The sequence below is a fragment of the Streptomyces sp. NPDC003035 genome (assembly GCF_042888285.1).
Lineage (GTDB): Bacteria > Actinomycetota > Actinomycetes > Streptomycetales > Streptomycetaceae > Streptomyces.
Genome location: NZ_JBIAPJ010000002.1, coordinates 458,691 through 572,081, shown reverse-complemented (window position 1 = coordinate 572,081; position 113,391 = coordinate 458,691). Strand labels below are relative to the sequence as shown.

The window sequence follows — 113,391 nt, the reverse complement described above, 5'->3', positions numbered from 1 at the left end:
GCCTGTGGGGCGAGCGCCTGCAGAAGGCGTATCTGGACATGGGCGTCTTCGACCTGGGCGACTCGAACCTCGACCTGCTGATGACCCAGGACGAGGAGATCGCGGAGGCGCTGGACCGGGAGCGCTTCGCGACGGAGGAGCGGGAGCGGGTGGCGGAGGTGGAGCAGGCGATCGCCCAGGGCGCGGCGCAGGGGTAGCCGCGTGCGGTCCGGGGTCGCGTGCGGTCCGAGGCCGGAGGCTGCCCGGGACCCGGGTCGGGGGCCTTCGCACGTGTGACGTAGCGTGCCCGGCATGACCATGCCGCCTCCTCCGCACCATCCTCCGCCGCACGCTTACGGGCCGCCGCCCGCGCAGGGCTTCCCCCAGCAGTACCCGGCGCCCGGGGCCTGGGGGCAGCCGCCCATGGGGCCGCCGCCGAAGAAGAAGCTGTCGGCCGGGGCGATCGTCGCCATCGTCCTCGGGTCCGTGGTCCTGGTCGGTGGTCTGGGGTACGCGGCCACGCTCGGGATCTCCGGTGCCGGCGGCTCCTTCCCGGAGGCGACGCACCGGCTCGAGGTGCCCAAGACGCTGCTCGCCGGCGAGTACACGCTGGTCGCCGACCTCTCCGAGACCCAGGGCAAGGAGATCGAGGACACTCCCGACCTCACCGTGAAGGACGCCGAGGCGGCGGTCGGGCAGTACAGCGGCAAGGACGACTCCGCCCTCGTCGTCTCCGGCATGCACGGACGCATCCAGAACCCGACCCAGACCCGCCGGTCCATCCTCAAGGGCGCCGCCACGGAGAAGGGCTCCACGCTCGTCGTGTCGCCCAAGAGCTTCACCCCCGCCGGGTACGGAGTGACCGTCAGCTGTCAGGTCACCACGTCGAAGGACGCCCTCGGGACGACGACCCTTCCGATGTGCGCCTGGGGCGACGACAACACCGCCGCCGCCGTGGCCCTCGTCACCCCCGAGTCGGCCACCGCCGACCCGAAGGACATCGACCTGGCCGAGCTCGCCGAGACCACGGCCAAGATCCGCGCGGAGATCCGCAAGCCGATCAACTGACCGGCCCCCGCCGCGCCGCCGACTCCGCCCGCAGCGCCTCCTCCATCACCGCCCGGGCGATCGGCGCCGCGCTGCCGCCTCCACTGATGTCCGTACGGCTGGCCTCCGCGTCCTCGATGACGACCGCCACCGCCACCGCCGGCTGGGCCGCGTCCGCCGCCTGGGCCCAGGCGATGAACCAGGCGTACGGGGTCCCGGTGTTGCCGAGGCCGTGCTGGGCCGTGCCCGTCTTGCCGCCGACGCGCGCCCCCGGGATGGCCGCGTTCGTACCCGTGCCCTCCTCGACCGCCTTGACCATCAGCCGCTGGAGCTGGGTCGCGGTCGAGGGGCGCATCGCCTGGCGGTAGCTGCGCCGGCCGGTGGTGTCCACCGTCGTGCCGCCCGAGGTCGTCGTCCGCTCGACCAGATACGGGTGGGCGATCTCCCCGTTGTTGGCGACGGCCGCCGCCACCATCGCCATCTGCAGCGGCGTCGCCGTCGTGTTGAACTGGCCGATCGACGACAGCGCCAGCTGGTCGGTGCTCATGTCCGTGTCGAAGTTCGACCGGGCGACCCACGAGGGCATCGCGAGGCGGGGGTCGTCGAAGCCGAACCTCTTCGCCGCGTCCACCATCCCCGCCAGGCCCACCTCCACCCCGAGCCCGGCCAACACGGTGTTGCACGACCACTGGATCGCGTACGCCAGCGAGGCGTTCCCGCACCCCTTCGCCGTGTTCGGGAGCACCTGCCGGGTCCCCGGCAGCACGAACGGGTCCGGGGTGTCCGTCGGGGCGTCGACGTCCGTGACCACGCCCGCGTCCAGCGCCGCCGCCGCTGTCACGATCTTGAAGGTGGAGCCAGGAGGATAGGTCTGCCGGATCGCCCGGTTCAGCATCGGCTGGTTCGGCGAGGAGTTCAGCCGCGCCCACGCCCGCTCCACCTCCGGACCGGTGCCGGACAGCGCCCCCGGGTCGTACGAGGGGGAGGAGACCAGGGCCAGGATCCGCCCGCTCGACGGCTCGATCGCCGCGACCGCCCCGCGCTTCCCGCCCAGACCCCGGTACGCCGCCTCCTGCATCGAGGCCCGGACCGTCGTCACCACGTCCCCGCCCGGTTGCCGCCCCCGGCCGATGTCGTTCCAGAACGGCAGCGGCGCCAGCATCGGCTCCGTGCCGGCGAGGACCTCGTCCTCCGCGCGCTCGACGAACGCGGTGCCGTACGTCTGGGAGGCGTAACCGGTCACCGGCGCGTACAACGGGCCCTGCCGGTACGTCCGTTCGTAGCGCAGCTGCTGGCCGCTGTCCCGCGAGCCGGTCACCGGCCGCCCGTCGACGACGATCTCGCCGCGCGGCTGCCCCCAACGGGCGATCGCCGGGCGGCGGTTGGCCGGGTTCTCGTCCAGCTCGTCCGCCTCCAGGACCATCACCCGCCCGGCGTTCACCAGGAGCGCCACCAGGAGGACGAGACAGAGCCCGGCCGCGCGCCGGATGTACGGGATCACCGGGCGCCCTCCGTGATCGGGGCGATGACCTCGGTGTCGACGAGGTCCGGGCGGGGGGCGCGGGCCGAGTCGCTCACCCGGATCAGCAGCGCCACCATGATCCAGTTGGTGACGACGGAGGAACCGCCCTGCGCCAGGAAGGGCATCGCCATGCCGGTCAGCGGGATCAGTCCCATCACGCCGCCGGCGATCACGAAGACCTGGAGCGCAAGGATGGAGGCGAGGCCGATCGCGAGGAGCCGCCCGAAGGGGTCGCGCAGGGCGAGACCGGCCTGGTAGCCGCGTGCGACGAGCAGCGCGTACAGCAGGAACAGCGCGGTCAGGCCGACGAGACCGAGCTCTTCGCCCGCCGTCGCGAGGATGAAGTCGGACTTGGCGGCGAAGCCGATCAGGATGGAGTGTCCGAGCCCGAGCCCGGTGCCGAGCACCCCGCCCGTGGCGAAGGAGAAGAGCGACTGGGCGAGCTGGCCCGGCCCGTCGCCCGCCTCGATGGAGCGATAGGGGTTCAGCCAGTCCTCGACCCGGCCGTGCACATGCGGTTCGAGGGAGCCGACCGCGAAGGCCCCGACGGCCGCGAGGAGCAGCCCGACCGCGATCCAGCCGGTCCGGCCCGTCGCCACGTACAGCATGATCACGAAGAGTCCGAAGAAGAGCAGCGAGGTGCCGAGATCCCGCTCCAGGATCAGGACGCCCACGCTCAGCACCCAGATCGCGACGATCGGCCCGAGCACCCGGCCGGTGGGGAGCTGCAGCTTCCCCATCCTGCGGCCGGCGTACGCGAGGGCGTTGCGGTTGGCCGCGAGGTACGCCGCGAAGAACACGGCCAGCAGGATCTTGGCGAACTCGCCCGGCTGGAACGACAGTCCGCCGATCCGGATCCAGATCTTGGCCCCGTTCACGGCCGGGAAGAAGATCGGCACGAGCATCAGGGCGAGCGCGGTGGCCACCGACAGGTACGCGTACCGCTGCAGCACCCGGTGGTCGCGCAGCAGCACGACGACGGCGATGAAGAGCGCCACCCCGAGCGTCGACCAGACCAGCTGAGGGAAGGCGGCCTGGTCATGGGGCGTCTCCAGGTCGAGCCGGTAGATCAGCACCAGGCCGAGGCCGTTGAGGAGCACGGCGATGGGCAGCAGCAGCGGGTCGGCGTAGGGCGCGCGGAAGCGGACGGCGAGATGGGCGAGCAGCGCGAGCGCGCCGAGCCCGGCGCCGTAGCGGGCGGCGTCCGGCGGCACGGCGCCGCTCCTGGCCAGGCCGACGTCGGCGTACCCGAGGACGGAGATGAGGACGGCGCAGACGAGGAGGGAGAGTTCCACGCCGCGGCGCTTCGGGGCGCCTGGCCCGGGCGGGGGAGCGTCCGCCGTCGTTGCGGTCATGGTGCGCAACGTAGCAAGCGATAAGCGTTATATCCCTTATGTGTGACGGTGTGCCGTCAGGGCCGCGGCTCTGTCTCCGCCTCGTCGAACGCCACGTACTCCGGCAGGGTCAGCCGCGCCAGCGCCCCGCCCCCGTCGTCCGGCGCGTGGGCGAAGACCAGTTCCGCGCCGATCACTTCGGCCTGGCCGGCCGCGATCGTGAGCCCGAGCCCGTGGCCCTTGCCCCCGTTCTCCGTACGGAACCGCTGCGGGCCGGACGCCAGGAGGTACTCCGGATATCCCGGGCCGTGGTCCCGCACGGTGACGACGGGGCCCTCGACGGTCAGGACGACAGGCGGGGCGCCGTGCCGGTGCGCGTTGGCGACGAGGTTGCCGAGCACCCGCTCCAGACGCCGCTTGTCCGTCTCCACCGTGGCGTCCCGGACGATCCGCACCTCCGTCCGCGTCCCCGACGCCCGCACCACCCGCTGTGCGAGCGGGCCGAGATCGTGCACGGCCAGGTCCACCGTCTCGTTGCGGGCGTCGAGCCGCGAGATCTCCAGCAGGTCCTCGGTCAGCGCCCGCATCGCCTTCACCCGGTCCCGTACGAGCTCCGAGGGGCGGCCCTCCGGCAGCAGTTCGGCGGCGGCCGACAGGCCGGTGAGCGGGGTGCGCAGCTCGTGCGCGACATCGGCGGTGAAGCGCTGCTCGACCTGCAGCTTGCGCTGAAGCGTGGAGGCCATGGTGTCGAGCGCCCCGGAGACCGTGGCCACCTCGTCCTGGGGGCGCGACGGGTCCTTCGTCCGGGGATCGTCCACGCGTGCGTCGAGGTCGCCCGCGCTGATCCGGCGGGCCACCTGGGCGGTCAGATGCAGCCGCCGGGTGACGCGGGTGACGGCGAACGAGCCCACGAGCAGGGTCGCCCCGATCGCCAGGACCGAGGAACCGAGGATCGAGCGGTCGAGCCCGTCGATGGTCTCCGCGCTCGTCGCGTAGTCCACCTGTACGGCGAGGGCGCGGCCGTCCGCCGGGCCGGCCGCCCACATCGTCGGGCGGCCCTCGTGGTTCTCGACCACCGTGCCGCGCTCGCCCCGTAGCGCGAGCGCGCGCAGCGACTCCGGCAGGCCCTCCGGGTCGATGCCGGAGAACCGGGGGAGCGGGTCGCCCGCCTCATAGGCGCGGGTGGCGTCGGTGAGCCGGGTCAGCGCCCTCTCGCGGGAGTCGGTCACGGTCTGCCCGGCCACGGAGACATGCACGAGCACGCCCAGCAGCGCCGCGAGCGCGCAGCACATGACCGTGATGAAGACCGCGGACTTCCAGGTGAGGGTCGCGGTCCAGGAGGGCGGTCGCAGCCTCGCGCGCCGCGTCACCGGGGTTCTCCGGTGGCGGTGGGGACGGGGGAGGCGGTACGGGAGGGGGCGGGGGAGGCGGTACGGGAGGGGGCAAGGGAGCCCGGTGGCTCGGGCTCCACGAACCGGGGCTCGGGAGCCCGGGAAGGGGGCGGGCCCGGCGGCGTGACGCGGACGATCTCGTCCCGGGTCGGCAGCATCGCGCCCTGCCGCTCGTCCCAGGACCAGGCGGTGCGGTACTCGTACCCCGGGATGCCCGCGGAGGCGGCCCGCACGATCACGTCCCGGCCGGCCAGTTCCACGCTGATCACCTGGTCGATCGTGGACATGACCCGGGTCAGAACACCCTTCTCGGCGAGATAGACCCGCACAGCGACCTGCTGGTCGGGCATCCGGATGCCCGCGATCAGCTCGTCGCGGCCGTCGCCGGTCAGGTCGCGGTGGTACGGCCGCAGCACCGGGCACGTCGTGGGCTCGGTGGAGCACCGGCCGATCAGCCGGGCCGTCTCCTCGTACATGCCGTCCGCGCCGGAGTACGTGTCCGGGTGCGCGTTCACCTCCGCCCGCACCACGGCCACGGCGTCGAGGCGCCGCACGTCGTCGTCCGGGACCGCGATGCCGGGAACCCGCTGGGTGTCCGTCTCCCCGTAGTCGAACGGCGGCTCGGTCGCGGGCGGCAGACCGGGCCAGAGGCGGACGGGGCCGACGGCGGTGGGCGTGGGGCCCGCGCTCTCCAGTCCGCCCTCGCCGCCGCAGCCGGAGAGCACGAGGGGCGCCGCCGCGGCCAGGGCCACGGCGGCGACGAGCGTCCGGCCGCGCGGTCTCACGCTGCTCCTCGGGGGCATACGGGTCGGTCTTCCCTCTCGACCTTATTCTTAGGGAAGTCCTTTTTGCCCACCTGCCGGATCGCGCGACGAAGCGTCAGAGCTCCATGCGGTCGAGCGCGGCGCGGCAGAAGGTGAGCAGCTTCTCGTCCTCATGGACGTCATGGCTGCTGTAGCCGCTCTCGCGCACGTTGTGACGGCGGCTCCGGGCCAGTTCCGCCCGAATCGGACCCTCCGCCGCCGCGGCCGCCGGGCCCATCTCCGCCAGGCACTCGGCGATGTCCACGCGCGTGTGCCGGTTCTCCTCCCAGACCGTCAGGAGCACGGGGAGCGCCGTCACCGCGTCCCCGGACACCCGCCACAGGGCCGTCGCGCTCCGCACCCGTACCCACAGGTCGCGCGCGGTGAGGCCCGGAAGCAGGGCCGGTGCGCAACCGGCCGCGGCTGGGCCGATCAGGCCCAGGGCGCGGGCGGCCGCGCACCGGTCGGCGTCCGGTGTACCGGTCCGCAGCCGGGCCTCCAGAGCCGGCAGCACGGCCCCGCGGTCACCCTCCACCGACCAGAGCGCGAGCGCCGCCTGCGCCGAGACCCCGGCCGCGTCGCTGTCGAGCAGGGCCCGTACGTCCGGCAGCGCCTCCCGGGCGGCGGGCCCGAAGGCCGCGAGGGCCCGCAGCGCCGCCTCCTGCACCCAGTCCCTGCGGTTCGACGGCGCCCCGCGCAGCACCCGCAGGACCTCCGGCAGGGCCTGGACGCCCCGGACCGAGGCCAGCGCGAAGAGCAGCGGCGCCGCGTGGTCGTACAGCCGGTCGTCCAGCTCCACCCGGGCCAGGCGGCGGCGCAGCGAGGGGGCGAGCGGCACGGCCGCGGGCCCCAGCGTGGGCACCGCGTACAACAGGTCGCGCCGTACCTCCGGCTCCCCCAGGGCCCGGGCGAGCAGCGGCACCGCACGAGGGTCACCGGACCGGGCGAGGGCAAGGAGCGCCCTGCCGCGCCCGTCGGGTGCGCCGTGATCGTGGACGGCGAGCCGCTCCGCGAGGGCGTCGGTCGCCGGACCGGTCAGTTCGAACAGCCCCTCCAGGAAGGAGGCGGCGGCCTCGCGCAGCCGCGGATCGGGGTCGGCGAGCTGCGCCCCGATCAGCCGCACCACCTCCTCGTACCGCCCGCGCCACACCCGTATCAGCCCACCGCACAGCCAGATCGCGTCCGCCCGCTGCGACCGGTCGGGGCTGCGCAGCTGGGCGAGGACCAGCGAGATCCGGTCCTCCACGCGGTCGTCGAGCGCGGTGTGCAGCGTGCGCATCAGCTCGTCGGTCCACGGGGTCGGGCGACCGGCGGAGTGTTCCTCGAACAGCTCGCGGACCTGCCCGATGAGGGTGGGCGTGGACGGCCGGGCGCTCTCCGGGGCGGCCGGCTCGACGGGCGCGGCACGCACCTCGTCGAGCAGCTCGGTCACGCGCTCCACGACGTCGTCCGGAACCTCGCCGGGCGCGCACCGGGCCAGCTGGGCGAGGGCCGCGAGCCGCAGCCCGGGTGCCTGGGCCGCGCGGGTGAGCCAGCCGAGCCACTCGACCGTCTCGGCCCGCAGCGACTCGTGCCGCCGCGCGATCCGTCCGACGGCCTCCACCAGGGCGAGCCGCACCTCCGTGTCGCACTCGACCGTCAGCCGCTCCCGCAGCAGGGTGAGGACCCGTGCCGGGTCGGGATGCAGCGAGGCGAGCGCGCACGGGGCGGCGAGCCGCACCTCGGGGTCCGGGTCGCCGACGAGGCCGAGGAAGACGTCGGCGCCTGCGGCGACGGCGGCCGCGGCCATCGCGTAGTTGGCGGCGGGGATGAACTCCTCGTCGTCCGGGTCCAGTTGGTCCAGCTCGTCGTCGCCGCTCAGATCGATCCCGCCGATGCTGGTCAGCAACTCGACGATGCCGCCGCGGTCCTGGACCCCGGGGTCGGCGACCAGTTCGAGCAGGAAGGGGATGCAGGCGAGCGTGGAGTCGTACACATCGCCCTGGTGGTGCACCGCGCCGTACATCCCGTCGAGGGCGATCTCGCGCTCCGCCGGATCGGACGACGCGAGCCCGCGCAGCAGCCCCGGCACATCGTCCGCGGGGCCGTAGGCATGGCCCAGCGAGGCCCAGTCGACCTCCTCGATCCCCGTCAGCATGCCGGCCGCCGCCTTCCCCGTGAGCGCTGTACCAGGCAGCAAGTGTGCACCACGGCCCCGGCCGGCAGGACCCGCTGACGGCAGGCGCCGCGCGAACGGTGTCGAGGGCGCACGCTTTGCGCCACACCCTTCCCGCGCACGGGAGTTGCCGCGCGAGGTGCTCCGGGCCGCCGTCGGCGCTCCTCGGCCGACCAGCGCCGCCGGGCGGCCCCGGCCGCGTCCGGACACATCCCGGGGTTCCGTACGCCGGTACGAGCCGCCGAACCGCCGGTTCCGTGTGTCTCATGGCTGAATCGGCTCGGATCGGGGCGTAGCGGTACGCGTCCCGGGCGACACCTGATCCGTGGACCTTCCTCGTATCGCGCCGATGCTCGCCACACCCGGCGTCCTGCCGCCGTCCGCACGGCACGCCGAGTGGGCCTTCGAGACGAAACAAGATGGCCAAAGAGCGATGCTCTATCTCGCGGGGGACGGCACGCTGGTGGTGCGCTCGCGGTCCGGCGAGGACGTCTCCGCCGCCTATCCGGAACTCCGGCCGCTCGCCCGGGCGCTGCCCGCGGGCCGCTCGGCGGTGCTGGACGCGGAGATCGTGATGCTCGACGAGCAGGGGCGCAGCGACTTCGCCCGGCTGCAGCCGCGCATGGGCCTGGCGGGTTCACCCGCACGGGCGAGGGCGCTGGCCGCGCGCGATCCGGTGCACGCCGTCCTGTTCGACGTGGTGTTCCTGGACGGGCGGCTGCTCACCGGCCGGCCGTGGACGGAGCGGCGCCAGGAGCTCGAACGGCTGTCGCTGGCCGGTCCGGCGTGGTCGACCCCCGCGGCGCTGGTGGGCCATGGCGAGACCGCGCTCCGAGTGACCCGCGAGCACGGCATGGAGGGTCTCGTCTGCAAGCGGATCAGCTCCCGTTACGAGCCCGGGGTGCGCTCACGCCACTGGATCAAGATCCGTCACATGCTGACCGCGGACGTCGTCATCGGCGGCTGGCTGCCCGGGGCCGGGCGGCTCACCGGACTGCCCGGCTCGGTCCTGGTGGGCCAGCGCCACGCCGGCGGGCTGCGCTACGTCGGCAGCGTGGGCACGGGCTGGAGCGAGTCCGAGCGGACCGCCCTGGCCCGGCTGCTGCACGCCGCCGAGATCCCGGAGTGCCCCTTTTCCGAGGTGCCGCCGGTGGCCGGGGCGCACTGGGTCGTGCCGCGCCTGGTGGGCGAGGTGCGTTACGCCGTCCGCACCACGGCCGGACTGCTGCGCCAGCCGTCGTGGCTGCGCCTTCGACCGGACCTCACGCCGGAGGAGTCGGCCGCCGATTTCGAATGACGCGGGGCGGGGGCGGGGCCTGACGGGCGGCCGGGGCGGGACGGGACAGGGCCGGCGGGCACGACGGGCGGGGTGCCGGTGTCAGGGAAGGTCGCCCGCCCGGGCGGGGTCGAAGAGCGGCGCGAGCAGGTCCCCGTACCGGTCCAGACGGGGCGCGATGTCGTCCATCCGCAGGACGAGCTGTTCGGGGTCCTCGCACGCCTCGACCTCCTCCCAGGTCACCGGCGCGGAGACGGTCGGCCGCGGCCGGGCCCGCAGTGTGTAGGGCGTGGCGGTGGTCTTGGCGGCGGCGTTCTGGCTGAAGTCGACGAAGACCTTCCCCGGCCGCAGAGCCCGCGTCATCCGGTGCACGACCAGGGCGGGGTGGTCCGCCTCGGCCTGGACGGCGAGCCTCTTCGCGTACGCCGACACCTCCTCGGACGGCGTCGGCCGTACGGGTACGAGCAGATGCAGGCCCTTGGCGCCGGAGGTCTTCGCGAACGCCTCCAGGCCGTCCTCCGCGAGCCGCTCGCGCAGCCACAGCGCCACCCGGCAGCACTCCACGACGGTCGCGGGAGGCCCGGGGTCGAGGTCGAGGACGATCCGGTCGGCGACGGCGGGGGAGTCGGCCCGCCACTGCGGGGTGTGGAACTCCACCACGAGGTTGGCCGCCCACATCAGCGAGGGCAGGTCCTGGACCATCACCTGACGGGCGCGCGGGTCGTCGGAGCGCGGCACCGGGGTGGTCTTCACCCAGCCGGGTGTGCCGGGCGGCGGATTCTTGGTGAAGAAGAGCTGTCCGTCAGGGCCGTCCGGATAGCGCAGGAAGGACACCGGCCGGTCGCGCAGATGGGGGAGGAACGCGGCTCCGACGGTGGCGTAGTAGTGCAGCAGCTCGCCCTTGGTGGTTCCGGTGGCCGGGTGGAGGACCTTGTCCAGGTTGCTGAGCGCCAGGCGCCGCCCCTCCACCTCTGTGATCGGCGTCATACGATGAGAATCGCATGATTCCGGAAATCTCGGGCGAAAGGGATGAAACGTGCGATCCATTTGGAACGGCGCCATTTCCTTCGGGCTGGTCAGCATCCCGATCAAGCTGGTGAACGCCACCGAGAGCCGGTCCGTGTCCTTCCGCCAGATCCACGCCGAGGACGGCGGCCGCATCCGCTACCGCAAGGTGTGCGAGCTGGACGGCGAGGAGGTCTCCCAGGCGGAGATCGGCAAGGCGTACGAGGACGCCGACGGGACCATGATCCCCATCACCGACGAGGACCTGGCGTCCCTGCCGCTGCCGACGGCGAAGACGATCGAGATCGTGGCCTTCGTGCCGGCCGCGGAGATCGACCCGCTCCAGATGGACGCCGCCTACTACCTCTCCGCGAGCGGCGTGCCGGCCGCGAAGCCGTACACCCTGCTGCGGGAGGCGCTCAAGCGCAGCGACAAGGTCGCTGTCGCGAAGTACGCGCTGCGCGGGCGGGAGCGGCTCGGGATGCTTCGGGTCGTGGACGATGTGATCGCCATGCACGGGCTCCTCTGGCCGGACGAGATCCGCGCCCCCGAGGGGGTGGCTCCGGAGACGCCCGTCGCGATCCGGGAGGCCGAACTGGACCTGGCGGACGCCCTGATGGCCACGCTCGGCGAGGTGGACATCAACACGCTGCACGACGACTACCGGGAGGCGGTCGAGGAGATGATCGCCGCGAAGGCGGAGGGCGGCGCGGGCGTGGCGCCCCCGGAGCCCAAGGGGGAGGGCGGCGGCAAGGTCATCGACCTGATGGCGGCGCTGGAGAGCAGTGTCCGCGCGGCGAAGGAGGCGCGCGGGGAGGGCGGGGAGAGCGGGGAGGGCGGGGTGGCCGGGGTGACCGAGCTCGCGCAGCGCACGCCGGCCGCGCGGGCGACGCCCAAGGAGACCGGCGCGCGGAAGTCGACGGCGAAGTCGGCGGCGAAGAAGACGGCCGCACCCGCACGGAAGTCGACGGCGAAGTCGGCGGCGAAGAAGACGGCGGCGAAGAAGTCCACGACCACCAAGAGCACGTCGACGGCGAAGTCCACCGCGAAGAAGACGGCCGGCGACAAGAAGCAGACGGCGAAGAAGGCGACGCCCCGCAAGCGCTCGGCATGAGCGGGGCGCCGGCCCTGCGGCCATCCGGCCGCTAGTTCAGCAGCTCCCGCAGCGACCCCTTCACGGCGCTGACGAACGCCTCCCGCTCCGCCTCTCCGACGAGGTCGAGCGAGAGATACGGATTGAGGTCCTCCAGCTCCACAAGGAGCAGCTCCCCGTCCGGGGCCCGGCACGCGTCGACGCGCTGGATGCCGTGGTCCAGGTCGTTCCAGTCGACGAAGCGCTGCGCGAACTCCAGGTCCGCGGGCGTGGGTGCGTACGGTTCCAGCACCCAGCGGGCCGCCGGGTCCGGCGCGTACAGCGCGTACTGGAAGTCCCGCCCGACGAAGTAGAACGACACCTCGTACGCGAACGGGATCCGCGGCTGGACGAGCATCCCGGCCGGGTCCACCTCCCCGAGCCGCGCCCGCTCCACGAACCTCAGGCCCACCGAGTCCGCGCCGAGCAGCGGCTTCACCACGTACTCGGCGGCCTCCGGCAGCAGCGCGAACTCCTCGCGTCGGCCGGCCGTGGGAATGACCGGAAATCCCTCCCTCGACAGCCGCAGGAGATAGTCCTTTCCGGCCATGTCCCCTTTTCCGGAAAGGGAGTTGAACATCCGCACCCCGGTCTCGCGCGCGGCGCGGGTGAAGGCGTCGTACGCCTCCTGGTAGTGGATGACGGGCCCGCTGTTGCGCACGACGACGGCGTCGAAGCGGTCCATCAGCGCGGCCGCGTCGAGCGGATGGCACAGCGCGATGCCGAACTCCTCGCGCAGCCGGCCGGAGAGCCAGATGTCCTCGTCGCAGTAGCGCCGCCCCCGCGCCTGGTAGCCGAGGTCGGTGACGTAAAGAAGCGTTCCCATGAGGGCATCTAAGCAGGCCGAATGGGTCGCATAACGGACACACTTGGTCGCCCTCCGGACAACGGATGGTCAAATCCTTGTTGCAGACCTGTCAAAAAGGCTCTTTCGCTGGCACGCTCGCTGCCGCGTCACCCCCCACAGCATCAGCGAAGGAGCCCGCGTGACCCGCCTGCAGTCCTCGCACCACCGCGCCGCCGCTCGTACGACCGGACGGACCACCGCCCGTACGACCGCACGTGCCGCCGCCCTGCTCGCCTCGGCCGCCATGGTCGTCGTCGGCCTCCAGGGCGGAACGGCCGGCGCCGCCGTCGACCGGGAGGCCGGCGCCACCGCGCTCGTGCTCTCCGCCGGCGAGCGCGCCGCCGCGATCAAGGGCGCCCAGGCCGAAGCCGCCACCACCGCCAAGGCGATCGGTCTGTCCGGCCAGGAGGGCCTCGTCGTCCGGGACGTCGTCAAGGACGCCGACGGCACCGTCCACACCCGCTACGAGCGCACCTACGAGGGTCTCCCCGTCCTCGGCGGCGACCTCGTCGTGCACCAGAAGAAGAACGGCGCCCGCTCCACCACCAAGGCGACCGGCGCCCGCATATCCGTGCCCGGCACGGCCGCCGCCGTCTCCGCCGACACCGCGAAGAAGTCCGCGGTCGCCTCCGCCGAGGCGAAGTCCCCGGCCGCGACCTCCGCCCGCAAGGTGATCTGGGCGGCCACCGGAAAGCCCACCCTCGCCTGGGAGACCGTCGTCACCGGCGTCCAGGCCGACGGCACCCCGAGCGAGCGGCACGTCGTCACCGACGCGGCCACCGGCAAGGAGCTGTACGCCTACGAGGCCATCGAGACCGGTACGGGCCACAGCCAGTACGCCGGCGACGTCACCCTCGGCACCGCTCCCTCGTTCACCCTCACCGACGCCGCCCGCGGCGGCCACAAGACGTACGACCTGAACGGCGGCACCAGCGGCACCGGCACCCTCTTCACCGACGCCGACGACGTCTGGGGCGACGGCACGCCGGCCAACCGGCAGACCGCCGCCGTGGACGCCCACTACGGCGCCGCGCTCACCTGGGACTTCTACAAGAACGAGCTCGGCCGCAACGGCATCCGCGGCGACGGCGTCGCCGCGCACTCCCGCGTCCACTACGGCAACGCGTACGTCAACGCCTTCTGGTCCGACCAGTGCTTCTGCATGACGTACGGCGACGGCGCGAACAACGCCAAGCCGCTCACCTCCATCGACGTGGCCGGCCACGAGATGACCCACGGCCTCACCTCCGCCACCGCCGGCCTGCGCTACAGCCGCGAGTCGGGCGGCCTCAACGAGGCGACCTCGGACATCCTCGGCACCTCGGTCGAGTTCTTCGCGAACAACGCCTCCGACGCCGGCGACTACCTCATCGGCGAGAAGATCGACATCCGCGGCAACGGCACCCCGCTGCGGTACATGGACAAGCCGAGCCGCGACGGCAACTCCCGCGACTACTGGGACCGCAACCTCGGCCGCCTGGACGTCCACTACTCCTCGGGCCCGGCGAACCACTTCTTCTACCTGCTCTCCGAGGGCAGCGGCGCCAAGACGATCAACGGCGTCGCCTACGACTCCCCGACCTACGACGGGTCCACCGTCACCGGCATCGGCCGCGTCGCGGCGTACAAGATCTGGTACAAGGCCCTGTCCACCTACATGACCTCGTCCACGGACTACGCCGGCGCCCGGACGGCCACCCTCCAGGCGGCCGCCGACCTCTACGGCGCGGGCAGCCGGGAGCACACGGCGGTCGCCACCGCCTGGGCCGCGGTCAACGTGAAGTAGCGAACCGGAGCGCTCAGGGGGCCGCGCGGCAGAGGGCATGCCGCGCGGCCCCTTTGCTGTTCGTACGGTTCGCACACTGTTCTCGCGTGAACAACGCCACCTTCGAGACTGATTACCCGCATGTGGACTCGACCTGGCCGTACACGAAGCAGGTGGCAGCGGAGCACGTTGTCGGCCGTCCCGACGACGTCACGTACAAGCTCCTGCGGCGCAAAGCGATCGGGATGCTCGATCTGCCCTCGATCAAGACCTTTCAGCGGTTTCTGGGGAGACGCCGGCGCACGTCGGAGACGGTTCGCGCTCATTCGAGGGTGGAAATTTCGCGATGTCCATCCGGCCTGCACATCACTCCATCCCCTCTCCATAACTTCGGCCAACTCCCTGTTGAAACGAGGGAGGTTGATGCTGTCGTGATACACTCGTTGCTATCGCGATTTCATTTCGTGATAAAGGCGCGTGCGCCACGGGGGCATTTTCTGACGTCGGCGATCTGCATCGACGCTCTTAACTGCTTCAGCCCCCGGCGAACCATTTCAAAGAATGGAATTTCATGCAGAGCTCGGTTCTGAAACGGGTAGTCACCACGACCACCGCTGCTGTCCTGTTCTTCGGCGGGGCCGTCGCCATGTCGCCCACCGCCTCGGCGGTCGGCCCCAACCCCAAGTGCACTGGCAACCCGGCGGACTTCACTGACACGGCTTTGGAGGCCGCGAACCTCAGGACGGGTCCGGGCACCAATTACGCCAAAAAGGGAGTCCTCTACAAGGGAAATAAATTCCGCGTCTACTGCATCAAGTCATTGGACAGCGGCTATAGCTGGTGGTGGGGCAAGGTTTTGACCGGGGAACACAAGGGCGACAAGCGTTGGGTGTACAGCGGGAGCCTCCAGACCTGAGCACCCGGCGCCCAACCTCGTTCATCGAGGAGAGGCGACCCCGGCGGGGATCGGAACAGGACCGCCAACGGCGCAGCCGCGCAGATCGAGTTCAGGGTCACCATGCGGAAGTAGCCGGCTAGCCGGCGAGGAGAGGTGGCTGGGCCAGACCCTCTGGCCGCCCAGCCAGTTGTCCTGGATGGGGCCCGGCAGCTGATATCCGTGCCGGTCCGGGCCGGCCCGCCCCGGATCTCAGGTACCCCGAAGTGCCCGAAGCCCGGGGCGAGTCCCCACCGGAAGGTTCGTTGCCACGTCGAAACGGGCGCCAGTTGAGGGCCTCTCCCGGAGCGAGCCCCCTTCCCACCACCCGGTCGGCTCAGCGGTCGTGGTGCAGGGTCCCGTCCGGGTCCATCGTGGGGTGCATCTTCATCGGCCCGTACTCGTCCACGTCCGAGGGGCGCGGCGACTCCGGCCCGTCCGGGCCGAACCTGACCAGCCGCTCGATCCGGCTGATCCGGAAGAGCCGGTCCTCCACTCGTGCCTCATCGGCTCGCCCGGCGGCCCGGAACTCCTCCCCGGCCCGTCGGTAGAGCTCCGCCTTCTCTTCCCCGTACTCGTAGATCCGGGCCCAGAGGTCGGTCATCCCCCGGTAGAGCGAGCGCCGCGCCGCATGCGGAGTCGGGTGCAGACCTCCCTTCGGCCGCCATCCCGCCCCCCGACGCTCGGCGACCCCGAACGTGACGGGCAGCAGGGCGATGTCGGGGTGCGTGTCGACCGCCCGCAGCGATTCCTCCCGTACGTCGGCGGGAAACCGCTCGCCGGTGTACGAAAACGTACGCAGCCCCATCTTCAGGGCCTCCTGGGTGAGCCCGTCCTCCCGATCGGGGGTGAGGACGAACGCGTCATCGGGCGAGGGCGTCCCGTCCGGCCCCTCCCAGGACGGTTCGGCCGCGTCCGGATCGGTCGCCCGCGGTGGCTCGAGTCCGTCCTCTCCGCTCCGCGCGAACTCGTCGGCTCGCACGATCCGGTACCGCTCCCCGAGGGCCTCGATCTCGTCGACGGGCTCCTTCTCGAGAATCGCCACGGCCGCCAGGAGATCCCGCCGCACCGTCGGATCGTCGGTGTCGTCCTTGGCCCGGAACCACAGCAGCGAATTCAGGCCGTCCCGCGCCTCCTGCGGCATCCCGGTCTGCACGTCCCTGACCACCTCCCAGCCCTGCTCCCGCTCGACGGCCACTCCGAACAGCGGTCCGCGCAGGGCGAGATGGGGATACCGCAGCGAAGCCTCGACGCCATCGGCCTCCTTGACCCACGCCACGGGGTCGTCCCGCCCGACCAGCTCCCGATGTGCCTGCTCAAGTCGTCGCTTCCAGTCACCACCCATGCGCGCATTGTGGTGCCCTGGGCGACGTTTCGGGGTCGGAACGGCTCAACTGGCCCCGTACGAAGGCGCTCTCGCTCCAGCCGGATTGGGGGTCAGCCGAGCTGGGAGAGGAAGGCCCGCCAGGCGCGGGGGGTGAAGGCGAGTGCGGGGCCGGCGGGGCGCTTGCTGTCGCGGACGGGGACGAGGTGGGGGAGGTTGGGGGCGACCTCGACGCACTCGTTGTTCCCGCCGCTGTACGTGCTGGTGCGCCACCTCGCGCCCGTCAGGTCCGGCGTTGCGTGGCGTCCGCTGATCATGGTCTGTGCTCCTTGGCCCTGCGCTGGATGACAGCACGGGATTCCACGGGCGAAAGAGCGGATGTGCGCGCGGCATCGAACAGGTCCTGGTAGCGGGAGACCTCGTCTTCCCTCTCCAGCCACATGGAGCCGGTCGGGTTGTCCGCCAGCACCACGTCGAGCGCCCCCTCCTCGCGGAATCCCAGTACTACGTACGGCCCGAACATACTCGCATGGGCGCCACGGGAGAACGGCAGCACCTGGACGGTCACGTTGGGCAGCTCGGAGGTGGTCAGGAGGTACTCCAGCTGTTCCCGCATGACCTGCCCTCCACCGACCTCCTGGAGGAGGACGCCCTCGGAGATGACGGCCCAGAGACGCAGCGGGGAGTCACCCGTGAGTCGTTCCTGCCTGGCGAGGCGCACCTGGACGAACTTCTCGATCTCGTCGCCTGTCTGCCACTGTCGGGAAGCGACGGTCACGGCCCGGATGTAATCCGGAGTCTGGAGCAGCCCGGGGATGAGCTGCGCCTGAAACGTGCGGATGGAACCAGCCATGGCTTCGAGGGCGATGTAGTCGCGATAGGTGTCCGCCAGTACAGAGCCGTACTGGTTCCATCAGCCCTCCCTGCGGCGGCGGTTGGCTTTCCGCGCCAGTGCGCTCAAGCGCCCCCGCACCTCATCGTCCGACACGTCGTAGGCGTGCAACATCGCGGTGAGGTCGGGCAGTCGCACAGCGACCCGGCCATTCTCGATGCGGCTGATCTTGCCCTTGGTGCAGTCGAGCGCCTCCGCCGCCTGCGTCGTGGTGAGTCCGGATGCCTCCCGCAAACGGCGTAGCTCATCGCCGAGTTGGCGGCCGAGGACCGTGGACGGGTTAGGAGTGACGCTCTTCGTAAGCATGGCAACACGTCTAGCAGAGAGAGGAGCGTCAGGGAGCTGGATTAACTCGAAAGGGCGAAAGTTGAGGCAAACTCAATCTGCAACGTTGCAGATTCGCGTGATGCCCGTCCATGCTCTTGGCCATGGCACCGGCTACTCGACGCCGGTGGACCGTCGACCCTCAGGGGGTTGCACCATGACCACACTCAACGAAGTCGCCTTTCGTCTGTCCCGCCGCCCGCGCAGCGCGCCCAGGGCGAGGGCGGTGCTGCACGCCGTGCTCGGAGACTGGGGCGCGGGCCTGGACGTCGTGGAAACCGCAGAGCTCGTTCTCTCGGAGCTGGTCACGAACGCGCTGCGCGTGCGCGTGCCCAGTGACCGGCAGGTGGGCATCCGGATCGCGCACTCCACGGCGGACGGACTCCTCAGCCTGGAGGTGAGCGACGCGGGGGAGGGGTGCCCCGAGATTCAGGAGCCCGGGGAGGACGACACCCAAGGGCGCGGGCTCGTCCTCGTGGACGCGCTTACGCACAGGTGGGGCGTCAGCCCGCGCGCCGCCGGAATCGGGAAGACCGTGTGGGCGGAGCTGAAGGCTCCGGAGCTGGCGCCCCCGCCGCGAACGACCGAGGTGGCTGCGGTTACTGTCCGGGCGGGCCAATCCGTACGCGTGTGGGGCGACTGGCGCACGGTCCGCAGCGTGGCGACGGAGCGTTACCCGACGGGTGGGCTGGCGGTCGTGCTGGGGCTGGACGAGGGGCCGCTGCTGAGGGTGGCGGCGGCGGAGCCGTTGGCCGTACGGGCCCTGCCGTAAAGTGAAACGCGGATCCGTCACGATCAGGTCCTGGCCCCACACTCGCTCCACGCAGGCAAGGAGGAGACACCTTGGCCGGCCCGGCCCCCCGCCCCATTCCCGTCCGCCGCGGACACCTGCGCGAAGCCGCCGAGAAGATCGAGCAGGCCACCGGGATGCGTGTAGAGATCATCGGAGGAAAGCTCGTGATGTCCCCGAGCCCAAGCGGCAAGCACGCCGGGATCGTCATCGACCTGCGCGACACCATCCGTCCCGGCCTTGCCGCCACCCACGAGGCGTACGAGAACGTGTCCGTCCCCATGCCGGGGGATCCGGACGACTACTCGATCCCGGACCTGACCATCGGGCCACGCGCGTTCAAGGGCGAGGACGGCTGGTTGCTGGACGCGGACGCGGTAGAGCTGGCGGTGGAAGTGATCTCACCGAATGAGCGGCTGAAAGGGATCAACGAGAAGACCACCTGGTACGCGGCCGCACGTGTCGCTCGACTCCTGCAGATCGATCCGCGCACGGGGACATGGTCTCTGTTCACTCGTCCCGGAGAGGGCGAGTACAAGGCAGTCGTCCACGGAAAGTACGGCGAGGACGTTCCGCTCCCCGAGGAGCTCGGGGGCGAGCTCACCACCACCGGCTTCCCTCTCTACGGCGCGCAGCCGGGCCGTTGAGGTCGCTGAAGTAACCCTCCCGGCGCCACCGCGAAGGGCCGTACGGCAGCAGCCGTGCGGCCCTTCGTCGTGTTCGCACTCCGATCAGAAGGGCTAATCAAGGAGCCCTGGGGCGGCGGCTGTTACCTCCGTATCGTTTTTGGAGGTAACAGCTACGGAGGAGGAACCTTCAGATGAGCCCCATCGCCTCGCGCCACTACTTCGAGACCCAGCTCCAGCTCACCGAGGACCCGCTGCTGGTCGCGGCCCGCCTCGCCGACTCGGGTCTCCACGAGTCCTATGTCGTCTACGAGAACGGCGGCAACTGGGCCTACGCGGGCGGCGTCCGCGCCGAGCTGACGCTCGACCGCACCGGCGCCCGGCTGACCCAGGAGGACGTCCCGGACGCCTTCCGCCCCTGGAGCGACAAGCCCCTGCGCCTGGTGTCCGAGCTGCTCGGCACCGTCACCGTGCCGTACTGGCGGGCCTACGGCTGGGCCACCTTCGAGCTGTCCTACGCCAAGGACGGCGCCCTGGACGACATCGGCGACGGCCGGCTGATGCACCTCGTCGTGCCGCGCGCCGAGGTCCGCTTCGAGGCCGGTCACGCCCTGCTGCGCGCCGCCGACCAGGCCACCCTCGACGCGCTCCTCACCACCGTCGCCAACCCCGGCCCGGCCCTCGACGGACAGCCCCGCCCGCTGGACGTGCACGCCACCGGCGGCGCCCAGTACCGCGAGGCCGTGCGACTCGCCGTCGACGAGATCAACTCCGGACAGCTGCACAAGGTGATCCTGTCGCGCGTCGTCGAGGTCGACGACGACGTCGACCTGACCGGTACCTACGTGGCCGGCCGCCGCGGCAACAACCCGGCCCGCTCCTTCATGCTCAACCTGGGCGGCACCGAGGCCATCGGCTTCAGCCCGGAGATCGTCGTCCAGGTCTCCGAGGACGGCCACGTCGTCAGCCAGCCGCTCGCCGGCACCCGCGCCCTCACCGGCGACCTGCTCACCGACGAGGGCCTGCGCGCCGACCTGTTCGGCTCCCCCAAGGAGGTCTACGAGCACGCCATCTCCGTCAAGGTCGGCACCGACGAACTGGTCGACGTCTGCGTCGAGGGCTCGGTCGAGGTCCCGGAGTTCATGGCCATCAAGGAGCGCGGCAGCGTCCAGCACCTCGCCTCCCGGGTCGCCGGCAGGCTCGCCCCCGGCCGGGAGGCCTGGGACGCCTTCGGCGCGGTCTTCCCCGCCGTCACCGCCTCCGGAGTGCCGAAGGCGGCCGCGTACGACTCCATACGCCGGCACGAGCCCGAGACCCGCGGCCTCTACAGCGGCGCGGTCCTCACCGTCGACCACACCGGCGCGATGGACGCGGCCCTGGTGCTGCGCAGCGCCTACCGCAAGGACGGCCGCACCTGGCTGCGGGCCGGCGCCGGCATCGTCGGCCACTCCACGCCGGAGCGGGAGTTCGAGGAGACCTGCGAGAAGCTCGACAGCGTCGCCCGGTTCCTCGTCCCGGCCGGTGCGGGTGCCGTGGCCGGTGCCGGCGCGGCCGCGGGAGCGGGCGGTACGCGATGAAGGTCGCCGCCGAGCTCTACCTCGCCGGAGTCGGCAGCTGGCTGCCCGACGAGGTGACGACCGCCGACGCGGTGGCCAACGGCTGGTACGACGAGGCCCACCGCACGGCGTCCGGGATGCTCGCCGTCCGGGTGGCCGGGGAGCTCCCGGCCCCCGAGATGGCCGTACGGGCCGCCCGGACCGCCCTGCGCCGGGCCGGCCGCACCGGGCTCACCCCCGAGGACTACGGCGCGCTGCTGCACTGCGCCACCTACCACCAGGGGCCCGACGGCTGGTCCGCCCCGCACTACGTCCTGCGCCGCACCCTGGACCGGCCGATCGGCGCGGCCCAGGTCGGCCCCGGCTGCCTCGGCATGCTGACGGCCCTGGAGATGGCCGCGCACCGGCTGACCGCCGACGACGGCAAGGACGCCGTCCTGCTCACCGCGGCCGACAACTTCTCCGCACCCCTGGTCGACCGCTGGAACTCCTCCCGGCTGTTCCTGCTCGCCGACGGCGGCGCGGCCGCCGTGCTCTCCCGGCGGGACGGCTTCGCCCGGCTGCTCTCGGTCGGCGCGGTCTCCGCCCCGTCGATGGAGGAACTGCACCGCGGCGGTGAGGAGCTCTTCCCGCCCGGCATCACCGTCGGCCGCTCGCTCAACTTCGAGGAGCGCAGCGACCACTGGCGCCGGCGCTGGGCCGAGGGCGCGGCGCCGCCGAAGGTCCACCTCGGCGACGTGGTCGCCGAAGCCGTCGACCGCGCCCTGGAGGAGGCGGACACCGACCTGGAGGAGGTCGCGCGGATCTGCCACACCGGGTACGCCGACGGCGCCCTGCACACCATCTACCTCGATCCGCTGGACGTCGAAGCCGTCCACGGCACCTGGGACTTCACCCGGCACATCGGGCACGTCGGCGCCGCCGACCCGTTCATCGGTCTCGAACGCCTGTGGACGCGGGGCGAGGTCGCCCCCGGGGACCGCGTGCTGCTGCTCGCGGCGGGCCCCGGCATGGAGGTCGCCTGCGCGGTCGTCGAGATCACCGCGCCCTATCTGCCCGGCACCGTACGACAGGAGGAAGACCAGTGATGCTCGAAGGATGCACCCCCTGGCCGGCCGCGACGGCCGAGCGCTACCGCCGGGAGGGGCTGTGGAACGGCACCGACCTCGGGTCGCTGCCACGCGCCTGGGCCGAGACGTACGGCAGCGCCACAGCGCTCGTCGCCGGCGAGATCCGGATCAGCTACACCGAACTCGCCGACCGGGTGGACCGCCGGGCCGCCGGATTCGTACGGCAGGGGGTGGCGCCGGGGGACCGGATCGTGCTCCAGCTGCCCAACGTGCCCGAGTTCGTCGAGGTGGCCTTCGCGCTCTTCCGGGCCGGTGCCAAGCCGGTGTTCTCGCTCACCTCGCACCGCTCGAACGAGATCCGGCACCTGTGCGAGCTGTCGGGAGCCACCGGTTACGTCGTCCCCGGCGTATTCCGCGGCTTCGACCACACCGCGCTGGCCCTGGAGATGGCGGCCGAACTGCCCGCCCTTCGCCGGATCTTCGCCCAGGGCGAGAGCGTGAGCGGCTCACCGGCGGTGGTCCCGCTGGACTCGGTGGACGCCGATCCGCTCGAGCTGCCCGCCAACGACCCCTCCGACGTGGCCTTCTTCCTGCTCTCCGGGGGGACGACCGCCCTGCCCAAGCTGATCCCGCGCACCCACGACGACTACGCCTACCAGACCCGTACGATCGCCGCCCTCGCCGGACTGACCCCCGACGACGTCTATCTGGCCGCGCTGCCGGTGGAGTTCAACTTCACCTGGGGCTGCCCCGGAGTGGTCGGCACGCTTGCCTCCGGCGGCACCGTCGTCCTCGCCCCGGACCCCACCGCCGACGACTGCTTCACGCTGATCGAGCGGGAACGCGTCACCCTCACCTCGGTCGTCCCCACCGTGGCCAGGCTCTGGCTGGACGAGTGCGAGTGGTCCGACGCGGACCTCTCCAGCCTCAAGGTCCTCCAGATCGGCGGAGCCCGGCTCGAACCGGAGCTCGCCGCGCGCGTGACCCCCGAACTCGGCTGCCGGCTCCAGCAGGTGTTCGGCATGGCGGAGGGGCTCCTGACGATGTCCCGCGCCGACGACGACCCGGACTCCGTCCTGCACACCCAGGGGCGGCCCGTGTCGCCGGCCGACGAGCTGAAGATCGTCGACGAGCGCGGGGAGGAGGTGCCGGCCGGGGTCACCGGAGAACTGCTCACCCGGGGCCCGTACACCCTGCGCGGCTACTACCGGGCCCCCGAGCACAACGCCAGGGCGTTCACGAGCGACGGCTTCTACCGCACCGGCGACCTCGCCAGCCTCACCGAGGAGGGTCGCCTGATCGTCCAGGGGCGGCTCAAGGACGTCGTCATCCGCGGCGGCGACAAGATCGCGGCGGGCGAGGTGGAGGCCCATCTCGTCAGCTGCCCGGGGATCGCCGCGGCGGCCGTCGTGCCGGTGCCGGACGAGTTCCTCGGCGAGCGGATCTACGCCTTCCTGGTCGGCCGCCCGGACGCCGAGGCGCCGACCCTCGCCGACCTCAAGGCGGCGCTGCACGCGCGCGGGCTCGCCGACTACAAGCTGCCGGACCGCGCCGAGTTCGTACCGGACCTGCCGCTGACGCCCCTCGGGAAGATCGACAAGAAGGTGCTCGCGGCGGCCGCCGCGGACCCCTCCCTGCCGCGCCACTGGACCCCGGCCCCTCAGCCCGAGGCCGCGGCCGAGGCTGTCGACGCGCCCGCGGTTCTGCCCGTCCCGTCCCTCTCGACCTCACAGAAAAGGTGAACCGCCATGGCCGGCATACGTGCCGCACGTACCGCACCGCGCACCTCACCGCTCTCCGCCGCCGAACTCCGCCAGGAGGTGGCCGCCGTCCTCGGTGCACAGCCCGACGACGTCCCCGGTGACGCCCACCTGGTCCACCTCGGGCTCGGCTCCCTGGAGATGATGCGCCTGGTCACCCGCTGGCGCAGGCAGGGCCTGCCCGCCGAGTTCGCCGAACTCGCCGCCGCCCCCACCCTCGACGACTGGTACCGCCACCTCACCGCCGCCTGGAACGCCCGGACCACGGAGGTGGCGTGATGAGCGCCCTGCTGGTCAAGGGCGGCTGCCTCTACCCGGCGGACGACGGCGACCGCGTCGTCCCCGACGGCGCCGTCCTCGCCGAGGACGGCGTGGTGATCGCGGTCGGCACGGTCGCCGAGGTCGAGGCCTTCGTCCGGCCCGAACAGCGCGCCGAACTACGGACCATCGACGCCCGCGGCCGGATGATCCTGCCCGGCTTCGTCAACCCGCACTGGCACGAGATGTTCGCGATGCGCTTCCCCTTCAAGGGCGCGCTGCGCGACGCCTCCGACCGGGACGACAAACCGGTGTTCATGGCGCTGGGCGGCGACGTCCCGCAGATCTCCGTCATCTTCGACTCCTTCCACGGCCAGGTCGACCGGCTGACGCCCGACGAGGCGCTCGCCATCGCCCGGTACTCGATGTGGACACAGCTGCGCTCCGGCGTGACGGCCCTGGGCGACGTCGGCTCCCTCAACAAGCCGGAGGCGCTCGCCCGCGCCGCCCGCGACCTCGGGATGCGCGTCACGGTGAGCACCTGGGCCTCGGACGCGGTCTGCGCCCCCGGGGACACCCGGTTCCGCCGCACCCGCGACGCCGACGGCGAGCTCCAGCGCATCGAGAAGCTCCTCATCGACTGCGAGGCCGACCCCGAGGGGCTCGTCCGGGCCTGGCCGACCGCCGTCTACGGCACCAACATGACCGACGAACTCGGTGCCGGCTTCGCCGAGCTGGTCGCCCGCTTCGACGTGCCGTTCGCCGCGCACGTCGGCGCGCTGCGCAACGAGGCCGAGGTGATGCTCGCCTACCACGGGTCCACCCCGGTGCGCCGGTTCGCCGACCTCGGTCTGCTCTCCGACCGGTTCATGGCGGTGCACTGCGCCTTCGCCGACGCGGGCGAGCGGGCGCTGCTGATCGGCGCGGGCGCGCACATCAGCCACTCGCCGGCCAAGTACGGGCCCGCGGGGGAGGCGTCCCTCACCGAGACCCGGCTCTTCCCGGAGTTCCGCCGGGCCGGACTCGACGTCTCGCTGTCCACCGACGGCGCCGCCATGCCCATCGGCGGCATGGCCGAGTCGATGCGGGTGGCCTGGCAGATCTACAACGAGATGTACGCCGACCCCACCGAGGTGCTGCCCACCGACGCGCTGGCGATGGCCACCCGGCTGCCCGCCCGCGGGCTCGACCAGGGTGACCGGATCGGCAGCCTCGAACCGGGCAAGCAGGCCGACCTGCTCCTGGTGAAGGCCGACGACTGGCGCTATCTGCTCAACCCCCGCCCGCTGGAGGGCTTCCTCGCCCTCGGCGGCTCGATGGACATCGACACCGTGGTCGTCGCCGGCCGGGTCCTGATCGAGGACGGCCGGTCCACCGGCCTGGACGAGGAGGTCCTGGAGGCCGACTACCTGGAGGCCCTGAGCTCCTTCACCGTCCGCTGCCTCGGGGTGGACGCCGACGCGGTCGCCGCCCGGCTGCGGCAGCGCACCGAGACGCTCGCGGTCCGCAGGCTGGCCAAGGCCGGCCTGGTCCTCCCCACCGACCGGAAGGAACGGCGATGAACACCAAGACGGCCCTGGTCACCGGGGCGGCGGGCGGAATCGGCGCGGCGGTCGCCCGGGCCCTGGCCGCGGAGGGCGTGCGCGTCGCGCTGCTCGACGCCGATCCGCTCGCCCTGGAGCCCCTGACGAAGGAGCTGCGGACGGCGGGCGCGTCGGTCCTGCCGCTGGGCGTGGACGTGCGCTCCAGCGTCGAGGTGGACGCCGCCGTCGACCGTACGGAGAGGGAACTGGGCCCCCTCGACCATCTGGTGAACGCCGCCGGCGTGCTCCGTACCGGCGAGGTGGCGGGCTACAGCGACGAGGACTGGGACACCACCTTCGCCGTCAACGCCACCGGCGTCTTCCACGTCAGCCGGGCGGTCGCCAACCGGATGGTGCCGCGCCGGTCCGGGGCGATCGTCACGGTCGCCTCGAACGCGGCGGCCATCCCGCGCTGGAACATGGGGGCCTACGCGGCCTCGAAGGCCGCCGCCACCAGCTTCACCAAGACGCTGGGGCTCGAACTGGCCCGGTACGGCATCCGCTGCAACGTGGTCGCGCCCGGCTCCACCGAGACGCCGATGCTCACCTCGATGTACGCCGACGGCGACGCGGCCCGACCCTCCGTCGAGGGTTCCCCCGCCACGTACCGCCTCGGCATCCCGCTCGGCAAGCTCGCCCAGCCCGAGGACATCGCGCACGCGGTGCTCTTCCTGCTCTCCGACCGGGCCGCGCACATCACGCTGCACGGCCTGACCGTGGACGGCGGCGCCGCCCTCGGCGTCTGATCCCGATTCCCCTTACGCGTACACATATCTGGAGCCACGATGGCCATTCCTCTGATCGACTCCTATCCCATGCCGGCCGAGGACGAGCTGCCGCGCAACACCGCGCCCTGGACGGTCGACCCCGACCGCGCGGTGCTGCTCGTCCACGATCTGCAGAACTACTTCCTGAGCCCCTTCGGGCACGGCGGCCCGGACGAGGGCCGCCAGCCGCTGACCGATCTGATGGACCACACCGAGGCGCTGCGCGGGGCCTTCGCGGAGGTGGGGGCGCCCGTCGTCTACACCGCCCAGCCCGGCGGCATGACGGACGAACAGCGCGGACTGCTGAAGGACTTCTGGGGCGCCGGGATGAGCGCCGACCCGGACCACCGCGCCATCCCGGAGCGGATCGCACCGGCCCCCGGCGACCGGGTGTTCACCAAGTGGCGCCCCAGCGCCTTCTGCCGTACCGACCTGCTCGCCCTGCTGCGCGAGACCGGCCGCGACCAGCTGGTGATCTGCGGGGTGTACGCGCACGTCGGCATCCTGATGACCGCCCACGAGGGCTTCTCCCACGACATCCAGACCTTCGTGGTGGGCGACGCCGTCGCGGACTTCTCCGCCGACCGGCACCGCGAGACGCTCGCGTACGTCTCCTCCCGCTGCTCGGTCACCGTCTCCACCCGTGCGGTCCTTGCGGCGATGGACGGAGGCCGGCGATGAGCCCCCGGCCGACGTCGAGCCCCCACCCGCTGCTCGACCGCGTCCTCGGCGCCGATCCGCCGCCGTTCGCCCTGCTGCACCGGCCCGGCGCCACCGGGCCCGACCGGATCGACCTGATCGTCGGCCGGACCGCCGAGCGGGAGCTGATCGCCGACATCCCGCTGCCGCCCGCCCCGGCGGGCGGCGGCGCCCGGCACGAGGTCCTCGCGCTGCTGCCGTACCGGCAGATCCGCGAACGCGGTTTCTCCTGCCCCGACGACGGGGCGCCGCTCCTGACGATGGACGTCGAGGACCAGGCGGTGCTGCCGCTCGACGAGGTGCTCGACGCGCTGCCCGACCTGCCGATCGCCATGGACGAGGGGTCCTTCGACGCCGACGACGAGGAGTACGCGGCCCGGGTGCGCCGGGTGCTCACCGAGGAGATCGGGAGGGGCGCGGGGGCCAACTTCGTCATCAAGCGCTCCTTCACCGCGCGGATCGACGACTGGTCGGCGCGGACCGCGCTCTCGTTCTTCCGCCGGCTCGCGGGCCGTGACCCGGGCGGCTACTGGACCTTCGTCGTCCACACCGGGGGCCGTACCTTCGTCGGCGCCTCCCCGGAGCGCCACATCAGCCTGGACGCCGGCCAGGTCGTGATGAACCCGATCAGCGGCACCTACCGCTACCCGGCGGACGGCCCCGAGCTGACAGGACTGCTCGACTTCCTTGCCGACCCCAAGGAGGCCAACGAGCTCTACATGGTGCTCGACGAGGAGCTCAAGATGATGGGCAGGGTCTGCGACCTGGGCGGCCGGGTCACCGGCCCCGCCCTCAAGCAGATGGCCCGGCTCGCCCACACCGAGTACCTCATCGAGGGCCGGAGCTCCCTGGACGTACGGGACATCCTGCGCGAGACCCTGTTCGCGCCGACCGTCACCGGCGGCCCGCTGGAGAGCGCCTGCGAGGTGATCGGCCGTCACGAGCCCGAGGGCCGCGGCTACTACGCGGGGGTGGCCGCGCTCATCGGCCGGGACGAGAACGGCGCCCGCAGCATGGACTCGGCCATCCTCATCCGTACGGCGGAGATCGACGCGGCCGGGCGGGTCCGTATCCCGGTCGGTGCCACCCTCGTTCGCGACTCCGACCCGGCGGGCGAGGCCGCGGAGACCCGGGCCAAGGCGGCCGGGCTCATCGAGGCGCTGCGCACACCGGTGGGCGCCCCGGCCGGACGGGCCGGGGCTGCGGCCGCACTCGCGTCCCACCCGGATGTGCTGCGGGCCCTGGCCGCCCGCAACGAGCCGCTGGCCGACTTCTGGTTCCGGCCGCCCGCCGAGCGCAGCCGCCCGGTGCCCGGCCTCGCCGGCCGGCGGGTCCTCGTGATCGACGCCGAGGACACCTTCACGGCGATGGCCCGCCATCTCCTTGAGGCCCAGGGGCTGCGGATCGTGGTGAAGCGTTTCGACGAGGAGTTCGCGCTCGACGCGCACGATCTCGTCATCGTCGGGCCGGGGCCCGGCGACCCTAGGGACACGGCCGACCCCAAGATCGCGCGGATGCGGCAGGTGACCGCCGAACTCCTCGACCGGGGTATCCCGTTCCTCTCCGTCTGCCTGGGCCACCAGGTGCTGAGCACCCTGCTCGGCCTCCCGCTCGTACGGCACCCGCTGCCCACCCAGGGGCTCCAGCGGGACATCGAGTGCTTCGGCCGCACCGAACCCGTCGGCTTCTACAACACCTTCGCCGCGCACGCCGATCGCGACCTGATCGACTGCCCGGCCGCCCGTCCCGGGCAGGTCCGGGTGTTCCGCGAGGAGACCGGCGAGGTGCACGCCCTGCGCGGTCCGGGGTTCGCCTCGGTGCAGTTCCACCCCGCCTCTGTGCTGACCCGGCGTGGCGGCGAGCTGCTCGCCGAGATCGTCTCCGGGCTGCTCGGAGAGGTAACGGAGCTTTATCGGGAGGCCGTTGTCCCCGCCGCGATACCTGCATAACGTCGTAACCGGTAACAGAAGCCCGGGCCCGAATCGCCTCGGTCCCCACCGCCCGCACCCAGGAAAGGACCTGTCCGATGCGCTTCGACAACATCTGGATCGCCGGCACCGGAGGCACCCTCGGTGCATCCGTGCCGGTGGACGAGGCGGTGGCCGACGGCTCCTACTCGGCCGACGCCGCCGCCAGCACCGGCATGATCAGCTACTCCCGCTCGGCCGAGGCGCCGCCGGAGATGGCGGTCACCGCGGGCCGGCAGGCGATCAAGGAGGCCGGCGAGAAGGGCGCGCGGGTCGACCCCGACTCCCTCGTCCTGCACAGCCACGGTCACTTCCAGGGCATCGACATGTGGCCGGCCGCCTGCTGGATCGCCCGCGAGCTGCTCGGCCCCACCCTCAACAGCATGCCGATGACCGTCGCGGCCTGGTCCAACGGCTCCCTCGCCTCGCTCGACGTCGCCGCCTCCACCCTGATCGCCCGCCCCGACGTGCCCTCCGCCCTGATCACCCTCGCGGACCGCTTCGCGCCGCCGAGCAACCGCTGGTACACCTCGCCCGGCATGGTCTTCGGCGACGGCGCGGCGGCCGCGGTGGTCACCCGCGACACCGGCCGGCTGCGCCTGCGGTCCCTGGTCAGCGAGACCGACACCGTCCTGGAGGGGCTGTCCCGCGGCGCCGAGCCGTTCCGCACCGCGCCCTCCGCGGAGCAGCCGGACATGCGCCGCAGGACCCGGGAGTTCCTCGCCACCGGCGAGGTGTCGCTGCGCGACGTGCAGACCAGGTCGGTCGAGCGCACCCGCAGCGTCGTCGGCCGCGCCCTCGAGGAGGCGGATGTGGCGCCGGACGGCATCGACTGGCTCGTGACCCCCTTCGTCGGCCGGACCCTGCACCGCGAGAGCTTCGTACGGCACCTGGACATCGCCCCGCGCAACTCGCTGCACGAGCTCGGCCTGACCATCGGTCACCTCGGGCCCTGCGACCAGCTGTACGGCCTCGACCACCTGCTGAGGAACGACCTGTTGAGCCCCGGGGACCGCGTCCTCGTCATCGGCACCGGCATGGGCTTCACCTTCTCGGCCGCGGTCCTCACCGCCGACGGGATCTGACCGTTCCCGCACCACCGACCCGCCCGCACCGCCGCCGTACGGTCGGCGCGACCTCCGCCCGTGACCTCGGGCCGCGTCCGCCGCCCACCACCTCCACCCCAGAAAGGGACATCCGCACATGAGCCTCGTCCGCACCTCCGCCACCGCCCCCGCCGGCACGTTCGCCGCGGCCCCGGTCGCCGCCCGGCTGCCCACGCCCGCCGAGCTCCGTGAGGAGATCCCGCTACCGCCGCTCGCCCGCAAGACCACGCAGAGAGCCCGCCGGGAGATCGCCCGGGTGCTCTCCGGCCAGGACGACCGCCTGCTCGTCATCGCGGGTCCGTGCTCCGTGCACGACCCGGACGCCGCCCTCACGTACGCCGAGCGGCTCTCCGCGCTCGGCGCCGAGTACCGGGACCGGCTCCTCGTCGTCATGCGTGTGTACGTCGAGAAGCCCCGCACCCGGATCGGCTGGAAGGGCCTGCTCAGCGACCCGCGCCTGGACGGCTCGCAGGACCTGCCCAGCGGACTGCGCCTGGCGCGCGGGCTGATGGCCCAGATCGCGGGCAGCGGACTGCCGGTCGCCTGCGAGTTCCTCGACCCGCTGGTGCCGCACTACCTCTCCGACGCGGTCTCCTGGGGCTGCATCGGGGCCCGCACCGTCCAGAGCCAGGTCCACCGCCAGGTCACCAGCGGCCTCGGCATGCCGATCGGCTTCAAGAACGCCACCGGCGGCAGCGTCGAGGACGCGGTGGACGCCATCGTCTCGGCCTCCCACCCGCACGTGTACCCGGGCATCGGCGACGACGGCAGGGCCGTCGTGGTCAGCACCGAGGGCAACCCCGACGGCCATGTGGTGCTGCGCGGCGGCAGCGCCGGCCCCAACTACGAGGCCGAGCCGGTGGCCGAGGTGCTGGCGCAGCTGGCCGCCGCCGGGCTCCCGCAGCGGCTCGTCGTCGACGCCAGCCACGGCAACAGCAACAAGGACCACGAGCGCCAGCCGCTGGTCACCGGCGACATCGCCCGGCGTATCGCGGCCGGTGAGGAGGGTGTCGCCGGCGTCATGATCGAGAGCTTCCTGGCGGCCGGCCGCCAGGACCTCACGATCGGCCGTACCGACCTGCTCACGTACGGGCAGAGCGTCACCGACGCCTGTGTGGACTGGGCGCAGACCGCCCACATGATCGAGGAGCTCGCCCTCGCGGTAGCCTCCCGCCGCGCCGCCCACCCCAAGGCGGCCTGACCCACCCCTGCCCCGGCCCCCTACGGCCGGACCCCGGCGCCCCGTACCGGGCACCCCCCCGGCCCCCTACGGCCGGACCCGGCGCCCTCACCGGCACCACCCGGCCACCCGGCCACCCGGCCGAGCTTCGGCCGGAGTCCCGGCCCACACCCCGGGAGCCTCACCTCGGGCCCCGGCCGGCCTTCGGCCGGAGCCCAGCCCCGCCCCCGGGAGCCTCACCCCGGGTTTCCATCCCCGGCCGGCCTTCGGCCGGCGACCAACCCCCGCCCCCGGGTCTCCCACCCCTGGCCCCCACGCCGGCACCCCTCCGCCGGGACCCGTCGGCCGGGACCCCCCACCACCGCGCGCACCCCCTCCGCGCGCGGTGTCCCGACCGGCACCCCCCGGCCCCCGCACCTCCGGCGGGCGCCGCCGCGCAGGCGACGCAACTCCGCCGTCATCCGACGTCGTGAACATCCCGAGAGGAACCAACACCGTGGCAGTCAACACGAGTTCGACCCTGCCCCTGGCCCGCGTGCTCGACGGTGCGCGGACCGCCGTGCCGCACCGGCACACCCTCACCGTCCCCGCGCCCGCCGCGGCCCGTCCCGAGGAGTACGCGACGGCCGCGCTGGCCGCGCTCGTGCACCGCTACACCGGGGAGACGGAACTCCTCGTCGGACGGCGACGCCACCCCGACTCCGTCGAGTCCGCCGCGATACGGGTGGCCGGCGACACCACCGCCGCGCGGCTCCTGGAGGCCGTGGCCCAGGCCGGTACCGCGGACGCGGCCGAGGTGCCCGCCGGCCGTCCGGCGCACGCCGCCGTCACCACCGTCGGTCGCCCCGCCGGCGAGGCGCTCGCCGCGCTGACCCTGGCCGTCTCCCCGGCCGACGGCACCTTCGAACTCAGCCTGGACAGCGCCGAGTTCGACGCGCAGGCCGCCGAGCAGTACGCCCGCCACCTGGAGCGGGTGCTCGCCGCCCTGGCCGCCGCGCCCGAGGGCACCGTCCACGACATCGCGCTGCTCACCGACGAGGAGACGCACCGCACCCTGGTCGAGTGGAACGACACCGCCGGTCCGGTCCCGCAGCCCTTCTTCCACGAGCGCGTCGCCGAGCACGCCCGGCGCACCCCCGACGCCCTGGCCGTGATCCTGCCCGGCGCCCGGCTGACGTACCGCGAGCTCGACGAGCAGGCCAACCAGCTCGCCCACCGGCTGACGGCCCGCGGGGTGAAGCCCGGCGACCGCGTCGGCGTCTGCTTCCCGCGCAGCGCGGAGAGCCTGATCGCCCAGCTGGCCTGCTTCAAGCTGGCCTGTGCGGCGATCCTGCTGGACAGCGACTTCCCGGCGGAGCGGATCCGCTACATGATCGAGGACGCCTCGGCCGCCGCCGTGCTGACCCTGGCCGCCCACGAGTCGAAGGTCGAGGGCCTCGCCCCGGTCCTCGCGCTGGACACCGACGACTGGCGGACCGAGCCGGTCACCGAGGTCAGCGAGCCCGTCGCCGCGGACGACCTCATCCACATCTGCTACACCTCCGGCTCCACCGGCGCCCCCAAGGCCGTCATGGTCCGCTTCGGCGCCGCCCGCAACCTGATCCACAGCATGAGCGAGCTGTGCGGCATGTCCAGCGCGTCCCAGGGCACCTGGCTGGCGGCCCCCGGCTACGGAATGATCGAGGTCGAGTGCTTCCCGGTGCTCGCCGTCGGCGGCACCGTGCACATCCCGGACGTCTCCGTGGTCGCCTCCGAGTACCGCCTCCAGGAGTGGTTCCTGCGCGAGGGCATCACCACCACTCTCCTGATGAAGCCGATGGCCGAGCGCCTGTGGCGTCTTGAGTGGCCCGAGGACACCCCGTTGGAGAACATCCGGGTCTGCGGCGAGCGCATCCAGTCCTGGCCGCCGGCCGGCCTGCCGTTCCGCCTCATCAACCTGTACGGCTCCGCCGAGGCGACCGTCGTCGCGAGCTGCGACATCACCGAGATGGGCGAGCGGCTCGGCGAGGAGGGACGCGCCCGCAGGCTCCCGCCCATCGGCCGGCCCACCACCAACGTCACCATCTACGTCCTCGACGAGGACCTCCGCCCGCTGCCGCCGGGCCTGGTCGGCGAACTCTGCATCGCCGGCGTCAGCCTCTCGGCCGGCTACCTGGGCCGCCCCGAGGCCACCGCCGAGAAGTGGATCACCAACCCGATCGACCCGGCACGCCACCCGATCATGTACCGCACGGGAGACCTCGCCCGGTACTGGCCGGACGGCAGCATCGAGATCGTCGGCCGCACCGACAACCAGGTCAAGGTGCGCGGCAACCGCGTCCACCTCGGCGAGATCGAGGTCGTCCTGACCACGCTGCCCGGCGTCCAGCAGGCCGCGGTCCTGGCCCGGCAGGACGGCCAGGGCGATGTGCAGCTGACCGCCTACATCGAGCCCGACGCCGGCGCGGCCCCCTCCGTACGGGACATCCGCCGCGGACTCTCCCAGCGGCTGCCGTCCTTCATGGTCCCCGCGGCCTTCGTCATCGGCGGGCTGCCCACCAGCGTCAACGGCAAGATCGACCGGGCCGCGCTGCCGGAGCCGCCGCGCTCCCGCCCGGACGTCGACACCGCCTACCAGGCGCCCTCCGGCGCCCTCGAGGAGTCGCTGCACGGGCTGTGGACGAAGGTCCTGGAGCTGGACGGGGTGGGCGTCCTGGACAACTTCTTCGACCTCGGCGGCGACTCGCTGCGGGCGGCCCGGCTGACCGAGCTGGTCCGCGAGGAGCACGGGGTGGAGCTGGAGCTGGTCGACCTCTTCGACGAGCCGACGGTGGAGAAGATGGCCGCGCTGGTGGCGCGTACCGCCGCCACGGCCGTCTGACCGAACGCTGTCGTACGAAACGGTGGCCCCCACGTACCCGCGTGGGGGCCACCGTCGTGACGTATCAGGGGGCGCCTCAGGCGCCCAGCATCTCCAGATAGTGCTCGTTGTACATGATGCCCAGGACGTTGCCGAAGGGGTCGGTCACGGAAGCGGTGACGAAGCCGGGACCGTACTCGGTCAGCGGCGTGTACAGCGTGGCGCCCATCGAGAGCAGCCGGTCGAGGGTGCCCTCCACGTCGTCGACGTGCCAGTGTCCGATCGCGCCGCCGGGGACGTCGGGCAGGCCCGGCGGGGCGTAGCGCCGGTCGATGAGGCCCAGTTCGGTCTGGTGGTCACCGATCCTGAACTCGTAGTAGGCGGCGGGCTTGCCGTCGCCCGGGCGCTCGAAGTACGGCTCGACGCCGAGCAGTTCCGCGTACCACGTCTTGGCTGCTTCCACGTCGTCGGCAAAGAAGTTGACGGTGGCAAGTCCTCGCAGCATGGGTGGTTCCTTCCTTCGTTCCGTAACCGAGACCATCCTCCGACCCAAAGTGCTCACCAAGTGAGCACTTTACGAGAGAAGGTGGAAACATGCGCGCTGACCGACTTGTCGCCGCCCTGCTGCTCATGCAGCGCCGGGGCCGGGTGACCGCTGCCGAGCTGGCCGAAGAACTCGACGTGTCCGTCGCCACGGCACGTCGCGATCTGGAGGCGATGTCCGCCGCCGGCATCCCGGTGTACCCGCAGCCCGGCCGCGGCGGGGGCTGGGCGCTCGTCGGCGGGGCCCGTACCGATCTCAGCGGTCTGTCGGCCAACGAGGCCCAGGCGCTCTTCCTGCTCGTCGGCCCCGCCGCGGCGGCCTCGGGGGACGCCAAGGCGGCACTGAACAAGCTGCTGCGGGCGCTGCCGCAGACCTTCCGGGCCGATGCCGAGGCCGCCGCCGACGCCACCATGGTCGACCCCACCCCCTGGGGCGACCGCGACCGCGACCGGCCCGAGCTGGTCGACCGGCTGCAGGCCGCCGTGGTCCGCCGGCGCAGGGTCCGCCTGACCTACACCAACGGTGCCCGGGAGCGGACCGAGCGGGTCGTCGACCCCTGGGGTCTGGTCGACAAGGACGACACCTGGTACCTGATCGCCGGGACCGAGCGGGGGCGGCGCACCTTCCGCGTCGACCGGATCGCCGCCGCGGAGCAGACCGGCGAAACCGCCGAGCGCCCCGACGACTTCGCGCTCGCCACGGCCTGGCAGGAGGTCGTCGGCGACGTGGAGCGCAAGCGCTCGCGCACCTGGGCGACCGTGCTCGTCGAGGCGCGGTACCTGGACGTCCTGCGCGACCGGTTCGGACGCCACTGCCACCCCGACGGGGAGAACGCCGACGGCCGTGCCCGGGTCCGGCTCGGCGCACCGACCCCGCTGGACCTCGCCCGCAACCTGGCCGGCTGGGGCGCCCTGGTCGAGGTCCTCGAACCCACCTTCGTACAGGCCGAGTTGGCCCGGATAGGAGCGGAGCTCAGCGACCGTTACGCCGGGGTGCGCGCACACGGCGACGACCGCCACCCCTCGCTCGACACGGGGTGGCGGTCGTCGTCGTCCGGTGCGGGGGAGGAGCCGCGCGTCATGCCGCCTCGGCAAGCACCAGAGCGGGCTCCCGGGACTCGGTGAACGACGTGGAGCCGTGCAGCCACGCCACGGCGTCGCGCAGCCCGGCGGGGGAGAGGCTTGCCAGCATCGCGTTACGGACCGGCACGTCCGCCCCGGCCGCGTGGTAGAGCCGCTCGCCCAGCTCGCGCGCCGTCAGCGTCGTACGCGCCGTACGGTCCCGCCGCAGCGCGTTGAACTCCACCAGCCACCGCGGCACGTCCACCGAGGCGCGGGCCCCGAGCAGCCCGCCCAGGACCACCGCGTCCTCCAGGGCCATGCAGGCCCCCTGGGCGGCGTACTGGAGCATCGGATGCGCGGCGTCCCCGAGGAGCGCCACCCGGCCGTCCACCCACCCGTCCACCGGATCGCGGTCGCAGAGCACCCAGACCTTCCAGTCCCGGCCGAGTTCCAGCAGCCGTCGTGCCCGCGCGCAGAGCCCGGGGAACTCGCCCAGGACGTGGGTCCGGCTCGTGGGCGCCCCGGTGATCTCCTCACGGGCGCCGTCGTCCCGGGTGGCCGCGAGGTTGAGGAACGCGCCGCCGCCGATCGGATAGTGCACGAAGTGCCAGCCCGGTCCCGCCCACAGGGTGACCGTCTTGGAGCGCAGCTCCTCGGGCACCTCCGCCATCGGGATCACCGACCGGTAGATCGTGTGCCCGGAGATCCGCGGACCGCCGTCGCCGACGAGCTGGGCCCGTACCGCCGAACGCAGCCCGTCGGCGCCGAGCAGCACGTCCGCGGAGAACCGCTCCCCGCCCGCGGTCAGCGCCGTCACCCGGTCGGCGGTCTGCCGGTAGCCGGTCACCCGGTGCCCGGCGAGCAGCTCCACCCCGGCCGCGCGGCAGCCGTCGAGCAGCGCCCGGTGCAGATCGCCGCGGTGGACCACGGCGTACGGGCCGCCGAACCGGGTCCGGTACGTGCCGGTCAGCTCCAGGGCGGCGACCCGCTGCCCGGACGTGCCGTCCAGGAAGCGCAGTTCGTCGATGAAGTCGGCCCGCTCGGCCACCCGGTCGCGCACCCCGAGGGCGGAGAGCGCGCGGAAGGCGTTGGGCGCCAGCTGGATCCCGGCGCCGATCTCCGAGAACTCGGGCCGGCCCTCCAGGACCGTCGCCCGGTGTCCGGCCCGGGCCTGGGCCAGAGCGGCGGCGAGGCCGCCGATGCCGCCGCCCGCGACGAGTATGTGAGTCATCCTCTGCTCCTCTCTTACGCTCTTACGCTGCGGCGGCCGGCCCCGAGGTGATGGGGCCGGCCGCCGGAATCAACAGCTGGGGACCTACTTCGCCGTGGCCGGTGCGCCGGTGGCGCCGACCGTGGCCTTGCTGCCGGAAGCCGCGGGCGCGGCCGAGGCCACGGCGGTGCGCCGCAGACCGAGGACCGAGACCACGACGATGGCCACGGACAGACCGGTCGTGAACCAGAACGCCCCCTGGAAGCCGCTGAGCGGAATGGTCGCGACCTTGGCGCCGTGCACCACGCCGGCGAGCGCGACACCCACCGCGAGGCCGATGCCCACACCCAGCTGACGGCTGGAGTTGAACAGGCCGGAGGCCAGACCCATCTGCGGGCCGGTGACACCGCTGGTGCCCGCGATGGCGGTGGAGATCATCATGACCGTCACGCCGAGACCGATCAGCACACCGCCGGGCAGCACACCGAGCCAGTAGGAGCTGTCCGCCGTGACCTGCGCGAGCATCCCCGCACCGGCCGCCAGCAGCACACCGCCGCCGATCAGGACGTTGCGGGCGCCGAGCTTGTGGGTGAGCTTGACGACCGGGAGGCTCGCCAGGAAGACCACGAAGGCCTGCGGGAAGAAGCCCATGCTCGCCTTCAGCGCGGAGTAACCGAGCACCTGCTGCATGTACATGGTGATGAAGAAGGTCGACACCGACATCACGCCACCGGACAGGAACGCGATCCCGTTGCCCGCCGAGAGCGCGCGGTTACGGAAGATCGACAGCGGCACGAGCGGCCCGGAGACCCGGGTCTGGACGACCAGGAAGGCGATCAGCAGGGCGGCGCCGCCGGCCAGCGAGACGAGGACGCTCGTGGCGCCCCAGCCCTTGCCGGAGGCCTCGGTCAGACCGTAGGTGAGGGCGCACATCGCCGAGGTGACCAGGATCGCGCCCGGCAGGTCGAGACGGGCGGAGCCGGCGGCCTTGTGGTCGGCGAGGAGCCGGCGGGCGGCCAGCGCCACGAGCAGGATGCCGACCGGGACGTTGACGAGCATGACGGCGCGCCAGGTGAGGAACTCGGTGAGCAGACCGCCGGCGACCACGCCACCGGTGAAGCCGGCCGAGGAGACCGCGCCGAAGATGCCCATCGCCTTCACGCGCTCGGGACCCTCGGGGAAGCCGCCGGCGATCATGGCGAGGACCGCCGGGGAGACGGCCGCGGCCGACAGACCCTGGACGGCGCGCGCCAGGACGAGGATCCACGGCTCGTTGGCGATGCCGCCGACGAGCGAGGCGATCGTGAAGACCGCGAGACCGGTCACGAACATGCGCTTGCGGCCGAAGACGTCACCGGCGCGGCCGCCGAGCAGCAGGAAGCCGCCGTAGAAGAGCGCGTAGGCGCCGACGACCCACTGCAGTCCACTGGCGGTGAACCCGAGGTCACGCTGCATGGCGCCCAGGGCGACGTTCACGATGGCGAAGTCGAGGACGAGCATGAACTGTGCGGCGCACAGCAGGCCGAGCGGCGGCCGGGTCGTGCCGGCCGTGCTGGTGGAGCTGGTCATGAGATTCCTTTCACGGGGACTTTCCGGGGGGTTTCACGGGGAGAGGGAGCGGGGGATACCGGCGAACCTGGTTGGCCGGTAGGGTCTGCGGGATGACGGAACCCAAGCGCGTGCGACAGCCCGGCGACCGTGAGGTGGCCCCCGGCCGGCTCGCTCTGGTGCAGTCCTTCGTCAACAGCGTCAATGTCGAGTTCGGGCCGGACGAGTTCGCGTCCGTCGCGGGGCTTGCGCGCTGGATGGAGCGGCAGGGCTTCCCCACGGGAGCCCTCGCCCCCTCCGAGCCCGACCGCCGGGAGGCCGTCGAGGTCCGGGAGGCGCTGCGCGCCCTCATGCGGGAGAACAACGGCGCCGGGCCCGACCCGGCGGCCCGCGCCGTCGTCGAGCGGGTCGCCGCCCACTGCCCGCTGGTCCTGGGCTTCGGCGAGGACGGCGTCCCGCGCCTGCGCCCCGGCGGCACCGGCACCCGCGGCATGATCGGCCAGGTCCTGGCGATCGTCGTCGAGGCGGCCGGTGACGGTTCCTGGCAGCGCCTGAAGGCCTGTCACGAGCACCGCTGCGAGTGGGCCTTCTACGATCGGGCCCGCAACCGCAGCGGCCGCTGGTGCTCCATGGCCGTCTGCGGCACGCGCTCCAAGATGCAGACCTACCGACAGGGGCTCCGCACCCCGGCCGGCGCCCGCTGACAGCAGCGCGGCCACGGACCGTACGGCGTCCGCCGGCCGTAACGCGCCGGCCGGACTCTCGGCCACCGGCGCGCTCACGGCGCGTGCCCCGTCACTCGGGCGCTCACAGGCGCGACCTCCGTCGCCCGGGCGCTCACGGCGCGTACTCCTTGCCGAGCAGCATCCGGGCGACGGTCAGCTTGGTGGCCGCCGCCGTGCCGTCCGCGAGCTGGAGACCGATGACGTCCCGCAGCCGCTGGGCGACCGGGCCGTCCTCGCTCCAGCCCAGGTGACCCATGGTCAGCAGCGCCTGGTGCACCGCCTCGACGGCGGCCTTCGGCGCCCACCACTTGGCCATGTTCGACGGGATACGGGGATCCTCGCCCCGGTCCGCCTTCCACAGCGCCTCGAAGCCGACCAGCCGGGCCGCGTGCAGCAGCGTCGTGTGCTCGACGAGCGGGAACACCACCGACTGGAAGCGGCTGATCGGCTGCCCGAAGGCGGTGCGCCCCGACGCGTGCGCGTACGCCTCCGCGAGGGCGGCGTCCCCGACGGCGATGGCCATCAGCGCGATGTACGCCCGGGAGACCCCGAAGCCACGCATCACCGCGCCGAAACCCCCGCCGGGCGCCCCGACCAGGTCCTCGGGTCCGACCCGCAGGCCGTCGAAGACCAGCCGGCCGCGTCCGCCGGAGCGGCAGCCGAGGTCGGTCAGCCGCTCCTTGCGGACCCGGTCGCCGTCGAGGCGGGTGTAGAACGCGCTGATGCCGTGGGCGCCCTCGCCGCCCGTCCGGGCGAAGACCAGGGCGTGGGTGGCGTAGGCGGTGACCATGATCGAGGTCTTCTCGCCGGAGAGCAGCCAGCCGTCGCCGTCGGGCTCGGCGCGCATCTCGATGCCCGCCGCGTCCGTCCCGTGCCCGGCCTCGGTGAGCGCGAGCGCCACCACCGCCTCGCCCCGCGCGATCGGCGGCAGCCAGCGCTCCAGCTGCTCGGGGCTGCCGTTGGCGGCCAGGACGCCGCCGATGAGCGCGGCGTTGAGCACGGGGAAGCACACGGACAGATCGGCCGCCGCCAGCTTCTCCAGCGCGATGCCGGCGCTGACGGCGTCGAGACCCTGCCCGCCGTACTGCTCGGGCACCCGCAGCGCGAACAGACCGGCCGCGGCCATGTCCTCGATCAGGCCCGGGCGGTACGCGCCGCGGCGGTCGTTCTCCTGGCGGTGCGGAGCGATCTTCTCGGCGGCGAACTCCTCTGTCTGCTTGGCCAGTTCGTCCTGCTGGGCGGTGAAGGCGTAGTTCATGAGGCCGTGCGTCCTTCCTGGGCCCGGAGTCGGTCCCGCAGAGCGAATTTCTGGATCTTTCCGGAGGGGGTCCTCGGCAGCGCCGGCACCAGTTCGAGCCGCTCGGGCCAGTACGTACGGGCCATGCCGAGCCCGGCGAGATGGCTGCGTACGCCCTCCAGATCGGGGGCCGCGCCGGTGGTGACGAGGAACGCGCAGGCGCGCTCGCCGAGCCGCTGGTCGGGGTAGCCGACGACGGCGACGTCCCTCACCACGGGGTGGCGCAGCAGGGCCGCCTCGACCTCCACCACCGGGATGTTCTCGGCCCCGCGCATGATCACGTCCTTGACCCGGCCCGTGATCCGTATCCCGCCGTGGCCGTCGTCCCGGGCGAGGTCGCCGGTGTCGAACCAGCCGTCGGCGGTCACGCACGCGTCGTACACCTCCTGGCGCCGGAAGTAGCCCAGGCACTGGGCGGACCCGCGCACCTGGAGCAGACCGGGGGCGCCCGGCGCCACCGGCTCGCCGTCCTTGCCGACGATCCGGACCTCCATGCCGGGCACGGTGGTGCCGTCGCTCTCGGCGGCGCGCAGCGGCGGCTGCTCGGGGCGGGTGACGGTGACGCAGCCGTTCTCCGTCATGCCCCACAGGGCGTACACCCGGCAGCCCAGCACCTCGCGCGCGTCCTCCACGAGCAGCGGCGCTATCGGCGCGCTGCCGGTGGCGAAGCTCCGCAGCGCCGACAGGTCGTGGGGCGTCTCGCGCTGGGCGTGGATCAGGTCGGAGAGGAAGGTGGGGGCGCCCATGAAGAAGGTCACCCGCTGCTCCTGGAGCGTCCGCAGCATCTGCCGCGGGTCCCAGCGGTCCACCTGCACGGCGGTGGCGCCGAGCAGCAGCGGCATCACGAAGTTCCAGGTGAAGCCGGCCTGGTGGGTGGTCGGCGAGCCCATCGCGGTGACCTCGGAGCCGGTCAGACCCAGCACGTCGGCCTGCGCCTTGTTCATCGAGTACAGAGTGTTGTGGCTGTGCAGCACACCCTTGGGCTCGCCGGTGGTCCCGGAGGTGAACATGATCTGGGCGGCGTCGTCGGGACCGGCCTCGATCGTGTCCAGGGAGGCGAGCAGCTCCGGGTCCGGCTCCGGCTCGTACAGATCGCGTACGAAGTCCAGCGCGCCCGCGTCGAGGTCGCCGGCCGTGGGGTCGAGCAGCACGCGGTGGCGCAGGGTCGGGACGGCCTCGGCGATCTCCGCGCTCATCTCCGCGTAGGAGAAGCCGCGCATCTCGGCGGCGCCGATGTAGACCGGGCTCGCGGTGAGCCGGGTCATGAACTCCACCTCGCGGCGGCGCATCACCGGAACGACCGGGCCCGCGATCGCGCCGACCCGGGCGGCGGCCAGGCAGAGCGCCACCAGCTCCCAGGAGTTGGGCAGTTGCAGGGTCACCACGTCGCCGCGGCGGACCCCGAGCCGAAGCAGCCCGACCGCGAGCCGGTCGACCCGGCGGGCCAGCTCGGCGTAGCTCAGGGACTGGAAGGCGTCCCCCCGGTAGCAGACCAGGGCGGTCCTGTCCGGCCGCTCACGGGCCCAGCGGCGCAGGTCGTGCAGGATCGTCTCGTCCCGCCACCAGCCGGCGGCGCGGTAGCTGTCCACGGCGGTCAACGGATGCCTCCACTGCGTGATGCGAGCGAGGTACGGGCGCGCTCGGCGATCGCCCGCGCGCTCACACCGCCCCGTTCGAGCAGGTAGCGCTGGCTTCCGGCGACGGGGACGAACTCGTCCGGCAGCGCCATCCGGTGCACCCGCACCGGGCGTACGGCGCTGAGCGCCTCGGCGACGGCGGAGCCGAAGCCCCCGGAGCTCCAGTGCTCCTCCACGGTGATGACCGTGTCGCGCACGCCGAGCGAGCTCAGCAGCGCCGGGGTGTCCAGCGGCTTGACGGTGTGCAGGTGCAGCACGTTGGCCGTGATGCCCTCCGACTCCAGCAGGTCGGCCGCCTCCAGGGCGGCGAGCGTCGGGTAGGGCCCGCAGGCGGCCAGGGTGATGTCCGTGCCGTGCCGCAGCTGCTGGGCCTTGCCGAGCCGCACCGGCGGGCCGGCGGGCAGGTCGGGCGTGGCGCCCCGGCCGAGCCGGAAGTAGACCGGTCCGCCGAGCGTGAGCGCCTGGCGCAGGAGCTCCTCGGTGCCGGCGGCGTCGCCCGGGACCACCACGGTCATGTGGGGCAGGGCCCGCATCACCGCGAGGTCCTCCAGGGCGTGGTGGGTCGGGCCGAGGTGCCCGGCCGACACCCCGGAGTGGGTGGCCGCGATCAGTACCGGCAGGTTGCCCATGGCGATGTCGATCTTCACCGCCTCCACCGCGCGGGAGGAGGCGAACGCCGCCATGGTGTTGACCAGCGGGATGCGGCCCTCCCGGGCGAGGCCGGCGGCCGTGCCCATCAGGGTGTGCTCGGCGATGCCGAGGTTGAGGTAGCGGTCGGCGGCGGAACCGAAGTCCACCCCGCCGAACAGACCGGTGTCGCTGTCCAGGACGACCAGCCGCGGCTCGCCGGGGAGCAGTGCGGCCACCGTGTCGCGGTAGACCTCGCGGGCGGCGCGGGGCGGGGCGGGGGCGGGAGCCGTGGTCATCGACGCTCACCGCCCGCCGGCGTACCGGAGGAGGCGCGGACCGCGTTGAGGGCCCGCTGGTGCTGCCGGCCGCTCAGTCGCGCGTAGTGGCTCTTGGCCTGGCCCTCGATGAACGGCACGCCCTTGCCCTTGACGGTGTGGGCGATGATCACGGTCGGCTGATGCGGGTCCGCCGGCAGGGTCAGGGCGGTGGTCAGCTGCTCGGCGTCGTGGCCGTCGGCCTCCAGGACGCGCCAGCCGAAGGCCCGCCAGCGATCGGCCAGCGGTTCGAGGGAGTTGACGCTCTCGGTGCCGCCGGTGATCTGCAGCCCGTTGCGGTCCACGATCGCGGTCAGGCTGCCGAGCCGGTGCGCCGAGGCCACCGAGGCGGCCTCCCAGACCGAGCCCTCCTGGAGCTCGCCGTCACCCATGACGACGAAGCAGCGGCGGTCGGAGCCGTCGAGGCGGTTGGCCAGCGCGTAGCCGACACCGAGGGCGAGGCCGTGACCGAGCGAGCCGGAGGCGATCTCCACACCGGCGATCTCCGGGTGCGGATGGGCCATCAGATGGCTGCCGGGCCGGGCGTACTCGTCGAGCGCCTGGGCCGGGAAGTAGCCCGCCTCGCAGAGCGTCGCGAACAGGGCGATGCCGCCGTGTCCCTTGCTGAGCAGCAGGACGTCGCGCTCGGGCAGGCCGGGGAAGCGGGGGTCGTGCCGCATCACCCGGAAGTACAGGACGGACAGGATCTCGACGAGCGACATCGACCCGCCCAGGTGGCCGCCCTCGGGGCCGGCGCACATGGCGACGATGTGCTCCCTGATCCGGCCGGTGATCCCGGCGAGCTCGGCCGCGTCGGGGCCGTGCGCGTCGAGGTGGCGCTCATCGAGGCCGGTGCCGGAGAGATCGGTGCGGGCGGGGGCGCCCCGCAGCAGAGGCGGGCTGCTCATGCCTGGGTCCTTTCGACTGGTACGGGACGAGGTACGGGACGTACGGGACGAGGTAGGGGACGTACGGGAGGGGTACGGGGCGTACGGGACGGGGCCGGACGAGGCGTCCCGGGCGGTCAGTTGGGGTGCAGGCCGGTGAACTCCAGGCCGCGCACCTCGGGCTCGCCGAAGCGCACGTTCATGCACTGCACCGCGTTGCCCGCGCCGCCCTTGACGAGGTTGTCCAGCGCCGCGATCACGGTGACGGTGGAGGCGCCCCGGTCCAGGGCGAAACCGACGTCGCAGAAGTTGGAGCCGGAGAGGATCTTGGCGTCGGGGAAGCGGTGCATCCCGCGCCGGGCTGCGACGATCCGCATGAACGGCTCGTCGGCGTAGCGGCTCCGGTAGGCGGACCGGATGGCGCGCTCGTCGACGCCGCCGGCCAGCGTTGCCCGGCTGAGCAGCTGGACGCCGCGCACCGCCTCGACGCCGGTCGCCGACATCCGTACGGTGTGCCCGGTGGCCTGGGCGATCTCCGCCTCATGCCGGTGCCGGGTGGGGGCGAACACCCGCAGCGCACCGCTGCGTTCGGCGTGCAGGTTCTCCGCGCCGGCCTTCGCGCCGGAGCCGCTGGAGCCCGTCCTGGCGTCGACCGTGATGTCACCGGTGATGAGCCCGGCCTCGGCCAGCGGGACGAGGGAGAGGATGCCGGCGGCGGCCATGCACCCGGGCACGGATATCCGGTCGGCGGTGCGCAGGCGCTCGCGGTGGTGCTCCGGGAGCCCCTGGACGAAGGTGCCGATGAGCTCGGGCGCCTCGTGCGGGGTGCCGTAGTAGTCCTCGTACACCTCGGGGTCGCTCAGCCGGAAGTCACCGGACAGGTCGATGACGACGGTCGCCCTGCCGAGGAACTCCGGCATCCGCTGCATCGTCTCGCGATGCGGGGTCGCCAGGAACAGCACGTCCACGCGCGGGAGTTGGTCCTCGGACGAGAACGTCAGCTTGGTGCGGCCGCGGAGATTGGGGTGGACGCCGTCGATCTGGCGCCCCTGCAGGGTGCGCGAAGTGGCGGCCACCAGGTCGACCTGGGGGTGGTTCACGAGGAGCCGCAGCAGCTCCCCGCCGATGTAGCCGGCCGCTCCCAGCACTGCCGCGCGGATCATGACTCTGCCTTTGCTGTCAGGAGGGCGGCGATGGTGTCCGCCACATCGAGGTCGGTTCCGTAGGTCGACTGCAGGCCGCGGAACTCGACCCGGTCGTTGACCTCCAGGACGGTGAGCCGGCCGCCCGGCTCCTCCAGGAGGTCCACCCCCGCCACACAGGCGCCGACGGTGTCCGCCGCCGCGACCGCGAGCTCGGTGAGGTCCGTGTCGAGCGGGCAGCGTTCGCTGACCGCGCCGCGCGCCACGTTGGTGCGCCAGTCCTCGCTCCGGCGGTAGGTCGCGCCGACCGCCCGGCCGCCCACGACGAGGACCCGGATGTCCCGGTCCGCCTTGGCGACCTCGCGCTGGACGTAGACGATGTGCGACTGGGGGGAGGGCAGGGCGGCGAGGTGCTCGAGCACCGCCTCCGCCATCGCCCGGTCGGTGACCCGGGTGACGAGGCGTCCCCAGGACCCGACCAGGGGCTTGATCACCGCGGGGTAGCCCAGCTCCTCCAGGGCCTTGAGGGCCGCCTCCGGGGTCAGGGCGAGCGTGGTCTCCGGGGTCGGCAGGCCCCGGGCGACCAGGGCCGCCGAGGTCTGCCACTTGTCCCCGCAGACGGCCGTGGCGGCGGCGCTGTTGAGCACCGTCACGCCCGCCGACTCCAGTGCGGAAGCCGCGTACAGGGCACGGTAGTGACCCACTTCGCGGTTGAGCACGGTCTGCGGGCCGTCCCAGGGCGTTCCGGCCCGGACCGACAGAGCGCGGGGGTCGATCTGTTCACAGGCGACGCCGCGCCTCTCCAGCGCGGTCAGGATGTTCTTCTCCTCGAACCGGACCCGGGAGGCGAGGACACCGAGTCGCGCTGCCGCAGAGCTCATCAGGGAAATCTCCTTCTCGTCTTCTCGTCGGTGGCCGGGCCCGCTACTCGCCCCAGTCCTCCTCGACCTCGGGGGCGAGGATCAGCTGCGGCGGCTCGACGGACTCGATCTCGAGTTCCAGCCGGCATTCCGGGCACTCGACTATTTCGCTGACCCGGGCGTCCGTTCCCAGCGACACCTCTGCGTCGCACTCGGGGCACTCGGGGGCAATGAGGGTTTCCTGCATGGCGATTCCTCAATTCTTCCGTGGAGGTGGTGAATCGGAAATTACTGTAGTGCCGCTGCGATGCCCTGTTCCGTAGTGCTCCGACGCATGATCTGATCGGAACGAGGGCGAATGCTTATGGGCGGTGAGGAGGTCGTCAGGCGGCGGCGGTCGCGAGCAGGGGAGCGCCGGCGGGGTCGGTCGTGGCCGAGCTCGGGGCGGCCGGTTCCGAGCGTGTTTCCGAGCCCGGCCCGAGGGCCGGTTCGGAGGTCGCCTCCGAGAGGAGCGGATAGTCGCGCAGGGCCTGGCGGAACGCCTTCTCCGCGATCCCGGCGAAGCCTTCCGGTACGCCCCCCGGGGCCAGCGACATCGTCACCGGCACCGGCTCGGGCGGCGGCGGAAGCCCGGGACGTACGGAGGGGGTCAGCCCCCACAACTCGTCCCCGTTGGCGACCAGGCAGGTCATGCCGAGACCCGCCTTCGCCGCCGACCGCAGTCCGATCAGCTCGCCGCTCTCGTACGCGACCCGCCACTCGATCCCCGCCGCGTCGAGGACCTCGCGGACCCGGCCCCGCAGCGTGCAGGGCTCCGGGAAGAGCGCCAGGGGCAGCGCGCCCCGCTCCCCGTGAGCCGGCCGCCCGAACCAGGCCATCCGCATCCGGCCCAGCTCCCGGGTGTCCGTACCGGCCCCGGGTGCAGTGCTCTGGAGCAGCAGCGCCGCGTCGAGCTGGCCGCCGGCCAGCTGGGCCGCGAGCTCCTCGCTCGCCCCGGTCCGCACGCTCAGCTGGGCCTGGGGCATGCCCCGGTTCAGCAGCCGGAGGAACTCGGGCAGCACCTCCGCGAGCTGGCTCGCCACGCCGATCGACAACATGAGCTGGCCGGCCTGCGGGATGAAACGGTCGACCGCCTCGTCGTTGAGCGCCACCATGCGGCGGGCGTACCTCAGCAGCTCCTCGCCCCGCGGGCTGAGCCGCAGATTGCGCCCCGTGGAGGCGAACACCGGGCTTCTGATGAGACCGCTCAGCTGGCGTATCTGCTGGCTGACCGCGGGCTGGGTGATGTGCAGGGACTCCGCCGCCCTCCGGAAGCCGCCGAGGTCGACGACGGCCACCAGAGTCCTCAGCCTGTTTATCTGCAAGTCGTGATGCATTCTCCCACCCACATCGTCGAAGGACGTTCCGTGAAGTCTGCGGCTCAGCCTAGGGTCGACGGTTTCGACGGCGCCATGGATGCGGTCACGGACCGGATGTGACATCTTCATGTGACGGGTGTGCAGCCCTCAAGAACGGGTCCTGCGGCCGGAATTACCGCCTCTTATTCCAGCCATAAACACAAGCCATCGACTTTCTCCCTCGAAATGCTGCTGGGTGCCTAATGTGAATGGCCACCACCGAACATTTCACCGAACACCTGAGGAGACGTCATGCTGGCAGCCACCGCCGATTCCGCAGTGCAGCAGGGAGTCCAGATACAGCTCGCCGACCCGGCGCTCGCCACCCGCAGCCCGGGTGAGGAGTTCGCCTGGTCGGTACGCGCCGCCGGCCAGGACCAGGACCACGAGGTGCCCTTCCGCGCCCATCTCCCGGCCGTCTTCCCGCTGTTCGCGACCCGGCCGCGCTACGCCGTCCGCCACCTTCTGAAGACGGCCTCGGTCGCCGACGCGCCGGTCACCTTCGTGCACGAGCCGCCGGCCGCCCGGCTGGCCGCCGCCGGCACCTCGTACCAGGCCACCCCCGAGGGCGCCTTCGCACCCCGGCTCGAGCAGGCCGAGCTCACCGACCTGACGGTGCGCGTGCCGCTGCCCGCCGGGCTGCTCGACCAGCCGGCGCTGCTCGCCTCCTTCGTCGACTACCGCGTGCTGGTCCGGCTCTCCGTCGTGGAGAACGAGACGCTGCTCCACGGCAGCGCCGACAAGGCGATCACCGGCCTGCTGAACCTTCCCGAGATCCGCCGCGGCACGCTCGGCGAGGACGTGTACGCCGCCATCACCGAGGCTGCCGCCGAGGTCGAGGAGACGGGCGGTTCCTGCGACGGAATCGTCGTCCACCCCTTCACGTACTGGGAGCTGGTCCGGACCGGCGTGCTCGGCCAGCTGGGCGCGGCCGGCATCACCGTCTCGCGCACCCGCATGATCCCGCGCGGCCAGATCCTCCTCGGCGACTTCCGCGCCGCCGTCACCCTGCTCGTCCCGGGCGTCGCCTCGCTGGCGCTGCGCCGCGGCGCGGGCCCGGACGGCTCCGACGCCATCGAGGCGAGCAGCCGGATCGGTCTCGCCGTCCACCTGCCCCAGCACTTCCTGCTGCTGACCCGCGGCTGACGCGGACCGACCCGTGACCGGCCGCGTCGTCGGCACCACGAAGGGACCACCACCACCATGACAGGCCCCTCCCCGCGCGTCCTCTACATCACCGGATGGATGCGCAGCGGTAGCACCCTGCTCGGCAACGTCCTCAACGAGGTCCCCGGCGTCCGGCACGTCGGAGAGCTCTTCTACCTCTGGCGCAACGGAGTCCTCGGCGCCGGCACCAACTCCAGCTGCGGCTGCGGGAGTCCGCTGCGCGCCTGCCCCCTCTGGTCCGGCATCCTCGCGGGACTGCCCGAGGGCTCCGCCGAGGCCACCGCCCACCGGATGGCCACGCTCCAGCAGGCGCTGCTGCGCACCCGGCACACCCCCGCCCGGCTCGCCGAGGCCCGCGGCGAGCGGCCCACCGCACCCGGAGTGACGGAGCTCCTGGACCACTCGGCCTCCGTCTACCGGCAGGTGGCCGCCCTCGGCGGCGACCGCCTGATCGTGGACGGCTCGAAGTACCCGGCGGAGGCGGCCGCCCTCCTCGGCCGCGCCGACCTGGACGTACGGGTGCTGCACATCGTGCGGGACCCGCGGGCCACCGCGCTGTCCTACCGCAGCGCGAAGGACTACATCGACCCGATGTCCCCGGCCCGCAGCAGCGGGTACTGGACCGCCTTCAACCTCGCCTCCGAACTGGTCGGCCGGACCGCAGGCGAGCGCTACCTGAGGATCCGTCACGAGGACCTGGCCCGCCGCCCGCGCGAGGTGACGACCCAGGTCCTGCGCTTCGCGGGCCTCGACGCCGAATCCCCGGTGGACGCCGAGGGCCGGATCCCGCTCGGCGCCAACCACACCGTCACCGGCAACCCGGACCGGCTGCGCCGGGGCGTCACCCAGATCCGCCCCGACGAGCGCTGGCGCACCAAGCTGCCCGGCACCGACATCGCGGCGGCCACCGCGGCGGCCGCGCCCCTGCTCAGCCGGTACGGCTACCCGCTGACCGCCGTCCGCCCCTTGCGCGCGACCGGCACGGGTACGAGTGCGAGTACGGGTTCCCGGAACGCCGGACCGGCCGGCCGGCCGGCGTCGCGGACCCCGGGACCGCCCTCGCGGGGTGAGGTCTCGTGAATCTGGGCCTCACCGGACGCGCCGCCCTGGTCGCGGCGTCCAGCAGCGGAATCGGCCTCGCCGTGGCCCGGGTCCTGGCCGCCGAGGGCGCCGACGTCTCGATCTGCGGCCGTGACCCCGAGCGGCTCGCCCGCGCCCACAAGGAGGTGGACGCCTGTGGCACGGGCCGGGTGCTGAGCACCGTGGTCGACCTGTGCGACGAGGACGCCGCCGCCGGGTGGGTACGCCGGACCGTGGAGGAGTTCGGCGGACTGCACGTGGTCGTCACCAACTCGGGCGGGGTGCCCTTCGGTCCCGTGGAGGACTTCGCGGTCGCCGACTACCGCGAGGCGGTGAACGGCAACCTGCTGCCCCATGTCTCGATCTCGCTGGCCGCCGCCCCGTACCTGCGGGCGGCCGGCTGGGGCCGGATCGTCATGATCACCTCTGAGTCGGTACGCCAGCCCCACCCGGGCAGCGGCCTGTCCTCGGTGGCCCGGCTCGGCGTCCTCGGCTTCGCCAAGGGCCTGGTCCACGCCTTCGGCCCGGCCGGAGTGACCGTGAACGTGCTGGCACCCGGCTTCCACCGCACCCCGATCCTCGACGTGCAGTACGGCGACGAGGTCGAGGAGCGCCTGGCCGAGGTCGCCGCCGGGATCCCGCTGGGCCGGATCGGCCGGGCCGAGGACCTGGGCGCCCTGGTGGCCTTCCTCGCCAGTGAACAGGCCGCCTTCGTCACCGGCGCCGTGCTGGTCGCGGACGGCGGCAACACCCGCGGCATCGGCTGACGCCCTCAGCCCACCGGGCATGCCTGGCCCGGCACCTCAGCCCACTAGCCATGCTCGGGCCCGCACGTCAGCTCACCGGCCATGCCCGGCCCGGCTCAGTCCACTAGCCACGCCCGGGCCCGCACGTCAGCTCACCGGCCATGCCGGGACCGGCAACTCAGCCCGCGGCCACGCCCGGACGGGCAACCAGCCCGCCGACCACGCCCCGGCAGCCCCTCAGCCGCGGCGCCCGCCGCCTGTCGCCCCCGCCGCGGGGGACCCGCCCGTCCGCCCAGGACCGTCCGTGCAGGCCCGTCCGCGCAGGACCGTCCGCCCTCCCACCAGCCGAAGGAGTTCCGTACATGCCAGCCCTCGGGGAAGTCGCCAGCTCACGTGAGGCCGCGCTCTACGTGGTCAAACTGGGCAGCGCCACTCTGCTCCACAGTCAGGTCTTCGACGAACTGCTCGAACTCAGCAGACGCGGCGCGCGCCTGCTCGTCATCGCCGGGGGAGCGGCCGGCATCCGCGAGCACTACGCGCGTACCGGTCGCGAGATCCGCACCCTGGTCTCCCGCAACGGCGACGAGATCCGCTACTGCCCCCCGGAGGAGATGCCGCACATCGTCGCCGCGTACGAGGAGGTCACCCTGCCCCTGGTGGAGGAGGAGCTGACCAGGCGCGGCCTCTCCGTCTTCGCGGCCGTCGCCCGTACCGGCGCGCTCGTCAAGGCCACCGTCAACGGCCCGCTGCGCGTGCAGGAGGACGGCAGGACCCGGCTGATCCGTGACCACCGCGCGGGCACCGTCAGCTCCGTGGACGTCCCCCGGCTCACCGGCCTGCTGGCCACCTTCGACGTCGTCTGCCTCTCCCCGCCGGTCGCCGACGCCGACGGCGGTACGGCGCTCAACGTGGACGCCGACGTGCTCGCCGCCGAGGCCGCCCGCGCCCTGGACGCCGACCACCTGCGGCTGGTCACCGGCACCGCCGGGCTGCTCACCGACCCGGCCGATCCCGCCAGCAGCCTGCGTCACCTCACCGAGGGCGAGGGCCGGCGCTACGCCAAGGGCCGGATGCGGCAGAAGGTCAGGGCGGCCGAGATCGCCCTCAAGGGCACCTCCGACACCGCCATCACCGGACCGCACACGCTCTCCGCCGCCGGCGCCACCTGGTTCTGGCGGGCGCCCGCCCCGGCCCCCGACCTCGACCTGCTGTCCCGCGCGGTGGAGCTGTCCTCCGTCTCCCGCGACGAGCGGGAGATCGCCGAGTTCCTCGCCGAATGGTGCGCGGAGCACGGCATCAAGGCGGAGGTCGACGCGGCGAACAACCTGGTCGCCACCAAGGGCGCGGGTGCCAAGCGGCTGCTGATGCTCGGGCACCTGGACACCGTCCCGCACCGCTGGCCCGTCCGCTGGGACGGCGAGGTGCTCTCCGGGCGCGGCTCCGTGGACGCCAAGGGCAGCCTGGTGACCTACCTCCAGACCCTGGCCGCGTTCGACCCGCCCGAGGGCGTCGAGGTGCGGGTGGTCGGCGCCGTGGAGGAGGAGATCACCGGCGCCGGCGCCTTCCACGTCCGCGACGCCTACCCGGCCGACGCGGTGATCGTGGGCGAGCCCAGCGGCGCCGAGGCGCTCACCCTCGGCTACTACGGCCTGGTCAAGGTCCGGTACGCCGTGGAGGAGCCCACCGGACACACGGCCGGCGAGGGCGTCCGTACCGCGGGCGACCGGATGGTCGAGGTGCTCGCGAAGGTCCCGGGCACGGTGGCCGGACTCCACCCCGACGCGCTGACCGCCGTACTGGGCGTGCGCGCCCTCAACCAGGGCGACGCCCAGGTCGGCGAGGCCGTGGTGGACGTCCGCGTACCGCCGGGTCTCGACGTGGACGCGACCGTGGACGCGCTGCGCGCGCTCGCGGCCGCACCGGTGCGGATCGACGTCCTGCGGGCCACCCCCGGAGTGGCCACCCGGCGCACCAGTCCGCTGGTCAAGGCTTTCCAACGGGCCTTCGCGGAAAGCGGAGTGACGCCCCGTTACCTGATGAAGAAGGGGAGCAGCGACATGAACACGCTCGCCACCACCTGGCACGGCATCCCCATGGTCGCCTACGGCCCCGGTGACGCCAAGCTCGACCACACCCCCGACGAACACCTGCACGCGGACGAGTTCCGGCGGGCCCAGCGCCTGCTGGCCGCCGCGGTCCGAGAATGGAGCTCGCTGTGACCGTCCTGACGGCCGCCCCCGGGCACGACCTCGCCGGGCACGACCTCGCGGCCCCCGTCGTCCACTGCACCTGCTACCCCGGCTCGACCCTCTGGCTGACCGGTCTGCCCAGCGCCGGCAAGACCACCCTCGCGAACGCCACCGCCGAACTGCTGCGCGCCCGCGGCCGACGCGTGGAGGTCCTCGACGGCGACGAGCTGCGCCGGACGTTCTCGGCCGGCCTCGGCTTCTCCCGGGCCGACCGGAACACCAACGTCGAGCGCATCGGCCGGGTCGCCCAGGTGCTCGCCCGCAACGGCGTGACGGTCCTGGTCCCGGTCATCGCCCCCTACGCGGAGTCCCGCGAGACGGTCCGCGCCTGGCACCGGGAGAGCGACACCGCGTTCCTGGAGGTCCATGTCGCCGCCCCGCTGTCGGTGTGCTCCCGGCGCGACGTCAAGGGCCTCTACGCCCGGCAGGCCGCCGGCGAGATCAGCGGCCTGACCGGTGTGGACGACCCCTACGAGGAGCCGGAGGCACCCGACCTGAGGATCGCCTCGCACATCCACGGCGTCGCCGAGTCCGCGCGGCAGTTGCTCGACCTGCTCACCCGCCGGGAGCTCCTCGCCGGTGCGGACGACCAGAAGGAAAGGAGCGCGGCATGACCGCCCCGACCGTCACCACGACCGCCCCGACGACCGCCCCCGCGTTCGCGGCCCCCTCGCTGCCGGACGTCCGGACCGGGGAAGCCTTCGGGCTCTCCCACCTCGACGCCGTCGAGTCCGAGGCCGTCCACATCTTCCGGGAGGTGGCGGGCGAGTTCGAGCGGCCGGTCATCCTCTTCTCCGGCGGCAAGGACTCGATCGTCATGCTCCACCTGGCGCTCAAGGCCTTCGCGCCGGCGCCGCTGCCCTTCTCCCTGCTGCACGTCGACACCGGGCACAACTTCCCCGAGGTCCTCGACTACCGCGACCGCGTGGTCGCCGAGCACGGCCTCCGGCTGCACGTCGCCCGCGTCCAGGACTTCATCGACGACGGCCGGCTGCGCGAGCGCCCCGACGGCACCCGTAACCCGCTGCAGACCGTCCCGCTGCTCGACGCCATCACCACCGGCCGCTACGACGCGGTGTTCGGCGGCGGCCGGCGCGACGAGGAGAAGGCCCGCGCCAAGGAACGGGTGTTCTCGCTGCGCGACGAGTTCGGCGCCTGGGACCCGCGCCGCCAGCGCCCCGAGCTGTGGTCGCTGTACAACGGCCGCCACACCCCGGGCGAGCACGTGCGGGTCTTCCCGCTGTCCAACTGGACCGAGCTCGACGTCTGGCAGTACATCCAGCGCGAGAACATCGCCCTGCCGGAGATCTACTACGCGCACCACCGCGAGGTCTTCGCGCGCGGCGGCATGTGGCTGGCCCCCGGCGACTGGGGCGGCCCGCGCGCCGACGAGCGGCTGGAGACCCGGCTGGTCCGCTACCGCACGGTCGGCGACATGTCCTGCACCGGAGCGGTGGAGTCCACCGCCACCACCGTCGAGTCCGTGATCGCCGAGATCGCCGCCTCCCGGCTCACCGAGCGCGGCGCCACCCGCGCCGACGACAAGCTCTCGGAAGCCGCCATGGAAGACCGCAAACGCGAAGGGTACTTCTAGCCGTGAACCTCACCGAAGCTCCGCACACCACGCCCGGCACCCTCCCGTACGGGACCGGTCAGCACCCCACCGTGGACTCCCTGCGCTTCGCCACCGCCGGCTCCGTCGACGACGGCAAGTCCACCCTCGTCGGCCGTCTCCTGCACGACTCCAAGTCGGTCCTCGCCGACCAGCTGGAGGCCGTCGAGGCCGCCTCCCTCAAGCGCGGCCAGGAGGCGCCCGACCTGGCGCTGCTCACCGACGGCCTGCGCGCCGAACGCGAGCAGGGCATCACCATCGACGTGGCCTACCGCTACTTCGCCACCGCCCGCCGCCGGTTCATCCTCGCCGACACCCCCGGCCACGTGCAGTACACCCGCAACATGGTCACCGGCGCCTCCACGGCCGACCTCGCCCTCGTCCTCGTCGACGCCCGCAACGGCGTCGTCGAGCAGACCCGCCGCCACCTCGCCGTCGCCGCCCTGCTGCGCATCCGCCACGTCACCCTCGTGGTCAACAAGATGGACCTGGTGGACTGCTCGGAGGAGGTGTTCGCCCGTACCGCCGCCGCGTTCTCGGAGTGCGCCGCCGCCCTCGGCGTCGAGCGGGTGACCGCCATCCCGATCTCGGCACTGGCCGGCGACAACGTCGTACGCCCCTCGGAGCGCATGGACTGGTACGCGGGGCCCACGGTGCTCGAACACCTGGAGTCGGTGCCGGTGGGCGCCGATCCGCGCACCGAGCCCGCCCGGCTGCCCGTCCAGTACGTCATCAGGCCGAACACCGCCGCCCACCGCGACTACCGCGGCTACGCGGGCCAGATCACCAGCGGCGTGCTGCGGGTCGGCGACCGGGTCACCGCCCTGCCGTCCGGCGCGGTCAGCACCGTCGCGGCCATCGACACCCTGGACGGCACCGTCACCGACACCGCCTGGGCGCCCCAGTCGGTGACGGTACGGCTGACCGACGACCTCGACATCGCCCGGGGAGACCTGCTGGCCCCGGCCGCCGCCGCGCCCCGCGCCGTCCGGCGGTTCACCGCCACCGTCTGCCACCTCGGCGAACAGCCGCTCCACGCGGGCCGGCAGGTCCTCCTGCGGCACACCACCCGCACCGTACGGGCGGTGGTCGTGGAGATCACCTCGAAGCTCGACCTCGAGGACCTCTCCGAGCGTCCGGGGTCCGACACCCTCGGCGTGAACGACATCGGCCGGATCGTCGTCCGCACCGCCGAACCGCTCGCCCTGGACGGCTACGCGGACTTCCGGCGCACCGGATCGTTCCTGCTCATCGACCCCTCCGACGGCAGCACCCTGACCGCCGGAATGGCGGACGAGCCGACCGCCGCGGAAGGGGTGTGACGCCCTCGCGAGATGACCATGAGAACTTCATGTCCCCCCGGTGACACAGGCACTGTCGGCCCTTCCCGGCGCCCAGCAGACTCTTCCCCGTCAGCAGGTCAACGACTCCAGGAAGGGCCGACATGAACCTCACCGTCGCCACCGCCGTCACCGCCGCCCCGGTCACCGAGGAGCTGATCATCGAGGACTTCGGCGCCATGGCCACCGAGCAGTACCAGCCCGGCACCTGCATCTGCTGGATGGGCGGCGACTCGCTCGCGGAGTGACCCTCCCGCCCTTCGACGCATCTCACCGAACGCAGGCCGCACACCAGACAGGGGGAAACACGGTGGCACATCGCCAGGGCACCACGACCGGACTCGGATTCAAGCCTCATCTGAAGGCCGAAGTCGTCCCCGGGGAGGGCGTGTTCCTCATATCCGAGCGTGGGGTGACCGCGCTGCGAGGATCCTGCGTCACCACCCTGGCCCCCCTGCTCGACGGCACCCGCACCCTCGACCGCCTGATCGCCGACGCCGACGGCACCCTCCCCGCCGACCAGGTGCGCCAGGTCGTCACCCGGCTCCTCGGCTCCGGGCTGCTCGCCCACCGGGCGCCGGACGCGGCCACCGCCGGCTCGGGCGAGGCGTTCTGGGAACTGGCGGGGGTGGACGGCGGCGAAGCCGCCCGCCGTACCGGCAGCGCGTCGGTCGCCGGCCTCGGCCGCGGCACGGAGACGGGCGCCGGCACCGAGGAACTCCTCGCCGCCCTGGCAGCAGCCGGCCTGCGCATCCACCGCGCCGACGAGGACACCGAACCCCCCGGCCTGGCCGTCGTCCTCTGCGACAGCTACCTCGACCCCTCGCTCGCCGTCCTGGACGCCACGTACCGCGCCAGTGGCACCCCCTGGCTGCCCGTCCGGCTGACGGGCGAACAGCCGTGGATCGGCCCGGTGTTCCAGCCGGACGAGGGGCCGTGCTGGCACTGTCTGGCCGAACCCCTGCGCCGTAACCGCCCGGCCGAGACCTACCTCGGCCGCGCCCTCGGACGCCCCGTCAGCGTGCCGCCCTCCGGCCTCGCCGCGGGACGCGCCGTCGGACTCCACCTCGCCTGCCTCGAAGCCGTCAAGTGGATGGCGGGCCACCGCCACTCCGGCCAGAACTCGCTCTGGACCATGGACACCCTCACCCTCGCCGGCCGCCACCATCCCGTACGCCGCCGCCCCCAATGCCCGTCCTGCGGCGACCCCGACGTCACCGCCCGCCGCATCTGGGCCCCGGTCCGGCCGGTCAGCCGCCCCAAGTCCGGCACCGGCACCGGCGAGCGCTCCCTGACGCCCGAGGAGATGCTGGAGACGTACGGCCACCTGGTGGACGACCTGACCGGCGTGGTCAAGGAGGTCCGCCGCGACCGGCGCGACCCCGGCTTCCTCAACTGCTTCCACTCCGGCCACAACCCGGCCACCTCGCCCACCGGACTCGCCGCGGTCCGCGCCGGGCTGCGCAGCCACAGCTCCGGCAAGGGCACCACCCCGCTGCAGGCCCGGGTCAGCGCCCTGTGCGAGGCCGTCGAACGCCACAGCGGCTACCGGCAGGGCGACGAACCCACCCTGCGGGCCACCTACCGCGAGGTCGCCGACCGCGCCGTCCACCCCGACACCGTCCAGCTGTTCCACCCCCGCCAGTTCCCCGACCGGGCGACCTGGAACGCCGAGCACTCCCCGGCGCACCGCGTCTGCGCGCCCTTCGACGAGAACACCCCGGTCGACTGGACCCCGGTCTGGTCGCTGACCGCGAACCGCCACCGGCTGCTGCCCACCTCGATGCTCTACTACGACGCGCCCTGCCCCACCGGCTTCTTCTCCGCCCACTCCAACGGCACGGCGGCCGGCAGCTCCCGCGAGGACGCCATCGTCCAGGGCTTCCTGGAGCTCGTCGAACGCGACGCCGTCGCCCTGTGGTGGTACAACCGCACCCGGCAGCCCGGCGTCGACCTCTCCTCCTTCGGCGACCCCTGGATCGACACGACCCGGGCCGCCCACGCCGACCTGGACCGCGAGCTGTGGGTCCTGGACCTCACCAGCGACCTCGGCGTCCCCGTCTTCGCCGCGCTCTCGCGCCGTACCGACAAGCCCGCCGAGGACATCACCCTCGGATTCGGCGCCCACTTCGACCCCCGGGTGGCGCTGCGCAGAGCCGTGGCGGAGGTCAACCAGATGCTGCCGCCGGTCGTCGGTGTCACCGCGGACGGCGCCGGTTACAGCTGCGACGACACCGCCGCACTGAACTGGTGGCGGTCAGCCACCACCGCCAACCAGCCCTACCTGCTCCCGTACGGGCCGGACCGCACCCCCGCCGACTTCCCGTACACCCCCCGCACCGACCTGGCCGACGACGTGGCCGCCGCCGAGGCGCTCGCCCGCGACCTCGGCAGCGAACTCCTGGTCCTCGACCAGACACGCGCCGACATCGGTCTGCCCGTCGTCAAGGTGATCGTGCCCGGACTGCGCACCTTCTGGACCCGCTTCGCCCCCGGCCGGCTGTACGACGTCCCGGTACGCCTGGGCCGGCTGGACACCCCCACCCGCTACGAGGACCTCAATCCGGTCCCGCTCTTCCTGTAACACCCCCGTCGCGCCATCCGTGAGGTCCCGGCCATGAAGTCATCCGCCCCACCCGCTCCGCGGGACACCCGACTGATCGAACTGTGGTCGCTCCGCGAGGACACCACGGTCGAGACCGCGGCGGACGATCCCGGGACCGGCCTGGTCAGCACCCGCTGGGACGAGATCCGGCTGCCGATTGCCGACCCGGTGATCTCCCGCGCCCTGGAGCGGATGACGTACGGCCCGGTGTCGCTGGACAACGTCCTGCCCGGCTTCAGCGACACCGGCTCGATCCCCGGCGACCCGCGCCGCGCCGCACTCCGCGCCACCCTGGAGTCGGTGCGGCACGCCGTGATCCGCACGCTCGCGCTCGCCGACGGCACCGAGCAGCTGGCGGTCGTGCCGATCGTGCGCGAGGCCCGCTTCACCCCGGGCATGCCCCCGGCCGACGCCGTCCACCGGCTGTCCCGGTTCGCCACCCTGCGCGTCGGCGCCCGCGACATGATCCTCGAATCACCGCTCAGCTCCCACCGGGTGCTGCTGCACACCGCCCAGGCCATGTGGCTGGTCAGCTGTTACGTCCGCCCCACCTCCGTCCTCGACACGGCCCGGCTCCTCGACGTACCGCTGGACGTGGTGCGCACCGCGGTCGGCTATCTGGAGGCGTCCGGCATGCTGGTGCCCGGGGCGCGCGCCGCCACCCCGGCGGCAGGGGGCGATCCGTACCCCGTCACCTTCGCCGAGGACCGTGATCCCGTACTGGAGCACTGGTCGCCGCGCGAGCTGATGCTGCACAACCGCAGCAGGCCCGGCCTGCACGACGAGCCGCTCGGACGGGCCGCGGCGCAGACCGTCAGGGCCGCGCGGGAACACCCGGCACCCGACGGCGCGCCCTTCGCGCTGCCGGTGCCCGACCTCGACCTGGTGCTGGCCCGCGACCCGCGCCTGACCACCGTGCTGGAATCCCGCCGATCGGTCCGCGCCGACGGCGGCCGCCCGCTGTCCCTCGCCCAGCTGGGGGAGTTGCTGTACCGCTCCGCCCGTGCCAGGCCCGCCGCCGGACGGCCGTACCCGAGCGCCGGCTCGGTCTACCCGCTGGAGCTGTACGTCACGGTGGCCGGATCGACCGAACTGCCGCGCGGGGCCTACCACTACGACCCGGACGGGCACACCCTCTTCCCGCTCCGCGCCGAACCGCACCTGGTGGACGCCCTGCTGGGCGAGGCGGCCGCCAACGCCGGGCTGAGCGAGGAACCACCGGTCCTGATCAGCATGACGGCGCGCTTCCGGCGGATGAGCACCGCCTTCCCGGGGAGCGCCTACAGCGTGCTGCTCAAGGAGGTCGGGGCGCTCCAGCAGACGCTCTACCTGGTCTCCACGGCCATGGGCATCGGGCCGTGCGCCCTGGCGTTCGGCGACACCGCGACCTCGGCCCGTGCCTTCCGCCTCGACTGGCGAGCCGAGTCCGGCGTCGGCGAGTTCGTCCTGGCCGCGCTGCCCACGGGTGTCCGCTCCGCCGAACACGCCGGTGCCGACGGCCCCGGCGGCCCCCTCACGAGAGGTCCGCGACCGGAGATACCTCCCAGTACGTAACCTACTCGGCCTATGCTGCACACCCCGTGCGAAAACGCAGTCGAGTTGGGAGCCCCTGTGCGATGGTCCCGCACCGCAGATCCAGACGCGTACACCCACCGGACCACCGAAGGAGGTGACTTGGCGCCGCGCGTCGCCGGCACCATCACCATCGTCGTCATCCTCTGTTTCTTCGCCGTCGCCCTGACCTACGCCGTGGGTGGGGGATTCGGGGCCGGCGAACTCGCCCTGTGCGGCGTCCTGATGCTGATGCTGCTCTTCCTCCAGCTCAGCCACTCCTTCCCGGACTGGATACCGCCGGCCGTCCCCTTCCGCCGGGCGACCTTGGCCCTCCAGGCGGTGCTCACCTTCGCACCGTTCGCCCTGTTCGGTGCCGCCTGGCTGGGCATGCCCGGCTTCCTCGCCGCCTCCTCGCTGCTCGTCCTCAGGTCGGCGGTGGGCTGGACCGTCTTCGCCCTCGTCATCGCCGCGACCGGCGTCGTGCAGTTCGCCGTCGGGTACGGAGTCGGCCAGCTCGCCTACAACACCGTGGCCACCGTCCTCACCGGCCTGGTCGTGTACGGCCTCAGCCGGCTCTCCGGCCTGATCCGCGAAGTCCAGGCGGCGCGCGAGGAGTTGATCCGCCTCGCCGTGACCCAGGAACGGCTCCGCTTCGCCCGCGACCTGCACGACCTGCTCGGCTTCAGCCTCTCCACCATCACCCTCAAGTGCGAACTCGCCCACCGCCTGGTGCGCGTGGCGCCGGAACGCGCCGAGATGGAGATCACGGAGATCGTCCAGACCGCCCGCCAGGCGCTCACCGACGTCCGTTCGGTCGCCAGCAGTTACGTCCAGATGAACCTGAACCGCGAGGTGGACTCCGCGGCCTCCCTGCTGCGCGCGGTGGGCATCCGTACCGACATCCGCGTCACCCAGGAGCCCCTGCACAGCTCCGTGGACACCGTCCTGGCGACGGTCCTGCGCGAGGGCGTGACGAACCTGCTGCGGCACAGCAAGGCCCAGCACTGCGTGATCGAGGCGAGCGTCGACGCCGACACCGCCCGTCTGCGCATCACCAACGACGGTCTGCGCGACCGGGACTCCGCCCACTGCCCCGACGGCGAAGGAGTCACCGGCGGGGTGGGCCTGCGCAGCCTCACGATCCGCGCCGAGGCGGTGGGCGGGCGGCTCACCAGCCGCGTCCGCGAGGACGGCTGGTTCGAACTCTCCGCGGAACTCCCCTCCCACCCGCCCGGCACACCCGCCCAGGACCCCGCCACGGAGACCTCCGGCCGGGAGACCGCGGAAGGCTAGGGCGTGTGGATCAGGCCCGCGGACGACCCGCGGATCGGCCTGCCGACAGGCCGGATCCGCGGGACACGCCCTCCGCTCACAGCCAGCCGGCGTCCCGGGCGATCCGTACGGCGTCCATCCGGTTGCGGGCGTTGAGCTTGGTCACCACCGTGGTGAGGTAGTTGCGCACGGTCCCCGCGGACAGGAACAGCTTCCGCGCGATCTCCGGCGCGTCGAGCCCCTGGGAGGCCAGCCGCAGGACCTCGCTCTCCCGTGCGCTCAGCGGACTTCCCCCCGCCTGCAGCGTGGCGAGCGCCAGCTGCGGGTCCACGACCTGCTCTCCCGCGACCACCTGGTGGACCGCCGCGGCGAGCCGCGTCGGGTCGGCGTCCTTCAGCAGAAAGCCCGACACCTTGGCCTCCAGCGCCCGACGCAGGTTCCCCGGCCTGCCGAGACTGGTGAGGATGATCGTTTTGCACTCCGGGAGCTCCCGGCTCAGCAGCTCCGCCGCCCGGATGCCGTCGATCCCCGGCATGTCGATGTCCAGGATCGCGACGTCCGGCCGGGTCTCCAACGCGACCGGAAGCACCCGGTCCCCGTTGTCGGCCTCACCCACCACTTCGATGCCGTCCTCCAGCTCCAGCAGCGAGACCAGGGCCCGCCGGAGCATCAGCATGTCGTCCGCGAGCATGACTCTGATCACTGTTGTCCCCCCTCACGAACCCCCCTGTGGAGCCCGTTCGCGAGGTGAATCGTAGTGCGGCCAGGGGAATTTGGCGGATATTCGACATCGATCTCCGGTATCCGACCAGGTCACGGCTCCGGCGAGAGCGCGACCGCCGCGGCGTGATCGTCCGGGGTGGCCACATCCCGTACGGTCCAGCCGTCGGGACCCGCGGCAGCCGGTACGGCACCCGTACCCACGTAGTCCAGCGCGGGGGAGCGGCCGAGCCCGGTGCCGATGCCCTTGAGGTACGCCTCCTTGCGCGCCCACGCCCGGGCGAAGGCCGACGGGCGCGACTCCTCCTCCAGGGCGGCGAGTTCCGCGCGCTCGTCCGGATGCAGGACCGCCGCCGTGTCCGCGACCGTCTCCGGCGTCGGCACGCGCTCCACGTCCACGCCGATCGGCACCGGCGCGAGGCCCACGAACACCATCGCCCCGCCGTGCGAGAGCGAGAAGTGCGCCCCACCCCCCTCGACCACGGGACGACCGTGCGGCCCGCCACAGCACGGGCACTCAGCCCGCCCCAGCCGGACCATCTCCGGCGCCAGCCCGAGCCGTTCGCCGAGCAGCACCCGCAACGCCACATGGGCCACGAGATAGTTCCGCCGGTCCGCCGCGCGCCGCAGGGACTCCGCCCGCCGCAACTCCCCGACGTCAAGCACCCGCGAAGCGACCCGCCCGGCCCAGCCGGCCCAGCCCTCCGCCTCGACCAGCCACAACGTGGTCCACGACGCCCGCTGCACGGGCAGGGGGAAGGGCGGGCCCTCGTGCAAGGACTTGGCCGTGCTCTTGAAGCGCGTGCGGGGCGGCACGGCCCCTGCCGGGGCCGCCCGCTCGGCCCCGACGTGGGACGGCGGCACGACGCTCACGGCTTCTTCCGGGGCCCGTGCGGTGGATCGCCGGCCTCCAGCCGGTCCACGTAGCCCGCGATCCTGCGCGCCCGGGTCTCCGCCTTCACCGCCTTCTCCACGGTGAGCAGTATCTGGTACCTGTTGCTCCTGCTCAATGCCTCGTAGGCGGCCGCCGCGGCCGGCGACGCGTCGAGCGCCGCCCGGAGGTCGGGCGGGACCTCCGCCGTGCTCTGCGGAGCGTAGGCGGCGGCCCAGCGGCCGTCGGCCTTGGCCAGCTCGATCTGGGCCAGCCCCGCCGGCCGCATCCGGCCGGCGGCGATCAGCTTCTCGACCTTGGCGCGGTTGATCTTCGACCAGGGGCTGCGGCGCTTCCGTGGGGAGAAGCGCTGCGCCCACCAGCCGTCCGGCACGTTCCCGGAGAAGGCCTTGCCGTCGATCCAGCCGTAGCAGAGCGCGACGGCCAGGGCCTCGGACCGGGTGACCGAGGCGACCGCGGTGCCTTTCTTCGGCAGCGCGAGCCAGACCTCGTCGGCCGCCTCGTGATGCGCCTCCATCCAGGCGGCGAACTCCTCGACGCAGGCGCAGCGCAGATTGTCGTCCGTCGTCATGCCGCCGCGTCCACCTCCACCGCCTGCGTGACGGGCGCCCCGGACCGCGAGCTCTCCCGCACGCTGTTCAGCGGCCGGCCGCCCTGCCGGGTGGCCGCTTCGGCGGCCGCCTTGACGCGCTCCAGAGTCGTACGCATTCCGTCGCGCAGCTCCTGGGTGTGGTTCTCGTACCCACCGAGCATCGACTTGGCGAAGGACGCCGTGCGCTTGCGCTGCCCCGTGTTCTGCCCGGAGACGTCCCACACCTCGGTGAGCAGCGTGCCGCCCTCCCCGTCCCGCTCCAGACGGTAGCCCCAGCGGACCCCGTTCGTCGTCGTGTGGAACGCGAAGGACTTGCCCCGCTCCGCCTTCTCGATCGTGTTGGAGGTGACCCACGCGACCCAGCCGCGGCGGTTGATCCCGATGAACCGCGCCCCGACCCCGCGCTTGTCACCGCGCCAGTAGCAGCGACGGCACTCGGGACTCCACTCGCCCATCCGCGTCACGTCGCTGATCAGGTCCCACACCACCTCGGGAGCCGCGTCGATCCGGATCGACACCTCCTCGGGGCGGTAGTCCGCGGAGAGAGCGGAGACCGCCCCACCGGACTTCTTCGCGAGCCGAGCGCCCCTGCGCCGCGCCGCGCGCAGCTCCGCCAGATAGGGGTAGTGGTCCACCTGCATGGTGTGGCGCTTGGAGGTCACGTACCGCTTGGCGAGCTTCTCCTTGTACGTCGTGATCTCCCGGCGCATCTCCTGGACCGACGGCAGCGCCGCCGTGCCCTGGAGCAGGTCGGCGATCCAGTGGGACTGGGCCTCCGCGAGGACCGTCGTGGCGCCCAGGGGCTGGAAGAGCCCCACGAAGTACAGCCCGGAGTGCTGGGGGTCCACCACCCGGTGGAAGAGGGAGACGTCGTTGTCCGTCGGGGCGATCACCGACTCGTCGAGGAAGGGGAAGCTGACCTTGTAACCGGTGCTGTAGATGACGGTGTCGATGACCTCGCTGCTGCCGTCGGTGAAGTGCACCGTGTCGCCGTCGAAGTGGGAGATGTTCGGCTTGACCGTGATCCCGCCGTGGCCCAGCCGGGGGAGCAGCGACTCCGAGACGGTCGGGTGGGAGTTGAACAGCTTGTGGCCCGGCTCCGGCAGACCGAAGTCGGTCACCTTGCCGATCGTCATGCGCAGCAGGGCGGCCATGACCCAGCGCTGCGTCTCGCGCGGCATGACCCGGGTGATGAACGGGCTGATCATGTCGTCGCCCGGCTTGCCGAACATGAACTTCGGGAAGACGTAACCACCGGTACGGATCGACAGGAACGTGCGCTCGGAGACCGTGGAGGTCTCCACCGCGATGTCGGACGCCGAGTTGCCGAAGCCCAGCACGAGCACCCGCTTGCCGGCGTACTCGTCCGGAACCCGGTAGTAGTGCGAGTGGATCTGGGTGCCCGTGAACGTGTCCGCGCCGGGGAAGGCCGGCTCGGGGTCGCGCGGGTCCCAGTGGTGGCCGTTGGCCACGATCACCGAACCGTAATGCCGGGTCGTCTCGACACCGGTGTCGCGATCCCGCGAGGTCACGGTCCAGCCGCCGCCCTCGGCGGGCTCCACGTGGGTGACCGACGTACGGAAGGCGATCGACTCGCGGAAGCCGAAGTGGTCGACGTAGTCGTCCAGGTACCGCGCGATCTGGACGTGGTCGGGATAGTGCGGATAGTCCTTCGGCATGGGGTACGCGCGGTACTCGGACAGCTTCTTGGACGTGTTGATGTGCAGGGACCGGTATCCCGAGGACATGCCGTTGTCATTCTGGTAACGCCAGTTGCCGCCGACCTGCGAGCCGGCTTCGTAGCAGTCGAAATCGATCCCGCGGGCGTGCAGAACCTGGCAGGCGGCAAGCCCCGACCAGCCGGCTCCGATGATGCAGACCTTCTCCATGGGGGTGCTTCTCCTTGAGTGTCAGGACAGGTGGTGGCCACCGGCGGTGACCCGCGCGGGGCCGCCGACGGCGGTGATGACCTGGTGGGCGCTGCGGAGCAGCACGTGCCCGACGGCCGAGTCGATCGCACCCGCGAGATGGGGGACGCTCGTGCGGTAACGGACCTCGAAGGCGACCTCGCAGCCGCCGCCGGGGATGTCCGTACTCGTCCAGGCCCCCTTCAGCTGCTGGAAGTCGCCGTCGACCTGCTCGAAGTCGATGCGGTACGTCTCCTGATCCCGGCCGCGCTCGACGCGCTGCACCCAGCGGGCGGTGCCACCCCGAAAGGCGAGCACCCATTCCTGCCGCCCGTCACCGGTGTCCGCGACGGAGAGGATGTCCTCGGCATGGTCGGGGAGCGCGGCCGCGTCCGCGAGGCGTTCGATCACTTCGGCGGCCGTGGCGGGAACCGTGGCCTTCAGTACGCGGGTCGTCATGACGCGTCCTCCTTGTCGGCCGCCGGGCGGAGGACGCTGACGGCCTGCAGACGGGTGGTGCGCAGCATGGGGTGGCTCGCCTCGCCGAAGGCACCGCCGGTGAGGCCGGGGCCGCCCTGGTTGGGCAGGAAGGGGAGGAAGCCGCTGTGCGAGTCGTTGATCTTCAGGTTTCCGGCGTTGGTGACCCCGTCCAGGAAGCGCTCCACCGTCGAGAAGCTGGAGGACCAGACGGAGTTGCGCAGCCCGTAGGCGTTGCTGTTGACGAAGCGCAGCACCTGCTCGAGCAGGTCGTCGTCCGAGGCGCCGGCCTCGGGCACGATGATCGGCAGCAGCGGGAAGAAGGTCTCGTCACGGACGACGGAGAGCGACCTGGCGTCCTGGAGCCCCTCGACGCGGACGATGCTCGGCTCGACGAAGAACCCGGTGCTCGACTCGGTCCCGTCCACCTCGAGACGGCGCCCGCCGTGCACGAGCTTCGCGCCCTTGGCGAGCGCCTCGCCCAGGCAGCCGAAGAACCAGTCGACCCCGAGGACCGGGGTGAGGACCACGCCCGGCTCGTCGGGATAGCCCGGCCGGATGTCCTTGGTGGCCGCGACAAGCCGCTCGATGAGCTCGTCCGCGATCGCCGGATGGGCGACGACCTGGTTGGGGACGTTGCAGATCTGCCCGGAGTTCAGGAAGAACTGCGTGATGGTCTCCACCGCGGCGTCCAGGTCGGCGTCGTGCCAGACCACGCAGCAGTCGTTCCCCGCGAGCTCCAGGATCGGCTTCTTGCCGGCGGCGATCGCGTCGGCCTCGAACTCGAGGCCCTTCTTGCTGCCGCCGAAGTAGAGAACGTCGTCGACGTGCTCACTGGCGAGCCAGCTCTCCAGCTTGGGAGCCCCGCAGTACGCGTTGACCGTCCCCGCCGGTGCGCCCATCTCCTCCAGCACGGGCGCCACGACCTCCCGCATCGCGTACATACAACTGAGCGCGACCCCGCGCGGCGCCCGCACCACGACGGTGTTGCCGGCGATGAGGGCGGTGAGCCCGTTGAGCGCGTTCACGGTCGCGGCATTCTGCGGCGGATTGATGCAGACGACGCCGTCGGGAATACGGCGCAGAATCATTTCCCGCTCGCCGTCCTGCCGCCGGAACTCCAGCTGCTCGGCACACCATTCGAGCGTTTCGCTGCTCCAGCTGGTGTACGGAATTCCCGTGATCATTCCCTCGGCCGCGTCCCGGGGAGTCCCTTCCGCGACCAGAATCTCGACAAGCGGCTCCCGGTGCTCCAACAACCGCTCACCGATCCGCCGCCCCACCTCCAGTCGTGTCTCGATCGGCACCCGCCGCCACTCCTCGGCGGCCTCGGCCGCCGCGGCGAGCGCCCTCTCGGCCAGCTCGTCATCGGCGACGACACAAGCCCCGACGACACGCTCGTCCGCCGCATCCGGATCGACGATTCCCAGATCGAGATCGCGCTTGAGACGCAGACTGGGGAAGGTGTCCTCGATGAGGGAACGGGCGGTAATGGTGTGTACGAACTGCGGATTGCTGCCGGTGATGTCCTGGCCACCGATGTAGGCCGGATATACCCCGAACTTCATTTCGCCCCCTTCGGTCAGTCCGAATACGGCTGACGTTTGTCCCCAAGCTAGGGCGGCGAATGACCAGGAACAATGAGCCCGTCATCAGGCCTCCTTATGGAACCGATCCGCCCGCGAGGAAGCCAGGAGTACGGGCGGCGAGGAGCTTTCGCGGGCGCGGCCGGCCGAAGGGTCGCGAAGGCCGGCGCTGACAAACCCTCACGAAGGGTGAGAAGGCAAGCGACACCCCGGGGCGGCACCTGAGCCGCCGTCACCATCCCCTACACTCCCGCAAACCATGCACATGGCAAGACGCGGAGGAAATGCATTGACGAGGAGCTACAAGGCGAGAGCGGCGTTGTCGCTGATGGCGACGGTCGTCGCGGCACTGTTCGCGACCGCACCCGCCCAGGCCGCCGACGATCCCGGTCTCGCGCTGAGCAACTTCGAGCTTCGCCCGATCTCCAACCGGGCCGACCTGCAGAGCCGGGTCGACAAACTGAACGCGGACCTGCCGAACATCGGGGTGAACTCGCTCCTCCAGCAGGAGGGCGGCCGCCAGGGCAGGTGGAGCGGAGAGGTCTGCAACGGGGCGGCCACCGAAGGCACCTCGATCCCGGAGAACTTTACCAAGAGCTTCTGCTTCGACGCCGCCGACAACGGCGACCCGGCCACCTCCGAGTGGTGGCCGCAGGGCGTGACCACCGTCGCGGACGCCGACGAGGACCAGACCTGGGGCGATCCCACGACCGGGTGGAATCCCGCGGATCACAAGCCCATGATGGTGACCTGGTACAACAAGGACGACTGGAACGACGACAAGAAGCCGGACGACATGGACGTCGACGGGCTGAACACCGAACGCAAGGGCGTCCGGGTCTCCTTCATCGATTCCAGCACCGGTAAGTACGCCCACGTCCTTCTGGTCTACCCGTTCATCAACAGCTCTGGCAACGCCAGCTACATGAGCGTGCGCACGTCGCAGAGGTACTCGACGAGCACGCACTCGTACGGCTCCCTCCACGCCGGCGGCATCGTCTGGTACGGCTACTACCTGTACGTGGCGGACACGAACCGCGGATTCCGCGTCTTCGACCTGCGGAACATCATCGATCTCGGCGCCCTGCCCGCCGACAAGTGGGGCACGTCCAAGACCGCCATCGGCAGGCAGGACGGCGTCTACCACGCCCACGGTTACCGCTACATCCTCCCGCAGAGTGACGGCTGGACCAACTCCGCCTGCGACACGGTCGAGCCGCCGCCCGGCACCCCGTGCGACATGCAGGACAACGACAAGACGTGCACGGCCACGGACGTCACGCCGAAGACCAGCTTCGCCAGCCTCGACCGCAGCTCGGCCGTGCGGCACATCACCACCGGTGAATGGTGCGAGAAGGCGCAGGTCACGGACGCGTACACGACCGGCAGGGTCATCCGCTGGCCGATGAACGCCAGCGGGGGAACACCGGCCCTGAACAGCTACGGATACTGGGCGGCCGACGCGGCCTACCGCGTTCCGTACAACACGGCGTACACCGACAACGGCGGCATCCAGGGCGCCGCGGTCATCAACGGCACGTACTACCTCAGCCAGAGCCGAGGAGCGTCGAACGGCAGGGTGATCGTCGCGAGGCCCGACACGAGCACCGGGCGACTCGTCGAAACCTCCGCTCGCCGGACGTCCGCGATCGGGGTCGAGGACTTCTCCGTCTGGCCGGGATCCCCGAACCAGCTCTGGACGGTCACCGAACACCCGGGCCAGCGCATGCTGTTCAGCGTCACCCCCTAGGAAACGCGGATCGGACGACGGCCCCTGACCAGGTTCGATGGTCAGGGGCCGTTTCGGCACCCGGGTCCCGGGTCATTCGCCGCCAGGCTTGCTGAACTCCTCGATCAGCACGGGGTACTGCTCCCCGCCGTGCCCGGCGGCGATCGCGCGGTCGGCCATCGCCTTGAACAGCTTCGGCAGTTCGGCGTTGACGCCCAACGCCTCGCTCTCCTCGATCAGGTGCGCCATCGCCCGTGCGTCGGTCTCCAGGGCCGACACCTCGGCCGGGAAGGAGCCGCGGTCGATCTGCTCGGCGTACCCCGGCAGCCATTCGGCCACCCCGGCGGCGATCTGCCGTGCGAACGGCGCGTACGTGGCGGCGTCGACACCGGCCGTCCTGAGCAGGGCGGTGCCCTGGAGCCAGGCGTTCAGGACGCTCCACATCATGGCCAGGCCGGCCATGTCGTACAGGGACGCCAGCCCGTGGTCGGCACCGAGGTAGGTGACGGTGCCCAGGGCGTCGAGTACCGGCTTGTGCGCGTCGAAGTCCTGCTGCGGCCCGCTGTGCAGAATGACCGCGTCGGCGGTCCCGATCACCGGCGGGACGGCCATGATGGCGCCGTCCAGGTAGCGGGCGCCGCGCCGCTCGGCCCATCGGGCGGTTTCGCGGGCCTGGGCGGAGTCACCCGAGGTCAGGTTGATCACCAGCGTGCCGTCCAGCTCGACATCGCTCGCGCCGAGCAGTTCGTGCACGGCCTGGTAGTCGGTGAGGCAGACGATCGTCAGGGAACTCGCTCTGAGTGCCTCGCCGACCGTCGGCGCCCGCCGCGCACCCTGGGCCACCAGCTGGTCCGCCTTGGACGACGTACGGTTCCACACGGTCGTGGGATGCCCGGCCTTCAGGAACGCGCCGGCGAGAGCCTGGCCCATCAGTCCGAGGCCGATGACGGTTACGGGGGTATCGGTTTCGCTGTTCATGGCAGCATCGTCAACGTTCATACCGGTGTGAAGGTCAAGCGAGCTTGCGAGGTTCTGATGCGGATCGGTGAACTGAGTCGCCGGACGGGCGTCAACGCCCACCAGTTGCGCTACTACGAGTCGCAGGGCCTGCTGGAGGCGGACCGCAGGGCGAACGGCTACCGCGAGTACGACGAGAACGCGGTGCTGCGCGTGCAGCAGATCAGGCACCTGCTGGGCGCCGGTCTATCCTCCGAGGACATCGCGTACCTGCTGCCCTGCGCGATCGGAGAGGCCCCGGAACTGCTCGGCTGCCCGGAGCTCCTGACGGCGATGCGCTCCCGCCTGCGCCGCCTGGACGACCAGATGGAGAGGCTCGCCCGGTCCCGCGAGGCCCTCACCCACTACATCGACGCGGCCGACCGCATGGCCACCGAAAACTACCCACCCTTCGACGGCACTCCCCAGCCCGTCCCTGCCTGATGAAGGCCCCGTACTTGATCCCCATTGGACAGAGGTGGGCAACAACGTGTGCGGCGTTCTGCGTGGTCGCCGTAACGCCTCGGTTGTCGCCGCCCGCTTCGTCGGAGCCGGCTGGAGCTCCCGTTCGTCGTCCTGGGACGGCTATGAGCCGCAGACCAGCTGGTGCCAGGTGGAGATCGACCCGCTCAACAGGGTCGTCGGCTCTCCGCGGCTCGACGAGTTGGGCGGGCTCCTCGGCTTCCCGTACGAGCTGGAACTGAGCGACGAGAGCGAGAGGATGACGTACGACCTGCCCGGGGGCTGACCCGCGTCGATCAGCTCAGGACCCCGACGCCGCGCCCGCCATCCACGGCCCGGCCCGGCGCCCGCGCCGGGCCGGAGCCTTGGAGGCTGGGCGGATCACGCGTCGGGGTTCATGCCCTCGGCGGTCATCTTCAGGCGGTCGATCTGGAGCTTCGCGAAGTCGTTGTAGTTCGGCTTCTGCACGAAGGTGCCGTCGCCGTTCACCACGGCGACGACGCTGCCGATCCGCATCATGACCATGGTCTCGCCGTCGGCGTCCTCGAAGGCATCGGTCTCCTCGGCGCCCGCGTCGATCTCCACCGGCTTCGCCTTCTTGCCGTCCTTCTCGGCCTTGCCGCGCTCCTCGGCGACCAGGGCCTTGTACGTGGCACTGGCGTCGCCCGGGCTCTGGAAGGCCAGGATGCCGAAGACGACCTCACCGTCGTATTCGGAGCTGTCGCTCCGGCCGCTGTCATCCGTGTCGAAGTCGGTGCTGCCCAGACTGAGCAGCCCGCCGCAGTTGGACTCGGTCGACTCGGTGCACGCCTCGACGGCCTCGTCGCCCACCTCGACCTCGATGTCGTTGCCCTCGAAGCCCTTGGGGGCGCTCGCCTTGCTGGGGAGGGCGGTGCGGACCATGTCCGGCGTCAGCGTGACCGGGGGCTTGTCGCCGTCCCCGCGGAAGGCATCCAGGCCGTCGTCCGAACCACCACACGCCGTCAGTACGGCCATCAGTACCACTCCGGCCGCGATCCCCCGTGCTGCCTTGCTCAACGTCAACCCCTCGCACTCATCAACGATTTGACGTGCACACTCAAGCGCATGAGGCCTGACCAGACCAAATGCGTCTCAGCGGTGAGGGAGGGCCCGGTGACGGCCGCGAGAGCCCACACGCCACTCACACGCGACCAGCGATAGACAACGACAAAGAGCCGGACCCAGTGGGACTGGGTCCGGCTCTCGATGTCTGGCACATCCGCTGGTCAGCGGCTTGATCACGCTGGTCCGGCTTCTGTGCCCCCGGCAGGATTCGAACCTGCGCACACGGCTCCGGAGGCCGTTGCTCTATCCCCTGAGCTACGGGGGCGTCCGCCGCGTTCGGCGGCGACGGGTAGAACCCTACCAGCATCCGAGCCGTGCCTGTGAACAGGTATTTCCGTCGCGTCACCGGCCCCTCGTTCCCCCTCACGGGTCGGAAGTGGGCAAAACCCGGACGCAGCCCCTCCCCGCGACCTACTCTCGTCGTGTGTCAGGGGTGTCCGGGCGGGTGCTCGTTGTCGATGACAACCGGGTGATCCGGCAGTTGATCAGGGTCAATCTCGAGCTCGAGGGCTTCGAGGTCGTGACCGCGGCCGATGGTGCCGAGTGTCTGGATGTCGTGCATCGGGTCTGTCCTGATGTCGTCACCCTCGACGTCGTCATGCCCCGGCTGGACGGGTTGCGTACCGCCGAGAAGCTACGGTCCGATCCGCGGACCAGTCATGTGCCCGTCGCCATCGTCAGTGCCTGTACGCAGCACGACGTGGACAGCGGTGTCGCGGCCGGTGTCGACGCGTTCCTGGCCAAGCCCTTCGAGCCCGCCGAGCTTGTCCGGGTCGTCCGGCAGCTCATGCATCGGGACGGGCGGGAGCGCGGCGCGCGGCGCGACGGACAGGAGGGGCCGTCTGCCGTCGATGCCGTCGATGGCAGACACGGGGCCGGACGGGCCGGGACCGCCAGCGGGTCGCATTAGCGTCCCTTGTCGCCCCCGCGAGTGACCGCATCGCGAAACCGGTTCGCGTGACGACCCCCCTTCTCCCCTACGCTTGTCCCGTGACCCCCGCGGACCTCTCCCTCACCGTGCTGCACGCCGTGCGCAGCGCGGTCGACGAGGGTGCGCTGAGAGTGGCCGTTCCCGAGCGCGTCACGATCGAGCGGCCGCGGCCCGGCGGGCGCGGGGACTACGCGAGCAATGTGGCCCTGACCCTTGCGCGTGCCGCCCGGCGCACGCCCCTCGATGTCGCCGCGACCCTCCGTGACCGGCTCCATGCGACCCCCGCGCTCGCCGCCGTCGAGATCACCGGGCCCGGTTTCCTCAACTTCACCCTGCGCCAGGAGGCCCAGCAGGATCTCGTACGCGAGATCCTCCGCCAGGGGGACCGATACGGGCGGTGTGAGCTCAGCGGAGAGCGCACCAGCGAGCACGCCGTGATCCGCCACCGTGCCGATGTACGCGCTGCCGTCACCGCCGACGCGCTGCGGCGGATCCTCCTTTCCCAGGGCGTCGTGGCACACGCGACCTGCGAAGGGCCCGTCGCTTCCGACTGGGGGCTGCTCGGCGTCGAGACGCCCGCCACGGTGGCAGAGCAGTCCAGTCCCGACATCGCCCCCGTACCCTCCCCGTACACCTCCCGCGAGCTGCTCCACCGCCTCGGTGTCGACGCCGCCCGCTGGGGGCTCCTCTCCGCCGCCGCGCACGACCGCGCACGCCTCGGGGACGACCTGCTCCACCAGCACGAGGGCAACCCCCTCTTCCGCGTCCGGTACGCCCACTCCCGTACCCGCGCCCTCCTCCGTAACGCCGAGCAGCTGGGGTTCGACAGCGCGGCCGAGCGACACGTCGAGGACGGGCGGACGCTTGCCGGCCTCCTCGGCGACCACCCCCTCGTCCTCGCCTCCGCCGCCCGCCACCGCGCCCCCGACCGGGTCGCCCGGCACCTCGAAGCCACCGCCGACGCCCTGCTGGACTTCCAGCACACCGTCCTGCCCCTCGGCGACGAGAAACCCTCGGCCGCCCACCGCTCCCGGCTCGCGCTCGCCGAAGCCGCCGGGGTGGTGCTCGCCGGTGGCCTCTCCCTGCTCGGCATCAGCGCACCCGATCAGATGTGAAAGAGCTGCAGACATGAGCCGTTCCGCCCACCCCGCCGGGCCCCGTCACGCCGACGTCCTTCCCGAGGGGCACTACTCCGCCCCGCCCTCCGACCTCAACCACCTCGACCCGAAGGTCTGGGCGAGGACCGTCGAGCGGAACGACAACGGGGTCGTGACCGTCGGCGGCATCGGTGTCGACGCGCTCGCCGAGGAGTTCGGTACGCCCGCCTACTTCCTCGACGAGAGCGACTTCCGCGCCCGCTGCCGCGCCTGGGCCGACGCCTTCGGCGCCGACGCCGACGTCTTCTACGCGGGCAAGGCCTTCCTCTCCCGCGCCATCGTGCGCTGGCTGAAGGAGGAGGGGCTCAACCTCGACGTGTGTTCCGGCGGCGAGCTCACCACCGCCCTCTCCGCCGGCATGCCCGCCGAGCGCATCGCCTTCCACGGGAACAACAAGAGCGAGGACGAGATCCGCCGGGCCGTGACCGCCGGCGTCGGGCGCATCGTCCTCGACTCCTTCCAGGAGATCGCGCGCGTCGCCCACATCGCCCAGTCCCTCGGCACGCGGCAGCGCGTCCAGATCCGGGTCACGGTGGGCGTCGAAGCGCACACCCACGAGTTCATCGCCACCGCCCACGAGGACCAGAAGTTCGGCATCGCCCTCGCCGGCGGGCAGGCCGCCGAGGCCGTCCGGCGGGCGCTGAAGCTCGACGGCCTGGAGCTCATCGGCATCCACTCGCACATCGGATCCCAGATCTTCGACATGGCCGGCTTCGAGGTGTCCGCCCGGCGCGTCGTGCAGCTGCTCGCCGAGGTACGCGACGAGCACGGCGTCGAGCTCCCCGAGATCGACCTCGGCGGCGGCCTCGGCATCGCCTACACCTCGGACGACGACCCCCGTGAGCCTCACCACATCGCCAAGGCACTCACCGAGATCGTGACGCGCGAATGCGAGTCCGCGGGGCTCCGTACGCCACGCATCTCCGTCGAGCCGGGGCGCGCCATCGTCGGACCCACCGCCTTCACCCTGTACGAGGTCGGCACCGTCAAGCCGCTCGAAGGACTGCGGACGTACGTCAGCGTCGACGGCGGCATGTCGGACAACATCCGCACCGCGCTGTACGACGCCGAGTACAGCGTCTCCCTGGTCTCGCGGACGAGTGACGCCGAGCCGATGCTCGCCCGCGTCGTCGGCAAGCACTGCGAGAGCGGGGACATCGTCGTCAAGGACGCGTTCCTCCCCGCCGACCTGGCGCCCGGCGATCTCATCGCCGTACCGGCCACCGGGGCGTACTGCCGCTCCATGGCCAGCAACTACAACCACGCGCTCCGCCCGCCCGTCGTCGCCGTCCGCGACGGCGAGGCGCGGGTGATCGTCCGGCGCGAGACGGAGGAAGATCTCCTGCGTCTCGATGTCGGCTGATGAAATAAGTGTCTCAGGATCCGGACGAGGGACAGAAACCCTCGTCCGGTGAGTGAGACTGGACCCACCGTAGAGATACGAAGTAGTACGAGAAACGAGGTCGGATGATGCGTACGCGTCCGCTGAAGGTGGCGCTGCTGGGCTGTGGTGTGGTCGGCTCAGAGGTGGCGCGCATCATGACGACGCACGCCGACGACCTCGCCGCGCGCATCGGCGCCCCGGTCGAGCTCGCCGGCGTGGCGGTCCGCCGCCCGGACAAGGTCCGTGAGGGCATCCCCGCGGAGCTGATCACCACCGACGCCACCGCCCTGGTCAAACGGGGCGACATCGACGTCGTCGTCGAGGTCATCGGCGGGGTCGAGCCCGCCCGCACCCTCATCACCACCGCCTTCGAGCACGGCGCCTCCGTCGTCTCGGCCAACAAGGCGCTGCTCGCCCAGGACGGCGCGAGCCTCTACGCCTCCGCCGACCAGCACGGCCAGGACCTCTACTACGAGGCCGCCGTCGCCGGCGCCATCCCGCTGATCCGGCCGCTGCGCGAGTCCCTCGCCGGTGACAAGATCAACCGCGTCATGGGCATCGTCAACGGCACCACCAACTTCATCCTCGACCGGATGGACACGAATGGTGCGGGCTACAGCGAGGCGTTGGACGAGGCCACCGCCCTCGGATACGCCGAGGCCGACCCGACCGCCGACGTCGAGGGCTTCGACGCCGCCGCCAAGGCCGCCATCCTCGCCGGGATCGCCTTCCACACGCGCGTGCGTCTCGACGACGTGTACCGCGAGGGCATGACCGAGGTCACCGCCGCCGACTTCGCCTCCGCCAAGCGCATGGGCTGCACCATCAAGCTCCTCGCCATCTGCGAGCGCTCCGCCGACGGCGGCTCCGTCACCGCGCGCGTGCACCCCGCGATGATCCCGCTCAGCCACCCGCTCGCCTCCGTCCGCGAGGCCTACAACGCGGTCTTCGTCGAGGCGGAGGCCGCCGGGCGGCTCATGTTCTACGGCCCCGGCGCCGGCGGCTCTCCGACCGCCTCCGCCGTCCTCGGCGACCTCGTCGCCGTGTGCCGCAACAAGCTCAACGAGGCCACCGGCCCCGGCGAGTCCGCGTACACCCAGCTGCCCGTGAGCCCCATGGGCGAGGTCGTGACGCGGTACCACATCAGCCTCGACGTGGCCGACAAGCCGGGCGTCCTCGCCCAGGTCGCGACGGTCTTCGCCGAGCACGGGGTGTCGATCGACACCGTCCGTCAGCAGGGAAAGGACGGCGAGGCCTCCCTCGTCGTCGTCACCCACCGCGCGCCCGACGCCGCCCTCTCCGGGACCGTCGAAGCGCTGCGCAAGCTCGACACCGTGCGCGGTGTCGCCAGCATCATGCGTGTTGAAGGGGAGTAAGGACCCATGACCAGCAAGGGCACCCACCAGTGGCGCGGCATCATCGAGGAGTACCGGGACCGCCTTCCGGTCACGGACACGACGCCGGTCGTCACGCTCCGTGAGGGCGGCACGCCGCTCGTCCCCGCTCAGGTCCTCTCCGAGCGCACGGGCTGCGAGGTGCACCTCAAGGTCGAGGGCGCCAACCCCACCGGCTCCTTCAAGGACCGCGGCATGACCATGGCCATCACCCGGGCCAAGGAGGAGGGCGCGCAGGCCGTCATCTGCGCCTCCACCGGCAACACCTCGGCGTCCGCGGCGGCTTACGCGGTACGCGCCGGGATGGTCTGCGCCGTCCTCGTACCGCAGGGCAAGATCGCGCTCGGCAAGATGGGCCAGGCCCTCGTGCACGGCGCGAAGATCCTCCAGGTCGACGGCAACTTCGACGACTGCCTGACCCTGGCCCGCGGGCTCTCCGACAACTACCCGGTGGCGCTGGTCAATTCGGTCAACCCGGTCCGTATCGAGGGCCAGAAGACCGCCGCGTTCGAGATCGTGGACATGCTGGGCGACGCGCCCGACATCCACGTGCTGCCCGTGGGCAACGCCGGCAACATCACGGCGTACTGGAAGGGGTACTCCGAGTACGCCGCGGACGGCATGTCCACGCACCGGCCGCGCATGTGGGGCTTCCAGGCCTCCGGCTCCGCGCCGCTCGTGCGCGGTGAGGTCGTCAAGGACCCGTCGACCATCGCCACCGCGATCCGCATCGGCAACCCGGCCTCCTGGGACTACGCGATCGCCGCGCGCGACGAGTCGGGTGGCTTCATCGACGAGGTGACGGACCGTGAGATCCTGCGCGCCTACCGCCTGTTGGCCGCCCAGGAGGGCGTCTTCGTCGAGCCCGCCTCGGCCGCGTCGGTCGCCGGTCTGCTGAAGGCCGCCGAGCAGGGCAAGGTCGACCCTGGGCAGCGGATCGTCTGCACCGTCACCGGCAACGGCCTGAAGGACCCCGACTGGGCCGTCGCCGGCGCGCCCCAGCCGGTCACCGTCCCGGTCGACGCCGCGGCCGCCGCCGAGCGCCTCGGTCTGGCCTGATCCAGCCCTGTTGGCCTGATCCGCCTCTGCCCGGCCTGATCCGGCCCCTCCTCGCGGAGGGGCCACCGGGTGAAACCCGATCAGGAACGTACATAGGCGCACAGGATGGCTCGCGACACGCATCGTGCGCCTCCTGTGCGCCCTATGTCGCCACAGAACCTTCCTTCGATAGGCTGTACCGAACCCGCCCCGTTGCATATGCGCGGTGTCGTTGCCGTTGTCGCCCCCCGAGGCAGACGCGGCCCCCGGGTCTTGCGTACGTCTCTTGAAAAACCCGTAGTCAGAGTCAAGGAGAGTCATCGAGCGATGGCCGGTCCCGCGTTCCGCGCCGCCGCCGTACGGGTGCGCGTTCCCGCCACCAGCGCCAATCTCGGCCCGGGCTTCGACGCCTTCGGCCTGTCGCTGGGTCTCTACGACGACGTCGTCGTCCGAGTCGCCGACTCCGGGCTGCACATCGACATCGCCGGAGAGGGCGCCGACACGCTCCCGCGCGACGAGAGCCACCTGCTCGTACGCTCCCTGCGCACGGCCTTCGACCTGCTCGGCGGACAGCCGCGCGGCCTCGAGGTCGTCTGCGCCAACCGCATCCCGCACGGCCGCGGCCTCGGCTCCTCCTCCGCCGCCATCTGCGCCGGCATCGTCGCCGCCCGCGCCGTGACCATAGGCGGCGACGCCCGCCTCGACGAGGCCGCCCTCCTCGAACTCGCCACGGAGATCGAGGGACACCCCGACAACGTCGCCGCCTGCCTGCTCGGCGGCTTCACGCTCGCCTGGACCGAGTCCGGTGCCGCGCGGGCGATCAGGATGGATCCCTCGGATTCCATCGTTCCGGTGGTTTTCGTCCCCGGAAAGCCCGTCCTGACCGAGACCGCCCGCGGTCTGCTGCCGCGCACCGTCCCGCACGTCGACGCCGCGGCCAACGCGGGGCGCGCCGCGCTTCTCGTGGAGGCGCTGACGCGCCGTCCCGAGCTGCTGCTCGCGGCCACCGAGGACCGGCTGCACCAGGAGTACCGGGCTCCCGCGATGCCCGAGAGCATCGCCCTTGTGAACCGGCTGCGGGCGGACGGAGTCCCCGCGGTCATCTCCGGCGCGGGCCCCACGGTGCTCGCGCTGGCCGAACACGGGACGGCCGACAAGGTCGCCCGGCTGGCGGGCGAGGGATGGGCCGCGAACCGGCTCGACCTCGATGTGTCCGGAGCGAGTGTTCTGCCGCTCGCGCCATAGGGACACGTGATTGCCGGTGAGGGAGAGGGGGAATGTTTGTTGGAGCCGGTAGTGTTAACCTCAAGTCTGCACCCGACGTCTTTGTGGCGCGGTGCTGAGTGTCCCCATCCGGGACCACCATTCTTCCGGGAGCCTCCCCAACTGCCTGAGCAGCCTGCCTGAGCAGTTTCGAGCACGCTCCGGAACCGGCACGACACCCCTCGCTCTTTCCCGCTGAGGGCCGAGCAGGGGGCCTCGGGCCGGACCCACAGCACGTTTTTCCTCTTCCGCCGTACCCGGCGGGACCACCGCCCCGACACGGTCCACAAGCCAGGACCGATGCCGGACAGCACAACCGGTCGCCGAGCCAGATGGCCGACGTCCGCTCCAGGGAAGGACCCTTCGTGAGCGACACCACCGATCTGATGGGCGTGACTGCCGACAACAGTGTCGACAACGCCGCGCCCGCCGCAGGTGCTGCCACTGGCACCACCGCACGGCGCCGCCGCTCCGGCACCGGCCTCGAGGGCATGGTCCTGGCCGAGCTGCAGCAGGTCGCGTCCGGCCTCGGCATCAGGGGCACCGCGCGGATGCGCAAGAGCCAGCTGATCGAGGTCATCAAGGAGGCGCAGGGGGGCGGGGGCTCCGCCGCTCCCGCCAAGGCCGACGCCGACACGGCCGAGACCAAGCCGAAGCGCCGCGCCACCTCCAAGGCCCGTACGGCCGAGAGCGCCGCCGCCGAGACCGCTGCCCCCAAGGCGGAGAAGGCCGAGAAGGCCGTCGCCCAGCAGCAGATCGACATCCCGGGCCAGCCCGCGTCCGACGACCAGCCGGTCGGCGAGCGCCGCCGTCGCCGGGCCACCTCGCCCGCCGGCAGCCCGGAGGGCGAGGCCAAGGCCGAGTCCGCCCAGGCCGTGAAGACCGACACCAAGGTCGAGGCCCGTACGGAGTCCCGTACGGAGTCCCGTACCGAGGCCCGTACGGACACGTCCGCCGACGCCAAGGCCGAGAGCGCCGCCGACACCGCCGAGGGCCGTGGCCGTCGTGACCGCGGTGAGCGGGGCGACCGCCAGCGGGACCGCGGCGACCGTGGTGACCGCGGTGACCGTCAGCGGGACCGCCGTGACCGCGGCAAGGGCGACGACCAGCAGGGCGGTGGCCAGGGCGGCCAGCGTCAGCAGCGTCAGGGCGGCCAGCCGCAGAACACCGGCCCCCAGGACGACTTCGACGACGAGGGCGGCCGTCGTGGCCGTCGCGGACGCTATCGCGACCGTCGTGGCCGTCGTGGTGGCCGCGAGGAGTTCGGTGCCGCCGAGCCGCAGGTCAACGAGGACGACGTCCTGATCCCCGTCGCGGGCATCCTGGACATCCTCGACAACTACGCGTTCATCCGGACCTCCGGCTACCTGCCCGGCCCGAACGACGTGTACGTCTCCCTCGCCCAGGTCCGCAAGAACGGCCTGCGCAAGGGCGACCACGTCACCGGCGCCGTGCGTCAGCCGAAGGAGGGCGAGCGCCGCGAGAAGTTCAACGCGCTGGTCCGCCTGGACTCCTCGAACGGCATGGCGGCCGACTCCGGCCGCGGCCGCCCGGAGTTCAACAAGCTGACCCCGCTCTACCCGCAGGACCGCCTCCGTCTGGAGACCGACCCGGGTGTGCTGACCACGCGGATCATCGACCTCGTGTCGCCGATCGGCAAGGGCCAGCGAGGCCTGATCGTGGCCCCGCCGAAGACCGGCAAGACCATGATCATGCAGGCGGTCGCCAACGCGATCACCACCAACAACCCCGAGTGCCACCTGATGGTCGTCCTGGTCGACGAGCGTCCGGAAGAGGTCACCGACATGCAGCGGTCGGTCAAGGGCGAGGTCATCTCCTCGACCTTCGACCGTCCGGCCGAGGACCACACGACGGTCGCCGAGCTGGCCATCGAGCGCGCCAAGCGTCTCGTGGAGCTGGGTCACGACGTGGTCGTCCTGCTCGACTCGATCACCCGCCTGGGCCGCGCGTACAACCTCGCGGCGCCGGCCTCCGGCCGCATCCTGTCCGGTGGTGTCGACTCGACCGCGCTCTACCCGCCGAAGCGCTTCTTCGGTGCGGCGCGCAACATCGAGGACGGCGGCTCGCTGACCATCCTGGCCACCGCGCTGGTCGACACCGGCTCGCGCATGGACGAGGTGATCTTCGAGGAGTTCAAGGGCACCGGCAACATGGAGCTCAAGCTCGACCGCAAGCTCGCCGACAAGCGCATCTTCCCGGCGGTGGACGTCGATGCGTCCGGTACCCGTAAGGAAGAGATCCTGCTCGGCGCGGACGAGCTCGCCGTCACCTGGAAGCTGCGTCGCGTGCTGCACGCGCTCGACCAGCAGCAGGCGATCGAGCTGCTTCTCGACAAGATGAAGCAGACGAAGTCGAACGGCGAGTTCCTGCTGCAGATCCAGAAGACGACTCCGGGAGCCGGCAACAACAACGACTGAGGCGAGACCTCGGTCACAGGGTGAGGGAGTCGGCCTTCAGGGCCTCAATCCTGCCGTGACCTGGACGAACACCATCGCGCCCACCGTGCCTCGCACGGTGGGCGCGGTGCGTTCCGGGCCGTGGTGGTCCGTCGCCCAGTGAAACCTCACAGGTTCATATGCAACCCTTTCGGGTGCTTCGCCGTCACAGAAGGTGAACCGAGGACCTGAGGTAGCAGATGACCGAGCAGAGCAAGGGCGGCCGAATACGGGGCACCGGCCGCCGCCGCAAGCCGCCCGCCAAGGGCCGCCGCGCAGCGACCGTCGCCGCCTGGAGCGCGGCCGCACTCGTCGTCGTCGGCGGTTCCGGACTCGGTTACGCCTACCTCAAGCTGAACGGCAACCTCGAGGGCGTCGACATCAACGCCCAGCTCGGCGCCGAACGCCCCGAGAACGTCGACAACGGCTCGATGGACATCCTCGTCCTCGGCTCCGACTCCCGCTCCGGAGACAACGGCGCCTACGGCAAGGACGAGGGCGGCGCCCGCTCCGACACCGCGATGATCGTGCACGTCTACGAGGGCCACCAGAGGGCGAGCGTCGTCTCCGTCCCGCGCGACACCCTCGTCGACCGCCCCGCCTGCACCGACGAGCGGGGCACCGCCGTCGCCGGCGAGAAGCGGGCGATGTTCAACACCGCGTACGAGGCCGGCGGACCGGCCTGCGCGGTGAAGACCGTCGAGTCGATGTCCGGCATCCGCATGGACCACTACATCGAGGTCGACTTCACCGGCTTCAAGAAGCTGATCGACAAGCTCGGCGGCGTGGACATCACCACGACCGAGCGCATCACGGACGACAAGAGCCACCTCGACCTCGCGCCGGGCCCCCACACCCTGGACGGCGAGCAGTCCCTCGGACTGGTCCGCACCCGCAAGAGCGTCGGCGACGGCAGCGACCTCGGCCGCATCCAGCTCCAGCAGGCCTTCATGAAGGCGTTCATCGACCAGGTCAAGGACGTCGGGGTCCTCTCGAACCCCAAGAAGCTCCTGGACATCGCCGACACGGCCACCAAGGCCATCACGCCCGACTCCGAGCTGGACTCGGTCAACGAGCTCATGGGCTTCGCCAAGGGGCTCTCCGGGCTCGGCGCCGAGGACGTCCACATGATCACGATGCCGGTCGCGTACGACCCCGCCGACCCGAACCGCGTCATCCCGCTGGAAGCCCAGTCCCGGCAGGTCTGGCAGGCGCTCAAGGCCGACAAACCCATCCCGGCCTCCGCGACGAAGGACGCCGCCACCGGCAAGGCCGACGGCCTCGTGCGCTAGCGCGGAAGCCGCCCCGGAATAGTTTCACCACGGACCCGGTTTTGGGAGATACGGCCGGTCCTGGCAGACTGGTACGTCGGCCCCGGTTCACGCAGGTGCATCCCGCACGGCGACCCGGCGCCCTCCCGAAACTAGGAGACACCTTGAAGCGCGAGATCCACCCCGAGTACGTCGAGACCCAGGTCAGCTGCACCTGTGGCGCGTCGTTCACCACCCGTAGCACCCTGGCCGAGGGCACCATCCGTGCCGAGGTCTGCTCCGAGTGCCACCCGTTCTACACGGGCAAGCAGAAGATCCTCGACACCGGCGGCCGCGTGGCCCGCTTCGAGGCCCGCTTCGGCAAGGCTGCGGCCACGAAGTAGCACGTCACTGCGCCGGTCCATGGTCGCTCCCGCAGGGGGTACCGGACCGGCGCTTTGCCGTCCCCGCAGGTCTTCACGCAGCAGCCCTTCACGAATTCACCAGGAGCACCCGATGTTCGAAGCGGTCGAGGAACTGGTCGGCGAGCACGCCGACCTCGAGAAGAAGCTCGCCGACCCTTCGGTCCACTCCGACCAGGCGAACGCGCGCAAGCTCAACAAGCGTTACGCGGAGTTGACCCCGATCATCGGCACGTACAAGGCGTGGAAGCAGACGGCGGACGACATCGAGACGGCCAAGGAGTTCGCCGCCGACGACCCCGACTTCGTCGCCGAGGTGAAGGAGCTGGAGAAGCAGCGCGAGGAGCTGACCGACAAGCTGCGGCTGCTGCTCGTCCCGCGCGACCCCAGCGACGACAAGGACGTCATCCTCGAGATCAAGGCCGGCGCGGGCGGCGACGAGTCCGCCCTGTTCGCCGGCGATCTGCTGCGGATGTATCTGCGCTACGCCGAGCGCGTCGGCTGGAAGACCGAGATCATCGACTCCACCGAGTCCGAGCTCGGCGGCTACAAGGACGTCCAGGTCGCGGTGAAGACCAAGGGCGGCAACGGCGCGACCGAGCCCGGCCAGGGCGTCTGGGCGCGGCTGAAGTACGAGGGCGGGGTGCACCGCGTGCAGCGCGTGCCCGCCACCGAGTCGGCCGGCCGGATCCACACCTCCGCGGCGGGCGTCCTCGTGACCCCCGAGGCCGAGGAGATCGACGTCGAGATCCACCAGAACGACCTGCGCATCGACGTGTACCGCTCCTCCGGTCCCGGCGGCCAGTCCGTCAACACGACCGACTCCGCGGTCCGCATCACGCACCTGCCGACCGGCATCGTCGCGTCCTGCCAGAACGAGAAGAGCCAGCTCCAGAACAAGGAGCAGGCCATGCGCATCCTCCGGTCCCGGCTGCTCGCCGCCGCCCAGGAGGAGGCCGAGTCCAAGGCCGCCGACGCCCGCCGCAGCCAGGTGCGTACCGTCGACCGGTCCGAGAAGATCCGGACGTACAACTACCCGGAAAACCGGATCTCGGACCACCGGGTCGGCTTCAAGGCGTACAACTTGGACCAGGTGCTCGACGGCGACCTGGACGCGATGATCCAGGCCTGCGTCGACGCCGACTCCGCTGCGAAACTCGCCGCCGCGTAGGTTCCGAGTTCCGTAAGCCCCACCCCGTACGCCCCGTACCACGGAGGACCAGCGTGAACCTGCTGCTTGCCGAGGTGGCCCAGGCCACCCAGCGGCTGGCCGACGCCGGCGTTCCCTCACCGCGTTTCGACGCGGAGGAGCTCGCCGCGTTCGTGCACGGCGTCAAGCGGGGGGAGCTGCACAACGTCAAGGACACTGACTTCGACGCCCGCTACTGGGAGACGGTCGCCCGCCGGGAGGCACGCGAACCGCTCCAGCACATCACCGGGCGCGCGTTCTTCCGCTACCTGGAGCTCCAGGTCGGGCCGGGCGTCTTCGTGCCCCGCCCGGAGACCGAGTCGGTCGTCGGCTGGGCCATAGACGCCGTACGGGCCATGGACGTGGTCGAGCCGCTGATCGTCGACCTGTGCACCGGCTCGGGCGCGATCGCGCTCGCCATGGCGCAGGAGGTGCCGCGCTCGCGCGTGCACGCCGTGGAGCTCTCCGACGACGCGCTGGTGTGGACCCGTAAGAACGCCGAGGGCTCGCGCGTCACGGTCCACCAGGGCGACGCGCTGACCGCGCTGCCCGAGCTCGACGGCCAGGTCGACCTGGTCATCTCCAACCCGCCGTACATCCCGCTGACCGAGTGGGAGTACGTCGCGCCCGAGGCACGGGACCACGACCCGGAGATGGCGCTGTTCTCCGGCGAGGACGGCCTCGACACCATCCGGGGGATCGAGCGCACCGCGCACCGGCTGCTGCGCCCGGGGGGTCTCGTCGTGATCGAACACGCGGACACCCAGGGCGGCCAGGTGCCGTGGATCTTCAACGAGGAGGCCGGCTGGGCCGACGCCGCCGACCACCCGGACCTGAACAACCGCCCCCGCTTCGCGACCGCCCGCAAGGCGATGCCATGAGCAAGGCCATGACCCCGCACGACCCGTACCAGGAGGACCGCTAAATGGCTCGGCGATACGACTGCAACGAGGCGACGGACCGTGTGACCGGTCTGCGCGAGGCCGCGTCCGCCGTTCGTCGTGGCGAGCTGGTCGTGCTGCCCACCGACACCGTGTACGGGATCGGCGCGGACGCGTTCAGCTCGGAGGCGGTCGCGGACCTGCTGGCCGCCAAGGGCCGGGGCCGCAACATGCCCACGCCCGTCCTGATCGGCTCCCCGAACACGCTGCACGGGCTCGTCACGGACTTCTCCGAGCAGGCGTGGGAGCTCGTCGACGCCTTCTGGCCGGGCGCGCTGACGCTGGTCGCCAAGCACCAGCCGTCGCTGCAGTGGGACCTGGGGGACACCCGGGGCACGGTGGCGATCCGGATGCCGCTGCACCCGGTCGCGATCGAGCTGCTCACCGAGGTCGGCCCGATGGCCGTGTCCTCCGCGAACCTCACGGGCCACCCGTCGCCGGAGGACTGCGACGCGGCGCAGGGCATGCTGGGCGACTCCGTCTCGGTGTACCTCGACGGCGGCCCGACCCCCGGGATCGTCCCGTCGTCGATCGTGGACGTCACGGGAAAGGTGCCGGTCCTGCTGCGCGCGGGCGCGCTCTCCCCGGAGGAGCTCCGGAAGGTCGTACCCGACCTCGAGGTGGCCAATTGACCGCCCCTGAGGGGCGTGGCATAGCGGGGCACGAAAGCAGTTCCTTCCGCATTCTCCACGTCAGCACCGGCAACGTCTGCCGCTCGCCGATCACCGAGCGGCTGACCCGCCATGCCCTGAGCGACCGCCTGGGCGACCCCCGGGGCGGCGGCCTGATCGTGGAGAGCGCGGGCACCTGGGGTCACGAGGGCGCCCCGATGGAGGCCAACGCGGAGCTGGTCCTCGCCGACTTCGGCGCGGACTACAGCGGCTTCGTGGGCCGTGAGCTCCTCGACGAGCACGTCATCCGCGCGGACCTCGTCCTGACGGCGACCCGGGACCACCGGGCGCAGGTCATCTCGATGGGCCACTCGGCGGGTCTGCGCACCTTCACCCTGAAGGAGTTCACCCGACTCGTCCGCGCCATAGATCCCGCTACGCTGCCGGACCCCTTGGGCGACGGCATGGTGGAACGCGCGCGTGCGCTGGTCCGCGCGGCCGCGGCTCTACGCGGGTGGCTTCTGGCGCCGACGGTGGAGGCCGACGAGGTGAACGATCCGTACGGCGCGCCGATCACGTTCTTCCGCTCGATCGGCGAGGAGATCAACACGGCGCTGGATCCTGTCGTGACGGCGCTGACGGGGGTGCCCGCGCGCCGTTGAGGTGTGCGGCGGGGGACAGGGGGGTTGGTAGGGCCAGACGGCCCAGAGGGCGGGTGAACAGCGGGCAAAGCCGTGCCGACGCGCCTACATTGGAGCTGAAGCCCAGCCCACGCCTGGAGCCACAGATGCCGGTCACCGCTCCCCCCGATGAGGATCTCGACGTCCTGCGCCGGCAGGACCCGGAGATCGCCGACGTGCTGCTCGGGGAGGTGCGCCGGCAGTCCGACAGCCTTCAGCTGATCGCCGCCGAGAACTTCACCTCGCCCGCCGTCCTCGCCGCGCTCGGCTCCCCGCTCGCCAACAAGTACGCCGAGGGCTATCCCGGCGCCCGGCACCACGGCGGCTGCGAGTTCGCCGACGCCGCCGAGCGGATCGCCGTGGACCGGGCCACCGCCCTCTTCGGCGCCGAACACGCCAACGTGCAGGCACACTCCGGCTCCTCCGCCGTCCTCGCCGCCTACGCGGCCCTCCTGCGGCCAGGAGACACCGTCCTCGCCATGGGCCTGGAACACGGCGGCCATCTCACCCACGGCTCGCCCGCCAACTTCTCCGGGCGCTGGTTCGACTTCGTGCCGTACGGCGTCGACGCCGAGACCGGGCTCGTCGACCACGAGCAGGTCGCCGCGCTCGCCCGCCACCACCGCCCCAAGGCGATCGTCTGCGGCTCCATCTCCTACCCCCGCCACCTCGACTACGCGCTCTTCCGCGAGATCGCCGACGAGACGGGCGCCTATCTCATCGCCGACGTCGCCCACCCCATGGGCCTCGTCGCCGGGGGAGCGGCCCCCAGCCCCGTCCCGTACGCCGATGTGGTGTGCGCCACCACCCACAAGGTGCTCCGCGGTCCGCGCGGCGGGATGATCCTCTGCGGCGCCGAGCTCGCCGGCCGCGTCGACCGGGCCGTCTTCCCGTTCACCCAGGGCGGCGCCCAGATGCACACCATCGCCGCCAAGGCCGTCGCCTTCGGCGAGGCGTCGACCCCCGCCTTCGCCGTGTACGCCCATCAGGTGGTCGCGCACGCCCGTGTCCTCGCCGAGGCCCTCTCCGCGGAGGGCTTCGCCGTCACCACCGGCGGCACCGACACCCACCTCATCACCGCCGACCCGGCCCCGCTCGGCGTCGACGGCCGCGCCGCCCGGACGCGCCTCGCCGCGGCCGGCCTGGTCCTCGACACCTGCGCGCTCCCGCACGGGGACGGGCGCGGCATCCGCCTCGGCACGGCCGCCGTCACCACCCAGGGGATGGGCGCCCCGGAGATGGCCCGGATCGCCGAGTTGTTCACGATCGCGCTACGGGACGACCCCGAGGAGACGGCGCGGGTACGCGCCGAAGTACGGGAACTGGCCGGGCGATTTCCCCCGTATGCCCGGTGATGGAGAGCGGAGCGCAACCATCCCGGCGGACCGTATGTCCTCAAGCACATGGACAGCACGGCTAGGGTGTGGGGCTGAGATGGCCAGCGATTCCTGTGGGGCAGCCCGTGCGTGATTACCTGCTGACGCTCTGTGTCACGGCCGCGGTGACCTATCTGCTGACCGGTCCGGTGCGGAAGTTCGCCATCGCGACCGGGGCGATGCCGGAGATCCGTGCCCGCGACGTACACCGAGAACCGACTCCGCGGCTCGGTGGCATCGCCATGTTCTTCGGGCTGTGCGCCGGTCTGCTGGTCGCCGACCACCTCCAGAACCTCAACAGCGTCTTCGAGCTCTCCAACGAGCCACGCGCGCTGCTGTCCGGGGCCGCGCTGATCTGGCTGATCGGCGTCCTCGACGACAAGTTCGAGCTGGACGCCCTGATCAAGCTGGGCGCGCAGATGATCTCCGCCGGCGTGATGGTGATCCAGGGTCTGACGATCCTGTGGCTGCCGATCCCCGGCGTCGGCACGGTCGCCCTCACCCGTGGCCAGGGCACGCTCCTCACGGTCGCCCTGGTGGTCCTCACCATCAACGCGGTGAACTTCGTGGACGGTCTCGACGGACTGGCCGCCGGCATGGTCTGCATCGCCGCCGCGGCCTTCTTCCTGTACGCCTACCGCCTCTGGTACGGCTACACGATCGAGGCCGCCGCCCCCGCGACGCTCTTCGCCGCGATCCTCATGGGCATGTGCCTGGGCTTCCTGCCGCACAACATGCATCCGGCCCGGATCTTCATGGGCGACTCCGGCTCGATGCTGATCGGCCTGATCCTGGCCGCCTCGGCGATCTCGATCACCGGCCAGGTGGACCCGGACGTGCTGAGGCTCTTCGAGGGCTCGACCCGGGAGGCCACCCACGCCGCCCTGCCGGTCTTCATCCCGCTCGTCCTGCCGCTGACGATCATCGCGATCCCGATGGCGGACCTGGTCCTGGCGATCGTGCGCCGTACCTGGAACGGCCAGTCGCCGTTCGCCGCCGACCGCGGCCATCTGCACCACCGGCTCCTGGAGATCGGGCACTCGCACAGCCGGGCCGTCCTGATCATGTACTTCTGGTCGGCGCTGTTCGCCTTCGGGACGCTCTCGTACTCGGTGCACTCGACGTCCATGTGGATCGTGCTCGGGGTGGTGTTCCTCAGCGCGATCGGTCTGGTGCTGCTCCTGCTGCCGCGCTTCTCCCCGCGGGCCCCGCGGTGGGCGGAGTCCTTCTTGCCGCCGCGCTACCGCCGTCGGAGGGCCGTGGCGGGGCTTTCCCCGGAGTCCGCGGGACTCACCTCGCCGGTCTCCGCGTCCGTGGAGGAGCCGCCGGCGGAGCGCGTCCCGGTCCCGGCCGGGGTCAACGGGTCCACCGCCATCGGTCACCGTTCGCGCTTCACCGACCGGCGGAAGGCCGGAACGCCGAGTTGACGAAAGCCGTATCGGTGGCCAATACCAGACAAGACCACCGCGCGTCGCGCACACACGCGCGTAGTAACTCTCATGTGTGACAGTCCGCACACCCCCCGGGTAAAGAACTACTCAAATAGTTTGTGATACCGTTCACGAGACCCGGCGACAGAGCCGAAAGACCGTAGTGCGACGGTCTGTTGGCCCCGAGACACACCTCGGACCGGGCTTACGCTCGTCCCTGACGACACCATCGCCCCCACCAGCAACAGCGGAGACACCGCCATGCCGTCCAACGACGCACGCATCCTTCTGTCAGCTGCCATTCCCGCTGCTGCCACCGGCGCCATCGCCGCGGCCATCAGCGGCGTGGTCGCCGGCGGCAAGGGCGCGCTCGGCGCCGTCATCGGCTGCGCCGTCGTCCTCGCGTTCATGGGGATCGGGCTCGTGGTGCTGCAGCGGACCGCGCGGTCGTACCCGCACCTGTTCCAGGCCATGGGGCTGCTGCTCTACACGACCCAGCTGCTGCTTCTCTTCCTCTTGATCGTCCTGTTCAAGAAGACCACCTTCTTCGACTTCAAGGCCTTCGCCTTCACCGTGCTCGCCGCGACCATCGTGTGGATCGCCGCGCAGGCACGCGCGTACATGAAGGCCAAGATCATGTACGTGGACGACCCCAAGAACACGGGGTCGTCGAAGTGAGGGGTAGGGCCGGGATAAAGGCGCTTTCGGCTTCCTGCTATCGTCCGGTGCCAACTGCGGCACTGCGGGCGCGGGCATCCGAGCTGACGCCTGTCCCAGCGCGAGGCACGATGCCGAACCGCCGCCCCCTTATCCGTAAGACCAGTCCAGTGCCGACCCGCGGCTGCGTGCCGCGCCGACACAACGAGGTTGCCGTACCTATGCGCCACGCTGAAGGAGCCCGCGGTGAGTGCTGACCAGACGCTTGCCTTCGACCCGGATTGCCACATCTTCAGTGGATGCGGCTTCCCGGCGCCGGGCCTGCACACGTTCATGTACGAGCCCGTCGCGACGGTGGGGGGCATCGACATCACCAAGCCGATGCTGCTCGCCCTGCTCGGCTCCATCGTGGTCGTCGGGTTCTTCTGGGCCGCCTTCAACAAGCCCAAGCTGATCCCCGGCAAGATGCAGATGGTCGGCGAGGCCGGTTACGACTTCGTCCGCCGCGGCATCGTCTACGAGATCATCGGCAAGAAGGACGGCGAGAAGTACGTCCCCTTCATGGTGTCGCTGTTCTTCTTCGTCTGGATCATGAACCTCTGGTCGATCATTCCGCTCGCCCAGTTCCCGGTCACCTCGCTGATCGCCTTCCCGGCCGGTCTCGCGCTGATCGTGTACGTCATGTGGATCTCGCTGACCTTCAAGAAGCACGGCTTCGTCGGCGGATGGAAGAACATCGTCGGCTACGACAAGTCGCTCGGCGCGATCCTCCCGATGGTCGTCGTCCTCGAGTTCTTCTCGAACCTGATCATCCGGCCCTTCACGCACGCGGTCCGACTGTTCGCGAACATGTTCGCCGGTCACCTGCTGATCGTGATGTTCTCGCTGGCCACCTGGTACCTCATGAACGGCCTGGGCTTCGTCTACGCCGGCGCCTCGTTCGTGATGGTCCTCGTGATGACGGCCTTCGAGCTCTTCATCCAGGCCGTCCAGGCGTACGTCTTCGTCCTCCTGGCCTGCAGCTACGTCCAGGGCGCGCTCGCCGAGCACCACTGAGCCACTCCCGCCCGGGATAGAGCTACACCCCCAATCCAACAGTCGTCCGGTGGCCAACCCCCACCGGGTCATTGAAAGAGAAGGAAGTAACGGCATGTCCGCTGCTCTCGACATGGTCAACCTCGCGGCCTCCGCCAAGGAGAACGTCGTCGGCAACGTCGCCTCGATCGGCTACGGCCTCGCCGCGATCGGCCCCGGCGTCGGCGTCGGCATCATCTTCGGTAACGGCACGCAGGCTCTCGCCCGCCAGCCCGAGGCCGCCGGTCTGATCCGCACCAACCAGATCATGGGCTTCGCCTTCTGTGAGGCGCTCGCCCTCATCGGCATCGTCATGGGCTTCGTCTACCAGTAAATCGGACCGACAGCCCACACCTTTTTACGGAAGGCACTGATGTGAACGCTCTGCTTCTTGCGGCGGAGGAGCCCCAGCCTCCTCTGATCCCGCATCTTGACGAGCTCGTCATCGGCCTGATCGCCTTCGTCATCGTCTTCGGCTTCCTCGCCAAGAAGCTCCTCCCGAACATCAACAAGGTTCTGGAGCAGCGCCGCGAGGCCATCGAGGGTGGCATCGAGAAGGCCGAGTCGGCCCAGATCGAGGCCCAGAGCGTGCTGGAGCAGTACAAGGCCCAGCTCGCCGAAGCCCGCCATGAGGCCGCGCGTCTTCGCCAGGAGGCGACGGAGCAGGGCACCGCGATCATCCAGGAGATGAAGGCGGAGGGCCAGCGCCAGCGCGAGGAGATCATCGCGGCCGGCCACACGCAGATCGAGGCCGACCGCAAGGCCGCGGCCACCTCGCTGCGCCAGGACGTGGGCAAGCTCGCCACCGACCTGGCCGGCAAGCTGGTCGGCGAGTCCCTCGAGGACCACGCCCGCCAGAGCCGTACGATCGACCGCTTCCTCGACGAGCTCGAGGAGAAGGCCGAGGCCGTCCGATGAACGGAGCGAGCCGCGAGGCACTGGCCGCCGCACGTGAGTCCCTCGACGCGCTGACCGACAACACCTCGGTCGACGCCGCGAAGCTCGCCGGCGAGCTGGCCGCAGTCACCACGCTGCTCGACCGCGAGGTGTCGCTGCGTCGGGTCCTGACCGACCCGGCGCAGGCGGGCGAGGCCAAGGCCGAGCTCGCCGGGCGACTGCTCGGCGGTCAGGTGGGCGGGGCGACCGTCGACCTGGTGTCCGGCATGGTGCGTTCCCGCTGGTCGCAGTCGCGTGACCTGGTCGACTCGGTCGAGGAGCTGGCGAACACCGCCGACCTCACCGCGGCGCAGCAGGCCGGCGCGCTGGACGACGTCGAGGACGAGCTGTTCCGGTTCGGCCGGATCGTCACCTCCAGCACCGAGCTGCGCTCGGCGCTGACGGACAAGGCCGCCACGGCCCCCGCCAAGAGCGAGCTGCTGCGCAGCCTGCTCGGTGGCAAGGCCAACGCGGTCACCGAGCGTCTGGTCGTCCGTCTCGTGACCCAGCCCCGTGGACGTAGCCTGGAAGCGGGACTCGAGTCCCTCTCCAAGCTCGCCGCGGCACGCCGGGACCGGATGGTCGCCGTCGTGACCACGGCGGTGCCGCTGACCGATCAGCAGAAGCAGCGCCTCGGTGCCGTCCTGGCCAAGCTGTACGGCCGCCAGATGCACCTGAACCTGGACGTGGACCCGGCGGTCCTCGGCGGGATCTCGGTGCAGGTCGGCGACGAGGTCATCAACGGGACCATCGCCGAGCGCCTCGACGAGGCGTCCCGGCGCCTGGCCGGCTGACGGCTGCGGCCACCAACTGAACAAGCATGACCAGCGGCCCGGTTGGGCCGTGCACATCGCAGAAGATTCCTGGGGGTCGGCCCCCAGACCCCCAAGAAAACTTCGGGCCCAACAAGGAGAGCAGGGAACCCAGATGGCGGAGCTCACGATCCGGCCGGAGGAGATCCGGGACGCGCTGGAGAACTTCGTCCAGTCGTACCAGCCGGACGCGGCCTCGCGCGAGGAGGTCGGAACGGTCAGCCTGGCCGGCGACGGCATTGCCAAGATCGAGGGTCTGCCCTCGGCCATGGCGAACGAGCTGCTGAAGTTCGAGGACGGCACCCTCGGTCTCGCCCTCAACCTCGAGGAGCGCGAGATCGGTGCGATCGTCCTCGGCGAGTTCAGCGGTATCGAGGAGGGGCAGCCGGTGCAGCGCACCGGTGAGGTCCTCTCCGTCGGTGTCGGCGAGGGATACCTGGGTCGCGTCGTCGACCCGCTCGGCAACCCGATCGACGGCCTCGGCGAGATCGCGACCGAGGGCCGCCGCGCCCTCGAGCTGCAGGCCCCGGGCGTCATGGCCCGTAAGTCGGTCCACGAGCCGATGGAGACCGGCTACAAGGCCGTCGACGCCATGACGCCGGTCGGCCGTGGTCAGCGTCAGCTGATCATCGGTGACCGTCAGACCGGCAAGACCGCGCTGTGTGTCGACACGATCATCAACCAGCGTGACAACTGGCGCTCGGGCGACGTGAACAAGCAGGTCCGCTGCATCTACGTCGCCATCGGCCAGAAGGGCTCCACCATCGCGTCCGTGCGCGGCGCCCTGGAGGAGGCCGGCGCGCTCGAGTACACGACGATCGTCGCCGCCCCGGCGTCCGACCCGGCCGGCTTCAAGTACCTGGCGCCGTACACCGGCTCCGCCATCGGCCAGCACTGGATGTACCAGGGCAAGCACGTCCTGATCGTCTTCGACGACCTGTCGAAGCAGGCCGACGCCTACCGCGCCGTGTCGCTGCTGCTGCGCCGCCCGCCGGGCCGTGAGGCCTACCCGGGTGACGTCTTCTACCTGCACTCCCGTCTGCTCGAGCGCTGCGCGAAGCTCTCGGACGAGCTGGGCGCGGGTTCGATGACCGGTCTGCCGATCGTCGAGACCAAGGCCAACGACGTCTCGGCGTTCATCCCGACCAACGTCATCTCCATCACCGACGGCCAGTGCTTCCTGGAGTCCGACCTGTTCAACGCCGGCCAGCGTCCGGCCCTGAACGTCGGTATCTCGGTCTCGCGTGTCGGTGGCTCCGCCCAGCACAAGGCGATGAAGCAGATCTCCGGTCGCCTCCGTGTCGACCTCGCCCAGTTCCGTGAGCTGGAGGCGTTCGCCGCCTTCGGTTCCGACCTGGACGCGGCCTCGAAGGCGCAGCTGGAGCGCGGTCAGCGCATGGTCGAGCTGCTCAAGCAGGCTCAGTACCAGCCGATGCCCACCGAGAACCAGGTCGTCTCCGTCTGGGCCGGCACCACCGGCAAGATGGACGACGTCCCGGTCAACGACATCCGCCGCTTCGAGGCCGAGATGCTGGCGTACCTGCGCCAGAACCACTCGGGTCTCATGAGCTCCATCCGTGAGGGCGGCAAGATGTCTGACGACACCCTGCAGTCCGTCGCCGACGCGATCGCGGAGTTCAAGAAGCAGTTCGAGACGTCTGACGGGAAGCTGCTGGGCGACGACGCTTCCGCTGCCGTCAACGTCTCGAAGTGACGACGGAAGGGACCTGACTCATGGGAGCGCAGCTCCGGGTCTACAAGCGTCGCATCAAATCCGTCACCGCGACGAAGAAGATCACCAAGGCGATGGAGATGATCGCCGCCTCGCGCGTCGTCAAGGCGCAGCGCAAGGTGCGGGCGTCGACTCCGTACGCGATCGAGCTGACCCGCGCGGTCACCGCGGTGGCCACGGGCGCGAACGACAAGCACCCGCTGACCACCGAGGCGGAGAACCCGACCCGTGCCGCGGTCCTGCTCCTCTCGAGCGACCGCGGTCTGGCCGGCGCCTTCAACTCCAACGCCATCAAGGCGGCGGAGCAGCTGACGAGGAAGCTGGAGAGCGAGGGACGCGAGGTCGACGTCTATGTCGTCGGCCGCCGTGGCATCGCGCACTACAACTTCCGTGAGCGCAAGCTGGCCGACTCGTGGACCGGCTTCACGGATCAGCCGGAGTACGCGGACGCCAAGAGGATCGCGGCTCCGCTGATCGAGGCGATCGAGAAGGACACGGCCGAGGGCGGAGTGGACGAGCTCCACATCGTCTACACCGAGTTCGTCTCGATGATGACGCAGACGGCGGTCGAGGCCCGGCTGCTGCCCCTCAGCCTCGACGAGGTGGCGAAGGAGGCGGGCGAGCAGGACACGCTCCGTCCGCTGTACGACTTCGAGCCGTCGGCGGAGGACGTCCTCGACGCCCTGCTGCCGCGGTACGTCGAGAGCCGGATCTACAACGCGCTGCTCCAGTCGGCTGCCTCCAAGCACGCCGCCACGCGTCGTGCGATGAAGTCGGCGACCGACAACGCGGGAGACTTGATCAACAACCTCTCCCGACTTGCCAACGCGGCCCGCCAGGCCGAAATCACCCAGGAAATCAGCGAGATCGTCGGTGGCACCGCAGCCCTGGCCGACGCGACCGCGGGGAGTGACAAGTAATGACGACCACTGTTGAGACGGCCGCCGCCACGGGCCGCGTCGCCCGGGTCATCGGCCCGGTCGTCGACGTGGAGTTCCCCGTCGACGCGATGCCGGAGATCTACAACGCGCTGCACGTCGAGGTTCCGGACCCGGCCGAGGAGGGCGCGAAGAAGACGCTGACCCTCGAGGTCGCCCAGCACCTCGGTGACGGCATCGTCCGCACCATCTCGATGCAGCCCACCGACGGCCTGGTCCGCCAGGCCCCGGTGACCGACACCGGCGCCGGCATCACCGTGCCGGTCGGCGATGTCACCAAGGGCCGTGTGTTCAACACGCTGGGTCAGGTGCTGAACGACGACGCCTCCACCGTCGCGGACGCCCCGCGCTGGACGATCCACCGCAAGGCCCCGGCCTTCGACCAGCTCGAGTCCAAGACCGAGATGTTCGAGACCGGCCTGAAGGTCGTCGACCTTCTCACCCCGTACGTCAAGGGTGGAAAGATCGGTCTGTTCGGTGGTGCCGGTGTCGGCAAGACCGTTCTGATCCAGGAAATGATCGTCCGTGTGGCCAAGCTGCACGACGGTGTGTCGGTCTTCGCGGGCGTCGGCGAGCGCACCCGTGAGGGCAACGACCTCATGGTGGAGATGGAGGAGGCCGGCGTTCTGGACAAGACCGCGCTGGTCTTCGGCCAGATGGACGAGCCCCCGGGCACCCGTCTGCGCGTGGCCCTCGCGGGTCTGACCATGGCGGAGTACTTCCGCGATGTGCAGAAGCAGGACGTGCTGTTCTTCATCGACAACATCTTCCGCTTCACGCAGGCCGGCTCCGAGGTCTCGACCCTGCTCGGCCGTATGCCCTCCGCGGTGGGTTACCAGCCGAACCTGGCCGACGAGATGGGTCTCCTCCAGGAGCGCATCACCTCGACCCGTGGTCACTCGATCACCTCGATGCAGGCGATCTACGTCCCCGCGGACGACCTGACCGACCCGGCCCCGGCCACCACCTTCGCCCACCTCGACGCGACGACGGTTCTCTCCCGTCCGATCTCCGAGAAGGGCATCTACCCGGCCGTGGACCCGCTGGACTCCACGTCCCGGATCCTGGACCCGCGCTACATCGCGCAGGACCACTACGACGCCGCCATGCGCGTCAAGGGAATCCTGCAGAAGTACAAGGACCTCCAGGACATCATCGCGATCCTCGGTATCGACGAGCTGAGCGAGGAGGACAAGCTCGTTGTCCACCGCGCCCGCCGTGTCGAGCGCTTCCTGTCCCAGAACACCCACGCGGCGAAGCAGTTCACCGGTGTGGACGGTTCGGACGTTCCGCTCGACGAGTCGATCGCCGCGTTCAACGCGATCTGCGACGGTGAGTACGACCACTTCCCCGAGCAGGCCTTCTTCATGTGCGGTGGCGTCGAGGACCTCAAGAAGAACGCCAAGGAGCTTGGCGTCTCCTGAGCCCCGTGCTCTCGTGAGGGGGGCGGGCCTGTCCCGCCCCCCTCGTCACGCCCATTAGAATTGACCCCAACACCCGGCACGACCGCCGGGTGGTGACCCGAGGAGCCACCCTTGGCTGCTGAGCTGCACGTCGAGCTGGTCGCCGCGGACCGGAGTGTCTGGTCCGGCGAGGCCACCCTGGTCATCGCACGTACCACCTCCGGCGACATCGGCGTCATGCCCGGCCACCAGCCGCTGCTCGGTGTGCTGGAGTCGGGCCCGGTGACCATCCGTACCAGCGAGGGCGAGACCGTCGTCGCCGCTGTGCACGGTGGATTCATCTCGTTCGCCGACGACAAGCTGTCTCTGCTCGCGGAGATCGCCGAGCTGGCGGACGAGATCGACGCCCAGCGCGCCGAGCGTGCGCTGGAGCGCGCCAAGTCGGAGTCGGACGCCGCCGCCGAGCGTCGCGCCGATGTCCGGTTGCGTGCGGTAGCGGTCCGCTAGCGGACCGCGCCGAGAGTTGTGCCCTCAGCCGCGGCACGGGCTGGAATCATCCAGACCGTGTCGCGGCTGAGGCGATGCAGATGCAGGTTGTATTCGGTTACGCCGGCCATGCCGGTCACGGGACGCAGCGAGGAGGTCGGTGAAGATGTTCCTCGCTCTGCTCCTGAGCGGCCTGGTCGTCGCACTGGTGGTGATCGGGCTCTTCGTCTTCGGCTTGCGCCGCAGGCTGATCCAGCGTGCCGGCGGCACCTTCGACTGCTCCCTGCGCTGGAACGTTCCCGAGAAGCCGGACCTCTCCGGCAAGGGCTGGGTGTACGGCGTCGCCCGCTACAGCGGTGACCAGGTCTCCTGGTTCCGTGTCTTCTCCTACGCGCCGCGCCCGCGCCGCGTTCTGGAGCGCTCGGCCATCGAGGTCCTGGACCGCCGGCTGCCCGAGGGCGAGGAGGAGCTGGCGCTGCTCTCCGACGCCGTGATCCAGGGCTGTATGCACCGCGGGACCCGCGTGGAGCTGGCGATGAGCGAGGACGCGCTCACCGGCTTCCTCGCCTGGCTGGAGGCGGCGCCTCCGGGCCAGAGGGTCAATGTGGCCTGATACGGAACGTACGAAGGCGGGGACGGCGTGCTGCGCCGTCCCCGCCTCCGTTTCGGGGGGCTAGTTCAGCCCGTTGTTGATGGCGCCGACGAGCTCGCCGCCCGTGGTGTCACCGCTGAACTCCCAGAAGAAGGCTCCGCCCAGGCCCTGGTTCTTGGCCCAGGCCATCTTGGACGTGACGGTGGCCGGGGTGTCGTAGCTCCACCAGTTCGTGCCGCAGTGCGCGTACGCCGTACCGGCGACCGTGCCGTTGGCCGGACAGGTGTTCTTCAGGACCTTGTAGTCCTCGATGCCCTGCTCGTACGTGCCGGCCGCCGGGCCCGTCGCCGTGCCGCCGGGGGCGGACTGGGTGACGCCGGTCCAGCCGCGGCCGTAGAAGCCGATGCCCAGCAGCAGCTTGTTCGCCGGGACGCCCTTGGCCTTGAACTTGGCGATGGCCTCGGCCGAGTTGAAGCCGGCCTGCGGGATGCCGGCGTACGAGGTCAGCGGGGAGTGCGGGGCCGTCGGGCCCTTCGCCGCCCAGGCGCCGAAGAAGTCGTACGTCATCACGTTGAACCAGTTCATGTACGGCGCGGCGCCCGCGTAGTCGGCGGCGTCGATCTTGCCGCCGGCGGAGGCGTCGGCCGTGACGGCCGCGGTGACCAGGTTGTTCGCGCCGAACTTGGCGCGCATGGCCTGCATCATGTTCTTGAAGGCCGCCGGTCCGCTGGTGTCGCAGGACAGACCGCAGGCGTTCGGGTACTCCCAGTCCAGGTCGATGCCGTCGAAGACATCGGCCCAGCGCGGGTCCTCGACCAGGTCGTAGCAGGACTGGGCGAAGGCGGTCGGGTTCTGGACGGCCTGGCCGAAACCGCCGGACCAGGTCCAGCCGCCGAAGGACCACAGCACCTTGATGTTCGGGTACGCCTTCTTCAGCTTGCGCAGCTGGTTGAAGTTGCCGCGCAGCGGCTGATCCCAGGTGTCGGCGACGCCGTCGACGGACTGGTCGGCGGTGTACGCCTTGTCGTAGTCGGCGTAGGCGTCGCCGATGGTGCATTTGCCGCCGGTCACGTTGCCGAAGGCGTAGTTGATGTGGGTGATCTTGGACGCGGAGCCGGACGTCACGATGTTCTTGACGTGGTAGTTGCGGCCGTAGACACCCCAGTTGGTGAAGTACCCCATCTTGACCGTGGACCCGGGGTTCGGGTTGCCGCCGCCTCCGCCGGTGGTGCGGACGCTCGCGGCGCCGCTCGCCGGGCCGGTCTGGTCGGCGGTGTCGCGGGCGACGATCGTGTAGCTGTAGTCGGTGCCGGCGGTCAGCCCGGTGTTGGTGTACGTCAGTCCGGTGACCGTGGCGATCGTGGTGCCGTCCCGCTTGACGTCGTAGTTCTTGATGCCCTTGTCGTCGGTGGCGGCGGTCCAGGTCAGCTTGACCGAGGTGTCGGTGATGCCGGAGGCGACGGGGGTGCCGGGGGCGGAGGGGGCGTTGTCGCCGGGCTGGGTGGACCCGTCGCAGGAGCCGCCGTTGACCTTGCAGCCGCTCGGCGCGCCGGTGCCGGTGCCGTTGAAGCCGAAGGAGACGGTGGCGCCGGGGGCGAGGGTGCCGTTCCAGCCGACGTTCTTGGCGGTCCAGTGGGTGCCGGAGCTGGTGACGGTGGCGTCCCAGGCCGAGGTGACGGCGGTTCCGGAGGGGAAGTCCCACTCGACGGTCCAGGAGGAGAGCGTGGTGGTGCCGGTGTTCTTCACCGTCCACTTGCCCTCGAAGCCGGAGCCCCAGTCGGTGACCTTGGTGTACGCGGCGGTGGCCGCCGTGGCGGCTTCGGCGGGTGCTGCGAGGCCGACCATGGCGGCCAGGGGCAGGATCAGGGCGGTGAGACCGGCGGCGGCCCGGTGTCTGAACCCTGTTCTGCGCGTCGGTGCTTGAGAGCTCAACGGTGCTCCTCACGTTGCGGACGGACAAAGGTGGGGGTGGTCCGTGAACATGCGCGCGCCCCGCGAGCGTAGGAAGGTCTGGACCAATCGTCAAGAGGTCCAGACCAACGTCGACCGCGGGCGCGTCAGACGCCCAACTCCTGGGCCAGGACGGCTGCTTGGACCCGACTGCGCAGCTTCAGCTTCCCCAGCACCTTGCTGACGTGGGTCTTCACGGTCGCCTCGGCCATGTCCAGACGTATCGCGATCTCGGCGTTCGACAGCCCCGCGCCCAGCGCGGAGAGCACCTCCCGTTCCCGTGGTGTCAGGGCGTCCAGTACAGAGGGGTCCTTGGGGGCGCTCCTCGACGCCGAGAACTCGGCGATCAGCCGCCGGGTCACCGCCGGGGCGATCAGACCCTCGCCGCGCGCCACCGTCCGTACCGCCTCGATCAGGTCCTTCGCGTCGGTGTTCTTCAGCAGGAACCCCGCCGCCCCGGCCCGCAGCGCCCCGAAGACGTACTCGTCCAGATCGAAGGTCGTCAGGACGAGCACATCGGCCAGGCCCTCGGAGACCACAAGACGGGTCGCCGTCACCCCGTCCATCCGGGGCATCTGCACATCCATCAGGACGAGGTCCGGGCGCAGTTCGCGGGCCAGCTCCACCGCACGCTCGCCGTCGGCGGCCTCTCCGACCACCTCGATGTCGGGGGCGCTGCCCAGGATCAGGACCAGCCCCGCCCGTACCGCGCTCTGATCCTCGGCCACGATCACCCGAACCATGCCTGTGGCTCCTTGTCACTCGTCCCGACGGGCAGGACCGCCCGTACGTGCCACACCTTGCCCCCGTCGTCGGCCGGCAGGGGACCGGCCTCGAACTCCCCGTCCAGGAGCGCCACCCGCTCGCGCATCCCGACCAGACCCGCCCCCGAGCCGGGTGCGCGCGGCCCCGGCTGCCCGCCGAAGGGACTCGTCACCCCGACCGTGAGCGCGCCGTCCGGGCGGCGGCCGAGCTCCACCCGCACCTCGCCGGGGGCCGCGTGCTTGAGGGCGTTGGTCAGCGACTCCTGCACGATCCGGTACGCGGCGAGCTCGACCGGCGCCGGCAGCCGCCCGCCGTTCGCCTCCCGGGTGTCGTCGAGGACGAGGTCGAGCCCGCTCGACGCGCCGTTCGTCCGGGCCTGAGCCAGCAGCGCCTCCAGGCCGTCCAGGGTGGGCGCGGCCGCTGGTTCGGTGTCACCGCTGCTGTCCCGCAGCAGCCCGATCAGCCGCCGCATCTCGGCGAGTCCCTCGACGCTGTTCTCCCGGATGACGGTGAGCGCCTGCCGGGTCGTCCCCGGATCGTCGATCGACAGCGCGGCGGTGGAGTGGATCGCGATGGCGGAGAGATGGTTGGCGACCATGTCGTGCAGCTCCCGGGCCATCCGGGCGCGCTCGGCCACGACCGCCTGGGTCCGGTCCATCTCGGCGAGCAGCGCGGTCTGCTCCGCCCGCAGCCGCGCGGCGTCGGCCGCCTGGCGGTGGTTGCGCACGACCGCGCCGGTGACGGCCGGGAGGAACGACACCATGCCCGTGACCAGGCCGACCAGCAGGGCGATCGCGTTCTGCCACCAGACGAGGAAGCCGATCGTCACGCCGATCGTGATCAGACCGGTCGTGTACGGGATGCGCCGGGCGGCCGCGGGTGAGCCGTAGACCACGGCCGCGTAGACCACGTCCGTGAACATCAGCGCGGTCACGAGGCTGCCGTGGGTGAACTGGTCCGCGACGAGGGCGAGCGTGCCGACGGCCAGGGCGGTCTGCGGCAGGGAACGGCGCAGGGACTCCATCGCGGCCATGACGGCGAGCGGGACCAGCGTCGCCCAGCGCGCCGTGACCAGTGCGTCGTTCTGGGTGTGCAGACCGAAGGACCACATCAGCAGCCCGATGGCGAGACCGCCGGCGGCGATCAGCAGGTCGTGGCGGTGCGGTCGGGGGAGTGTCACGTCCCCATCCAACACGCTACCCACGGCCCGGACCTCGCCGTCCGGGCCGATCCGTCCCTCCATCGAACGATGTAGGCGTACGTCGTCACTGGCGACGACGAGAAGCCCCGGCCGGGGCGGGACGCTGAGAGGGAACCGAGAGGAGTACCGCCGTGATCGTCGCACTCATCGCGATCTGTGAGGTCGGCTTCTGGGTCCTGCTGGCCGCCGGACTCGCCACCCGCTATCTGCTGAAGATGCCCCGGGCGGGCCTGGCCCTGCTGCTGTGCGAGCCGCTCCTGGAGGTCGTGCTGCTCGTCGTCACCGCGATCGACCTCAAGAACGGGGCCGAGCCGAGCTGGAAGCACGGCCTCGCCGCGGTCTACATCGGCTACACCGTCGGCCACGGCCACCGCACCGTGAAGTGGCTCGACGGCCACGCCGCCCACCGCTTCGGCGGCGCCCCGCCGCCCGTCGGGCCGCCGCGGTACGGCATGGCGCGCGCCCGCCACGAGGGCAGGGTGTGGCTGGGCTCGGTGACGGCGGGGGCCGTCGCGTCGGGGCTTCTGCTGCTCGCGGCCTGGTACGTCGGTCCGGACGGGAACGCCGAGTCGCTGAAGGCATGGATCTTCGTCGCGTGGCGGGCGGTCGGCATCCACGGCCTGATCGCGCTGTCGTACGCGCTCTGGCCGAAGAAGGCGCCGCAGGAGGCGTCGAAGGAGGAGCCGAAGGAGACCCCGGACGGCGAGCCGGAGGGGCGGCCGGAGTCGGCGCCCCCCGCCCGGGACCGGGTCCGGAGCTCGTCCGGGGACCGTGTCTAGCGGTCCCCGCCCGGGACCCAGAGCACGTCCCCGACCTCCTTGTTCGCCACCCGCGCGAGGATGAAGAGCAGGTCCGACAGCCGGTTGAGGTAGGTCGCGGTGAGCGGGTTCATCGTCTCGCCGTGGACCTCCAGCGCCGCCCAGGTGGAGCGCTCCGCGCGCCGGACCACCGTGCACGCCTGGTGCAGCAGGGCCGCACCGGGCGTGCCGCCCGGGAGGATGAAGGAGCGCAGCTTCTCCAGCTCCTCCAGGAAGCGGTCGCAGTCCGCCTCCAGCTTGTCGATGTAGGACTGCTCGACCCGCAGCGGCGGGTACTGCGGGTCCTCGACCACCGGAGTGGAGAGGTCCGCGCCCACGTCGAACAGGTCGTTCTGCACGCGGACGAGGACCTTCACGACCTCCTCGTCGAGCTGCCCGAGGGCGATGGCCGTGCCGATGACGGCATTCGCCTCGTTGGCGTCGGCGTACGCCGAGATCCGCAGATCGGTCTTGGCGGTCCGGCTCATGTCGCCCAGCGCGGTGGTGCCCTGGTCGCCGGTACGGGTGTAGATGCGCGTCAGATTGACCATGACCCCAGCGTAGTGAGCCCAGGGCCCTCCGGACCGTCCGTGTGCCGACCGTCACGGGGTCAGGCCGGCCGGGCCGCCGTCGGAGCCCCCACCACCGCCTTCGCCAGACTGCGCGCCGCCTGCCGTGCCTCCTGCTCCGTCGTGAACCGGCCGAAACCGATCCGGATGCTGCCGCGGATCCGCTCCGGCGACAGCCCGATCGCGCGCAGGACGTGGGAGGGCTCCTGGGCCGAGCTGTTGCAGGCGGACCCCGTCGACACGGCGATGTCCGTGACCTCCAGGAGCAGCTGCTGCGCGTCGGCCCCCGCGAAGGACAGGTTCACCGCGTGCGGCAGGAACCCCGGGCCCGTACCGCTGTTCAGGGTGTACGGGACCCGCTCCGCGAGCTCCGACAGGAACAGCTCCCGCAGGCCGGCGAGCCGTACCGCCTCCTCCGCCCGCCGCTCGGCCAGTACGGCGACGGCCGCGCCCAGTCCGATGACGGCGGCCGTGTTGACCGTCCCGGCGCGCAGCCCGCGCTCCTGGCCGCCGCCGTGCAGCAGCGGCAGCAGCGGCGCGCGGTCGGCGAGGCGGTTGGAGACGTACAGCACGCCGATGCCCTTCGGGCCGTAGATCTTGTGCCCGGAGAACGTGAGCAGGTCGACTCCGAGCTCCCGGACGTCGACCGGGAGGGACCCGACTCCCTGGGTCGCGTCGCAGTGCAGCGGAACCCCGGCCGCCCGGGTCACCGCGCCGATCTCCGCGACCGGCTGGACGGTGGAGACCTCGTTGTTCGCGAGCATCACCGAGACCAGCGCGGTGTCCGGCCGCAGCGCCGCCGCCACCTGCCGCGCGGTGACCCTGCCCGCCGTGTCGACCGGCAGCACGGTGACCTCGTGCCCCGCCGCGGTGAGGGACCGACAGGTGTCCAGGACGGACTTGTGCTCCACCGCCGTCGTCACCACATGACGGCGCTCGCCGGGACGGACGACCCCCTTGATCGCGAGGTTGTTGCCCTCCGTGGCGCCCGAGGTGAAGTAGATCTCGCTGCGCCCCGCCCCGACGAGCCGGGCGACCGCCCCGCGCGCCCGCTCGACCTCGCGGAACGCGCGGATGCCGGCCGCGTGCGGGCTGGACGGATTGGCGAAGTGGTGCGTGGCGGCGAAGGTCATCGCCTCGACGACCGCCGGGTCCGCCGGGGTGGTCGCCTGGTGGTCGAGATAGATCGTGGCCATGCCGGCTCTCCCTTGCGTGACGGACGATCAGAAGTCGTACGGGGTGTAGGACATGGCGATCGGATCGGCGCAGGCGGCGTCGGCGAAGACCAGCACGATCTCCTCCTCGGGCGTGGCCTGCGTCCGCAGATAGATCTCGGCGCCCTTGGTCACCTTGTCCCGGTCGGCGAGGGAGTTGATGTCGACGACATGGCGGTGGGCGCAGTCGGGGAACGCCCGCAGCCGGGCGAAGTAGCGTGCGAAGTACTCGGCGACGATCAGCGGACAGCGCGGTACGACATGGTCGTCCTTGACGACCCCGGCGAGGACCTTCTCGTAGCCACGGGAGCGGAAGAGGATCTCGTCCCCTTCCCTCGAGAACAGCGGATGCGCCTCCGGCTCGCGCAGTCGGCGTTTCATCAGGCGCGCGGCGCGATTGCGCAGGGTGCGCTCGCGGGTGACGGTGTACGAGATACCGGCGCCGGCGGCCGAGGCGTCGAGCGGGGAGAAGTCCGTCTCGCCGGAGGCCGCGGTGGACCGCGCCGCCGCCGACGCCGTACAGACGTCGCCGGAGCAGGACATGCCGAGGTCGTTGACGATGACGTCGTACAGCACCTTGTTGCCCCGGTGCAGACGGCGGGCGGCGGCGCCGGTCTCCTGTGCCAGGGCGAAGGAGTTGAGCGAGAACTCCCCGATGCCGGCGGCTGTTTCGAAGTAGCCGCCCGCGACGAGGACGGCGGAGCGGGCTGTGGGGGAGACGGTCTCCAGGAGGGGTTCGACCCGTGGTGGGACGGTCCGGGTCCGGGGGGTGGCGAGGGTGGTCATGTGTGCACTCCGTTCTTCCGGGTCGGGGATCGATCGGATGGTGCGGGTGTGACAGGTGTGTCGGGCGCGTCTGTCGTGCCGGTGGCGAGGTCGGTGGTCCGGGCGGCGGTGCCGACCGCCGCGCCCACCACGCAGAGCACGGCCGACCACTGGGCGAGCGAGAGTCGCTCGCCCAGCAGCGCCAGGCCCACCAGCGCCGCGATGACCGGCTCCACCGTGGACAGCACGGCGAACACCCGGGGCGGCATCCGTCGCAGTGCGGCGAACTCCAGCGAGAACGGGATCACGGTCGTCAGCACCGCCACCGCGAGCGCGGCGCCGAGCACCCCTGGTTCGAGAAGGACTCCGGGGGAGGGCAGCCCCAGGGCCGGGGCGGTGGGCAGGGCGAGCACGGCGGCGAGGGTGATGCCGAGCGCCAGTCCCGAGCCACCGGGGACGGCCCGGCCGACGCGGGCGCCGAGCACGATGTAGCCGGTGAGCGCGGCGCCGGTGAGCAGGCTCGCCCCGAGGCCGACCGGGTCGTCCATGCCCCGCGTACCGCCGAGGACGAGCAGGCCGGTGGCCGCGAGCGCCACCCAGAAGCGGTCGAGGGCGCGCCGCGAGGTGAGCGCCGCGAGCAGCAGGGGTCCGCTGAACTCCAGGGTCACCACGACACCCAGCGGGAGCCGGGAGGTCGCCTCGTAGAAGGAGAACTGCATGACGGTGAAGACGGCCCCGTACGGGAGCAGCAGCCGCCAGTGGGTGCGCAGGAGCCGGGGCGCGGGTCGGGAGAGGAGACAGAGGAGGGCGGCGGCGATCAGCAGGCGGAGCAGCGTCGCCCCGGCCGGGCCGGTCTGCTCGAAGAGCCGCTTCGCGAAGGCGGACCCGAACTGCAGGCTGACCATGCCGGTCAGCAGCAGTACGGGCGCGGGTGCGGCTCCCAGGGCGTACGGACGCATGACGACGCCTCCTCTCCGGCTGTGGGGTCGTCGGCGAGCGAGGACGACTATATACCCCCTAGGGGTATAGGGCGACGGGAGGAATGGGACGGGGGAGGTGTCGTGAGTGTGACGTCCGTCAAACCGGGCGTGACGCGCATTACTTAGCGGTCACATGAGGGCTCACGCCCGCTAATCTCCGCCGGAGAGCCAGAAGTGAACAGGCGTTAAGGGGTGGAAGACCGTGGCCAGGAAGCTCGCCGTCATCGGAGCCGGACTCATGGGGTCCGGAATCGCGCAGGTCTCGGCCCAGGCGGGGTGGGACGTCGTCCTGCGTGATGTCACCGATGCCGCGCTGACCCGGGGCACCGACGGCATCAAGGCGTCGTACGACCGCTTCGTCGCCAAGGGCAAGCTCGACGCGGCCGAGGCCGAGGCCGCCCTCGGCCGGATCACCGCCACCACTGAACTCGACGCGGTCGCCGACGCCGACATCGTCGTCGAGGCCGTCTTCGAGAAGCTGGAGGTGAAGCACGAGATCTTCCGCGCCCTCGACAAGACGGTGAAGGACGGGGCCGTTCTCGCCTCCAACACCTCCGCCATCCCGATCACCAAGATCGCCGCGGTGACGGAGCGCCCGGAGGCCGTCGTCGGCACCCACTTCTTCTCGCCGGTCCCGATGATGCAGCTCTGCGAGCTCGTCCGGGGCTACAAGACCAGCGACTCCACCCTCGCCACCGCGCGGGAGTTCGCCGAGTCCGTCGGCAAGACCTGCATCGTCGTCAACCGCGACGTCGCCGGCTTCGTCACCACCCGTCTCATCTCGGCGCTGGTCGTCGAGGCCGCCAAGCTGTACGAGTCGGGCGTCGCCACCGCCGAGGACATCGACGTCGCCTGCAAGCTGGGCTTCGGCCACGCCATGGGGCCGCTCGCCACCGCCGATCTGACCGGCATCGACATCCTGGTGAACGCCACGAGCAACATCTACACCGAGACCCAGGACGAGAAGTTCGCGCCGCCGGAGCTGATGCGCCGGATGGTGGACGCCGGTGACATCGGCCGCAAGAGCGGGCAGGGCTTCTACAAGCACTGAGTTCCGAAGGCCGTTTGGGCGATCACCCCAGAGGGTGAATTCGGTATCAGTTCGCTTACAAGGCGCAACGCTTCTGCGCCCATGACAGTCAGTTGATGCAAAGACGGAGCACTCCCAGGGAGCGCATATGCACATCAGGGGCGACCACGTCGAGCTGGTCGTCGGGGGCCGCCTCGACGTGCGCAGCGCGGCGGACGCCCGTTCGGTCCTGCACTCGGCCGTCGACGACGGAGTCGGCGACCTCGTGCTGGACCTGACCGGTCTCGACTCCTGGGACGCCACCGGGCTCGGGGTCATCATGGGCGCACACCGCCGGGCGGGCCGCTGCGGCCGCCGGCTCGTGCTGCGCGGCGTCCCACCGCAGATGCAGCGCCTGCTGGTGGCGACCCGGCTGCACCGCATCCTCGCCATCGAGGGCGGTCTCGCCGCGGAGTCGCTGCCCCGCGTCTGATCCTCGTGTCCGGCGGCGGGGCAGGCCGGACCGCGGCGTGAATCGTCGCCGTACCACCTGTGAAGCTGCTGTGCGAAACCGGCGTCCCGGGCCAATCCTTAGCGGACCGTGACGTCTTGGGCGTCCGGCACCCCACCTGTTCCGCGATACTGGAACACGGTCTAGGGTTCGGTCGCCCGCTCATTGACGGACCCACCCGGCGGGCACCGGACCAGAAGCGACAGGCAGCGTGCAGATCGGCCGGAGGGGCTTCCGCACGCACCGCTTTTGGGGGGCTTTGACCATGGACCCGATGAACCGGGAGCCGGAAGAGTTCGGCTACGACCGCGAGGGCGACGACGCCCGCGACGGACGCGGCGGCCCCGCGCCCGAGCGCGGACCGTCCACGCCCTCCCGGGCCCGCACCGCCCGGGTCGTCTCGGGCGACCTGCTGCTCACCGTCAACCCCGTCGACGGCAGCGAGATCGAGGCCTGCCCGCCCGGGGAGCAGCCCGCGCCGCCCCGCCGCCGTACCGCCCAGGAGCGGGCCGACGCCGCCCGTGCGGCCGCCCCACCCGTACCGCCGGGCCCCGCCGCCCCGCGCCTGCCGCTCCTCGAACGGCAGGAGGAGCACGAGCGGCTCGTCCAACTCCTCGCCCGCGGCCGCTCCGTCCGCGTCACCGGCCCCACCGGCTCCGGCCGCACCGCGCTCCTCGACGCCGTCGCCGCCGACTGCGCCGACCTCGCGCCGGACGGAGTCGTCCGCCTCTCCGGCTACCACCGGACCCCGGCCGAGCTGCTGTACGAACTCTTCGCCACGGTCCTGCACGCCCCGGACCACCGGCCCGACCGCCCCGCCCTGCTGGAACTGGTCCGCGACATCGGCGCGATCGTCGTCGTCGACGACCTGGAGTTCGGCGGCGCCACCCTCGACGAGCTGCTCACCGCCGCACCCGAGTGCGCCTTCCTGCTCGCGGCCACCCCCGACGTCCCGGCCCCCTCGGCCGACGCCCACCTCGAAGAGGTCACCCTCGCCGGCCTCGGCCGCGCCACCGCCCTGGAACTCCTGGAGCGCACCGTCGACCGGCCGCTCACCGACGACGAGGCCAACTGGGCGGGCGACCTCTGGTTCGAGTCCGAGGGCCTGCCACTGCGCTTCGTCCAGGCAGGCGCCCTGCTCCGCCAGCGGGACCGGCTTCGGGTCACCCCCGCCGAGTTCGACGCCTTCGGCGCCCAGGAGGACGCCTCCGCGGAGTTCGACGCCTTCGGCGCCCTCGACGACGCCTTCGGGCCCGCCGCGGCCCCGGCGGCCCCCACGGACGCCGCCGACGCCGGCGACGTCGAACTGCGCGACGTACCGCTGCCCAGCCTCGGGGAAGGCGCGGCCCCCGCCGCCCTGCTCGCCTCCCGGCTCAGCCGCTCCGCCCAGGAGACCCTGCGGTTCGCCGTCGCCCTCGGCGGCGAGGTGCCGCACCAGGCGCACCTCCCCGCCCTCGTCGGGGACACGCACGCGGACGCCGCCCTCGGCGAGCTCATGACGTGCGGACTGCTCACCCCGGTGGGTCCGCGCTACCGTCTCGCCACCGGTGTCCTCACCCAGCTCCTCGCCCAGGGATACGGCGGGTCCGGCGAGGACACCTCCGGCCGGGCCCACACCGTCGCCCAGCACTACGCCTGGTGGGCCGGACACCCCTCCGTCACCCCCGCCCGCGCGGCCGCCGAGTCCGACGCCGTGCTCGCCGCCCTGACCGCGCTGCTGCCCGGCACGGCCCCCGAGCACCCCGCCGCCGCCGTGCTCCTCGCCCGCAGCGCCGCGCCGGCCTTCGCCGCCGGACTCCACTGGGGAGCCTGGGAGCGCGCCCTGCGCAGCGGCCAGGAGGCCGCCAGGCTCGCCGGCGAGGTCGCCGAAGAGGCGTACTTCCACCATGAGTTGGGCGTTCTCGCACTCTGCTCCGGCAACCTGGAGCGGGCCCGCGCCGAACTGGAGGCCTCGATCGGGATGCGCGGGGTCCTCGCCGACAAGCGCGGCACCGTCGCCGGCCGCCGGGCGCTCGCCCTGGTCGCCGACCGCGCGGGAGGCACCCCACGCGGCGACGGCCTGCCCGCCGTCCGGTCCGAGGAGCCCGTCTCCCCGCCCCGCGGCATCCCGAAGGCCGTGGTCCCGCGGGCCGTCACGCCCACGGCCTCGCCCACGGCCTCGCCCACGGTCTCGCCCGCGACCGCGCCGATCCCCGCGATCTCCGCGTTCCCGGAGTTCGCCGACGAGGGCCCGACCCTCATCACCCGCTCCGACGCCCCGCAGAGCGCCGGTGCCCAGAACGGCGGTGCCTCGAAGGCCGGCGGTCGCTTCGGCATCGTCGCCGGAGCCCGCCGCAACCTGGTCGCCGTCGGCACGGGCGCGCTCCTGGCCGCCGTGCTGGGCACCGTCGTGACGATCGGCGCCACCTCCGGCAACGCCGAGGACCCGGGCTCCAACCGCGTCACCTCCGACCGCACGGCCGGGGAGGACGCCGGTGACGACGGCCTCGACGCGGAGGAACCGACCGACGACGCGACGGGCAGCCCCTCGGACTCCCCGAGCTCCCCGGGTCCCTCCGGCTCGACGACCTCGTCCGCCACCGGCGCGCCGGGCACGTCCGCGTCCCCGTCCGGCTCGCCCAGCACGAGCGGTCCCACGACGGGCGCGCCGTCCACGGCGACCACGGGCCCGCGCCCGACGCTGAGCCCGACGACGCGGCCGACACCGACCAAGTCGCCGACGCCTTCGCAGAGCCCGTCGCCCTCGGACTCGTCGACGCCGTCACAGACGCCGTCCCCCACCGACACGGCGACCTCGGAGAATCCCTCCAACTCGGCCTCGGCGACGCTCGGCAGCGGGTCCGCCTCCGGCGACCCCAGCGCCACGGGCAGCCCGGCCTGACGGCTCCTGTCGGACGCGGCGGCGAGAATCCCGGCCCCGGCCCCGGCAGCTTCGCGCGCGAAACGGCCCCGGGTGCGTTCACCGCACCCGGGGCCGTAGCCGTACATCCGTATCCGTATCCGTACTAGAACAGCCGCAGCTTGTCGTCCTCGATGCCCCGCATCGCGTCGTAGTCCAGCACCACGCAGTCGATGCCGCGGTCCGTGGCCAGCACCCGCGCCTGGGGCTTGATCTCCTGGGCCGCGAAGACGCCCCTCACCGGTGCGAGGTGCGGGTCGCGGTTCAGCAGCTCCAGATAGCGGGTGAGCTGCTCCACACCGTCGATCTCGCCGCGCCGCTTGATCTCCACCGCGACCGTCGCCCCGTCGGCGTCCCGGCACAGGATGTCCACCGGGCCGATCGCCGTCGGGTACTCGCGGCGGATCAGCGTGTGGCCCTCGCCCAGCGTCTCGATGCGGTCGGCGAGCAGCTCCTGGAGGTGCGCTTCCACGCCGTCCTTGATGAGGCCCGGGTCCACCCCGAGCTCGTGCGAGGAATCGTGGAGGATCTCCTCCATCGTGATGATCAGTTTCTCGCCCGCTTTGTTGACCACGGTCCAGATGCCGGCCTCACCGTCGACACCCTCCTTCAGGGTGCACGGCGGCGACATCCAGTTGAGGGGTTTGTACGCCCGGTCGTCCGCGTGGATGGAGACGCTGCCGTCTGCCTTGACCAGGATCAGACGGGGGGCGGAGGGCAGGTGGGCGGTGAGCCGGCCCGCGTAGTCCACGGAACAACGGGCGATGACGAGACGCATGGTCGGCAACGCTACAAGACGAGCGCTCTTCCGCGCGATTCGGCTCTTAACGCCCGCCCAACCCCCGTCGGTTATTGGCCGGTTGTGGCCCCAATCTCCTGGTGCGCTCAGGACGGCGCGCTTACCGTGGAAGCTGGAGGTCGCCGTCCGTGCACGCTGCGTGTCGTACGGGGGGTCCTTCATCCCTGCCCGTAAGACCCCGCCCGGCGGGGTCGCGAGAGGAGAACCCATGTCGCTCGACGTCTCACCGGCGCTGTTGGAACAGGCCGAGCGAGGCGAGGTCGACGAAGCCGACTTCGTCGACTGCGTCCGGACCTCCCTGCCCTACGCATGGGAGATGATCAGTTCTCTGGTGGCTCAGCTGAAGGTCGACGGCGGAGAGTTCGCCGACAACCAGACGCCGCCGCCGAACGAGCAGGCACGTGGTCAGCTGTTGCGTGCACTCGCGAGTGATGCGATCCGTGGTGCGCTGCAGCGGCACTTCGGCGTGCGTCTGGCCTTCCAGAACTGCCACCGCGTGGCGGTGTTCCCGCTGGACCCCGCGGTGGACGAGCGGCTGGCCCGCTTCACCTCCGTACGGGGGCAGCTGCTCAACCAGTCGCCGGAACTGCGCGACTGCTGAGGCAATGGTGCTGCCGCTCCGCATCGTGGAAGACGCGAACGATGCGAGAGGTGCCGGAGCGGCGGCATCCCACCCGACCCGCCCATGAACTCAGAGCAGCAGGGGAAGCACCTCGGCGCCGAGCCGCCGTACGTTCTCCTCGGTGGCCGCGAGATCGCCCGTGCCCTCGGCGAGCAGTGCGAAGCGTGTGATGCCCGTACGCTCCGAGGTCGCCGCGAGGCGGTCCGCCGCGCGCCGGGGCGTGCCCACCGGGTGCAGCCCGCACAGCAGCTCCGTGTACGCGACGGGGTCCCGCATCGAGCGGTGCCGGCCGTCCACCGTCACATGGGCGTCGAGACCCTGCCTCAGCCAGCCCGGCATCGCCTTCACCAGGGCCTCGGCGGCGTCCGCCCCGCGGTCGGCGAGCTGGGCGACGCCCGCCGAGACATGACCGGCGCCGATCCGCGCGATCTCGTCGGGCGTGCGGCCGGCCTCCCGGGCGTACCGCCGCCAGGCGGCCACCATCTCGGCCTTGTCCTCGTCGCCGCAGTGCATCCCGAGCAGCATCGGCAGCCCGCGCTCGGCGGCCAGCCTGACGCTCTTGGGGGAGGTGCAGGCGACGACGACCTCGGGCGCCGGGTCCCCGCCGATGAGCTCGCCGGGCCGGGGCACGACGGCCACCTCGCGGAAGGCGAATCGTTCTCCCTCGGCCGAGACCCGGGGCTCGGACAGCCAGCGCAGCAGCAGGTCGAGCGATTCGGGGAAGCCCTGCTCGTACGCCGGGAGACCGGCGCCGAACACCTCCAGGTCGACCCAGGGCCCGCCCCTGCCCACGCCGAGCGTGAAGCGGCCCCCGGAGGTCAGATGGAGCAGCGCCGCCTGCTCGCCCAGCGCCACCGGGTGGGCCGTCGGCAGCACGCTGACCGCCGTGCCGACCCGGATGCGGCGCGTGCGGCCCAGCAGCAGCGCGGCCAGGGTCACGGCCGACGGACACACTCCGTACGGAACGAAATGGTGCTCGGCGAGCCAGACGGAGTCGAGACCCGACTCCTCGGCGACCTCGGCGGTCCGCACCGCCCGGTGCAGCGCCTCGCCCTGGCCCTGGCCCGGGAACTGGGCGGCCAGCACAAACGTACCCACGCGCATCGCCTTCTGCCTCCTTGCGGCCGACGCGGTTCTCCCCCTCGTACCGGCAACAACGTCTGACACGTGCCAAAGGCAACGGCCGCTCACGAAGTTCTTGCGATTTTCCGCTGATTCGGCCTGGAGGGTGGGCGAGGACATCCCGTAGCGGCCCGTAGGCTTGATGGAACCTTCCGTGTACCCGGCTCCCGTGAGGTGATTCGTGTCCCCGCGTCGCAACCGTCCCCATGGCGGCGAGAAGCCCCTTCCCCAGGGTGAGCCGGGCGACCGGTACGGCGGGCCGCAGCGCACGGAGTTCTGGCAGGGCGAGGAGTGGTTCGTCCGCCACGTCGCCGGCGCGAGCGGGCCCGGCAAGCGCTACCGCTGCCCCGGCTGCGACCAGGAGATCCCCGGGGGCGCGCCGCACGTGGTGGCCTGGCCCGAGTACGGGGGAGTGGACGACCGGCGGCACTGGCACAGGGCCTGCTGGAACGCGAAGGACCGCCGCACCTCCAGGGTGCAGCGGTCCCGTAGCGCGCCGAGGTACTGAGCCCCCGGCACCGCACTTCCGTACAGGTGGCGCGCGGTGGTCAGACGTCCCGGTTGTTCAGCAGGGCGTACGCGCCGCCCGTCACCGCCGCCGTGATGACCAGCAGGATCCACACCGGGTCCCAGCCCGCGGGCCCGGATTCGCCGACGGCCGCCTTGTCCGCGTACAGCGCGATGAGCTGGCTCGGGATCGCGTAGTCGAGCAGCCACTCCTGCACCTTGGCCAGCGACTGCGAGAACATGAACATGGCGGCCACCAGCGGGAGCAGCAGCA

At 71.6% G+C, this 113,391-nt stretch carries 104 protein-coding genes, 1 tRNA gene and 2 pseudogenes (2 of these 107 running past the window's edge); 67 read left to right on the top strand and 40 right to left on the bottom strand.

The features are described 5' to 3' along the window. A protein-coding gene (locus tag ACFYV5_RS08740; RefSeq protein WP_389165992.1) for a ferritin-like domain-containing protein crosses the window boundary here: on the top strand, positions 1–197 show its 3' portion. Its footprint begins 913 nt before the window's first position; the window shows 197 of its 1,110 coding nt (coding positions 914–1,110); the start codon falls outside the window, past its left edge; the stop codon is at positions 195–197. Positions 198–291: 94 nt separating this feature from the next. Continuing rightward, positions 292–1,047, top strand: coding sequence for a hypothetical protein (locus tag ACFYV5_RS08735; protein ID WP_355108068.1), 756 nt, complete (start codon positions 292–294; stop codon positions 1,045–1,047). On the opposite strand, the gene ACFYV5_RS08730 is transcribed toward ACFYV5_RS08735, so the two are convergent. The 5 genes from ACFYV5_RS08730 to ACFYV5_RS08710 form a co-directional block, all read right to left on the bottom strand. Then, positions 1,040–2,527: a penicillin-binding transpeptidase domain-containing protein gene (locus ACFYV5_RS08730; protein WP_389165989.1), complete on the bottom strand. Its 1,488-nt coding sequence runs from the start codon at positions 2,525–2,527 to the stop codon at positions 1,040–1,042. The genes ACFYV5_RS08735 and ACFYV5_RS08730 overlap by 8 nt on opposite strands. After that, complete coding sequence (locus tag ACFYV5_RS08725) at positions 2,524–3,903, bottom strand: FtsW/RodA/SpoVE family cell cycle protein (protein WP_389165987.1); 1,380 nt, start codon at positions 3,901–3,903, stop codon at positions 2,524–2,526. Before ACFYV5_RS08725 ends, ACFYV5_RS08730 begins: the two co-directional genes overlap by 4 nt. A gap of 56 nt (positions 3,904–3,959) precedes the next feature. Beyond that, the gene (locus ACFYV5_RS08720) at positions 3,960–5,252 is read right to left on the bottom strand and encodes an ATP-binding protein (RefSeq protein ID WP_389165984.1); all 1,293 of its coding nucleotides are present in this window, start codon (positions 5,250–5,252) and stop codon (positions 3,960–3,962) included. After that, the gene (locus ACFYV5_RS08715; RefSeq protein WP_389165982.1) at positions 5,249–6,076 is read right to left on the bottom strand and encodes a hypothetical protein; all 828 of its coding nucleotides are present in this window, start codon (positions 6,074–6,076) and stop codon (positions 5,249–5,251) included. The genes ACFYV5_RS08720 and ACFYV5_RS08715 overlap by 4 nt, the downstream gene beginning before the upstream one ends. 76 nt (positions 6,077–6,152) lie before the next feature. Continuing rightward, complete coding sequence (locus ACFYV5_RS08710; protein WP_389166377.1) at positions 6,153–8,213, bottom strand: HEAT repeat domain-containing protein; 2,061 nt, start codon at positions 8,211–8,213, stop codon at positions 6,153–6,155. Between the two features lie 343 nt (positions 8,214–8,556). Here ACFYV5_RS08710 and ACFYV5_RS08705 point away from each other — a divergent pair, with 343 nt between their 5' ends. Further along, positions 8,557–9,528, top strand: a complete 972-nt coding sequence (locus tag ACFYV5_RS08705) for an ATP-dependent DNA ligase (protein WP_389165979.1) — start codon at positions 8,557–8,559, stop codon at positions 9,526–9,528. Between the two features lie 81 nt (positions 9,529–9,609). Here ACFYV5_RS08705 and ligD read toward each other — a convergent pair whose 3' ends face one another. After that, positions 9,610–10,494, bottom strand: a complete 885-nt coding sequence (ligD, locus tag ACFYV5_RS08700) for a non-homologous end-joining DNA ligase (protein WP_355108056.1) — start codon at positions 10,492–10,494, stop codon at positions 9,610–9,612. Positions 10,495–10,543: 49 nt separating this feature from the next. Between ligD and ACFYV5_RS08695 the strand changes: the two genes are divergently transcribed. After that, on the top strand, positions 10,544–11,626 hold the full coding sequence (locus tag ACFYV5_RS08695) for a Ku protein (RefSeq protein ID WP_389165976.1): 1,083 nt from the start codon (positions 10,544–10,546) through the stop codon (positions 11,624–11,626). Between the two features lie 31 nt (positions 11,627–11,657). Here the strand turns inward: ACFYV5_RS08695 and ACFYV5_RS08690 are convergent, their stop codons facing one another. After that, positions 11,658–12,470: a hypothetical protein gene (locus tag ACFYV5_RS08690; protein WP_389165974.1), complete on the bottom strand. Its 813-nt coding sequence runs from the start codon at positions 12,468–12,470 to the stop codon at positions 11,658–11,660. A 265-nt stretch (positions 12,471–12,735) separates the two neighbouring features. Between ACFYV5_RS08690 and ACFYV5_RS08685 the strand changes: the two genes are divergently transcribed. The 3 genes and pseudogenes from ACFYV5_RS08685 to ACFYV5_RS08675 all read left to right on the top strand — a co-directional run bounded on the left by ACFYV5_RS08685 (position 12,736) and on the right by ACFYV5_RS08675 (position 15,172). Beyond that, positions 12,736–14,277, top strand: coding sequence for a M4 family metallopeptidase (locus tag ACFYV5_RS08685; protein WP_389166374.1), 1,542 nt, complete (start codon positions 12,736–12,738; stop codon positions 14,275–14,277). An 86-nt stretch (positions 14,278–14,363) separates the two neighbouring features. Then, positions 14,364–14,516 (top strand): annotated as a pseudogene (locus tag ACFYV5_RS08680) (amidohydrolase); the annotation flags it as partial. Between the two features lie 311 nt (positions 14,517–14,827). Then, complete coding sequence (locus ACFYV5_RS08675; RefSeq protein ID WP_389165971.1) at positions 14,828–15,172, top strand: SH3 domain-containing protein; 345 nt, start codon at positions 14,828–14,830, stop codon at positions 15,170–15,172. 355 nt (positions 15,173–15,527) lie between these two features. On the opposite strand, the gene ACFYV5_RS08670 is transcribed toward ACFYV5_RS08675, so the two are convergent. The 3 genes and pseudogenes from ACFYV5_RS08670 to ACFYV5_RS08660 all read right to left on the bottom strand — a co-directional run bounded on the left by ACFYV5_RS08670 (position 15,528) and on the right by ACFYV5_RS08660 (position 17,712). Continuing rightward, positions 15,528–16,535 (bottom strand): DUF5954 family protein, encoded by a 1,008-nt coding sequence (locus tag ACFYV5_RS08670; RefSeq protein WP_389165968.1) that lies wholly within the window; start codon positions 16,533–16,535, stop codon positions 15,528–15,530. A gap of 92 nt (positions 16,536–16,627) precedes the next feature. Next, a complete protein-coding gene (locus ACFYV5_RS08665) occupies positions 16,628–16,831 on the bottom strand; it encodes a DUF397 domain-containing protein (protein ID WP_389165965.1) in 204 nt (67 codons plus the stop codon). Beyond that, a pseudogene (locus ACFYV5_RS08660) lies at positions 16,828–17,712 on the bottom strand (helix-turn-helix domain-containing protein). Before ACFYV5_RS08660 ends, ACFYV5_RS08665 begins: the two are co-directional and overlap by 4 nt. A gap of 175 nt (positions 17,713–17,887) precedes the next feature. On the opposite strand from ACFYV5_RS08660, the gene ACFYV5_RS08655 reads away from it, so the two are divergent. From ACFYV5_RS08655 to ACFYV5_RS08595, 13 genes are all read left to right on the top strand, one after another. Further along, positions 17,888–18,502: an ATP-binding protein gene (locus ACFYV5_RS08655; protein ID WP_389165962.1), complete on the top strand. Its 615-nt coding sequence runs from the start codon at positions 17,888–17,890 to the stop codon at positions 18,500–18,502. Positions 18,503–18,573: 71 nt separating this feature from the next. Then, positions 18,574–19,167 (top strand): Uma2 family endonuclease, encoded by a 594-nt coding sequence (locus ACFYV5_RS08650; protein ID WP_389165959.1) that lies wholly within the window; start codon positions 18,574–18,576, stop codon positions 19,165–19,167. Positions 19,168–19,340: 173 nt separating this feature from the next. Beyond that, complete coding sequence (locus ACFYV5_RS08645) at positions 19,341–20,723, top strand: salicylate synthase (protein ID WP_389165957.1); 1,383 nt, start codon at positions 19,341–19,343, stop codon at positions 20,721–20,723. Continuing rightward, positions 20,720–21,790, top strand: a complete 1,071-nt coding sequence (locus tag ACFYV5_RS08640; RefSeq protein WP_389165954.1) for a ketoacyl-ACP synthase III family protein — start codon at positions 20,720–20,722, stop codon at positions 21,788–21,790. The genes ACFYV5_RS08645 and ACFYV5_RS08640 overlap by 4 nt, the downstream gene beginning before the upstream one ends. After that, complete coding sequence (locus ACFYV5_RS08635) at positions 21,790–23,514, top strand: (2,3-dihydroxybenzoyl)adenylate synthase (RefSeq protein ID WP_389165951.1); 1,725 nt, start codon at positions 21,790–21,792, stop codon at positions 23,512–23,514. Before ACFYV5_RS08640 ends, ACFYV5_RS08635 begins: the two co-directional genes overlap by 1 nt. Before the next feature lie 6 nt (positions 23,515–23,520). Then, positions 23,521–23,811, top strand: a complete 291-nt coding sequence (locus ACFYV5_RS08630) for a phosphopantetheine-binding protein (protein WP_355108042.1) — start codon at positions 23,521–23,523, stop codon at positions 23,809–23,811. After that, positions 23,811–25,352 (top strand): amidohydrolase family protein, encoded by a 1,542-nt coding sequence (locus ACFYV5_RS08625; RefSeq protein WP_355108040.1) that lies wholly within the window; start codon positions 23,811–23,813, stop codon positions 25,350–25,352. Before ACFYV5_RS08630 ends, ACFYV5_RS08625 begins: the two co-directional genes overlap by 1 nt. After that, positions 25,349–26,119, top strand: coding sequence for a 2,3-dihydro-2,3-dihydroxybenzoate dehydrogenase (locus ACFYV5_RS08620; protein WP_355108038.1), 771 nt, complete (start codon positions 25,349–25,351; stop codon positions 26,117–26,119). The genes ACFYV5_RS08625 and ACFYV5_RS08620 overlap by 4 nt, the downstream gene beginning before the upstream one ends. 39 nt (positions 26,120–26,158) lie before the next feature. Beyond that, on the top strand, positions 26,159–26,821 hold the full coding sequence (locus tag ACFYV5_RS08615) for an isochorismatase family protein (RefSeq protein WP_355108036.1): 663 nt from the start codon (positions 26,159–26,161) through the stop codon (positions 26,819–26,821). Next, a complete protein-coding gene (locus ACFYV5_RS08610; RefSeq protein ID WP_389165946.1) occupies positions 26,818–28,788 on the top strand; it encodes an anthranilate synthase family protein in 1,971 nt (656 codons plus the stop codon). The genes ACFYV5_RS08615 and ACFYV5_RS08610 overlap by 4 nt, the downstream gene beginning before the upstream one ends. Positions 28,789–28,865: 77 nt before the next feature. Next, a complete protein-coding gene (locus tag ACFYV5_RS08605) occupies positions 28,866–29,891 on the top strand; it encodes a ketoacyl-ACP synthase III family protein (RefSeq protein ID WP_355108032.1) in 1,026 nt (341 codons plus the stop codon). A gap of 118 nt (positions 29,892–30,009) precedes the next feature. Continuing rightward, positions 30,010–31,113 carry a 3-deoxy-7-phosphoheptulonate synthase gene (locus tag ACFYV5_RS08600; RefSeq protein WP_389165943.1) on the top strand — a complete coding sequence of 368 codons (1,104 nt, stop codon included), beginning with the start codon at positions 30,010–30,012 and terminating at the stop codon, positions 31,111–31,113. A gap of 475 nt (positions 31,114–31,588) precedes the next feature. Next, entirely contained in the window at positions 31,589–33,952 is a 2,364-nt protein-coding gene (locus ACFYV5_RS08595) for a non-ribosomal peptide synthetase (protein ID WP_355108028.1), read from the top strand. Between the two features lie 76 nt (positions 33,953–34,028). Here the strand turns inward: ACFYV5_RS08595 and ACFYV5_RS08590 are convergent, their stop codons facing one another. Next, positions 34,029–34,436 carry a VOC family protein gene (locus ACFYV5_RS08590; protein WP_389165939.1) on the bottom strand — a complete coding sequence of 136 codons (408 nt, stop codon included), beginning with the start codon at positions 34,434–34,436 and terminating at the stop codon, positions 34,029–34,031. 89 nt (positions 34,437–34,525) lie between these two features. Here ACFYV5_RS08590 and ACFYV5_RS08585 point away from each other — a divergent pair, with 89 nt between their 5' ends. Continuing rightward, positions 34,526–35,599 (top strand): helix-turn-helix transcriptional regulator, encoded by a 1,074-nt coding sequence (locus tag ACFYV5_RS08585; RefSeq protein ID WP_389165936.1) that lies wholly within the window; start codon positions 34,526–34,528, stop codon positions 35,597–35,599. Here ACFYV5_RS08585 and ACFYV5_RS08580 read toward each other — a convergent pair. Next, positions 35,553–36,767: an FAD-dependent monooxygenase gene (locus ACFYV5_RS08580; RefSeq protein WP_389165933.1), complete on the bottom strand. Its 1,215-nt coding sequence runs from the start codon at positions 36,765–36,767 to the stop codon at positions 35,553–35,555. The genes ACFYV5_RS08585 and ACFYV5_RS08580 overlap by 47 nt on opposite strands. Positions 36,768–36,851: 84 nt before the next feature. After that, positions 36,852–38,315 (bottom strand): MFS transporter, encoded by a 1,464-nt coding sequence (locus ACFYV5_RS08575; RefSeq protein WP_389165930.1) that lies wholly within the window; start codon positions 38,313–38,315, stop codon positions 36,852–36,854. A gap of 92 nt (positions 38,316–38,407) precedes the next feature. Between ACFYV5_RS08575 and ACFYV5_RS08570 the strand changes: the two genes are divergently transcribed. Beyond that, positions 38,408–38,998 (top strand): CGNR zinc finger domain-containing protein, encoded by a 591-nt coding sequence (locus ACFYV5_RS08570; protein ID WP_355108018.1) that lies wholly within the window; start codon positions 38,408–38,410, stop codon positions 38,996–38,998. 133 nt (positions 38,999–39,131) lie between these two features. Here ACFYV5_RS08570 and ACFYV5_RS08565 read toward each other — a convergent pair whose 3' ends face one another. The 8 genes from ACFYV5_RS08565 to ACFYV5_RS08530 form a co-directional block, all read right to left on the bottom strand. Further along, positions 39,132–40,277, bottom strand: coding sequence for an acyl-CoA dehydrogenase family protein (locus tag ACFYV5_RS08565; protein WP_389165926.1), 1,146 nt, complete (start codon positions 40,275–40,277; stop codon positions 39,132–39,134). After that, entirely contained in the window at positions 40,274–41,905 is a 1,632-nt protein-coding gene (locus tag ACFYV5_RS08560; protein WP_389166371.1) for an AMP-binding protein, read from the bottom strand. Before ACFYV5_RS08560 ends, ACFYV5_RS08565 begins: the two co-directional genes overlap by 4 nt. 5 nt (positions 41,906–41,910) lie before the next feature. Further along, entirely contained in the window at positions 41,911–42,879 is a 969-nt protein-coding gene (locus tag ACFYV5_RS08555) for a transketolase family protein (RefSeq protein ID WP_389165924.1), read from the bottom strand. Continuing rightward, positions 42,876–43,658 (bottom strand): transketolase, encoded by a 783-nt coding sequence (locus ACFYV5_RS08550; RefSeq protein ID WP_389166369.1) that lies wholly within the window; start codon positions 43,656–43,658, stop codon positions 42,876–42,878. Before ACFYV5_RS08550 ends, ACFYV5_RS08555 begins: the two co-directional genes overlap by 4 nt. A 263-nt stretch (positions 43,659–43,921) precedes the next feature. Next, positions 43,922–44,947 (bottom strand): N-acetyl-gamma-glutamyl-phosphate reductase, encoded by a 1,026-nt coding sequence (argC, locus tag ACFYV5_RS08545; RefSeq protein ID WP_355108008.1) that lies wholly within the window; start codon positions 44,945–44,947, stop codon positions 43,922–43,924. Next, positions 44,944–45,807: a RimK family alpha-L-glutamate ligase gene (locus ACFYV5_RS08540; protein ID WP_355108006.1), complete on the bottom strand. Its 864-nt coding sequence runs from the start codon at positions 45,805–45,807 to the stop codon at positions 44,944–44,946. Before ACFYV5_RS08540 ends, argC begins: the two co-directional genes overlap by 4 nt. A gap of 43 nt (positions 45,808–45,850) precedes the next feature. After that, a complete protein-coding gene (locus ACFYV5_RS08535; protein WP_355108004.1) occupies positions 45,851–46,033 on the bottom strand; it encodes a lysine biosynthesis protein LysW in 183 nt (60 codons plus the stop codon). A 136-nt stretch (positions 46,034–46,169) separates the two neighbouring features. After that, entirely contained in the window at positions 46,170–47,162 is a 993-nt protein-coding gene (locus tag ACFYV5_RS08530) for a LysR substrate-binding domain-containing protein (RefSeq protein ID WP_389165918.1), read from the bottom strand. Between the two features lie 273 nt (positions 47,163–47,435). Between ACFYV5_RS08530 and ACFYV5_RS08525 the strand changes: the two genes are divergently transcribed. The 11 genes from ACFYV5_RS08525 (at position 47,436) to ACFYV5_RS08475 (ending at position 60,829) form a co-directional block, all read left to right on the top strand. Beyond that, a complete protein-coding gene (locus ACFYV5_RS08525; RefSeq protein WP_355108000.1) occupies positions 47,436–48,329 on the top strand; it encodes a family 3 encapsulin nanocompartment shell protein in 894 nt (297 codons plus the stop codon). A gap of 57 nt (positions 48,330–48,386) precedes the next feature. Further along, positions 48,387–49,430, top strand: a complete 1,044-nt coding sequence (locus tag ACFYV5_RS08520; RefSeq protein ID WP_389165915.1) for a sulfotransferase — start codon at positions 48,387–48,389, stop codon at positions 49,428–49,430. After that, complete coding sequence (locus ACFYV5_RS08515; RefSeq protein WP_389165912.1) at positions 49,427–50,197, top strand: SDR family NAD(P)-dependent oxidoreductase; 771 nt, start codon at positions 49,427–49,429, stop codon at positions 50,195–50,197. Before ACFYV5_RS08520 ends, ACFYV5_RS08515 begins: the two co-directional genes overlap by 4 nt. 341 nt (positions 50,198–50,538) lie before the next feature. After that, positions 50,539–52,395: a M20/M25/M40 family metallo-hydrolase gene (locus ACFYV5_RS08510; RefSeq protein ID WP_389165909.1), complete on the top strand. Its 1,857-nt coding sequence runs from the start codon at positions 50,539–50,541 to the stop codon at positions 52,393–52,395. Continuing rightward, entirely contained in the window at positions 52,392–53,039 is a 648-nt protein-coding gene (gene cysC, locus ACFYV5_RS08505; RefSeq protein ID WP_389165906.1) for an adenylyl-sulfate kinase, read from the top strand. Before ACFYV5_RS08510 ends, cysC begins: the two co-directional genes overlap by 4 nt. After that, positions 53,036–54,019 (top strand): sulfate adenylyltransferase subunit CysD, encoded by a 984-nt coding sequence (cysD, locus tag ACFYV5_RS08500; RefSeq protein ID WP_389165903.1) that lies wholly within the window; start codon positions 53,036–53,038, stop codon positions 54,017–54,019. The genes cysC and cysD overlap by 4 nt, the downstream gene beginning before the upstream one ends. A 71-nt stretch (positions 54,020–54,090) precedes the next feature. Next, on the top strand, positions 54,091–55,359 hold the full coding sequence (locus ACFYV5_RS08495) for a sulfate adenylyltransferase subunit 1 (protein WP_389166366.1): 1,269 nt from the start codon (positions 54,091–54,093) through the stop codon (positions 55,357–55,359). 122 nt (positions 55,360–55,481) lie between these two features. Next, positions 55,482–55,625, top strand: a complete 144-nt coding sequence (locus ACFYV5_RS08490; protein WP_355107990.1) for a hypothetical protein — start codon at positions 55,482–55,484, stop codon at positions 55,623–55,625. A gap of 62 nt (positions 55,626–55,687) precedes the next feature. Then, positions 55,688–57,961 carry a TOMM precursor leader peptide-binding protein gene (locus tag ACFYV5_RS08485; protein ID WP_355107988.1) on the top strand — a complete coding sequence of 758 codons (2,274 nt, stop codon included), beginning with the start codon at positions 55,688–55,690 and terminating at the stop codon, positions 57,959–57,961. Positions 57,962–57,994: 33 nt separating this feature from the next. Further along, positions 57,995–59,536 carry a SagB family peptide dehydrogenase gene (locus ACFYV5_RS08480; RefSeq protein WP_389165899.1) on the top strand — a complete coding sequence of 514 codons (1,542 nt, stop codon included), beginning with the start codon at positions 57,995–57,997 and terminating at the stop codon, positions 59,534–59,536. Between the two features lie 120 nt (positions 59,537–59,656). Next, positions 59,657–60,829 (top strand): sensor histidine kinase, encoded by a 1,173-nt coding sequence (locus ACFYV5_RS08475; RefSeq protein ID WP_389165897.1) that lies wholly within the window; start codon positions 59,657–59,659, stop codon positions 60,827–60,829. Positions 60,830–60,905: 76 nt separating this feature from the next. Here ACFYV5_RS08475 and ACFYV5_RS08470 read toward each other — a convergent pair whose 3' ends face one another. From ACFYV5_RS08470 to ACFYV5_RS08445, 6 genes are all read right to left on the bottom strand, one after another. Beyond that, entirely contained in the window at positions 60,906–61,499 is a 594-nt protein-coding gene (locus tag ACFYV5_RS08470; protein WP_355107982.1) for a response regulator transcription factor, read from the bottom strand. Positions 61,500–61,621: 122 nt separating this feature from the next. After that, positions 61,622–62,401 carry a 4'-phosphopantetheinyl transferase family protein gene (locus tag ACFYV5_RS08465; RefSeq protein ID WP_389165892.1) on the bottom strand — a complete coding sequence of 260 codons (780 nt, stop codon included), beginning with the start codon at positions 62,399–62,401 and terminating at the stop codon, positions 61,622–61,624. Next, complete coding sequence (locus ACFYV5_RS08460) at positions 62,398–62,991, bottom strand: YdeI family protein (protein ID WP_389165889.1); 594 nt, start codon at positions 62,989–62,991, stop codon at positions 62,398–62,400. The genes ACFYV5_RS08465 and ACFYV5_RS08460 overlap by 4 nt, the downstream gene beginning before the upstream one ends. Further along, on the bottom strand, positions 62,988–64,901 hold the full coding sequence (locus tag ACFYV5_RS08455) for an NAD(P)-binding domain-containing protein (protein ID WP_389165886.1): 1,914 nt from the start codon (positions 64,899–64,901) through the stop codon (positions 62,988–62,990). The genes ACFYV5_RS08460 and ACFYV5_RS08455 overlap by 4 nt, the downstream gene beginning before the upstream one ends. A gap of 21 nt (positions 64,902–64,922) precedes the next feature. Next, positions 64,923–65,378: a type II toxin-antitoxin system RatA family toxin gene (locus ACFYV5_RS08450; RefSeq protein ID WP_389165883.1), complete on the bottom strand. Its 456-nt coding sequence runs from the start codon at positions 65,376–65,378 to the stop codon at positions 64,923–64,925. Then, positions 65,375–66,964 carry an aldehyde dehydrogenase family protein gene (locus ACFYV5_RS08445; RefSeq protein ID WP_389165880.1) on the bottom strand — a complete coding sequence of 530 codons (1,590 nt, stop codon included), beginning with the start codon at positions 66,962–66,964 and terminating at the stop codon, positions 65,375–65,377. The genes ACFYV5_RS08450 and ACFYV5_RS08445 overlap by 4 nt, the downstream gene beginning before the upstream one ends. Positions 66,965–67,271: 307 nt before the next feature. Here ACFYV5_RS08445 and ACFYV5_RS08440 point away from each other — a divergent pair, with 307 nt between their 5' ends. Further along, positions 67,272–68,732 (top strand): hypothetical protein, encoded by a 1,461-nt coding sequence (locus tag ACFYV5_RS08440; protein WP_389165877.1) that lies wholly within the window; start codon positions 67,272–67,274, stop codon positions 68,730–68,732. Positions 68,733–68,804: 72 nt separating this feature from the next. Here the strand turns inward: ACFYV5_RS08440 and ACFYV5_RS08435 are convergent, their stop codons facing one another. Then, on the bottom strand, positions 68,805–69,689 hold the full coding sequence (locus ACFYV5_RS08435; protein WP_355107968.1) for an NAD(P)-binding domain-containing protein: 885 nt from the start codon (positions 69,687–69,689) through the stop codon (positions 68,805–68,807). A gap of 57 nt (positions 69,690–69,746) precedes the next feature. Between ACFYV5_RS08435 and ACFYV5_RS08430 the strand changes: the two genes are divergently transcribed. Together ACFYV5_RS08430 and ACFYV5_RS08425 are read left to right on the top strand one after the other, a co-directional pair. After that, positions 69,747–70,151, top strand: coding sequence for a MerR family transcriptional regulator (locus tag ACFYV5_RS08430; protein ID WP_389165873.1), 405 nt, complete (start codon positions 69,747–69,749; stop codon positions 70,149–70,151). 46 nt (positions 70,152–70,197) lie between these two features. Continuing rightward, positions 70,198–70,455, top strand: coding sequence for a hypothetical protein (locus ACFYV5_RS08425; protein WP_389165870.1), 258 nt, complete (start codon positions 70,198–70,200; stop codon positions 70,453–70,455). A gap of 95 nt (positions 70,456–70,550) precedes the next feature. On the opposite strand, the gene ACFYV5_RS08420 is transcribed toward ACFYV5_RS08425, so the two are convergent. Both ACFYV5_RS08420 and ACFYV5_RS08415 read right to left on the bottom strand, forming a co-directional pair. Then, positions 70,551–71,207, bottom strand: a complete 657-nt coding sequence (locus ACFYV5_RS08420) for a hypothetical protein (protein ID WP_355107962.1) — start codon at positions 71,205–71,207, stop codon at positions 70,551–70,553. A 241-nt stretch (positions 71,208–71,448) separates the two neighbouring features. Beyond that, a tRNA-Arg gene (locus ACFYV5_RS08415) sits at positions 71,449–71,520 on the bottom strand. A 111-nt stretch (positions 71,521–71,631) separates the two neighbouring features. On the opposite strand from ACFYV5_RS08415, the gene ACFYV5_RS08410 reads away from it, so the two are divergent. From ACFYV5_RS08410 to ACFYV5_RS08290, 25 genes are all read left to right on the top strand, one after another. After that, entirely contained in the window at positions 71,632–72,165 is a 534-nt protein-coding gene (locus ACFYV5_RS08410; RefSeq protein ID WP_389165866.1) for a response regulator, read from the top strand. Between the two features lie 80 nt (positions 72,166–72,245). Next, positions 72,246–73,301: an ArgS-related anticodon-binding protein NrtL gene (gene nrtL / locus ACFYV5_RS08405; protein WP_389165863.1), complete on the top strand. Its 1,056-nt coding sequence runs from the start codon at positions 72,246–72,248 to the stop codon at positions 73,299–73,301. Between the two features lie 13 nt (positions 73,302–73,314). Next, on the top strand, positions 73,315–74,706 hold the full coding sequence (lysA, locus tag ACFYV5_RS08400; protein WP_389165860.1) for a diaminopimelate decarboxylase: 1,392 nt from the start codon (positions 73,315–73,317) through the stop codon (positions 74,704–74,706). Between the two features lie 104 nt (positions 74,707–74,810). Beyond that, complete coding sequence (locus ACFYV5_RS08395) at positions 74,811–76,103, top strand: homoserine dehydrogenase (RefSeq protein WP_355107956.1); 1,293 nt, start codon at positions 74,811–74,813, stop codon at positions 76,101–76,103. A gap of 6 nt (positions 76,104–76,109) precedes the next feature. Next, positions 76,110–77,180: a threonine synthase gene (gene thrC / locus ACFYV5_RS08390; protein ID WP_355107954.1), complete on the top strand. Its 1,071-nt coding sequence runs from the start codon at positions 76,110–76,112 to the stop codon at positions 77,178–77,180. Positions 77,181–77,486: 306 nt separating this feature from the next. Beyond that, on the top strand, positions 77,487–78,404 hold the full coding sequence (gene thrB, locus ACFYV5_RS08385) for a homoserine kinase (RefSeq protein ID WP_158990478.1): 918 nt from the start codon (positions 77,487–77,489) through the stop codon (positions 78,402–78,404). A gap of 383 nt (positions 78,405–78,787) precedes the next feature. Further along, positions 78,788–80,860: a transcription termination factor Rho gene (rho, locus tag ACFYV5_RS08380; protein ID WP_389165856.1), complete on the top strand. Its 2,073-nt coding sequence runs from the start codon at positions 78,788–78,790 to the stop codon at positions 80,858–80,860. A gap of 218 nt (positions 80,861–81,078) precedes the next feature. Then, a complete protein-coding gene (locus tag ACFYV5_RS08375; protein WP_389165853.1) occupies positions 81,079–82,170 on the top strand; it encodes an LCP family protein in 1,092 nt (363 codons plus the stop codon). Positions 82,171–82,313: 143 nt separating this feature from the next. Next, entirely contained in the window at positions 82,314–82,532 is a 219-nt protein-coding gene (gene rpmE / locus ACFYV5_RS08370) for a 50S ribosomal protein L31 (protein WP_355107946.1), read from the top strand. A gap of 112 nt (positions 82,533–82,644) precedes the next feature. Then, a complete protein-coding gene (gene prfA / locus ACFYV5_RS08365; RefSeq protein ID WP_355107944.1) occupies positions 82,645–83,721 on the top strand; it encodes a peptide chain release factor 1 in 1,077 nt (358 codons plus the stop codon). Positions 83,722–83,774: 53 nt separating this feature from the next. Then, the gene (gene prmC / locus ACFYV5_RS08360; protein ID WP_355107942.1) at positions 83,775–84,620 is read left to right on the top strand and encodes a peptide chain release factor N(5)-glutamine methyltransferase; all 846 of its coding nucleotides are present in this window, start codon (positions 83,775–83,777) and stop codon (positions 84,618–84,620) included. A gap of 44 nt (positions 84,621–84,664) precedes the next feature. Continuing rightward, complete coding sequence (locus ACFYV5_RS08355) at positions 84,665–85,312, top strand: L-threonylcarbamoyladenylate synthase (RefSeq protein ID WP_355107940.1); 648 nt, start codon at positions 84,665–84,667, stop codon at positions 85,310–85,312. Next, positions 85,309–85,953, top strand: a complete 645-nt coding sequence (locus ACFYV5_RS08350) for a protein-tyrosine-phosphatase (protein WP_355107938.1) — start codon at positions 85,309–85,311, stop codon at positions 85,951–85,953. The genes ACFYV5_RS08355 and ACFYV5_RS08350 overlap by 4 nt, the downstream gene beginning before the upstream one ends. A 125-nt stretch (positions 85,954–86,078) precedes the next feature. Next, complete coding sequence (gene glyA / locus ACFYV5_RS08345) at positions 86,079–87,326, top strand: serine hydroxymethyltransferase (RefSeq protein WP_355107936.1); 1,248 nt, start codon at positions 86,079–86,081, stop codon at positions 87,324–87,326. Positions 87,327–87,433: 107 nt separating this feature from the next. Then, positions 87,434–88,774 carry an MraY family glycosyltransferase gene (locus ACFYV5_RS08340; RefSeq protein WP_389165846.1) on the top strand — a complete coding sequence of 447 codons (1,341 nt, stop codon included), beginning with the start codon at positions 87,434–87,436 and terminating at the stop codon, positions 88,772–88,774. A 264-nt stretch (positions 88,775–89,038) separates the two neighbouring features. Further along, positions 89,039–89,455 carry a hypothetical protein gene (locus tag ACFYV5_RS08335; RefSeq protein ID WP_389165844.1) on the top strand — a complete coding sequence of 139 codons (417 nt, stop codon included), beginning with the start codon at positions 89,039–89,041 and terminating at the stop codon, positions 89,453–89,455. A 225-nt stretch (positions 89,456–89,680) separates the two neighbouring features. Beyond that, positions 89,681–90,490 carry a F0F1 ATP synthase subunit A gene (atpB, locus tag ACFYV5_RS08330; protein ID WP_355107930.1) on the top strand — a complete coding sequence of 270 codons (810 nt, stop codon included), beginning with the start codon at positions 89,681–89,683 and terminating at the stop codon, positions 90,488–90,490. Between the two features lie 94 nt (positions 90,491–90,584). Then, positions 90,585–90,842: an ATP synthase F0 subunit C gene (gene atpE, locus ACFYV5_RS08325; RefSeq protein ID WP_158990502.1), complete on the top strand. Its 258-nt coding sequence runs from the start codon at positions 90,585–90,587 to the stop codon at positions 90,840–90,842. Positions 90,843–90,883: 41 nt separating this feature from the next. Continuing rightward, entirely contained in the window at positions 90,884–91,426 is a 543-nt protein-coding gene (locus tag ACFYV5_RS08320) for a F0F1 ATP synthase subunit B (protein ID WP_355107928.1), read from the top strand. Continuing rightward, positions 91,423–92,238 carry a F0F1 ATP synthase subunit delta gene (locus ACFYV5_RS08315; RefSeq protein ID WP_355107926.1) on the top strand — a complete coding sequence of 272 codons (816 nt, stop codon included), beginning with the start codon at positions 91,423–91,425 and terminating at the stop codon, positions 92,236–92,238. Before ACFYV5_RS08320 ends, ACFYV5_RS08315 begins: the two co-directional genes overlap by 4 nt. Positions 92,239–92,371: 133 nt before the next feature. Continuing rightward, the gene (gene atpA / locus ACFYV5_RS08310; protein WP_355107924.1) at positions 92,372–93,970 is read left to right on the top strand and encodes a F0F1 ATP synthase subunit alpha; all 1,599 of its coding nucleotides are present in this window, start codon (positions 92,372–92,374) and stop codon (positions 93,968–93,970) included. A gap of 20 nt (positions 93,971–93,990) precedes the next feature. Further along, positions 93,991–94,908: a F0F1 ATP synthase subunit gamma gene (locus ACFYV5_RS08305; protein WP_355107922.1), complete on the top strand. Its 918-nt coding sequence runs from the start codon at positions 93,991–93,993 to the stop codon at positions 94,906–94,908. After that, positions 94,908–96,350 carry a F0F1 ATP synthase subunit beta gene (gene atpD / locus ACFYV5_RS08300; protein WP_355107920.1) on the top strand — a complete coding sequence of 481 codons (1,443 nt, stop codon included), beginning with the start codon at positions 94,908–94,910 and terminating at the stop codon, positions 96,348–96,350. Before ACFYV5_RS08305 ends, atpD begins: the two co-directional genes overlap by 1 nt. Before the next feature lie 111 nt (positions 96,351–96,461). Continuing rightward, on the top strand, positions 96,462–96,836 hold the full coding sequence (locus ACFYV5_RS08295) for a F0F1 ATP synthase subunit epsilon (protein WP_355107918.1): 375 nt from the start codon (positions 96,462–96,464) through the stop codon (positions 96,834–96,836). Between the two features lie 145 nt (positions 96,837–96,981). Beyond that, entirely contained in the window at positions 96,982–97,428 is a 447-nt protein-coding gene (locus tag ACFYV5_RS08290) for a DUF2550 domain-containing protein (RefSeq protein WP_389165836.1), read from the top strand. A gap of 60 nt (positions 97,429–97,488) precedes the next feature. Here the strand turns inward: ACFYV5_RS08290 and ACFYV5_RS08285 are convergent, their stop codons facing one another. The 3 genes from ACFYV5_RS08285 to ACFYV5_RS08275 all read right to left on the bottom strand — a co-directional run bounded on the left by ACFYV5_RS08285 (position 97,489) and on the right by ACFYV5_RS08275 (position 101,302). Next, positions 97,489–99,252: a glycosyl hydrolase family 18 protein gene (locus ACFYV5_RS08285; protein ID WP_389166364.1), complete on the bottom strand. Its 1,764-nt coding sequence runs from the start codon at positions 99,250–99,252 to the stop codon at positions 97,489–97,491. Positions 99,253–99,464: 212 nt separating this feature from the next. Next, positions 99,465–100,100, bottom strand: a complete 636-nt coding sequence (locus ACFYV5_RS08280; RefSeq protein WP_389165833.1) for a response regulator — start codon at positions 100,098–100,100, stop codon at positions 99,465–99,467. Next, a complete protein-coding gene (locus ACFYV5_RS08275; protein ID WP_389165830.1) occupies positions 100,088–101,302 on the bottom strand; it encodes a sensor histidine kinase in 1,215 nt (404 codons plus the stop codon). Before ACFYV5_RS08275 ends, ACFYV5_RS08280 begins: the two co-directional genes overlap by 13 nt. Positions 101,303–101,454: 152 nt before the next feature. On the opposite strand from ACFYV5_RS08275, the gene ACFYV5_RS08270 reads away from it, so the two are divergent. After that, a complete protein-coding gene (locus tag ACFYV5_RS08270) occupies positions 101,455–102,102 on the top strand; it encodes a hypothetical protein (protein ID WP_389165827.1) in 648 nt (215 codons plus the stop codon). Here the strand turns inward: ACFYV5_RS08270 and ACFYV5_RS08265 are convergent. From ACFYV5_RS08265 to ACFYV5_RS08250, 4 genes are read right to left on the bottom strand one after another with little or no spacing between them, the layout of a single operon-like run. Continuing rightward, positions 102,099–102,671, bottom strand: a complete 573-nt coding sequence (locus ACFYV5_RS08265) for a cob(I)yrinic acid a,c-diamide adenosyltransferase (RefSeq protein ID WP_355107908.1) — start codon at positions 102,669–102,671, stop codon at positions 102,099–102,101. The genes ACFYV5_RS08270 and ACFYV5_RS08265 overlap by 4 nt on opposite strands. A 59-nt stretch (positions 102,672–102,730) precedes the next feature. After that, a complete protein-coding gene (locus ACFYV5_RS08260) occupies positions 102,731–103,885 on the bottom strand; it encodes a cysteine desulfurase family protein (protein ID WP_389165824.1) in 1,155 nt (384 codons plus the stop codon). 27 nt (positions 103,886–103,912) lie between these two features. Next, positions 103,913–104,689, bottom strand: coding sequence for a hypothetical protein (locus tag ACFYV5_RS08255; RefSeq protein ID WP_355107904.1), 777 nt, complete (start codon positions 104,687–104,689; stop codon positions 103,913–103,915). Further along, positions 104,686–105,627: an EamA family transporter gene (locus ACFYV5_RS08250; RefSeq protein ID WP_355107902.1), complete on the bottom strand. Its 942-nt coding sequence runs from the start codon at positions 105,625–105,627 to the stop codon at positions 104,686–104,688. Before ACFYV5_RS08250 ends, ACFYV5_RS08255 begins: the two co-directional genes overlap by 4 nt. 223 nt (positions 105,628–105,850) lie before the next feature. Between ACFYV5_RS08250 and ACFYV5_RS08245 the strand changes: the two genes are divergently transcribed. The 3 genes from ACFYV5_RS08245 (at position 105,851) to ACFYV5_RS08235 (ending at position 110,049) form a co-directional block, all read left to right on the top strand. After that, positions 105,851–106,699, top strand: a complete 849-nt coding sequence (locus ACFYV5_RS08245; RefSeq protein ID WP_389165820.1) for a 3-hydroxyacyl-CoA dehydrogenase family protein — start codon at positions 105,851–105,853, stop codon at positions 106,697–106,699. 127 nt (positions 106,700–106,826) lie between these two features. Continuing rightward, on the top strand, positions 106,827–107,150 hold the full coding sequence (locus ACFYV5_RS08240; protein ID WP_355107898.1) for an STAS domain-containing protein: 324 nt from the start codon (positions 106,827–106,829) through the stop codon (positions 107,148–107,150). A 292-nt stretch (positions 107,151–107,442) separates the two neighbouring features. After that, complete coding sequence (locus ACFYV5_RS08235) at positions 107,443–110,049, top strand: ATP-binding protein (protein WP_389165816.1); 2,607 nt, start codon at positions 107,443–107,445, stop codon at positions 110,047–110,049. A gap of 124 nt (positions 110,050–110,173) precedes the next feature. Here the strand turns inward: ACFYV5_RS08235 and nucS are convergent, their stop codons facing one another. Beyond that, on the bottom strand, positions 110,174–110,845 hold the full coding sequence (nucS, locus tag ACFYV5_RS08230; protein WP_355107894.1) for an endonuclease NucS: 672 nt from the start codon (positions 110,843–110,845) through the stop codon (positions 110,174–110,176). A 229-nt stretch (positions 110,846–111,074) separates the two neighbouring features. Between nucS and ACFYV5_RS08225 the strand changes: the two genes are divergently transcribed. Next, positions 111,075–111,467 (top strand): SCO5389 family protein, encoded by a 393-nt coding sequence (locus ACFYV5_RS08225; protein WP_017236120.1) that lies wholly within the window; start codon positions 111,075–111,077, stop codon positions 111,465–111,467. 90 nt (positions 111,468–111,557) lie between these two features. On the opposite strand, the gene ACFYV5_RS08220 is transcribed toward ACFYV5_RS08225, so the two are convergent. Next, a complete protein-coding gene (locus tag ACFYV5_RS08220) occupies positions 111,558–112,592 on the bottom strand; it encodes an LLM class flavin-dependent oxidoreductase (protein ID WP_389165813.1) in 1,035 nt (344 codons plus the stop codon). A 199-nt stretch (positions 112,593–112,791) separates the two neighbouring features. Between ACFYV5_RS08220 and ACFYV5_RS08215 the strand changes: the two genes are divergently transcribed. Next, a complete protein-coding gene (locus ACFYV5_RS08215) occupies positions 112,792–113,118 on the top strand; it encodes an ATP/GTP-binding protein (protein WP_389165810.1) in 327 nt (108 codons plus the stop codon). 40 nt (positions 113,119–113,158) lie between these two features. Here ACFYV5_RS08215 and ACFYV5_RS08210 read toward each other — a convergent pair whose 3' ends face one another. Next, on the bottom strand, positions 113,159–113,391 hold the 3' portion of the coding sequence (locus ACFYV5_RS08210; protein ID WP_389165807.1) for an ABC transporter permease subunit. It continues 586 nt past the right edge of the window; 233 of the gene's 819 nt are visible here — the last part of the coding sequence; the start codon falls outside the window, past its right edge; the stop codon is at positions 113,159–113,161.

Coding starts and splice junctions, on each gene's coding strand:
- ACFYV5_RS08735 (WP_355108068.1), top strand. CDS start 292: ATGACCATGCCGCCTCCTCCGCACCATCCTCCGCCGCACGCTTACGGG.
- ACFYV5_RS08725 (WP_389165987.1), bottom strand. CDS start 3,903: ATGACCGCAACGACGGCGGACGCTCCCCCGCCCGGGCCAGGCGCCCCG.
- ACFYV5_RS08715 (WP_389165982.1), bottom strand. CDS start 6,076: ATGCCCCCGAGGAGCAGCGTGAGACCGCGCGGCCGGACGCTCGTCGCC.
- ACFYV5_RS08710 (WP_389166377.1), bottom strand. CDS start 8,213: ATGCTGACGGGGATCGAGGAGGTCGACTGGGCCTCGCTGGGCCATGCC.
- ligD (WP_355108056.1), bottom strand. CDS start 10,494: ATGACGCCGATCACAGAGGTGGAGGGGCGGCGCCTGGCGCTCAGCAAC.
- ACFYV5_RS08690 (WP_389165974.1), bottom strand. CDS start 12,470: ATGGGAACGCTTCTTTACGTCACCGACCTCGGCTACCAGGCGCGGGGG.
- ACFYV5_RS08685 (WP_389166374.1), top strand. CDS start 12,736: ATGGTCGTCGTCGGCCTCCAGGGCGGAACGGCCGGCGCCGCCGTCGAC.
- ACFYV5_RS08675 (WP_389165971.1), top strand. CDS start 14,828: ATGCAGAGCTCGGTTCTGAAACGGGTAGTCACCACGACCACCGCTGCT.
- ACFYV5_RS08670 (WP_389165968.1), bottom strand. CDS start 16,535: ATGGGTGGTGACTGGAAGCGACGACTTGAGCAGGCACATCGGGAGCTG.
- ACFYV5_RS08665 (WP_389165965.1), bottom strand. CDS start 16,831: ATGATCAGCGGACGCCACGCAACGCCGGACCTGACGGGCGCGAGGTGG.
- ACFYV5_RS08655 (WP_389165962.1), top strand. CDS start 17,888: ATGACCACACTCAACGAAGTCGCCTTTCGTCTGTCCCGCCGCCCGCGC.
- ACFYV5_RS08645 (WP_389165957.1), top strand. CDS start 19,341: ATGAGCCCCATCGCCTCGCGCCACTACTTCGAGACCCAGCTCCAGCTC.
- ACFYV5_RS08640 (WP_389165954.1), top strand. CDS start 20,720: ATGAAGGTCGCCGCCGAGCTCTACCTCGCCGGAGTCGGCAGCTGGCTG.
- ACFYV5_RS08635 (WP_389165951.1), top strand. CDS start 21,790: ATGCTCGAAGGATGCACCCCCTGGCCGGCCGCGACGGCCGAGCGCTAC.
- ACFYV5_RS08630 (WP_355108042.1), top strand. CDS start 23,521: ATGGCCGGCATACGTGCCGCACGTACCGCACCGCGCACCTCACCGCTC.
- ACFYV5_RS08625 (WP_355108040.1), top strand. CDS start 23,811: ATGAGCGCCCTGCTGGTCAAGGGCGGCTGCCTCTACCCGGCGGACGAC.
- ACFYV5_RS08620 (WP_355108038.1), top strand. CDS start 25,349: ATGAACACCAAGACGGCCCTGGTCACCGGGGCGGCGGGCGGAATCGGC.
- ACFYV5_RS08615 (WP_355108036.1), top strand. CDS start 26,159: ATGGCCATTCCTCTGATCGACTCCTATCCCATGCCGGCCGAGGACGAG.
- ACFYV5_RS08610 (WP_389165946.1), top strand. CDS start 26,818: ATGAGCCCCCGGCCGACGTCGAGCCCCCACCCGCTGCTCGACCGCGTC.
- ACFYV5_RS08605 (WP_355108032.1), top strand. CDS start 28,866: ATGCGCTTCGACAACATCTGGATCGCCGGCACCGGAGGCACCCTCGGT.
- ACFYV5_RS08600 (WP_389165943.1), top strand. CDS start 30,010: ATGAGCCTCGTCCGCACCTCCGCCACCGCCCCCGCCGGCACGTTCGCC.
- ACFYV5_RS08590 (WP_389165939.1), bottom strand. CDS start 34,436: ATGCTGCGAGGACTTGCCACCGTCAACTTCTTTGCCGACGACGTGGAA.
- ACFYV5_RS08585 (WP_389165936.1), top strand. CDS start 34,526: ATGCGCGCTGACCGACTTGTCGCCGCCCTGCTGCTCATGCAGCGCCGG.
- ACFYV5_RS08580 (WP_389165933.1), bottom strand. CDS start 36,767: ATGACTCACATACTCGTCGCGGGCGGCGGCATCGGCGGCCTCGCCGCC.
- ACFYV5_RS08575 (WP_389165930.1), bottom strand. CDS start 38,315: ATGACCAGCTCCACCAGCACGGCCGGCACGACCCGGCCGCCGCTCGGC.
- ACFYV5_RS08570 (WP_355108018.1), top strand. CDS start 38,408: ATGACGGAACCCAAGCGCGTGCGACAGCCCGGCGACCGTGAGGTGGCC.
- ACFYV5_RS08565 (WP_389165926.1), bottom strand. CDS start 40,277: ATGAACTACGCCTTCACCGCCCAGCAGGACGAACTGGCCAAGCAGACA.
- ACFYV5_RS08555 (WP_389165924.1), bottom strand. CDS start 42,879: ATGACCACGGCTCCCGCCCCCGCCCCGCCCCGCGCCGCCCGCGAGGTC.
- ACFYV5_RS08550 (WP_389166369.1), bottom strand. CDS start 43,658: ATGTGCGCCGGCCCCGAGGGCGGCCACCTGGGCGGGTCGATGTCGCTC.
- argC (WP_355108008.1), bottom strand. CDS start 44,947: ATGATCCGCGCGGCAGTGCTGGGAGCGGCCGGCTACATCGGCGGGGAG.
- ACFYV5_RS08540 (WP_355108006.1), bottom strand. CDS start 45,807: ATGAGCTCTGCGGCAGCGCGACTCGGTGTCCTCGCCTCCCGGGTCCGG.
- ACFYV5_RS08535 (WP_355108004.1), bottom strand. CDS start 46,033: ATGCAGGAAACCCTCATTGCCCCCGAGTGCCCCGAGTGCGACGCAGAG.
- ACFYV5_RS08530 (WP_389165918.1), bottom strand. CDS start 47,162: ATGCATCACGACTTGCAGATAAACAGGCTGAGGACTCTGGTGGCCGTC.
- ACFYV5_RS08525 (WP_355108000.1), top strand. CDS start 47,436: ATGCTGGCAGCCACCGCCGATTCCGCAGTGCAGCAGGGAGTCCAGATA.
- ACFYV5_RS08520 (WP_389165915.1), top strand. CDS start 48,387: ATGACAGGCCCCTCCCCGCGCGTCCTCTACATCACCGGATGGATGCGC.
- ACFYV5_RS08510 (WP_389165909.1), top strand. CDS start 50,539: ATGCCAGCCCTCGGGGAAGTCGCCAGCTCACGTGAGGCCGCGCTCTAC.
- cysD (WP_389165903.1), top strand. CDS start 53,036: ATGACCGCCCCGACCGTCACCACGACCGCCCCGACGACCGCCCCCGCG.
- ACFYV5_RS08490 (WP_355107990.1), top strand. CDS start 55,482: ATGAACCTCACCGTCGCCACCGCCGTCACCGCCGCCCCGGTCACCGAG.
- ACFYV5_RS08480 (WP_389165899.1), top strand. CDS start 57,995: ATGAAGTCATCCGCCCCACCCGCTCCGCGGGACACCCGACTGATCGAA.
- ACFYV5_RS08470 (WP_355107982.1), bottom strand. CDS start 61,499: ATGCTCGCGGACGACATGCTGATGCTCCGGCGGGCCCTGGTCTCGCTG.
- ACFYV5_RS08460 (WP_389165889.1), bottom strand. CDS start 62,991: ATGACGACGGACGACAATCTGCGCTGCGCCTGCGTCGAGGAGTTCGCC.
- ACFYV5_RS08455 (WP_389165886.1), bottom strand. CDS start 64,901: ATGGAGAAGGTCTGCATCATCGGAGCCGGCTGGTCGGGGCTTGCCGCC.
- ACFYV5_RS08450 (WP_389165883.1), bottom strand. CDS start 65,378: ATGACGACCCGCGTACTGAAGGCCACGGTTCCCGCCACGGCCGCCGAA.
- ACFYV5_RS08445 (WP_389165880.1), bottom strand. CDS start 66,964: ATGAAGTTCGGGGTATATCCGGCCTACATCGGTGGCCAGGACATCACC.
- ACFYV5_RS08435 (WP_355107968.1), bottom strand. CDS start 69,689: ATGAACAGCGAAACCGATACCCCCGTAACCGTCATCGGCCTCGGACTG.
- ACFYV5_RS08430 (WP_389165873.1), top strand. CDS start 69,747: ATGCGGATCGGTGAACTGAGTCGCCGGACGGGCGTCAACGCCCACCAG.
- lysA (WP_389165860.1), top strand. CDS start 73,315: ATGAGCCGTTCCGCCCACCCCGCCGGGCCCCGTCACGCCGACGTCCTT.
- ACFYV5_RS08395 (WP_355107956.1), top strand. CDS start 74,811: ATGATGCGTACGCGTCCGCTGAAGGTGGCGCTGCTGGGCTGTGGTGTG.
- thrC (WP_355107954.1), top strand. CDS start 76,110: ATGACCAGCAAGGGCACCCACCAGTGGCGCGGCATCATCGAGGAGTAC.
- thrB (WP_158990478.1), top strand. CDS start 77,487: ATGGCCGGTCCCGCGTTCCGCGCCGCCGCCGTACGGGTGCGCGTTCCC.
- ACFYV5_RS08375 (WP_389165853.1), top strand. CDS start 81,079: ATGACCGAGCAGAGCAAGGGCGGCCGAATACGGGGCACCGGCCGCCGC.
- prfA (WP_355107944.1), top strand. CDS start 82,645: ATGTTCGAAGCGGTCGAGGAACTGGTCGGCGAGCACGCCGACCTCGAG.
- ACFYV5_RS08355 (WP_355107940.1), top strand. CDS start 84,665: ATGGCTCGGCGATACGACTGCAACGAGGCGACGGACCGTGTGACCGGT.
- glyA (WP_355107936.1), top strand. CDS start 86,079: ATGCCGGTCACCGCTCCCCCCGATGAGGATCTCGACGTCCTGCGCCGG.
- ACFYV5_RS08335 (WP_389165844.1), top strand. CDS start 89,039: ATGCCGTCCAACGACGCACGCATCCTTCTGTCAGCTGCCATTCCCGCT.
- atpE (WP_158990502.1), top strand. CDS start 90,585: ATGTCCGCTGCTCTCGACATGGTCAACCTCGCGGCCTCCGCCAAGGAG.
- ACFYV5_RS08315 (WP_355107926.1), top strand. CDS start 91,423: ATGAACGGAGCGAGCCGCGAGGCACTGGCCGCCGCACGTGAGTCCCTC.
- atpA (WP_355107924.1), top strand. CDS start 92,372: ATGGCGGAGCTCACGATCCGGCCGGAGGAGATCCGGGACGCGCTGGAG.
- ACFYV5_RS08305 (WP_355107922.1), top strand. CDS start 93,991: ATGGGAGCGCAGCTCCGGGTCTACAAGCGTCGCATCAAATCCGTCACC.
- atpD (WP_355107920.1), top strand. CDS start 94,908: ATGACGACCACTGTTGAGACGGCCGCCGCCACGGGCCGCGTCGCCCGG.
- ACFYV5_RS08290 (WP_389165836.1), top strand. CDS start 96,982: ATGTTCCTCGCTCTGCTCCTGAGCGGCCTGGTCGTCGCACTGGTGGTG.
- ACFYV5_RS08285 (WP_389166364.1), bottom strand. CDS start 99,252: ATGGTCGGCCTCGCAGCACCCGCCGAAGCCGCCACGGCGGCCACCGCC.
- ACFYV5_RS08280 (WP_389165833.1), bottom strand. CDS start 100,100: ATGGTTCGGGTGATCGTGGCCGAGGATCAGAGCGCGGTACGGGCGGGG.
- ACFYV5_RS08265 (WP_355107908.1), bottom strand. CDS start 102,671: ATGGTCAATCTGACGCGCATCTACACCCGTACCGGCGACCAGGGCACC.
- ACFYV5_RS08260 (WP_389165824.1), bottom strand. CDS start 103,885: ATGGCCACGATCTATCTCGACCACCAGGCGACCACCCCGGCGGACCCG.
- ACFYV5_RS08255 (WP_355107904.1), bottom strand. CDS start 104,689: ATGACCACCCTCGCCACCCCCCGGACCCGGACCGTCCCACCACGGGTC.
- ACFYV5_RS08250 (WP_355107902.1), bottom strand. CDS start 105,627: ATGCGTCCGTACGCCCTGGGAGCCGCACCCGCGCCCGTACTGCTGCTG.
- ACFYV5_RS08240 (WP_355107898.1), top strand. CDS start 106,827: ATGCACATCAGGGGCGACCACGTCGAGCTGGTCGTCGGGGGCCGCCTC.
- ACFYV5_RS08235 (WP_389165816.1), top strand. CDS start 107,443: ATGAACCGGGAGCCGGAAGAGTTCGGCTACGACCGCGAGGGCGACGAC.
- nucS (WP_355107894.1), bottom strand. CDS start 110,845: ATGCGTCTCGTCATCGCCCGTTGTTCCGTGGACTACGCGGGCCGGCTC.
- ACFYV5_RS08225 (WP_017236120.1), top strand. CDS start 111,075: ATGTCGCTCGACGTCTCACCGGCGCTGTTGGAACAGGCCGAGCGAGGC.
- ACFYV5_RS08220 (WP_389165813.1), bottom strand. CDS start 112,592: ATGCGCGTGGGTACGTTTGTGCTGGCCGCCCAGTTCCCGGGCCAGGGC.